Raw genomic sequence first — 115,343 nt, 5'->3', positions numbered from 1 at the left:
CTTCCTGTTAAGAATTCCATCGGAGCCTATTAAAAGTTTACTTAAAGGTTACAAAAAATTTCCTTCACCTTATGGCTACCCTTACATTTTACCAGATAGGAACTGGGAAGTTGAAGGTATCTTATGGGAACAATTGACAGATAAGGACTTGCAAATCTTAGATGACTATGAAGGTCTCTTTGAAAATCCACAACTATACTATCGACAACAAGAAAGTATATACATAGGGCGAAGAATGACAAAAGCTTGGGTATACGTAGGAAATCCAGATTTTTTCCTCAAAGATTAACCATTTATTGCCAATCTGTATACAATGAAAGTAGCACTTACCAATAATTGGTGCAACGTGGAGGCAGACCTATGGAAGTTATACAATATTGTCTCAATTGTTACCTAGACTTAGAGGGACAACAATGGGACATCATAGTATCCAAAAGACCGATACGCGTCTTACGTTGCCCACGTTGTCGGACGCTCCATTCATTATCAAGCCGAAGCAACTTGCAAGAATCTAATCGAATATGGCACTCTCGAAGTTCAATGCAACTGTAATATCGATAGGAGGTTCATGGTTGCGAATCTTATTAACTAATGATGATGGAATTCATGCACCAGGAATTCACGCACTTTGGAAAGCCTTCGATGGGTGGGCTGAGTTATTTGTTGTCGCTCCAGAAGGGGAAAGAAGTGCCACAGGACATGGGATTACAGTACATGAACCCATACGTGTGGAGAAACTACAATTTTCGAACCCCAATTTTCACGGCTGGGCCGTTAAGGGAACACCTACAGACTGCGTAAAACTGGCTCTAGAAGTTTTAATGGAAGAGCCTCCTGATATCGTAATCTCAGGAATCAATAGAGGACCAAACTTGGCAACTGATGTTCTTTATTCTGGCACTGTATCGGCAGCAATGGAAGGTATGATCTATGGCTTTCCTTCCATTGCCGTATCAGTAGCAAGCTGGCAAGACTGTAACTACAATTATGCGGCCACAATTACCAAAGAGGTATGTCATAAAATAGTAGAAAAAGGCCTTACACCTGATACGTTATTAAATATAAACGTACCAGACTTGCCAGAAAAAGAGATCAAGGGAATGAAAGTGACCAAACTAGGCAACCGCAGATACCAAAATATTTTTGATAAAAGAATTGATCCTCGAGGACGAACTTATTATTGGATGGCTGGAGAAGTTATGGATTTAGATTATAGTGATGGAACTGATATCGGTGCCATCAAAGAAGGGTTTATCTCTATAACGCCCATACACTTTGATCTAACTAACTATACGATCTTAGAAGAGGTTCGCTCCTGGTTTACCACTTAAGAATTATTACCTTTTTCTTGCTCTACCAACATTTCTTCTGCTCTTCGAACCATCGCTTTAACCATAGATCCCCCAATCCGACCACCAACACGGCCACAGTCTTTTGATGTCAAAGCACCCCAATAATCATCTTTTATCATAGTTGTGAGCCCTAACTCTTCAGCCACTTCATACTTGAAAGAATCCCTTATAGATTGTGGGAAGATTTTCTTTCCACCAGGGTAGAACTGAGCCATCTCACTTCACCTCCACTTAGTTCGGGAAGAACTCGGTTTTATTTTGCGCTTTCTCTAGTCTGGCAAGTCAATGAAGATGATGGTGCGATACCAAAAAATCACTCCTTATGGGAGTGATTTTTTGTTACCATTTTTTCACAAACCAACGCAAGCCTGGTAAAGAATGAAGATCATCACGAGTCAAAGAACCAAGAAAAGGTAAAGAGATAAGATAGACTAATAGTGAAGGCACAGTGGCCATAAGCAACTTTAGCAAAAGAGGCAAAGGATCTAGCAAATTCGTAAAAAGAAAATGAAAAATGAACATCATCAAGATAGCACCTAAGGCAGGTCGAAAAAGAGAAGTTAATTGATGCAAGGATATCTTCAAATAAAAATAAAGCCAAGCAAAATGCAAAAAGGCTGTAATAATGTTACTAAAACTATAGGCCCAAGCCACGCCTTCTAAGCCAAACTGTGGTGACGAAGCAAGAGTTAAGAAAGTAAGAGCTCTCACCACAGAAGCAAAAACTGTAACTAGTAGAGGGAAAAATACTTTACCCATTCCTTGTAAGATACTTGTCGTCGTTTGATGAAAATAAAGAAATAAAGCACCTATAGCAAGAATACTTAATGATGGGCCTAAGCCCTCTAAATCAAATAATAACTCTGCAATATCCCCACCTACTAGAAACAATATCGACAGGACAGGCCAGCTTACAAGAGCAGTAATACGCAAGGCTTTCATAGTACGATAACGAACAGTTTCACGTTGCTTCAAAGCCCAGCTTTCAGCAATTCCAGGAATCAAGCTAATAGATAGCGGAATGGTAAAAACCGTAGGAATTGTAATCAAAGGAGCGGCCCCACCGTTAAAACTACCAAAAGCAGAAGTAGCTTCAGATAAGGTCATACCAGAAGCTTGTAAGCTTCGAGGAATGAGATAGGCATCAACAGAAAGCATAAGACAGGTGATAATACGAGAAATAGCAATTGGATAAGCGAGAGGCCACAAAGAAAAAAAAGACTGTCTCAAAGTAGTTGTCGTTGGCATATTGATGTGAGACCAGAAAGTTTTTAACCGTCGAAAAAGATGAGGACCAGAAAAAAAAGCAAGACTGATTAAACCAAAAAGTTCACCTAAAGTAATACCAAGGGCAACGCCAGCGGCCGCCCATTGAAGACCCTGTGGCAGAAGTAATAATGCTAAACTTAGACCCGAAACAATTCGTATGACCTGCTCCACAAAGGAAGCAATTGCCGTAGGCTCCATCGCCTGCAGACCTTGACAAAGAGAACGAAGTACGGAAGAAAGAGCTACGAGTAAAATACTAGGCAACAAGACAAGGTATGCTGTTTCAGCTCTAACATCTGCAACAACTTGGGAAAAAAGAAAAGAAGGAAGAAAAAAAGCTATAACAGTTACAGCAGTAGCTATAAGAGTAGTGCTGAACAAAGCTGTGATAACATACTTTCGAACGTTTCCCCACTGACCTTGAGCCGCTTCTTCGGCCACCCTCTTAGTTAGGGCCACAGGAATTCCTGCTGTTGCCAAAACAAGCAAAAGAATATAAATAGGAAAAATCATTTGAAACAAACCTACTGTTTCAGGGCCAATATATTTCATCAAGACAATTTGATTCAAAAAAGCAAGAATACGATTTGCCACAGTAGCAATAAACAAAACCAGAGCTCCATGGGTGAGTACGGTCACCATTTGAGTAATCTCCTTGCAAGAAAATGGGGCTTATTCTAAGTTCTAAGATATGCGTCCCCATCAGCAAGAAGAAGCGGAATCATTTCCAGTTACTTTTTTCGTTAAAAAAAAGGTTTTTTATCATTGAACAGGGAATAAAAAAAGACGGTTCTCTCTGAGTTGGCTGAAAAAATGAAGTAGGGGAATTAAAATGAAAATTGATCTACATCTCCATACCACTGCTTCAGACGGTCAATATTCACCTCAAGAATTAGTGGACAGAGTTATTAAGGCCGGTGTAGACACTTTTTCATTTACAGACCATGAATCAATAGAAGGATATATAGAAGTGGTAGAAGAAGCCACTCAAAAAGGTCTTCAGCTTATTGCAGGAGTCGAACTACTCGTCCATTACCAAGAACAAGAAATTCATCTACTTGGATATGGAATGGATCTAACTGCTACCCACTTTCGAAAAGAACTTCATAAGCTCAAAGAAGAGAGAAATGCTGTAGCACAAGCCATGGTAGCGAAATTACAAAAACTGGGCTTTTCTTTAACATGGGATGATGTAAAAACCATTGCACATCCCCGTGGAACCATAAGCAAAGGACACATTGTTCATGCTCTTCATCGCTGTGGACTTTTGCCTTGCTCGGGTATGGAATTTATCAAACGCTATCTAGATCCGCAAGGCTTGGCATATGTACAATATGGAGCCAACAGCTTTGATTCAGCTGTTGAGCTGATTCGTTCATCTGGTGGTGTTCCTGTAATTGCTCACCCTGGCTTAATTGCTCAACAGTCACTACTGCCGGAATTGCTTGACCGTCATCCTGTAGGAATTGAAGTTTTTTATGCCTATTACGGTGCCAAACGTCAGAAGTGGATAGAACATTACTACGAAATGGCCAAGTCTAAGAAATTACTAATGACTGGTGGTAGTGACTACCATGGTTCTTTTGGTCCTGTCTGCATCGGTGAAGTAGCTGTTCCAGACTGGGTTTACTTTGAATTAGAAGAAGCCATAGCCAAAACACACCACCAATAAGAGACCTCAGCAACAAGGAGCGTGTATCATGATCTGGAATCGCCCAATGGAAACAATGTCTAGAGATACTTTGGCCGCATTACAACTAGAACGATTGCAAAAAACGGTAGAAAGAGTCTATCACAATGTGCCAGCCTACCGTGAAAAAATGCAAGCGGCTCATGTGACGCCAGCAGATATCAAAAGCTTAGAAGATCTGCAAAGATTGCCTTTTACGTACAAACAAGATCTGCGTGACAATTATCCCTTTGGGCTTTTTGCTTCGCCCATGAAAGAAATTGTACGACTTCATGCCTCCTCAGGTACAACAGGCAATCCTACTGTAGTTGGTTATACACGCAGGGACATCAACACTTGGTCCGAGCTCACAGCACGTATGCTTGCTTCTGCCGGTGCTGATGCCGACTCTGTTATTCAAATTGGCTATGGTTACGGTCTCTTTACTGGTGGCCTTGGTGTTCATTATGGTGCCGAAAAAGTGGGCGCTTCCGTTGTTCCTATATCAGGTGGCAATACTAAGCGACAAATTAAGCTTATGGAAGATTTCGGTACAACCCTTTTAGCTTGTACACCTTCTTATGCCCTTTATCTGGCTGAGACGATTGCCGAGATGGGGATAGCAAGAGAAAAGTTAAAGCTAAAAGCAGGTGTCTTTGGTGCTGAGCCCTGGACAGAAGAGATGCGCCGAGAACTAGAATATAGACTGCAAATTTTAGCCATTGATATCTATGGTCTCAGCGAAGTCATGGGGCCAGGCGTAGCTACTGAGTGTCCTGTCAAGAATGGTTTGCATATTGCCGAAGATCACTTTATTCCTGAGATTATTAACGCCGAGACAGGTGAACCCCTCCCTTATGGAGAAGCTGGTGAACTTGTTTTTACTACAATAACCAAAGAAGGCTTTCCTGTTATTCGTTATAGAACTAGAGACATCTCAGTGCTATATGAAGAGCCTTGTCACTGTGGACGTACCCATGTCAGAATGGGTAAAGTAAGCGGACGTACTGATGACATGGTAATTATTCGAGGTGTCAACGTCTTCCCCACACAAGTAGAAAGTGTCCTGCTAAGTTTAGGTCTTACAGAGCCTCATTATGTTTTGGTCATTGACCGTGAAGGTCTTCTGGATACTCTAGAAGTTTGGGTAGAAGTATCAGAGAAGATGTTTTCTGATGAAGTTCGAAAGCTGGAGAAAGTGGAACGTAAGATTCAGCGAGAACTAGAAAGTTTGCTCGGTGTAACAGCAAAAGTTAAGCTTGTAGAACCTAAAACAATAGAGCGGTCGGAAGGCAAAGCCAAAAGAGTCATTGACCGAAGAAAATTAACCAAATAATTTGACTTAATGGTTACTAGAGGAAGCAAAAGTAGAGGGGAGCGCTAACGATGAAAGTACAACAAATATCCATATTTTTAGAAAATAAGTCAGGGCGCTTAGCCACCTTGACCCACACCCTGTCCGAGGAAAAGATCAACATTCGTGCTTTATCAATTGCCGATACAACTGACTTTGGTATTTTACGTCTTATCGTTGATCGTCCTGATGAAGCATACCTAGCTTTAAAAAAAGCAGGCTTTACAGTAAGTGAAACTTCTGTTATTGCCCTAGAAGTACCTGATCATCCCGGTGGCTTAGCCAGCATTATGGAAATCATGGCGGGAGCAGAGATTAATATTGAATACCTTTATGCCTTGCCCGAAAAGAAAACAGACAATGCCCTAGTTATTTTTAGAGTTGAGAAAATCGACAAAGCTATCGAAGTTCTCAAAAACAACGGCATTGTTGTGCTTACAGGGGATAAGGTCTACGGTCTATAAAAAGCTAAGTATTTTTACCATTATCTATAGCTTACAAGACTGGGGTACGATGGTTTTTGAAACATGTGCAAAAGCCATCGTACCCCAATTGATTGCATAAAGTAAGTGGTCCCAAATTTTTTTGTGGAGGGCGATATGAATAATCTGAATCGACGCAATCTACTCATTTTAGGCGTTGTTATTGCTGTTGCACTAGCATTACCATTTTTCAGGTCTATGCTCGATCTCTATGTAAACTACCAGTGGTTTCTTTCAGAAGGGTTAAGCGATGTTTGGACGACTCGCTGGGCAACTAGTTTAATCTTGCATTTGGTAACTGGTCTTTTTGCCTTTGTCTTTATCTTTGCTAACTTGTACTTGACTAGCAATGTAGTAAAAAAAGCCTTAAATTACAATGCTTATGCCGTTAACGAACCTCGACTAGTAGCTTTGGCAGAGTATATAGACCCTAAGCACTTGAACAAAATCTTTTTGGCCATCAGCTTATTTCTAGCTTTTATCGTTTCTCAAGTTATGTCCAATCAATGGCCTAAATTCTTGCTAGCCTTTAATCAACAAGAATTTGCTATTGCTGACCCGCTGTTGCAAAAAGATGTAAGCTTTTACATCTTCCAACTGCCTGTTCTTGAGCTTGTCTATTTTGTATTGTCTACCATTGTGGTTCTTACAGCAGTATTGCTTTTTATTGTCTACCAAGCTGCTAATACTTTGGGATTTGGCAAATTATCTTGGGGAGAATTACCGCGAGCACGCTACCATTTAGCGGCTATTGGTGCATTCTTCTTTTTAATCAAAGCCTTTGGCTATCAACTTGATATATATAACCTTGTCTATTCACCACGAGGCGTCGCCTTCGGAGCTAGTTACACTGATGTACACGCTCAGTTACCTGCTTTTCAGATTCTAACAGTTTTAGCGATACTTACTGCTATTGTCCTCGTTTTCTCTCTCGTTCTAAAGAGAATTCGCTGGGCTCTATATAGTGTAGGAGTGCTAGTCTTAGCTTCATTGTTAGTAGGTCAAATTTATCCCAATATGGTGCAACGCTTTCGCGTAGAACCTAATGAATTTGTGATGGAAAGACCCTACATCGATATGAATATCCAGTTTACTCGTCTAGCTTATGGACTTGACGGTATAGAGCAAGTACCTTTTAGTGCTACTAATAATTTAACAGCCAATGATATTCTAGATAACAAAGACACGATCAACAACATTCGACTCTGGGATTGGAGACCGCTCCAGCAGACTTACAGTCAGATGCAAGAGATTCGTCTCTATTACAAACTAAGAGAAATCGATATTGATCGCTACATGATTAACGGTGAAATGCGTCAAGTCATGTTAGCAGCCCGTGAGTTAGATACCTCAGCCTTACCCACAACAGCACAGACTTGGATTAACCGCCACCTGATTTACACTCATGGTTATGGTGTATCCATGAGCCCTGTAAATGAAGTTACATCTGAAGGTCTACCAACTTTCTTCCTCAAAGATATTCCGCCTAAGGCAGAAGCTGATAGTGTAGAAATTGAGCGACCAGAGATTTACTTCGGGGAAGCAACAGATAATTATGTCATTGTAAAGTCAGCAACGAAAGAATTTGATTATCCCTCAGGTAATGACAATGTCTTTACAACTTACCAAGCTGACGCTGGTATTCCCATCGGATCACTCTGGCAAAGACTTGTTTTTGCCGCTTACTTTGGTGATGTAAGAATTCTTTTATCGAAAGAGATCTTGCCAGAAAGTCAACTACTGATGAATCGAACTATTATGGATCGATTGACTAATGTAGCTCCTTTCTTACGCTTTGACAGTGATCCCTATTTAGTCATTAACGAAGGGCGTCTTGTTTGGATTGCTGATGCCTATACAGCTTCTTCTCAATATCCCTTCTCACAACCAACTCGTGGGACTGGTAACTATATTCGTAATTCTGTAAAAGCAACTGTTGATGCTTATACAGGCGAAATGAAATTTTTCATTAGTGATCCTAATGATCCCATAATTCAAAGTTATCAAGCCATTTTCCCTAATCTTTTTAACTCTATGGATGAAATGCCAGAGAGCTTGCGCAAACACATTCGCTATCCAGAAGATCTCTTCAAAATCCAGTCTCGTATCTATGCAACTTATCACATGCAAGATGCTGGTATTTTCTACAATCGAGAAGACGAATGGAATATTCCTCGCCTCGTCTCCGGTGGAGATAACAACCAGTTAATGGAGCCTTATTACACCTTAATGACCTTGCCAGGTGAAGAAGATCCTGAGTTTATCTTAATGACGCCTTTTACACCAGCCAAAAGAGATAACATGATCTCATGGATGGCCGCTCGTTCTGATGGCGATAATTACGGCAAACTTCTCGTCTATACCTTCCCCAAACAAGAGCTAATTTATGGGCCTGCACAGATTGAAGCGAGGATTAACCAGGATTCTTATATTGCTCAGAATATGGCGCTTTGGAATCAGCGTTCTTCCTCTGTAATTCGAGGCAACTTACTCGTCTTGCCTATCAATGAGTCATTGCTCTACGTACAGCCTTTATTCTTACAAGCAGAGCAGGGAAGACTACCAGCGTTGCGCCGCGTAATTGTTGTCTATGGCGAACGCGTTGTGATGGAAGAGACACTAGATCTAGCCTTGCAGAAAATCTTTGGTCAGAGTGGTCTTTCAGGAACAGGTACTCCTACTAGAACAACTAGCCCTGCTCCAGAAGGTGAGGAAAGCGCTGTAGTAGAAGTAACAGTCTCTCAGCTAGCTACACAAGCTCGTCAAGCTTATGAAGAAGCTAATGAACGACTCAAAGCAGGCGACTGGAACGGTTATGGTGAGAAACTACAAGAATTAGAGCGTCTATTACAGGACTTAGAGAGAAGAGGGCGCTAAGCAAAGATAATTAGAGCACTTTCCAAAACATTACCAGTGCACCGAGATAATGAACATGTTATAATTACGACAAGCAAAGATGATGTAGAGATTATTGATGATTTGCCTGCCGTGTGCGTCAGCCCCTTTGTGTTTTAACCTACATTATACAAACGGGAGCCAATATCTAGTTGTTGCAGTCAGACCTGCTACGAGTAGGAAGACTAAGACATCTGTGAGGCGCCCACCTGCGAGAGGCAGGTTTTAAAACCTTGGTGGCAACGGCATAGGCGGGCCTTCTCAAAAAAAGAAAAGGAACAGTGAGTTAATCACTGTTCCTTTTTTATTGTTCTTTAATAACTTTTCCCTCAAAGCCTCTATTGAAGCCCTTTATTAATAGAGTCCTTCAGCGTAGTTCTTTTGTAAGCTTACATAATCGGTTTTGCCACTACCAAGCAGAGGAATGCTTTCTAATTGAACAATCTTAGAAGGCACCATTAAAGGAGAGTGGCCTGCTTTTACAATATAATCTCGCAGTAAGCCTATAGTAGCTTGAGGAGAAGTTGTAAATAGCACGATCTCTTCACCCTTACGACCACCGCTAGTACGAATAGTAGCTACTTCAGTTGTATCTAAGCATGTTGCTACAAGTTCTTCTACTAGATTCAAGGAAACCATTTCTCCACCTAGCTTGGCAAAGCGTTTTACTCGCGACAAAATGGACATAAAACCATCTGCGTCAATATCAACTAGATCACCACAATCATACCATTCTTCGGCAGGAACAAAACCTTTACCGTGAAGCAGATAACCTTCCATTACATTAGGACCTCGGACAAATAACTTGCCACCTTTTTCAATACCTTCTATAGGTTCTAAGCGATAATCAATATGGGGAAGAAAATAGCCAACAGAACCAGCTTTATAATAGATTGGTGTGTTAATGCTAATAAATGGAGAAGCTTCCGTACAACCGTAGCCTTCAAGAGGTCGCAAGCCATACTTATCAAGGCTGAGTCGACGAGTTTCTTCTTTTAGCTTTTCGCCACCGACAATGAAATAACGCATAGCTTGAAAATCAAAGGGATGGCCATTTTGAAGATAACCATGAAGAAAAGTAGCAGTAGCAAAAAGTATGGTGGCCTTAATGTTATAAGCTATTTCGGGAATGGCCTTGTAATGAAGAGGAGTGGGATAGAGATAAAGATTAAGACCTGTTAGCAAAGGAATAAAAGCACCTTGCAAACCAAAACTATGAAACATAGGTAAAGGATTTAGCAAAGTATCTTTTGCCGTAAGATCAACAACACCAACAGCTTGCAGTAGATTAGCCCGAATATTATCATGACGAAGAATAACGCCTTTGGGCTTACTTTCGCTACCTGATGTAAACAGAATTAGCTGATTCTTACCCTGCACAGCTTTACGTTTTTGAACATAAGAGCTTAAGGCTTGCAACTTTTCAGTAATACTAATAGAAGATTTCACATCTTCAAGATAAACAATATTTACTTTTTCAGAAAGCTTATCAATAAGAGCACTTAACTCTGCTTTTTCCACAAAAAGCTTAGAAGTAAGAATAGTTTTAAGCTCGGCAGTTTCACAGCAATCAAGTAACCCTTGTGGGCCCATAGTGAAGTTTAATATAGCAGGTGTAATGTTTTGACGAAAAAGTGCAAATAAAGTAATGACATGACCTATTGAATTAGGCAATAAAAGACCAACTCTTTCCTCAGTGGGGAAGAGTTTTTTTAATTTATCACCTAAAGCATAAGCACCCATAAGCAGGTTTTTGTAAGTAGCTTTTTGACTGATGTCTTCAATAATTTGACGATTATAGCCATAGATAGTTGCTGTACGCAGTAGTTCGTCAAAAAGATTTATACCCTGGCGATGACGAGCGCAAAAAGTAGCTCGTAAGAGAGCTTGAGAAATTTTTCTTGTAGCTAAATCTTTTTGATTTTTTGAACTTTTACCATCTTCAGAAAGTGAAAAAGCCTCATCTACATAAATCGTAATTTCAGGAAAACTATGTTGTGGTAGTTTATCGTCTAAGCAAGTATAAGGAGTAAACTGCGTTCCTTCAATTCCAATAGGATAAATGGTAGCGCCTGTTTTTAAGGCAATATAAGCATAGGGCTCATAAATTTTGAGCAATCCATTAGTCATCGAAGGGCGATCTTCAGGAAAAACAATAACATTTGTTCCTTCTTTGATCTTCTTCATAACTTCACGCAAAGAGTTGGGATTATCTAACTCAAAAGTCATATGTTTGCGAAGGCGAAAAGCTTCTTGATAAGAAGATACTCTATTTTTATTAACTAGAAAAACAAAATCTTGCGGTAAAAACATAGCCAATAAAAGAGCATCTAAGGGGGAAAAATGATTTGCCATAACTATAAGGGGCTTGTTACTATTGTTACTACTTTTAATGCGATCTAAGTTAATTAACTTAGGTGGGAATAGACGAAACAAAAAATTATGGTAATAGCTTGGTATGGAATTCACAAACGACCCCCCTCTTAAATTGTTAGGATAAGTATAACAAAAGAAGGCAAGAGAAAGAATCACTAATTATTACAACTTAATATACCGACGAAGATAGCAATGTGACAAATGTCACTTTCACAAAAGGTCATGTGCAACTTATCACAAAGTTGTGTGATCAGCGATAATGTTGTTAAGGTAAATGAGATCAAGCTCAGAAAGGACGTGAAAGAAAATGGAGATTCCAACTAGTCGTCGCAAAGCTCTTAAAGCATGTTTCCTCACAGGGATTGGCTTAGCCTTAGCTACCGTGGAAGGAAGTCTTCCACAAAAGATACATCCCCGTCATGCCAATGCCTCACAGAACCGAGAGGAAGGTCTACAATTGAGCTTTCTCTTTGATCAGAACCGTTGTACTGGATGTAAACTTTGCGCAAGGAGCTGTAAGCAAGCTAATAACTGGGAAAAAGGTGTTGAATGGCGTAAAGTTATTCAAGATCCCTCCACCAAAGGCGCTAAGATGCCTCGAGATAAAACCTTATTATCCATAAGCTGTAACCATTGTGCTAAACCTGCTTGTGCTTCTGTTTGTCCTGTTAAAGCTTACAGTAAAAGAAAAGAAGACGGTATTGTCGTTCAAGACCAAGGAAAGTGCGTTGGCTGTAAGTATTGTCTCTATGCTTGTCCTTATCAAGCCCTTTCTTACGGAGAAGAAACTAAAACGGTCAGTAAATGTCACTTCTGTTATGAACGACAAGATCAAGGCGAAATCCCAATTTGTGTTGATAAGTGCCCCACAGGAGCTCTGCAAATGGGAGAACTAGATTTCTTGAAAAGAAGAGTAGGAACGATTCAACAAGTTGGCAATCTACCCAATCCATCTATAGTAGGTAAACCTTCAATTATCATCGTTCCCAAAAGAGCTTTACCAAAGTAAGACCATCCTGCCAAACCTAAAAGGAGGTGTTTCCGATGGAACAATCAGCGCCTTGGGGAATGCTTGTCGTAGTCTATCTCTTTCTTGGTGGCTTAGGTGCAGGTGCATACCTGACAGCCTATGGAGCAGAGAAAGGCTATTTTGGTACTATACCAGGACTAGCAAAAGCAGGTTATCTAATATCAGCACCAGCCGTTGCTATCGGTTGTGTTTTATTAGTTTTTGACTTAGGGCAAGGATTACTAAAACCTTGGCTTATTCCTGGAATGCTTATGAACTTATCTTCAGTTATGACCTGGGGATTTGTAATTCTATCGCTCTTTGTAGTCGTAGCTACGCTTCACTTATACTTACATTGGAAAAACATAGAAGCTCCAAAATACTTGTTGTCGCTAGGTGCTTTCCTAGCAATTGCTACAGCCGTTTATACAGGCTTTCTCCTCTCTGTGATTAAAGCTGTACCCCTATGGAATAACCACTTAATTCCCCTCATTTTCCTTGCCTCAGCCATGTCTACAGGACTTTCAGCTTCCATGTTACTGGCTCACTATCTGAAAAAAGTAAAAGTAGAAACAACTAAAGTAGACAAAGCCCACTTTTACATTATCGCCGCTGAAAGTATTCTTCTATTTGTTTTTCTAGCTATGGCTATCAGTGGATTCAAAGGTCTAGTAGCCCAACAATCAGCCCAAAACATCATAATAGGTTCGTTAGCGCCTTTCTTCTGGATAATTTTCTTCTTAATTGGCTTAATAGCACCACTGGCCATCTTTGCCCATAACACTTTCCGCGAGAACAAGCTATCTCACAACTTAGTGCTATCAGGCGACATTGCTGTTGTCCTTGGCGGGTTTTCCCTTCGCTACTTAATTATTGCGGCGGCCATACCAGCTTGGTCTGGCACATTACTGATGTAACAATCAATAGAAAGGAGGCGTTACCGTGGATAAGAACAGTAAAAAAATCGTTCTTGTCGCTTTTATCGTAGTTGCCCTAGGACTTGTCCTTACAGCTTGTGGTGTTGGTTCTCTTGCTACATCAACGGTTGTTACCATGGACATAGGAGAAATTCACGGGACACCGCTTGCAATGAAGGGCAAAGAAGGTTTTGTAGGTCCTGACGAATGTATCGTCTGTCACGTAAACGAACATAAAAATTGGGAAGACTCCTGGCATACCCAAAAAGCTCTGTGGGGACCTTCTTTTGACACAGCCTATAATAATGATATCTATGACTGGGTTATTCAAGAGTGGGATAGTCTGGAAACATATATGATTCTAGACAAAAAAGATAACAACACCAACTATGTAGCTGTAGAAAAAGTAGCCTGGGAAGATGTAGACTTTATAATTGGCAAAACTTACAAACAACGTTACATGACTTACTATGATGGTGAGCCTAGACAAGCTTATCTGCAGACAACAGAAGATGGAGGCATCTCCTGGACAATTGATAAATCGGTAGTAGTAGAATTTCCTGGTAACAAAGAAAGAGCTGGTTACAAATTCTTAGCTATTGAGACAAGGCCCAAAGAAGGAAGCCTCAATAATAACAATTATGGTGAATTTCGTTCCTGGCAAGAACGTTGCATTAGCTGTCATACCACTGGCTTTGACCCTGACGCCTGGAATCAAGCTAAAGCAGACTTCGTAGCAGGAGAGCGTGAAGACTTACGTGACATCTTCGTAGCTGATATTCGCGTTTCTTGTGAAAGCTGTCATGGACCTGGACAAGCACACGTCAACGATCCAATTGCTGGTAATATTATCAATCCAAGAACGATTGAAGAAACAGAACAGCGTTTACTAGTCTGTCAGCAATGTCATACTAGAACAAGTACAAATACTATGTACGGCAACGGTGCTAACGATAATCGTGGCTTAGTCCTAGGAGAGCATACTTATGAAGATGTCATGTCTTACGTTCGACCAGCCTGGGGAACAGGCAATAGAAACGTCGCACCTGATGGCAAAGGTCGACGGGGTCACCAACAAGATATGGATATCATGCTTAGCTACTACATCAACGGTCCACGAAGTAATCATGCACGATTAGCCTGCTTTGATTGTCACAATGCCCATCGAGTTGGTACTAATATCGATTTTCCCCAGACTTATGTAAAGCCAGAAATGACTTGTTTCACCTGTCATGGCTCACGAAGTGAAGATTTTATGTCTGTACTTAACGGAGCAGAAGGTTGGCCATCTTATGGTTTTGACAACTGGGGCAGTTTAGGTGGTCGCAGTGGTACTAAACAGCACGTCTTTAACTATGATGAAGAAGGTCGCGCTTTCGGTTTAACTCCAGAACAATACGTATGGGCAGTTCGAAAAGACGCCACAGACCTCAAAGACCCCAAGAGCTGGGAATCTATCTGGCCTTGGGAAAAGAATAGCTACGCTAAAGGAAGACAGACTTATACTGGTCCAGAACCATGGAAAGTTCACTAACAACATTCATTGTCAGAAACAATAGATATTAGTAGGAAAGACAGCCCTTATAATTAAGGGTTGTCTTTTTCAACTTTATCAAGCTTGTTTTTTACTGCGTAGACAGCCGCTTGTGACCGGTGAGAAAAGTTTAGCTTCTGTAAAATATTACTTACATAATTACGTACCGTTTTTTCGCCAAGAAAAACTTCCTTGGCAATTTCTTTGTTTGTCTTACCTTGACCAATTAAAGCCAAAATCACTTTCTCTTTATCGGTAAGCGATTCAATTTGTCCTTTTTCACCTCTAAGGCGATTCCAAACTTTAACAATCATTTCTGGTGGAATCAAAGATTCACCTTGCATTACTTTTTCAATTGCCTCGATAAGACCTTGACTTCCAATCTGCTTTAACACATAACCTTTAGCACCGGCCATAATTGAAGCGGCTACAGCATCTTCATCAGCATAAGAAGTAAGCATTAATACTTTAATCTGAGGTTGCTTATCTAATATTTCACGACAGGCTTCAATACCTGACTTTCCAGGCATGCGTATATCCATAACAATCACATCAGGAATAGCTTGTTCAGCTTCCATGCAAGCCAGATCACCATTATTTGCCTCAGCAACAACAGTAATGTGAGGAACACGATTTAGTAAGGAAGTTAAACCAAGTCGAACAATTTCGTGATCATCTACTATCATGACGCGAATCACTTTTGGACTCCTTTCCATCCCGATAAGGGAAAAAAGCTTCTATTAATGTGCCACCTTCTGGTGGTGATATAACTTCTAAATGACCTCCAAGGCGTAAAGCCCGTTCTTCCATAGAAGTAATTCCAAAGCCAAGTCGCTGTTTGGAAGGAATACCAACACCATCATCTTGAATTTGCAAGTGGATTTCATCACCAAAGGCGATCATAACATTTATCTCACTTGCTTTAGCATGACGAAGCACATTAGTAATCGACTCATTGACAATCAGCAGAATATTTTCTTTTAACTGCGTTGATAAAAAGGTAGGCTCTGCACCTAAAATTTTATACCTTATAGAAAGAGAAGAAGCCTTTCGAAAAAACATGAGCCGTTCTTCAATAATATCTATTAAAGTTCCTTTTATAATGCGAAGAGGTCTCAAATCATGTACAAAAAGTCTAATCTCTACAATAATAGAATTGAGGTGACCCATGACACGATCTAAGCTTTCCTGAGCTATCTTTTCTTTTTCCTTTTCCTCCAATAGATAACGAGTGTTTTCTAACACTAAGCCAATACCATAAAGATTTTGAATCACACCGTCATGAAGATTTTGACTAATCCTCTCTCGCTCTGACGATAAAGTTTGCTTGCGTTCTGCTTCGTCAAGACGACGGTGCATCTCAGCGTTAAAGAGACTGAGAATATGGATCGTAAAATAAGCCATAGCTAATCCACAAAAAGCTCGGAAGATCGGGACAGGAATACGAAAAATTTCATAAAAAATTTGCGTGTTGATTACAGAAGCAGGAAAAAAAGGTGCAGGAGGAACAACAAGACCTCCTACAAAACCATAGAGTAAAAAAGCAAGAGCGGCCCCATAAACATGAAAGCTTAGCTTTCTACGAACTATTTGTTCCCATTCTGTTTTTTGTTGCAAAATGACAAGACCTGCCCAGATTGCTCCCGGTAAAGCTAGTAGATAACGTGACCCTATCTCACTAAAACGAATCCACCAGAAAGGATTATCCGTTGGTATTAAATATCGAAAGAAAAGAAATATCAAAAGCCATAGCAAAAAGAGAGAAATAGATAGCAAATGCAGTTTGGGCGAACCGCCTTGTGTATGAACATGAAGGCTTACCGAAAACTGTAAAAGAAAAGCGAAAGAAAGAGCAATAAAAAAAATCTCCACAACTCTTTGATAATAAAGCAACTCAAAAGCGACTCGGTAGACCTCCTGAATGGAAATAAACATCATACCCCATTCAGCAAAACCATGAACTATACCAAAAAGTCCTAACCATAAAAGAGGTTTAGCTAGGGTAAGATTACCGAATCTAATACGTAAAGCAAAAATAAACAAACCCATAGAAAAAAAAGCAAGACCGTAAAGGAAGTATACTAATATAACAGTCATTAAAGGAAAGATATCGTGCATGGACTAAAGAACTCCTTCGTTCATCCTTTAAGTCTAAAGTCTTACTCGATTAAGCACTTTTATTAGCATGTCCTTAAGAAGGCGATTCTGTTCGCTTGCTCTCTGGACAAAAGTTCCTTCCTGTGCTAATGTCTAGCCATTAGTTCGTTTCTTTAGACGGGAGGAACAAAATGATAATTGGTGTCGATATTTGCAATACAATTGCACAAGTCAACGAAGCTTTAGCACTTCACTTTCTAGGTACATCGAAAGTACCAGATGACTTACAAAAACAGAGACAGTGGAATTTACCAGGGCTAAATCCCGATTTTTTTCGTTCTCCTGAAGGAATGAACTTACTTAGTCAGGCTAAACCTTATGAAAAAGCTTCAGAAGTGCTGAACAGCTTTATCTATAAAGGTCACAAAATCGTATATATTACAGCAAGACCTCAAGAGACAGAATTAGTAAGCAGGCGCTGGCTACGTCAACATAATTTTCCCTTGGGAGACATCGTACATAGCCATCAGAAAGGCGAGAGCTGTCTGGAAAAAGGTGTTACCTTCATGATAGAAGACGATCCCTTTTATGCAGAACAAGTAAAAAGAGCAGGCATTCCTGTATTTCTAGTAAGACAAAGATACAATGTGGACTTTCCAGCGCCTAAGATGGACTGGAAAATAGCTGGCTTTATTCTGCCTAAAGCTATACCTATGATGAAAAGAAACGAAAGGAGCTAATAAGAAGCTAACAATGGAACCAAATGCTTATCAATATGAATTAGCCTTTCAAGTACGAGATTATGAATGTGATTTACAAGGCATCGTCAATAATGCCGTCTACTTAAACTATCTCGAACATGCTCGTCATGAATTTATGCATGAAAAAGGAATCGACTTTGCGGCTTTACATAAGGAAGGTAAAGACTTAGTCGTTGTACGCATGGAAGTAGATTACAAGCACTCACTAACAAGCCGAGACCGCTTCGTTGTTCGGATAAAGGTCAGTAAAGAAAGTCGATTGAAAACTGCATTTTATCAAACCATCTATCGCTTACCTGATGAAAAAGTTGTTCTAAAGGCGAAAGTAGTAGGTGTATGTCTTCAACAGGGTAAACCTGTCCTCTTTTCTGACATCGACAAATTAATAATACCGTCAACTTAATATTCAGCAAAGTAAAGAGCTTATGTCAAACCAGACATAGGCTCTTTACTTTGTTAGAAGAAAAAAGTAAAAAAAGTTTCATCTAAAATATTCGAAAAATTAAAACATTAGCAGGAAAAAGAATGTCAATTGCAGAAATATGAGAAAAAAGAAGAAAAATATAACAATATTGATTTTTAATGGTATTGACTAAGCTGTTTTTTTCAAAGTAAACCCAAGTAAGAAAGCAGGGGTAAAAATATCATTTTTATAAGGAGGTACTGCCATGCCTTATAGACGCTTAGAAAACTTTGTGGTCGAAGATGAAAAGCTTTTTTTTAAGGTATTTAAAACAAACCCCTGCATTATGTCAATATCAGAAATAAACAGCGGAATGTACTATCGAGTTAACGATGCTTTTTTAACAGCATTAGGTTATGACTTGGAGGAAAGAAGAAAGTACTGGATTAGGTCTTGCAATTTCTTACAATATCGTTGAGCGTCACGGTGGAAAGATAGAAGTTCGAAGGAGGTCAAGAGATACTTGTTTTTCAGTTATTCTGCCGATTAAAAGCTCATAAAAATAGCGAATTCCGACAAATTTTACAACCACAAGATGCTATAATCGAATATAATTAACCTATTAAATACTATTATAATGTATTAAAGGTTATCAAAGACAAAAAGTGGAGTGAGTGTGGTTGTGTAGAAATAATTGGGAACTAAATTATGAGAATTCAATTCAAGGATTGGACATAAATTTTTACACAGCCTTAGCCAAGCACTCTCCTATAATGACGTGGCTAGCTGACGAAAAGGGCGATCGAATTTTTTTCAATCAACGCTGGTTAGACTACCGCGGAAAAACAATAGATGAAGAAAATGAAAAGGGCTGGCTCTCAGGTATTCACCAAGAAGATCGAGAATTGATTATAGAAAAGTATGATCATGAGTACCAAGAGGGCAAGTCTTATCGTGTTGAATATAGATTACAACGTTATGACGGAGATTATCGTTGGTTTGTAGATGAGATAACACCTTTTTACTCTTCAGATAACAGTCTGCTTGGATATATTGGCTACTGTACCGATATAAGTGACTACAAATTAAGCGTAATCAAAAAAGAACTTCAAGCAGAAAGAAAATTGAGAGAAAGTGAAGAGTTATTACGAGCTATTACCGACAATATGCTAGATATGGTCTTAATGACCGATGATAGTTTTATCATACAGTTTGCAACACCTTCTATTGAAAAAGGTCTAGGTTTAAAACCTGAAGAAATAGAAGGAACATCTATTTTCTCTTACATTTACGAAGATGATCTACCCCATGTGAAAACAAAGGTAGAAGCAGCTCTTAGTGGCGAGGGGCAAGGTTCAGCTATCTTTCGCTATAACCATAAAGCAGGTCATATTGTATGGATTGAAGCTACAGGGAAAGTATTCCACAACCAGAAAGGTCATATGGTTGGTGCTGTATTTACAAACCGTGTTATTACAGAGCGAAAAGAAACAGAGGAACGATTGGCTTATCAAGCTCGTATACTAGTCAATGCATTAAAAAAAGCAGAAAAAGCAACTAAAGCAAAGTCTGAATATCTGGCAATGATAAGCCATGAAATCCGCACGCCCATGAACGGCGTTGTTGGGATGACAGAGCTATTACTTGATACAACACTAGGAGAAGAACAAAGGGAGTTTGCAGAAACCATATACAACTCAGCAAATTTAACGCTTGCTATTATTAATGACATCTTAGATTTTTCTAAGATCGAAGCAGGAAAAACAGAACTAGAAATTGTAAACTTTAATATACGTCAAATTATTGATGAGACAGTAAAGATGTTTGGTAGAAAAATAAAAGAAAAAGAAATATCTCTGGAGACAAATATTGATCCAAAAGTTGCTACCAACTTAAAAGGTGATACAACTCGCTTGCAACAAATCTTATTTAACCTTATTGGTAATGCTGTTAAATTCACAGAAAAAGGTAAAGTGTCTGTGAACCTAACTGTAGATAAATCAGATCATCAGAGGCAATGGCTTAGATTTACCATTCAAGATACAGGAATAGGCATAACGGATCATCAACAAAAAAAGCTATTTCAACCATTTACTCAAGCAGAGCGATTAATTGCCCAAAAGTACGGAGGAACAGGCTTAGGTCTTTCCATTTGCAAAAAACTAACTGAACTTATGGATGGAAAGATTGGCGTAGAGAGCAAAAAAGGAGAAGGTTCTACCTTCTGGTTTCAAATACCAATGACTATAGGTAATCCCCAAGAACTAGATATAGTGCCATATAGAACTAGTTTAGCAAATGGAAAAGCGAAGGTATCAAAAGACAAGTCTTCTGTTTTAATAGTTGAGGACAATGTCGTTAATGCAAAAATATCTACAATGCAGTTAAAAAAGCTAGGTTTCCAAGTAACAGTTGTTACTAATGGGCAAGACGCATTAGCAGCTATAGAGAAAAATGACTACTGTGCAATCTTCATGGATTGCCATATGCCCGTAATGGATGGATTAGAAACAACAGGTTATATTAGACGAACTAATAAAGGCAGAAATATCCCTATTATTGCTTTGACTGCTAGTGTTATTGATCAAGATAAAGAACGATGTCTTTTAGCTGGTATGAATGACTATATAAGCAAACCTACAAGCATAGATAGATTAAAAAAAGTTATTGATCGTTGGATCACAACGTAACAGAAGAGCAGGTTAGAATAAAACCTGCTCTTCTCATTTAAAGAGATAGGCTCGTTTTACGATCATAAATTAAAAGACAAAAAAATAACACTAGCAAAAAAGTGCATTAACTCGTAAAATTAATATAGAGATCTATTTATAACCAGCTACCTGAGAGGAGCGGTGTTATGGACTCCCCTTTTTATAAAACTTTTTTTGACTATTCTTCAACGGGATTCGCATATCACCGGATATTGTACGATGAAAATGCTAAAGCCTATGACTTTGTATTTCTAGAAGTTAACCGACAATTTGAAAAAATGACAGGTTTGACAGCAGAGGCTGTGAACGGCAAAAAAATTACAGAAGTTTTACCAACTATAGCTACAAATCTTATAAGAGAAATCTCTTCCTATAGCAAAGAGGATTTACAAAAGGAAACTATAGAGCTAAATGTTTACTCTAAGAAATTACACAAATGGTTTAGAGTATCCTTCATTTCACCAGAAAATAACTTTCTTATAACCACTCTTACAGACATAACAAACTACAAATTAACAGAAGAAGCGCTCCGTGAAAGCGAGCGTCGACTTAGTTATGCCTTGTCCGCAACAGGAGAAGGCATTTGGGACTGGGATTTAAGAACGAACATGGTAAGACATAATTCTACTTGGTGCAAAATACTAGGACTCGATGAAAGATTTTTGGAGCACCGTCTAGATGACTTTTCCAGTCTACTGCACGAAGATGATCAGAAAGAAGTCATGAAGCGGATTCTAGACTGCTTAGAAGGCAATAGCTCCTATAAAAGTGAACATCGTATGAGGGTTACTGGCAATGTAATATGGGTTTCTGATCGAGGTAATGTAGTAGAGTGGAATGAAGCAGGACAGCCAATTCGCATGGCTGGATCGATAGTTGATATTACAGAGCGCAAAAAAGTAGAGAAAGAATTACGAGAAAGTGAAGTTCGTTTTCGTGCCCTCTTCGAAGATTCTACAGATTGCTACTTACTAATCATAGATGGGATAATCAGTAATTGTAACAAAGCGGCAGTGAAGATGTTTGGTGGAAGTCGCCAAGATATTATCGGCCAAAGACCAGAAACTTTTTCCCCCTTCTTACAACCTGATGGCAAAGAATCAGCGCAATCGGCAGCTGAAAAGATTGCAATAGCACTGAAAGAAGGACAAGCACATTTTGAGTGGCTGCACCGTCGATTAGACGGAAGCGACTTCTGGGTAGAAGTATCTCTTTCCACCATATATATAGATGGTAAAACGGCACTTTTTACGACTCTAAGGAACATATCAGCACGTAAAAAAGCAGAAGAAGAAATAAGAAAGCGAGACGCCTTACTAGAAACGATAAGTATAGCTGCTGAAGAATTTCTTAAAACAAGTGAATGGGAAAAAACACTTTCAACAGTTCTACAGCGCTTAGGAGACACAACAGGCGTTAGTAGAGTATATGTACTCAAGAACTACTTCGATTTAGAAGGACTAGTTATTTCACGCTTAAACAATGAATGGTGCGCACCGGGTACTAAAGCACTTATCAATGAATCTTCTCTACAAAGTTTAGATTGGCATCAAGAAGGACTTACGCGATGGGTCGAATCTTTTCAACAAAATAAAATTATTAACAGCCATATTCACGACCTTCCTTTACAAGAGCAAGCTGTTTTCCAAAAGCTACCCGTACAGTCCATTCTTGCTGTACCTATTTTCGTAGAAAAAGGCTGGTGGGGCATAGTATGTTTCGACCAATGTATTCATTGTCGAAGCTGGACAGAAGCAGAAGTTGATGCCATCGGTAGCTTTGCCAATATACTGGGATCAGCTATTGAAAGAATTCAAGGAGAGCAAAAATTAATCAAAGCAAAAGAAGAAGCTGACAGTGCCAACCAGGCCAAATCTGAGTTTATGGCTAACATGAGTCATGAGATTCGCACCCCTATGAACGGAATAATTGGTATGGCAGAATTATTAATTGATAGTCCCTTACTTGCCGAACAAAAAATATATCTAGAAAATCTAACTCACTCTGCCTATTCCTTATTAAATATCTTGAACGATATTTTAGATCTATCCAAAATTGAATCAGGCAAACTTCATATTGAAGAAGTAGAATTTTCGCTTCTCATGCTCGTGGAGAAAGTTGTTCATCTTTTTGCAGTGCCTAGTCACGACAAAAAATTAGAGATTATGCTCATTTACCACGAAGAAGTACCGACTAGTGTAATAGGTGATCCACTGAGAATTCGTCAGATCTTAATCAACTTATTAAGCAATGCTGTAAAATTTACCAGACAAGGAGAAATAATACTCGAAGTAGAAAAAGTTATAGCAACATCAGAGGAGCAAGATAAGATCCGTTTTTCCGTTAGTGACACCGGAATTGGTATACCTTTAGAAAAACAAGAAGCAATTTTTGAAAGTTTTAGTCAAGTTGACAATACTATTACTAGACAATTTGGAGGCACTGGCCTTGGTTTAACAATCGCCAAAAATCTTGTACATCTAATGAATGGTTCTATCAAGGTAGAAAGCGAACAAGAGCAAGGGAGTACTTTTACCGTAGAGTTACCTTTAGTGGAAGTACTAGAAACGAAAGCAGAACCTGCTGAGCAAAACTTACCTTTACAACGGCTTTTGATAGTTGACGATAATCAAAAGAGCTGTCAACTATTAAAAAGCATTTTCGAAAAATTACAAATACCAGTACGAGAAATTGCCTTTAATGGCATGGAAGCACTCGAAAAGATAGCAAAAAATAATAGGAAAAATGAGCCTTTTGATTTAATCCTCTTAGATACCCAAATGCCTGGTATGAATGGTTATGAAGTAGCTGACAAAATTCATGAGCAAAGCAAGCAAAGCCCTTCTCCCAAGATAATTTTTCTAACCTCACAAACAGAGCTAAAAAAAGATGGTACCAATCGACCTCTTCAAGCAGGAGAACAGCGTCTTTTCAAACCTGTAAAAAAACAAGAGCTCTACAATCTATTAAAAATTACCCTAGAAGAGAAAGCATTACCTGAAAAGCAGAAGAACTCAACTACTCCTCTTTGCAGGCCCTTTTGCCAAGGCAAAGTGCTGGTAGTAGAAGATAATCCCGTTAACCAGTTAGTTATCAGTAAGTTTTTACAACGTTTAGGATGTCAGTTACTTCAAGCAGAAAACGGTAAGGTAGCTATCGAACTATTTAAGAAGCAAAAAATTGATCTTATTTTTATGGATCTCCATATGCCTGAACTAGATGGCTTAGAAACAACTCGAATAATTCGCAACTTAGAAAAAGGAAAGTTCCATACGCCAATTATTGCCTTGACGGCTGATGCCATGAGCGGTGATCGTGAAAAATGCATCTCCGCTGGAATGGATGACTATATCTCCAAACCCTTTAAGCAAGAAGATGTTGTAAAAGTATTGAAAAGTTACAATTGTCTCATAGACAAGGGAAGTGACAGAGCAGAAGAAAAGGCTTAGAAAGAGAAAAAGCCAGATGGCCTTCGTTAAAAGGCTATCTAGCTTTTTTTATTAAGAGCGAACAGGCCATGTATTTTTACAATCAGAACAATGGTGAGCCGATTTACCTTTATAAATCTTCAAAGCCATAGCCCAAGGCAGTATAGCACCTAAGAAGATCAAAGGATGAATTACTGCCAAGAGAAGAAAGATAAGCGTACCAAGAACAAAAACAAATAAGGCCATAAAAGTATTACTCACATTTTTAATATTTGAACTTTGACACTTAGGACAAGTGACAGCACCATAATCCATAATAGGTTCTTCAGTAGTCGCTTTAGTGGCCATAGCGGCGGTGGCTTTCTTTTTCTGCTCTAAAGTTTTCCTTTTCTTACTCATATCCTACTCCTTTTGCTCGTTATACTGTACTATTTTCGACAATAACCTTTTTTTCTCCTGCAACATTGTTAAGCTATTGAAGGCATTGTCTATGATGCTAAAAAGACTTTTTCAAGATGTGTAAAATGATATGATATAAAAAGATAAAACCTACTTTGGATTGAAGGAGCTACTATGAGCGAAAGAAAAACTATTGAAGGTCTTGTGCAAGTTTATACAGGTACTGGAAAAGGAAAAACAACAGCGGCCCTAGGCCTTGCTTACAGAGCAATTGGACATGGCTTTAGAGTATGTTTTATACAATTTTTGAAAGGAAGTAGTTATACTGGTGAGCTACTTACTTCACAACGATTAAAACCGGACATAGATTTTTATCAATTTGGCCGTGGCTGTCCCTTCTCATCTATGATACGAAGTGGAATGCGCAAATGTAATGGCTGTGGAGAATGCTTTTTCAAAGATAACAAGAAGAAAGAAGAAAATAAAGAATTTGCTCACATGGCCTTAAGTTTTGCTGACGATGTAATTAGTCAAGCAAAATATGATCTTGTAGTCTTAGATGAGATTAGTAATGCTTTGCGCTACGATTTCATATCTGTGGAGCAAGTTATTGCCCTGATCGAAAAAAAACCAGCTCCTGTAGAGCTGGTATTAACAGGTAGAGGTATACCAGAAGAAATATTAGACCATGCGGACTTGGTATCAGAAATCCATGCTCGTAAGCATCCTTTACAAAAAGGAATAAAAAGTCGAAGAGGTATAGAATACTAAGAATACCTATTTTTCTTTTAAGTATATAACTAAGTCAAAAGATCCAATGGATGTCTTCAAGCTTAACAACAAAGCTTTCTCATTAGACATTGAAGTAGATTTATAGTCTCCAACAAAAATCTGTGGAGGCACAATATCACAACTATATTGATTAGTACTTAACAATGTAAGGGCATTACCACCAATAATATTGGCAACCTCGCCTAAAGCAGACGACACAAAACTATCAATCTCATCCATAGCCATTCCCGACATGATCTTAACCATTTCCAGAGTCATTTCTCTAGGAAAGCAAAACATAATAGTTCCGCGTAGATCACCAGTTACACCAAGGATGACATTAGCATCTCGACTAATAACCCCTTCTACTAACTGTAAGGACTCTTTTTCTGTTTCTAAGTCAAGCATCAAATTAAAGACATCTCTAGTAGCCTGATAAAAGGAATTTACATACTCTGCTTTCATATGTTTTTCCCTCCCTGGCTATTTACATAATGTCCAATTTTCTGGTCCATAGCGGCCACATGCATAATCAACCAGGTCATCAGTTTGGCACTAAATTCTTGTACCACCTCTTCACTATAGCCTTGCTCATCTAACAGTTTCACATAGTTATTTACAGCGTCTTTGAACTGCTTATGGGCATCTTTGTGTTTCTGAAGATCAGGATAATTGATCTTTTCGAGATAGACCTCTTCGTCGTCAAAGTGAGTAACTACATATTCCTGCATGAAAGCCATCGTTTCTTTAACTTTGACTAACTTTTGCTCCCAACTTCCTTTTGTTTGTACAGTCTGAATAAAATCAGAAACACGATTAAAAAGCTCTTCGTGTTGCTCATCGATAATGGGTACTCCAACCTTGTATTTTTCTTTCCACATCATCTTGAACCCCTCCTAATAAAGGAATAATTTCCACAAAGACTACAGATTATTAAACATCATATTCGACTTGGAAAATTACATTCCTTCTTATATATTAAACTTAGTTTTCCTTTTTTTATATAGTTATACTACTGGCGCAACCTTGTTAAGTAAAGGTTGTACTATTATGCTTAATAAAAATAACCAGCACTGAAGAGGTGATTACATGGCTGAAGTGATTATAGCAATATCTATCCTCGCTATAGTAGCTTGGATCTTTCTTAAGCCAGGCTATCAACATCATAGCCAAGAGCTTTTTGAAAAAAATGCTCTAGAAGGTATAGAAATCCGAAGATACAAACTCAAAAGAACAAGAGGAGAAGATATCTTTAAAAGGCAGCTATAAAGAATCCAACAGCCAGCAAACTGTTGGATTCTTAAGGTAAAATATGCTTCTTTTCTTTAAGATACAAATGAAAAAGAGCTTCGCCTACAGCAATAAGCAAACCAAGAGCTAACAAAGCGAAAAGAGGTGCCTGAAAAAAAGGAATCAAAAAGCTCAGAACTAAAGCAGAAAAAGCAGCCAGCACTCCATCACTTACAGATGCTACAAAATTACCATTACGTGGTAATATAACCATGTCGCCAATCAAATAATTTATTGATGTGGCCCAAATAGCAAAGAGAATAACAATCCCCCAAGGATTATCAACAAACAGACCTAAAGTAACAACAGAGGCAACAAGAGTCAATAAGAATTTAAATAGTAAAGCTTGTAATATACGATTCAGAGTAGATGCACCTCCCCAAGTATTATCCCTCTCAGAAGAGATGCTTATTCTTAATTAAAATTTTACTTAGAGAGACTAATCTTTACAGACGTTCCATAACCTAAGCCTTCACTGAGAACGGATAGCTCTCCTCCCATTTGCTTAACAATAGCATTAGCAATAGGCAGACCTAGGCCAGTACCATCTTGGGAGCGGGAATAAGAACTATCGACTAGATAAAACTTATCAAATATTTTATTAAGGTTTTTTGACTCTATACCAATTCCTGTATCTTTAATGATAATATCTGTCGACAGCTGATTGCTTTCCATAAAAAGAGAGATAGATCCAGAATCAGTGAATTTGATAGCATTATCAATGATTTTGCAGATCACACGTTCTAACTGCATAATATCACAATTGATTTGCTCAGTTGGTGAAGGGTAGGTAACTATGAAGTCAAGATTCTTTGCGTTAATTTTTTTGCCGTACCTCACTTCTATATCCTTAAAAATATGAGCTACTGAGACTGTCATCATATCACCAACTACAATAGACCCTGATTCAATCTTAGACATTTCCATAACATCATTGATAAGAGCTAGCAGTTTATGGCTATTTTCGATAATGGCATCTACCATGAGATTAGGCTTATCTTGTTGTAAGATATCGGAATAGCCTATAATAGCATTTAGGGGTGTTCTAAGTTCGTGAGAAAAGTTAGCCAATAACTCAGACTTAAGGCGATTAGCCATAGCGAGCTCTTGATTATTATCTTCTAATAGCTTTTGTTGCTCGGCAAGCAAGCTAATAGCTTTTTTCTGATCCGTAATATCACTTAACAATAAAGTTTTGCCAATCAACAGTCCGTTTTTTTCACGAATCATAGATAAGCGGGATTGTATGTAACTCAGCCCAGGAGCAGATCCAACTTCAATTTCCTCATCAGGTGCAGTAGAAGCAACTTGTTCGATAAGTTTGTCGTATACTCTTAGAACTACATCTACTTTTTTTCCGATATCCTTTAATTGTAACTCAGCGAAAATTTTAGTCGCCGCCCCATTGAAATCTACAATACGATTTTTGTCATCAAGAATAATCACACCGTCTTGCATGCTGGAAAATACTTTTTCGTGAGCAATAGGTACTAGGTCAAACATGCGATAATTCAATAATGCCAAAGCATGAAAGGGAATAGCAAAAGATAATAATATTGGGGCTAGATCTAAATCAAGAGGACTGTAGCCACCAATATAGATAATCTCACCTATTAAAGGAATCAAAATACCAATAATCAGAAGCAACCTTTGTCTACGATAAGAAGATCCCGTTCTTGCCCAACCTCGCAAAAGCAAAAAACTTCCAAAAATCATTGAGAAAAAGTAATAAGTAATATGAACCCAATACCAAGGACCTTTAAACGTTTCTATTTGTAAAAAATAATAGTTCTCTTTCAAAGCCACAGAAGTATAAAAAAATTGATGAAGATCGTTAGAAAAATAAAAAATATAAGTAAATAGGGGAATAACAAAAATTGCTAGGTGCAACTTCCTTTTAAGAAATCGATCAAGGCCCAATAAGTCTAGAATCATAAGTAACCAGATAGCTGGAATAATGGGTATAGCAAGATATTGTATATTTAACCAGAATAAGATTTCAGGCAAAGTATTACTCATGATTTCAAAAGCATAGCCAAAAGAATAAATACTTGCCGATATAGTTAGAACTGTGTAAGCTTTGACAGCAGGCTTATTTTTGGCAGTAGCATAAGCATAAAAACCTAACAAAAGGGAGCAAACACTTGCTAAAAGTAAAATAATAAAAACTAGACTTAGTTCGTTCTGCATAAGCCAATTCCCCCGGCTATCATATTGCTCCAGATTATGATTATCTAATTATAATTACATACAGAATAAAATTATCCTGCACTAAAAATCACAATTGTAAAAGTAAAAGTACAACGAATTGTAAGACAGGAAGTGTTATCTTGACCAACAGCAATGTACATCGTATAGAAATAGAGGGAAAAGAAGTCCTGCTTATAGGAACAGCCCATGTCTCTCCCAAAAGTGTAGAAGAAGTCAAGGAAGTAATTGAACAAGAAAGACCAGACTCAGTTTGCGTAGAGCTATGCCATTCTCGCTATCAATCAATTACCGACGCTGATAGATGGAAAAAGATGGACGTAATCAAGATAATCAAAAATGGCCAAGCAATGATGTTGTTAAGCAACTTAATCTTAGCTTCCCATCAGAAAAGGTTAGCTCGCAAATTCGGTATCAAGCCAGGTCAAGAAATGATCCAAGGCATTGAATCGGCTAAAGAAGTAGGTGCTTCTCTTTGTCTAGCAGATCGAGATATTCAAACTACCATGCTACGCTTATGGCGTCCTTTAACTTTTATCAATAAAGTCCAACTTTTCATATCTCTTCTCGCTAGTCTCTTCGCCAACGATGATATTACGGAAGAAGAACTAGACAAAATGAAGGGACAAGACATGCTTACATCAATACTCGATGAAATAGGTCAATCCTTTCCCCATCTAAAAACTACAATAATTGACGAACGAGACCAATATCTAGCTCATAAAATAAAAACAGCATCAGGAAACAAAGTTGTTGCTGTACTAGGAGCGGCCCATGTTCCAGGTATCAAAAAAGAACTAATGAAGGATCATAACTTAGATGAATTAACTAAACTACCACCAGCTTCGAATACGGGAAAGATCTTAGGCTGGGGCATTCCTCTTTTTATCTTAGCTATCATTATTTCAACCTTTTCAATTGACCAAGCAACAGGAATAGATCAACTAACAAGTTGGATTCTCTGGAACGGTTCTTTAGCGGCACTAGGCACTTTAATCGCTCTAGGACATCCTTTATCTATATTAGTTGCCTTCCTAGCGGCCCCCATAAGCTCCTTAAGCCCCTTATTGGCAGCTGGATGGTTTGCCGGTATTACAGAAGCCATGTTGCGCAAACCGCAAGTTAAAGATTTTGAAAATATCTCTGACGATGTCTATTCTGTTAAAGGTTTTTGGCAAAACAAAGTAACTCGCATCTTATTAGTCGTTGTCTTGGCCAATATAGGCAGTAGCTTAGGAACAATCATCGGGGGAGCTGACGTAGTACGACAGTTTCTGAACACAGTTTTTTAATCTAAGACTTTGAAGGGAGACGAAAACAGTTTTCGGTAGATATGTTATCTTTGTTGTAATAATCAGTCTCTATGGATTGTTCAATTATTGGCTTGGGCGTCTAGGTAGCTTGGCACTACGTAACTATCTTTCTAGACCTTGGCTATGGCTTTATGGCTTTCTTTTCTTTAGCTTAGCAATAGCTTATCCTTTAGGTCGCCTTCTAGAAACTACGGTGCCGTCTATCGCTATTCCGCTTATAGTGATTGGCGGCTACTGGCTGGCTATTATTTTATATATGGGAATGATGCTACTTCTCATCGAGATTCTTCGTCTCATCCATCGTTTTAAGCCTTTCATCCCTGTAAGTTGGACAGAGAATAGAAAGACACCACTGTTTTTGACTATAACAGTAGTTGCCCTTACAGCCTTGATTATCCTCTATGGTTCATGGAATGCTCATAATCCACGAATAACGAGCTATGAAATTCCTATTGCTAAAAGTGCTGGACCTCTAGAGGAGCTCAAGATAGTCGTTGTTTCAGACTTACACTTAGGCAATATCGTGAAAAATGACCGTTTATTAAAAATGGTTAATATGGTAAAGGAGCTTGACCCTGATCTGATCTTGCTTCCTGGCGATATTATTGATGAAGATCCAGGCCCCTTTGCTGAGCAAGATATGAAGGCTACTTTTGGGAAGCTTAATCCACCCTATGGAATCTTTGCCGCACTTGGTAACCATGAGTATATCGGAGGACACTGGGAGGATATTATTGTCCATCTTGAAGAAGCTGGCGTCACAGTATTGCAGGATGAATACAAAAAAGTGGACGACCGTTTTTATATAGTAGGAAGAGATGATCGCTCAAGACATCATTTTGCTGGCTCAGCAAGAAAGAGCCTTGCTGAAGTCATGACTGATGTTGAGCAGGGTCTACCTATCTTACTTATGGATCATCAACCTCTTGATCTAGAAGAAGCAGTTGAACAAGGCGTTGATTTGCAAGTATCGGGTCACACCCATCGAGGTCAGCTTTTCCCTTTTAACTTTGTAACACACTTTATGTTTGAAACAGACTGGGGACACTTGAAGAAAGGCGATAGCAATTTTGTTGTGTCCACAGGTTACGGCACTTGGGGACCGCCTATTCGAACGGGCAATTGGCCAGAAGTAGTGGAGATAACACTCTATTTTGGTAAAGTAAGAGAAGAGTAAGGTGTAAGGTAAAAAAGAAACAAACGGAGTGAAGAAGATAAAAATTGTCGTAGATGCAGACGCTTGTCCCAAAGGTGTTTTACAAGCTTCTATAAAGGTAGCAAAAGAATACAAAGTAGCCTTGTGGACCATAGCAAGCTTTAATCATCATATTCAATCAGATCATCACATTACAGTAGGCAACGCTTCCCAAGAAGCGGATCTAAAAATCTTAAACGTAACCCAAGAAGGCGATATAGTAGTGACGCAAGACTGGGGATTAGCGGCCATGATCTTGGGCAAGAAAGGCCGTTGTATAAGCCCAGGAGGTCGAGAATTTCAGGCTGATAAGATTGAATTTCTACTAGAAGAGCGAGATATGAAAGCCAAATTCCGTCGCAGTGGTGGTAGAACCAGAGGCATGAAGAAAAGGACGAAGGAAGATGATTTGAGCTTTGAGCGCCAGTTAAGAAGAATCTTGCAAGAATCATCTGAATGTAAGCATCAATAATAGGGTATACCAAAAGCCTTATGTTATTTCCTGAAAAAATAGCATAAGGCTTTTTTGTATCTTTCCTTATGACACAACAATATATTAGATGATAAGTAAGACCGTCATAATACGCAATTAAAAGGAGGACCATAGTAATGGGTACTTGTAACAATTGCGGGAACCCTTTAACAGCCTATGCAACATCTTGTGGAAACTGTGGTAATAAGGTAGAGCAAGAGAATAGTGAGGACAAAGAATAGATTCTTGAAGGATTTTCGTTGAAAAAAACAGAAATAACCTTATCATTGCAAACTTAGATAACCAATAATTGGAGTGAATTAAGCATTAAGAACAAACAAATTGGCGATTTCACAACAGGAGATAAAATAGCAGGTTTTTTTCTCCTGCGCTCAGTTGAAAGCAAGAGTACCAGCAAAAATACTAAATACCTCGATCTATTAGTTAGTGACAAGACAGGAGAAATTAACGCCAAGCTCTGGGATGCAGATGGAATAGAAGATCAAGACTTTCAATCTAATAGTATTATCTATTTAAGTGGCCTCGTGAAAGAATGGAAAGGTAATAAACAACTGAATATCGACTCCATGAGACCTACAACTGATTTAGATGGACAGCAAATCAGCGACTTCATAGTGTCAGCACCTAACTCTACAGCAACTATGTTTACTGATCTTAAAGGCTATATTGGGAAAATAAAGGATGAAGATATTCGCAACATAACTACAGTTATAGTAGAAAAGTACAAAGAAAAAATACTCTATTACCCAGCGGCACAAAAAAACCACCATGCTATCCAGGGAGGCTGGTTATATCACGTTGTAACTATGCTTCAATTAGGCGAAAAAGTAGCACAAGTATACACCTTTTTGAACACCGACTTGCTTTATGGTGGTATCATTTTGCATGACATAGCCAAGCTAGATGAGATGGAAGCTAATGAATTAGGCATCGTAACAGACTATACCACAGAAGGACAATTACTTGGTCATCTCGTTCAAGGCATAAAACTAGTAGATAAAGTAGCCGAAACAGTCCAAGCGGACCCAGAAACATCACTATTACTACAACACATGATCGCCAGTCATCACTACAAAGGCGAGTGGGGCAGTCCCAAATCGCCAATGATTCCCGAAGCAGAAATATTGCATTTTCTAGATATCATGGATGCCCATGTCTATGATATGCATAAAGCCATAAAGTCGACCAAAGAAGGAGCTTTCTCAGAAAAGGTCTGGACACTTGGAAGGAAAGTCTATCGAAAGAAAAAGTAACTTAAGTTTGTTCAATAATTTCTAGGTGGTGAAGCTGAAAAAGATGAGTAAAGAAATGCAAGAAGAAATCTTAAGGATACTCTTAGAAGTAAAAGATGACGTTATCCATACGAAAGAGCGGCAATATGATTATCGCCTTATGTTAAAAGACTTAGTAGCTACCTTAAGAGATCTCAAAGACGAAGTAGTCAGCAATCACAAAAGAATTTCTGAACTAGAAGCACAAGTAGCAGAACATAACGAGCGAATAGCACGTTTAGAAAGAATTGTAGCCCAACAAGATGGGTTGGAAATAACAACAAAAGTACACTAAAATACTGATACATAGGCGTCATAGAAAATATAAGTGAAATATAATTAACTTAATTTATGAAAAAAAGCCATGGCACTTACAGCACCATGGCTTTTAATAATCAGACGATGGCAACCCAAGCCTTTTCCTTGGCATTGAAATAGACTTGCTTGCACTCTGGACAATTAGTTTCTGCCCACTGAATTGCATCATCTACGATTTCCGGATCAGCAGTTATAGGAATTGTAATACCTTTTCTAGTGATCCACTCATGTTCTTGTTTGATAGCTTCTACAAAGGACACTTTAGGAATTTTACGGGGTGGCATTGGCGCAGTTCCTCCTTTGAACAAATAGATTGAAATAGCAACATCTCACTTGTTAAATTCTAGGTAAAAAGCCAAATCCCTGCAAAAAATTAACATTTTATTGTTAAGCATTATTTAAACTCCAACAGAGCCCTCAGCATTAGATAAAGATAGTCAAAAAAGTGCTCTGTGACAGTGCTCACAAACAAAACTAAGTAAATTAGTTATAATATCAAATAAATCAATTCATTCAAGTAAAAGCTATAAAGGCTCATAGAAAAAAGCAAAAAGAGGAGGCCTTTCAGATGAGTGCATTTCTAGGACCAATTCATCACTGGCTATACCGGAAGATTCTTTTAGTTGTAGAAAGAGAGCAATTAATCTTCGAAAAAGCTCAAGACTTATGTAGCAATACAGCGGAAGAACTACGTCAAGAAGTCTGGGAGACTTATGGAGAGCCATTACCTAATATACCACTAAATCAGCTCATCGATGGTGGCAATATTCATGGCTGGCTACAAAGTCAGATTACTATTGCTGAGACTCGTGAAGCCGCTTACATTAAGAAATTAACTGACCTTTGTGGAGACACAGCCCAATCGGTTATAGAAGATGCTTTCAGCGAACAAGGTACTCTATGCGGACAAGATGCCGTAGAAAAAGGAGCTACTCAAGTTGGCGCCGACGAAATCTATAAGCTCTTGAATAACTACCTACTTAACGGCATGCCTTGCGATCAAGTAAACAAAGTAGTAATTAATGAAAGTACCAAAGTAACTTGGGAGTCTGCAATTTGTTTACAGGAGAGAAACTGGAAAGAAGCTAGCGTCGATGGATCATTAATGAAGCGTCTTTATGGACTCTGGATCGATGCTTTTGTCAAAGCTATCAACCCGACTTTTGCTTATCGTCAAACTGCCGACACCTTAAAAGGCGACTGGAATAATCGTCACGAGATAACAAGTGCCTAGATAAGGAACGGCTCTCGCTGTTCAAGAAATATACTATGTTAAGGAAAATTGCAAACAGATACTGCACAGCCAAGATCAATCGAGTCATCGATCTTGGCTGTTTTCTATTTTAGGATATTTTTATGGCCTCTTACCCTTCTAGATCAGTCATCTGCTCATTCATATCCAAGCCTTGCCCATAAAGATGTCGATCAGCCAAATAGATATCATAACCACCGCTAATATTGTATACTTCATAACCCTTTTGCTCTAGAATCCGACAAGCCAGATAGGCTCGCAAACCTGCCTTACAATAGACGATAACTTTTCTATCTCGAGGGATTTCATCGATTCTCTTGCGTAATTTATCTACGGGAATGTTTAAAGCGCCTTCAATATGCCCTTTTCTAAACTCAATAGCTGTTCTAACATCTATAAGTATTCTTTCCTCTTGAGGCATAAGAGTTAGCTCCTCCCAGTGCATGATCTTCACATCGCCTCGCAAGATGTTAGCGGCTACAAAGCCAGCCATATTAACAGGGTCTTTAGCAGAAGAATAGGGGGGAGCATAAGCTAGTTCCAACTCTTCCAAGTCATAGACAGTCAAGCCATGTCGTAGCGCCGTAGCTAGTACATCTATTCTCTTATCGACACCTTTTTGTCCAACAATCTGAGCTCCTAGTAGTTTACCATCCTCTGGGGAGAAAAGGAGTTTTATCGTAAGTTCCGTAGAACCAGGGTAGTAGCCGGCATGAGAACCTGAATGAGTATAAGACTTTACATAGGGTATGCCTTCTTGACGTAACTTTCTTTCGTTATTACCTGTAGCGGCCGCTGTAAAATCAAAGACTTTGATAATAGAAGTGCCTTGTGTTCCCTTAAAGGTACTATGTCTACCACAAATATTGTCAGCCGCGATGCGTCCTTGCTTGTTAGCAGGACCGGCTAAAGGAATAAGAGCCTTAGAACCGTTGACTAGGTCTTCTACTTCAATAGCGTCTCCTACAGCATAAATAGCAGGATCTGAAGTTCTTAAGGATGGATCAACTTTGATGCCACCACTATTACCGATAGCAAGACCAGCCGCTCTGGCCAAAGTTGTTTCGGCTTTTATACCAACAGAGAGAACAATAGATTGGGCTTCTACAGCCTCTCCGCTTTGCAGTTCAATGACTTTGCCCTCTTTGATTCTCTGAACTTTGTCATTGACAATTAAGTTAACACCCTGATCGATCAAGACTTTCTCAATAATTCTAGCCATTTCTCGGTCAAAAGGAGCTAAAATATGTTCAGCCGCTTCAATCAAAGTAACTTTAATTCCAGCGTGGTGCAAGTTTTCAGCCATTTCAATACCAATATAACCACCACCAATAACAGCCGCTTTTTGCGGTTTTTCTATGACTAGATATTTTTTTATCCTATCGACGTCTTCCATATTGCGTAAGGTAAAAATGTTATCGCTATCAATACCTTCAATGGGAGGGCGCAGAGGTTCAGCGCCAGGTGATAAGATTAGAAAATCATAACTTTCTCGATAAGTTCTATCATTGGTAACAACTTCAACTTCTTTTTTCTCCCTATCGATAAGAGTAACTTCACTATTCACACGAATATCGATGTTGAAGCGAAGAGCCATACCTCTTACAGTCTGCACCAGCAGGGACTCTCTTTCTGGAATAACTCCGCTTAAGTAGTAGGGTAAACCACAGTTAGCAAAAGAAATATATTCGCCTCTTTCAAAAAGGATGATTTGGGCTTCTTCGTCAAGTCTACGCAAACGAGCGGCGGCACTAGCACCACCAGCTACACCACCAATAATAAGTACTTTTTTGGACATCGATGCATCACCTTCATAATAATAAAAATTCCAAGATAGTATTTACCTTAAGCAAGAAATCAATCAAGCTAACTTATAATTGATTTTATAACAAATTTTGCCCTAAGATCAAATTTTTGATTATAAAATTGTTGCTGATTTAGCAAGAGAAATTAATTACAAGATAGACTTAATATAGCAGGAGTTATTTCTACCTATATAGAAAATGTAATTTCTAATATAAAAAAACGACTAGCTATATCTGATAGCTTCAACGCCTTGAAAAGAGGTTTTTAAGAATGAACAACTATAAAAATAAGAGCTACTACTTTATTGCTTTATTCTTAATAGCAGTCATTCTTAGTGGCTTTTATCTGAATTCTCTATATAAGCAAACAAAAGAAAATGAACAGATCTATCTTAATGTACGCCTAGAAAATGTTCAGAGTGAAGTTGAAGCGTCATTAAACGGATATACAATAGCTACTCGCCTCTTAGCTAAAGAAATTTTAGCTCAGGAAAAGATTACAGCTCATATGGCCAAAGCGATAGAAGTAAGCCCTGAAGAGAGAGCTATTTATCGTGATGCTTTGCAAGTACAAGTAACCGATCTATATGAAGAAATGGAGAAGTTTTACTTTCGTCAACTACATTTTCATTTGAAAGACGGCACTAGTTTTTTGCGCATGCATCGACCGGAGCTTTTCGGTGACAACCTTTTTGCAGTGAGAGAAACGGTACGCATCGCTAATCAAGAACTAACAGAAATTATTGGTTTTGAAGAAGGAAAGATTTATAACGGTTATCGCTTTGTTTTTCCTTTGTTTCATCAAGGAGAACATGTAGGCTCTGTAGAGGCGAGCATCTCATTTGGCGCTATCAATCAGATGCTTAGCCATCTTTTTGGTAACTACAGCACCTTTATCATCAAAAAGAATATTGTAGAAGACTCTGTCTTCGACAGTGAACAATCGAATTACATAGCATCAGACATACATGAAGATTATTTATATGATCGCCATGTTCAGGAGTTTCGTTTCTATGAAAATAGTGACCTAACTTATGAGGAAATAAAGAAACTGAACTCCTCCATTCGTCCCCTTATTCGAGAAAAGATTAATAGTGGTGAAAGCTTTGTAATCAGCTCAGAAGTCAATAATGAATGTTATGTAGTAGCTTTCTTGAAAATTGAAAACACCCATAAAGAGCAAATTGCCTACCTTATTTCTTATGAGAAAGATGCGACGATTTGCACTATAACCAATGTTTTTCAACTTAGCTTCATCTTTACCTCTATTTTGCTAATCGCATTAGGTATGTTTTTAGTGGCCAAAAATCAAGCTGATATATCAAACCAAGCCAAAAGCGAATTTTTAGCTACCATGAGTCACGAGATCCGCACACCAATGAACGCCGTTGTAGCTATGAATGAGCTTTTACTTGATACGCCACTAAATAAAGAGCAACGCAAATATGTAGGGACTATAGCTGATTCGGCAAACTTATTGTTAACAGTAATCAACGACATTCTAGACTTTTCCAAAATGGAATCAGGTAATCTCACTTTAGAACGTATCCCTATTCGTTTGAATGAATTTATAGAAAGCACAATTGGTATGGTAAAAGACCAAGCAGAGCAAAAAGGACTTGCTTTAACTTATCATGTAGATCCTAATTTGCCACCTACCATCCTTGGAGACCCTGCTAGAATCCGGCAAATTTTGATCAACTTGCTTTCTAACGCTATTAAGTTTACCGAAAAAGGAACTGTAGAATTAAGTTTTACAGCCAAACAAGGCATTCAAGGAAAAAATTGGCTTAGCTTTGAAGTGAAAGATACAGGAATTGGTATCTCACCAGAGGTGCAAAGTAAACTTTTTCAGCCTTTTACACAAGCAGATACTACTACGACCCGCCGCTATGGCGGCACAGGCCTAGGTCTTGCTATTAGTCGCAGTCTTGTAAAAGTAATGGGCGGTAATATTGGTTTAGATAGCAAACTGGGGCTTGGATCTACTTTCTGGTTTGAAATTCCTTTAGAGAAAGAAGAAGAACTATGGGAAAAACCAATAACTGCTATAGATAAAGCAGAAGAAAGAGCAGAAAGAATCGACCGTAGAAACTTTACAGCAGATCCATTATCGATAGGTGAACAAGAAAAAGCAGATACAACAAAAATTTTACTTGTCGAAGATAATCCTGTTAACTATGAAGTAGCCCGTATTCACTTAGCTAAGCTAGGTCTTAAAGAAGTTAAATGGGCAAAAAACGGCAAAGAAGCTGTAGAGATCACAGAAAAAGAAACTTTTGATCTTATCCTCATGGACTGTCAAATGCCAGAAATGGATGGTTATGAAGCCTCAAAGCTAATTAGACAACGAGAAAAGATAAGTAAAAAAAGTACTCCAATCGTCGCTATGACGGCTAATGCACTTTGGGAAGATCGTCAGCATTGTTTAGATGCTGGTATGACTGATTATATAGCGAAGCCTTTTGTACGTAAGACTTTAAGAGAAACTTTAGAACGCTATCTGTACTTACCTGCACAAGAAGAACCAAAAAAACTTTCCGATGAATAATACCTTTATGTATAATAGATGTATATATTCCAATAAGAGGGAAGGGGCGCTTGTATAGATGCGATTACTACATACGTCAGATTGGCATCTGGGCAAAACCTTAGAAGGTCACGGGCGATATGCTGAACAAATTGAATTTGTTAATGAGATTTGTGATATTTGTGACCGCGAAAAAGTTGATGTAGTACTCATCGCAGGTGATATTTATCAACATGCCAATCCGAGTGCTTCAGCAGAAGAGCTTTTTTATAAAGCTATTAGTCGTTTAAGTAATAATGGCTCGAGAGCTGTTGTGATCATTGCAGGTAATCACGATAATCCTGAAAGACTATGTGCTTCCACTCCTTTAGCAGATGAGATGGGTATATCTTTGTTAGGCTTACCCAAAAATGCACTTGCGCCTTATGAACCTGCTCTGCCCAAAAGAGTAAAACGTATCAAAGCTGGAGCTTCCTGGGTAGAGCTTGCTGTGCCCGATTGTGACCACAATGTTGTAATTGCCGCTTTACCTTACCCTTCTGAAGGTCGATTGCGAGAATTATTAAGTCTAAGCACGCAAGATAATGAGCTGCGCAAAGGATATAATGAAAGGCTTAAGCAGATCTTTCAAGAACTGTCTACTAACTTTAGAGAAGACACCGTTAACGTTGTCCTAAGCCACCTTTACGTTTGCGGTGGTGAAAATACAGACTCAGAAAGCCCTATTCAGATCGGAGGCGCTTATGCTGTAGATCGTGCTATTTTTCCTGAAAAAGCTCAGTATGTTGCTTTAGGTCATCTCCATCGTCCCCAAAATATAAAAAGTGAGCAAGTACCGATACGTTATGCTGGATCTCCCTTAGCTTATAGCTTCTCAGAAGCAGGACAGGCCAAGTCTGTCACCATTGTTGATCTTATGCCTGGTCAAAAAGCTCAACTTTTTGAGATTCCCTTATCTTCAGGCAAACCTCTAGTGAAGTGGGTAGTTCGTGGCGGCATCGAGGAGCTAGAAAAACGAGTTGCTTCTGGTGAAGACAGTCAAGCCTGGATTGATCTACAACTTTATCTAAAAAGACAACCAACTATAGATGAGATACAAAATATCAAGAGCTTACATAGTGGCTTTGTTAATGTAGGCGTAAAAGTAGGCCTTGAAGCAGAAAAAGAGATCGTCGCTGAGAAGCTAGGGCAACTATCTCTTGAACAGCGCTTTATACGTTTCTATCAACGACAGACAGGCGAAGAAGAACCAGAAGAAGAGCTCATAAAGCTTTTTCTAGAACTAGTACAGCATAATGAAGAAGAATACTCAGAAGCGAGAGACCGAGAAGAGGTGAGCGCTTAATGAAACCACTAAAGCTTACTATCTCTGGCTTGAACAGCTTTCGTCAAAAGCAAGAAATACACTTTGACAAATTAATTGATGCAGGGCTCTTCGGTATTTTTGGCAAAACAGGTAGTGGTAAATCGACCATTCTTGATGCTATTACTTTAGCTCTCTACGGCGAAGTCTTACGAGCCGAGAGAGGAACGCAAGGTATCATCAATCATGGAGAAAAAAGTGTAGAAGTATCTTTTTGCTTTGAACTAGGTACAGGTGATGAGCGACAACAATACCGAGTTGACAGAAGGTACGTCCGTGTAGGCGAGAGTAATTCCACGAAGAACACACTTTGTCGCCTTGTGCTCCTGAATTCTAATAACTCTGAAGAAGTTATTCAAGAAGGTATTCGTGATGTGAAGGAAGCAGTAACTGCTCTATTAGGTATGACTTGCGATGACTTTACCAGAGCCGTAGTACTTCCTCAAGGTCGCTTTGCCGAATTCTTAAGCTTAGGTGGCAAAGAGCGTCGCGATATGTTGCAACGTCTTTTTAAGCTAGAACAATACGGAAGACAATTAGCTGATAACTTGAATAAACGCAATAACAGATTGAATGAAGATAAAGGAAAAGTAGAAAGCGAACTAAAGGGATTAGGCAATGCATCCTCAGAGGCTCTTGCTGAGGCAGAAAAAGCTATGAATTCAGCAAAAAAAGAAGAAACAGAAAGCAAAGCCTTTTTAGAGCAAGTTCAGAAAGCTCTACAAGAACTTCGCCAGCTATTTGAATTACAAGAAAAAGCAAAAAAGATGGAACAACAATATCAAGAGCACATAGGGCAAAAAGACCTTTTGGTAAAAACACAGGAGCTAGTCAAGCAAGCGGAAAAAGCTCTTAAAGTCTATCCCCTTGTGCAAAAGGAAGCTCAAAGAAAAGCGGAAGAACAGAATCTAGCGGAAGAAAAACAGTCAACTTCAGCTATGATCAGCAATCTTGCAGATCAATTCTCGCAATGCCAAAAAGCCTGGATAGAAGCCAAAAAAGAAAGAGAAGAGCAAGAACCGCTACTAATAGGGGCAAAAGCTCGCTTTGAAGAAGCCTTAAAAATAGAGAAGGCTATGACAGAGCTTTCAGTAATAATTAAAGATATAAGTAAATCTCTCAAGAGCCATGAAGAAGAAGCTCAAAAAGCAAGAGAGCAGAGCAGAAAATGGCTTACTCAAAAAGCATCTTGCCAACAAGCGTTAAGAACAGCTGAAGGTGAGATCGTCTTAAATACTGTAGAAGCAATATATCGACAACAAGTTACGGAAGGACGTCGTCGCTGTGACGATCTACTCCAAAAAGAAAAAGCTTATCTTGATACCATGGATGAAGTAGCCAAAAGAGAAAGCGGACTTAAGCTAAGTTATACTCACTGGAAAGAAAAAGGCATAGTAGCTAAGAAACTTCAGCGGCAATGGCAAGAACTGAAAAAGCAAGAAGAAGAAATTTCTGGCCAACCACCAGTACAAGAAAATGACCTAACCAGATTTGAAGTACGATTAGAAGAAATGCGACTAAGACGCAGAGACTTAATGAGATTAGAAGCAACATGGCAAAGATTACAAAGAGAGCTAAAAGAAGAGCAGGAAAATCTACAAAGTCTTACTACAGAAAAGCAGAAAGAAGCACTTAGACAAGAAGTAATCGAAAGAGAACTAGAACAATATAAAGAACAGTTAGAGCAACTCTTTTTGCAAGATAAAGTAGCTATGGCAACAGAGCTAGCAGAAGACTTACAGCCTGGACAACCTTGCCTAGTCTGTGGTTCTTTAGAACATCCACGACCAAGAACTCTTATCGAAGAAGAACAAGCAGAACCTCTGAGAAATGAAGAAAAAGAAAAATTAGAGAAGAAGATTGCAGAGCAAGAAGCAAAACTAGTTGAAGTAAAAAGCACTATAGAGAAAATTAATCTGGACGTGCAACGCCTAGAAGCATCAAAAGCATATAACCAAGAAAGAGAAGAAGAAATAAGAGCAGAAATCAACACATTGTGCGCAGAATGTAATCAACAATGGCCTGGCAAAACACCACTAGATCTTTCTTTAGAGCTAGCAGGGCAAGAATCTCTTTCTCTACTTTTAATGAAACGTATTGAGGCAATTGAAAAAGCTCTTCTAGACAAGAAAAAACAACTTGAGCAATGGAAAAAAGAGCGAGAAAAATCACAAAAAAATATACAAAGTTGCCATGACAATTGGGCCAAAGCCAAGGCTGATTATGATACAGGAGAGCAATTAGTCAAGAAAGCAGAAGAAGAGCTCCAGCATGCGAAAGATATACTAGAAATAAAAGGTCAACAACAGCAAGAAGCAGAAGCTTTGTTTCGAGAAAGTCTTGAGCAACTAGGTTTTTATGAAGTAATGCCCTTATCAGATAGAGGCAATAAAGAGATTAAAAATCTATTAGCTCAAATTGAGAAAAAAGAATGTACCTACGCAGAGCTACGAAAAGCTATTACATCTCATCAAAAAGAGATTAGCCATTGTGAAAAGGAATATGAAAAGTATTTTCAACAAGAAAATAGAGCACAGAGTGAAGTAACTAAATATAAAACACAATTAACAGAAAAAGAAGAACAAGCAGAAAGACTAAATCAAGAATTAATAAGTATTACCAAAGGACAAAAGGCATCTCAATTACTTGCAGAGATAGAGAAGACTTTACAAGAAGTTCGAAGAGCAGAAAAAGACTCGCAAGAAGCTTATCAAGAAGCAGAAAAGCAATATCAAGAAGGCAAAGACAAACTGACAAGAATTGAAAGCGCTTGGCAAGCATCACTAATAGAACTAGAAAAAATCAGGCAAGAACTAAAACTTCAGTTAGAACTAGAAGCATTCAGAAGTGCTGAAGAGGTAGAAAAGTCTTTATTAGATGAACAAATCAGATCTGAGAAAAAAGCTTGGATTGAAGCTTATCAAGATCAAGAAAAAGCCTTACATCGAGACTTAGCCTCTCTAAAAAGCCAATTAGGAGGCCGTTCTGTAGCAACAGAGGAATTGAGCCAACAAGAAAGCTTACAAGTAGAAGCACAAGAAAAGTTTGCAGAAGAGACAAGAAAAAGAGGAGCGGCCGAACAAACTTATAAAGATATCGAAAGTAAGCACCAACGTTGGATAGAGCTTGATAAAGGCTACAAAGAACTAATTCATGAAGGACGATTGATAGAGAGACTTAGAACCTTACTGCGAGGCGATAGATTTGTTGAATTTTTAGCCCAAGAACAAGTTGAGTTTGTAGCCCAACAAGCATCAGAACAGTTAAAGCAAATGACCCAAAACCGTTACGCTCTGGAAATTGCTTCCGATGGCGGCTTCCTAATACGAGATGATGCCAACGGTGGAGTCAAACGACCAGTTGCTTCTCTTTCTGGCGGTGAGACATTTCAAGCTTCCCTCGCTTTGGCCTTAGCTTTATCAGCACAAATCCAATTACAAGGCAAACATCCCTTGGAGTTCTTTTTCCTCGACGAAGGCTTTGGCTCTCTCGATCCAGAAACGTTAGACGTAGTTATAGCAACTTTGGAAAGACTACAATTAGGCAATCGCTCCATCGGTGTAATCAGTCACGTACAGGAGTTACAGCAACGACTAAGCCGACGACTACTCGTTTTTCAAAATAGTAGAGACATGCAAGGAAGCCAGGTACGTGTGGAAATAGGCTAATACCAACAAAAAAGCCAAGGACAAATCATCCTTGGCTTTTTCATTAAAAATTTTAAGATTTAAGATGTAAATTATTCTGCATAAATTCATTAAAGATATGAAAATCATCTATATATTTATCATATAAAGCTTCTTCATCAGCATTCATAGCCTCTCTAGGATTAGGCATCAAAGACCAACCTTTTTCATAGAGCCATATAAAGCAAGTAATTACATTTTCTAAAGATTTCTCTATTTCTGGTGTAAAGGCATTTTGTTGCTTACCTCGATACTTGATCAAGTTTAAGTCTACAAGCTGATAAATAAGGCGCTCCTCACCACTACTCCGAACCTCCAATTGCTCAAGAATGGATCGTAGTTCATTCATACCAAATGCCTCCTATGTTGAATAATAAAAAAATACAATTCTCATGAGAACAAATAGATTCTTTCCACAAATAACTATTCGATCTAAGACATCAAAAATCCTTTTAAGGAAACACAGAAGCTACCTTCTTTTGTGAAATAGTTATACAAAAAATGACGTGAAAAAGAAAAAAGAACATGATAGAATTGCAGAGGATCTAAGCACCACATAAGAGAATAAAATTAAAAGGATGATTATTTTTGAAAAGTAAGCAAATAAAAAACATTCTCTTTTTCCTTTTCATAGCTTTTATTTTAACAGGTTGTACCTTCTTAGATACTTCCGTTGAAGAATCTAGTAATCTAGTCATAGTAGAAAGAGTTGTTGATGGTGACACTATTATCGCCAATGGGCAAAGAGTTCGCCTGATTGGTGTCGACACACCTGAAACAGTTAAGCCAAATCATCCGGCAGAACCTTATGGTCAAGAAGCAAGTAACTTTACCAAAAAGATGCTAGAAGGGAAACGGGTCCAGCTACAAGCAGATGTAGCTGATCAAGATCAGTATGGAAGGCTATTACGTTATGTCTACTTAGAAGATGGCACTTTTTTTAACGATCTCTTAGTTCGAGAAGGATATGCCATGGTATATACAGTACCTCCTAACGTGGCTCACCAAGAGACCTTCTTAGCTTCCCAACGCTATGCTATGGAGAACAACAAAGGACTTTGGGGATTACCAGAAACTAGATCAGATCTAGATCGTCTCTATGTAGATGAAAAAGGCGAAGGGCTAATCAAAGTTAGTAGAAACGGCATCTATCACTTACCAGGAACGACTTATTATGAACGGACTAATGCCGTAGAATTATATAAAACAGAACGAGAAGCTCTTGATGCAGGTTATAGGAAAAGTTCAAGTCGCTAATGAGAAGCCTAAGAAAAAACCGAAGACCTAGCTTGAGATGATAAATAAACTACAAATCCAAGATAACATTGCCCTCAAAGCGCTCTAATCCCTAGTAGCTATCAAGCACAAAAAGAAAGCTAATCAGCTCCGAAATGTTTTGCATTGCCAATGAAGACATATATCCAAAGTGGGGGTAACGGATATGGAATTTAATAAGAAAAATGAAGACATATTAGATCTTACCCTTCTTAAAGAAACGCAAGATATTTTAGTTAGGGAACGAGAACGCCTAGCTAATATCATTGAAGGTACCAATGTGGGTACTTGGGAATGGAATGTGCAGACGGGAGAAACAGTTTTTAATGAGCGCTGGGCAGAACTTATTGGATATAGCCTAGAAGAACTGTCGCCTATTAACATCCAAACCTGGCTAGACCACACCCATCCTGAGGACTTAAAGGAATCTGAGAAGCAGTTGAAGATGGTGTTGGAGAAGCAAAAAGCCTACTATGATATAGAAGTTAGGATGAAGCACAAAAAAGGTAACTGGATCTGGGTGCAGGATCGAGGAAAAGTCTTTACTTGGACAAATGACGGCAAACCGCTACTGATGAGTGGTACTCATACCGACATCACAGAGAGAAAAGAAGCAGAAGAAAAACTAGCACAGCGAGATCAGTTACTAACGAAGCTTTCTCAGCAAGTACCTGGAGCAATTTATCAATATCAGATGTACCCCGATGGTTATTCTTGTTTTCCCTTTAGCAGTGAAGGCATTTGGGATATCTACGAAGTAACACCAGAAGAAGTTAAGAAAGATGCTGAAAAAGTCTTTACACGTATCCATCCTGAAGATTATCAACAGGTAGTAGGTTCAATTCAAGAGTCCTATGAAAAACACATTATTTGGGTAGATGAATATCGAGTGGTGCTACCAGAGAGAGGTCAGCGGTGGCTTCAAGGCATGGCCCAACCTGAAAAATTACCAGATGGTAGTGTGCTATGGCATGGATATTTAACAGATATTACGGAACGAAAAAAAGCAGAAGAAGCACTACTGGCAACAAATCAAGAATTGGAGAAAGCAATGAAGCAGGCAGAAGCGGCTAACGTCGCCAAAAGCCAGTTTCTGGCCAATATGAGTCATGAAATCCGTACCCCTATGAATGGAATCATGGGTTTTCTACACTTACTAGAGGAAACGGAAACTACTCAACAGCAGGAAAAATACATTGACTATATCAAAACTTCTACGGAAAATCTGCTGACCATCATCAACGATATATTAGATCTATCCAAAATAGAATCGAGCAAGTTAGAAATAGAAAACATCTCCTTCGATCTACGTAGTACTATCGAAACGGCAGTAATCTCCTTTGCCCAACAAGCCAATAGTAAAGGCGTAGACTTAAGCTTACTTGTACAGCCATCAGTCCCACAACAAGTTAAAGGCGACCCCACTCGACTGAGGCAGATCCTAACTAACCTAGTGAATAATGCTGTTAAGTTTACCAAGCAAGGCAGGGTTACTGTAGAAGTGAGACTACAAGCAGAAACCGATAGTACCAGTACTCTTCGATTAACTATAAAAGACACCGGCATTGGAATGGGACCAGAAATCTTAGAGAAACTTTATCAGCCTTTCTATCAGGCAGATAGTTCTAACACTCGAACTTATGGTGGAACAGGCCTAGGTTTAGTGATCACCAAGAACCTTTTGAAGCTTATGGGAGGCACTATTCAGGTAGAAAGCACTCCCAGCAAGGGAAGTACCTTTACCGTAACTCTAACCTTAGAAAAGTGTCAGGAGATAGATAGAGAAATTATCAATTACCAATGTCTGAAAGACAAACACCTACTAATAGTAGATGATAATAGCCAGAACAGAGAAATTCTACGTACATACTTATCTGAAGCAGGTGTAGCAGTAGATGAATCGTCTAGTGCACCTGAAGCCTTAGCCCTATTATTAAAAAACAATAGAGAGAAGACTGATTACGACGCCGTTATTATTGATGAACAAATGCCTCACATGAGTGGTAGCGATTTGGCGATAACATTAAAGAAAATCCCAGCTACCAAAGATATACCGCTGTGTCTCCTAACCTCAGTAGTAGGATATGGAAACGCCCAGAAAGCTCAAAAAGTTGGCTTTTCTGCTTATCTAACTAAGCCTATTCGTCAACAGGATCTTAAGGATACTATAGCTAGTTTGTTTTCGAGCCAATTAGAAAAAGAAAAGCAACCAGCATCACTGATCACTCGTCATACGATACGAGAAGCCCTGAATCGGCAGAGACTTAAAGTGTTAGTAGTAGAAGATCAAGCTATAAATCGTGAGTTGACAGTGCAGTTCTTACAGAATCGCGGCTTTAACTGTGATGTAGTCGAAAATGGTCAGGAGGCTGTGGACGCTTGCTCTAAAAATAAGTATCATATCGTGCTAATGGATTGTCAGATGCCAGTGATGAACGGCTATGATGCGACTCGAAAAATACGAGAACTAGAAGAGATAGATCAGCCCACAATAATAGCCATGACAGCTTACGCTATGAAATCTGATGAAGAAAGATGTCTTTTAGCAGGAATGGACGCTTACTTGAGTAAACCTATTGATTTTAAGCTTTTTAATACAATATTGCAGAAATACTTTACCAACTTAGAACCTCTGAAAGAACAGATCCGGGAAAAGCAAATCGACAGTAATAAAATAACTACCTATTTAGTTGAGGTAGTAGGGCTTAATTGGGAATCAGCAGAAGAACTTTTAGCGGAAGGAATCAAAAGATTAAAAGAATTAATTGCATTAATCAACAGTTCTATGGAGAAAAAGGATACAGCAGAAGTCTCCAGAGCTCTTCATACATTTAAGGGGATAACAGGTAACTTTCAACTACAAGAGCTAGCTATAAAAGCTCAGCAAGCAGAAGAAGCATTAGCTAATGGAGATGTGCTCAAGCTAAGTCTTTTAATCAATGAAATAGAGGAAATAGTAGCTTAAAAAACATAACAGACTTATCAAAAACCGCTTAGACCAAAATGTCTAAGCGGTTTTGCACTTTCCTAAAACAATTGTGAAAAAATAGACCAGTGTAGTAAAATAAAGAAAGCATTGTTTTAATTACTTATCCCTCAGGAATTACCTTAGAGGAGAGGATCTATTGATCTATACTGATAAAGCTTACATTGAGCAAATGTTAACAGCACTTGAACATCCTAAAGTAATTGCAAAACTTAAAGAGATATTAGACTTACCGGCTGATGAAAGTGCTATTAGTACTCCAAAAGAAGTTCACCAATGGCGTGAAAGATATATGACTCTGGAAAAAGCACTACAGCAAGCTAAGCAAGAGATAGCAGACCTGCAAAAGGATCTAGAGCATCAACAGGCAGAGCAGTGCAAGTTAGTCAATCAAATTGAAACTTCTCAGCACTTGACTGAACAGTACCGTAAGGAAAGATCATGTTTGTCAGAAAAACTACTATCTTTTCAAAACAAATATAAGCAGGTGGAAAGTGCTTATGCACAATATCAATCTTTGTCAGAAAAAACTGCCAGAGAGCTTACAGGTATTTTTAAAAGGGATACACCAGAGTCCTTTATTGCTTGTGGCGCTCAGTTAGACAATATAGACTCCCTATGGGAATACACAAAACAGCAAATCATTGCTGGACAAAATACAGATAGAGCAGAACTAATCTCTTTGATTACCTTCTTTCTCGAATTGCATAACAAGCTGTTCGAACAGCCACTTTTTGCTTGGCAGATAGTACAACCTGGTGAAGAGTTTGATGCGTCCAAGCATATACGTACGGCTGATAGTAAAGCGTCAGGCAGAATATCGCAAGTTTGCCTGCTAGGATATAAAAATGTCAATACTGAGAAATTGATAAAGAAATCAGTAGTTAGAATATAGGAGAAGAGAATGAATACAAAACAAATAGAAATTATTGCAATTAATGATAGCACTTTTCAAGAAATCGTCAGCAAGACAATTACGGAAATAGCCAAAGAAGAAATAGAAAAGATTGCCGAGACCTGGCGCTCGTTACAAAAACCGATCAGCAAATTGCTTGAAAATAGCTGGATAAGAATGAAGAACAAAGCAGTATTTTATAACCATGATGTACCAGGTCTTTTCCCTGATTTTAACAAATTCGAATTAGGTCATTGTAGTACAGGTTATCGGTATGATAATGATACATTCAACAATAAATTCTCCGGTTTTACAGGAAAACTTCTCTCAGAACGTGAATTACAAAGTGCTTTTTTGGGTAAGTTTGAGAACTTAAAACGAAAGTTTGGCTGGAAGTTCAAAACTGACTGTTGTTATACAGTTCTTGGTAATAGCGCCTTACATGCAAATGGTAATAATAAATATAAGTTTGGTAATTATGATTACCATACATCTTATCATATTCCTATTTTTAGGTTATCTGAAAAAATCACGCACACTTCATCTGTTTGGGAAGTTATATTACAATGGCTCAAATATGACCTGATACCAGACGGGTTAACCAAAGAAGAGGAAAGGGCTTATCTGACAATCCAGAGTTTAAACAAAACTAATAGTAACTACTTTTTAATAAATGATGGCCTGCTAAAATGTAACAACAATTTACTGATGCAAGATATGATTAATCAAACACTAAAACTTCAATCTGGCAAAAGTCTTACAGCCACAGATGTGGCTTCTACACTAAAAACAAGTATGCCCATTGACTTGCCGTCAGGTTCTTTAGCTGTTATCAAAGATAAGTTACTCAATTGTGACTATGAACGATGTGACTTAGAAAGCTATGATGAAAGAATATTGACCGATCCGAACAGAGGCCACTGGGATTTATGGCAAGTTAATGATACCATGCCTTATACTGCACGAGTAAATGAGGTGCTGATGGCACGCAACCCAGTTGCAGATATTAATTATGACGGTGTCGTAGGGATTGACTTTGGCACAAAAAGTACAGTAGTTGTTTATCAGGAAAGTAGCGATCATACAATGCCGATGCGTATCGGGACAGGTCGCTTTTCGCAAAAAGTAGAAGATCATCACTATGAAAATCCTACAGTATTAGAATTCCTCGATTTGGACGCATTTATGGCTCAATATAATCAAGCGGAAGGTAGACCTCACACTTTATGGGAAAACTTAACGACGTCCCATACAGCATTTAGTAGCCTCTTAAACAGCAGTAGCGATGAATATTACGCCTATCTATATGAGTTGAAGCAATGGGCAGGAGATAGCAAACGTTATATTCGACTGCGGGACAAACAAGGTAAAGACATGGTTCTACCTGCTTTCTTAACGATTGAAGCAGAGCAGTTTAACCCGATTGAGCTCTATGCTTATTTCATTGGCCTTTATATTAACAACATGCACAACGGAATATATTTGGATTACTTATTGTCATTTCCTGTAACCTACGAAAAGGCAGTACGGCAAAAGATTGTAGATAGCTTTTCTAGAGGACTAAAAAAATCTCTTCCTGCTTCACTGTTAGAAGATGAAAAAGTTATGGAACAATTTCGGGTTTTAGCTGGAGCTAGTGAACCAGCGGCTTATGCGATCTGTGCCTTACAAGAATATGGCTTCTCACCAGAAGGCGATGAAAAAGTTTTTTATAGTGTCTTTGACTTTGGTGGTGGTACAACGGACTTTGATTTTGGACTTTTCCGTGAAGCTGATGCATCGGAAAGACGATACGATTACGTCATGGAATGCTTTGGTGCCGGTGGTGATCAATATCTTGGCGGGGAAAACTTACTGGAATTGTTGGCTTTTGAAGTATTCAAGGCCAATCAGGATGCTATGCGTAGCCATGGGCTGACTTTTACTCTACCTCCTGAATGCAACAGATTCCCTGGTAGTGAAGTACTAATCAATGAATCTCAAGAGGCTAGACTTAATACCACACAGCTTATGGAAAAACTACGGCCTTTATGGGAAAGCCATTCAGAATATGAAAAGGCCTTTGAAAGTGGCATTATAAAAGTAAATCTATTTGATGCTAAAGGTAATGCTAAGCTTAACTTTGAACTTTCCGTAGATCCTGAAACATTACATAAAATCTTACGTGATCGTATTGAAAAAGGAGTTCGTAACTTCTTTGCTAGTTTGCGCTTGGCCTTTAAAGTTCCAGCAACCAAAGATATTACATTAATCAATATTTTCTTAGCAGGAAATTCGAGCAAGTCTGCCCTAGTTCGAGAACTTTTTGAACAATATACGCGACAAATCACCAAAGAAATATGCGGTGAAGAAGATGAGCAACAATTTTTTTCCATTTTTCCACCACTTGGTTCTGTCGAAGCACTGGAAATTCAACGTAATCTCCAAGTGGAATCTTCAACCACACCTGTTAGACCAACTGGTAAGACAGGAGTAGCTTTTGGTTTAGTTGAAAGCAGGCCAGGAGGCAGAATCAAGATTGTCCAGCAAAATGAGTCAAAAGTAGACAATGAAATAAAATTCAAGTATTACATTGGTATAGAAAAAAGAAAAAAATTCATTTGCCTATCTGATCGTGAGCTTGCCTATGGTGAATGGCAAGAATTAATTGATGCTGGAATAGAAGATTTTACGCTCTATTACACCAACTTGCCAGAGGCATACAAAAACAATCTAAAGATTGATCAAGTTAGTCGAAAAAAATGTAGAATTAACGGCTCTTATCCTGATGCGAATATTTATTACCGAGCAGTGAAACCAACAGTTATAGAATATGTAGTAGCTAGGCCTGGAGAGTTAGAGCAGGAAAAGTATCTCGAGCCTGTAATTCAATTAGATTTAGCATAGATATAGGAGCAGACTATGAGTGAAGAGAAATTTATGTTGGACTTTATTGCAGATCCCAATATGTTGTATATCAGCAATAATCAACAATTGAAAAATGACAAACCAGAAGGCTTACTAGATCGAGATATAACCCTATATCATATTGAAGAAATCACCTTTGAAGATAAAGCTCCCCGCAAAGAGGCCTTAGAAAATGTCATGAGCTCCCTCCAAATTGAAGGGATTAATTTTGTCTACATTATTCAAGGCAATGAATTTGGAGTGCACTTTTACTTTGGCATCGCTAAAGATTTACATGCCGATGCCGATTGTGTTATGGAACTTCCGGTATATGATTTAGGCCGTAATGTATTATTGCCCAGTTTGAAGGGGAATTTCCGAGGTAGTAAGATTAGTGAAGTACAACCAAAGGTCAAGTCTACAATTATGGAGACAATAAAAAACATGACCTACTGTTGTTATTTAGAAGGTGTACCAGGAACTAACGAAGATAATGAAAAGTTTCAAGGTGTCGATCGCTTAGTTGATGTCATGCTTGGAGAACAATTCAGTGTGGTCATTATTGCTAAGCCACTAGCAATTGATGATATTTCCGCTATAGAACGTAATTTATACCGATTTTATACCGCCTTGGTGCCGTTAATGAAAAAAAACATCCAAGAAGGTGTTGTCAAGGCTACTGGTACATCTTCGTCAGTAACGAAGTCGAAGACTGATAATATTGGTGAAAATATCTCTACTACCAAACAGACTGGCACTGGTACGAATACTAACTGGACAGAAGGAACTAGCTTTACCGAAACCCGTGGTGATAACAAAGGAGAAACTAAAAATATTGGCAAACCTAGCAGTTCCACAACTAATTCAGTATCTGATTCCGTAAATACAGGAACGAGTCATTCCAAAGCTAACGGCACTAGCAAATCAGAAAGTTCAGGAAAATCTTCTAGCGATAGTCATTCTCACACGCAGGGCTCATCAAGCGGGACAAGCATAGGCGATTCTAAGACCGAAGGAAGTAATACATCTGATAGTACATCGGCTACAACTACCTTAGAATTTGTCAATAAAGAAGCTCAAGATTGGATTGCTTATTTAGATGAAATAATTTTTAAACGGTTAGATTACGGTAAAGGAAAAGGGATTTTTGTCACTTCAATTGTGCTACTTTCGCAATGCCGAGGTAGTTTAATCAAGCTCGAAAATACAGTTAAATCGTTGTATTCGGGAGAAAGTGGCAATAAAGTACCTTTACGAAAAGTCCCTCTTTCTAAGCAAAATTACAGATCTAAAGCTTTCAGGAGCTTACAAATTCCAAGAACAAAATTTCAGACTCATCCTTCCCTTAACGAATTATCATCTAGAGCGGCATGCTCTCAATTTATTAAGCAAGGCTATGTACATGTAGGCAATTGGCTATCTACCAACGAATTAAGCATGATTGCTGGACTACCACAAAAAGAAATTGTCGGGTTGGGATTAAGAGAAGAAGTCGATTTTGGTTTGAATTTCAATACTAATATAGAGGACAACAACCGAATAGAGTTAGGCAATTTAGTGCAGAGTGGAACGGTACTGAATGATATACCAGTATACTTAGATAAAGAAAACATGAATAAGCACACCTTTGTGACGGGTGTAACAGGAAGTGGCAAAACAACTACCTGCCAAAAGATGCTTATCTATAGCGGATTGCCTTTTCTAGTAATAGAGCCAGCCAAAACAGAATACCGGATTTTGAACCGTACCTATGACGATCTGCTAGTCTTTACTTTAGGTGTAGATACAGTTGCTCCTTTTCGATTAAATCCTTTTGAATTTTTTCCTCATGAAAGTATCACTTCTAGAGTGGATATGATTAAGGCTAGTATTGAAGCGGCCTTCGATATGGAGGCCGCCATACCGCAAATTATCGAATCAGCAATATATGAATGTTATCAAGACTGTGGCTGGAACATATCGCAAAACCGCAATACAAAATATCAAAATCCCTTTGCAGACGGTGTGTACGCATTCCCCACATTAACTGACTTAATGAACAAGACAGAGAAAGTCGTGGAGAAGCAAGGATTTGATGAGCGCTTAAAGCGCGACTATATCGGCTCTATCCGTGCAAGACTTCAAGGTTTGACGATTGGTGCAAAAGGCTTGATGCTAGATACAAAGCGGTCCATTGACTTTGCCGATCTCCTAGAACGTAAAGTGGTGCTAGAACTAGAAGAGATCCGCAGTGGCTCAGAAAAAGCTTTAATTCTAGGATTTATTCTTACTAACTTGATAGAAGCCATGAAGGTCAAGTCTAAAATCAACAGTGACTTCAAACATATTACTTTGTTTGAAGAAGCTCATCGGCTCTTGAGTAAGTATGAGCCAGGAGACAGTCTGAACAAAAAGCAAAGCGTAGAAACCTTTACTGACATGCTAGCTGAAGTGCGCAAATATGGCGAATCGCTAATTATTGTAGATCAGATTCCTGGTAAATTAACACCAGAAGTACTAAAAAATACGAACACAAAAGTAGTACATAAAATATTTGCCCAAGATGATAAGGAAGCTATTGGCAACACCATGGTCTTAACAGATGAACAAAAAAAGTTCCTCTCCAATCTTGATGTAGGTCGAGCGATTGTGTTCACACAAGGTTGGCCAAAAGCTTTGCAGGTGCAAGTAAATAAAACGACGAATACTACAGGAGAGGAATATGTAAAAGACGAGGAATTGAGAAAGAATGTCATGGAATATTACCGAAAAATGTACAAGCGTGGCATCTTTCTTGGTTTAGAATGTCTACAACATGAACCTGACTTGGAACAATTTCTTAAGTATATAGAATATAGTACGGACAGCTCACTAGTGGACAACTTCCGCAATTATTATAAAGAACCAGAGGCTCAGCAAGCTTTTACAGCAAGATTGAAGCAGATAACAGGGGAAGAAGAAAAAGAATTTGTTCTGCAATTGTTGCTACATGGTGGCTCATATCCTATAGGCTCATGGGAAAAAAGTAAAACAATACTTAATGAATTTATTAACGATGTTCTCAATAGGTCTGACAAGATGGAAGAGAAAAAGTTATATTACTACAATCATCTAAAAATAAAACTATGAGCATCAATCTAAGAGGAGGCGTTTATAATGGGATGGTTTTCATCAGCTTGTAGTGCCATTGGTAGCGCAATCAGTACAGCAGTTAATTTTGTGGGCAATAATCTAGGGAAAATAGGCGGTGTCATTGGCAACAGTGTGGCAGTAATTTTATCACCTTTTAAGACTCTAGAGATAGCAATAAGAGCGATTGAAGCTATTGCAATTCTCGTGACTACTATTGCGGAAATCTTAGGCATAGGTCAAAAAGACGAAAAAATGGATGAACTAGGTGCAAAAGCTATTCAGGAAGATACGTTACCACGAGAAGAATTTGAGACTCATCAGGAATATATTAAATATTTACGGGAAGAAATTGAACTTGATCGAGAAAAGTTCAATGAAATGTCTCCAGAAGAACGCCTGGCCTGTACAGCAATTGGCACTACCATTTTAGCTAAAAGTATTGAGGAAAAAACAGGTGTGGAGATTCCAGCAGAATTTTTGTTAACGGCAGAAAAAATTAATTTATCAGCAGAGGAAATCAAAGTATGTATAGATAAATTCAAAGAAAATGGCTTATTCACCATGGGAGAAATGTCAGATTACTTGCAAGGTAAAGATCTGAAAGGCAAAGAGCCTGCAATAAGTTCGGTCATCATAGATGCAATGCAAGCCCTAAATCCACAAATGACTCATAAGGATGTTCAGAATAAAATGATCAATATGATACAAAGTGCTCACGAGGAAAAATTATGAAAGAATCTTTGAGGTCTTTGTTTTACATAGCAAATCGGCAAGTAGATGCCTATCTCTACGAGAATCATTCATTGAGAAAAATTTCTACCTATGAAAATTTTACCCCTCAAAGCATTGATAAACTATGGGACTGGTGGATAGGTTCTATGTCTTATATTTATGAACTGCAATGTATGGATATTTGTGTAGCTGGAGACTGTGAAAAATTCACTTTTGCAGAGGGAAAAATAGATTTTGGTATGCAGACCAATTGGACACTACAAAACATACAAAACAGTATCTCGAATTGTTACCCCCACATTCAGCATCGGCTAATATATGGGGAAGAAAACAATGAAGATGAAGAGGCCCTAGATAAGCATAATCCTTACTCCTTCTTTTCAATCAAATCAATCCGTATCTTTATGCCTTACGATTATTTCTCTCAAGTTTCTATTAGCAAGACTGAGAAGCTCAAGGAAGCCTTACCTTATCACTCTGCCATAGAAGATAACAGTAACTTAGAGGAAGGAATCTTATATCGCTACTTTAATAAAAAGGCTTAATTCCAAAGCCGCTTAGACAAAAAAATGTCTAAGCGGCTTTGATTATTCATCACATAATTCTTTCTATAACCTTCATAGTTTTTTATGAAGCAGTAAATAGTTTTCACTATTTCGCTATGTTAATTTAGTTAAGGAGGGCTAAACTATTATGAAGTTTTTCTTCTGGCAAAAACCTCGTTCATGGCAAAAGTATACAGCTTACAGTATTGTTGGACTGGTTCTAATTGGTGTTTTTATAGTATACTCAGTTTTATCAGAAGATGAAAAAGCTGTAGAGAAAGCATGGAGTACGAAAAATTCAACACAATCAGCGACAACTTCAGAAGTAACTTTATCTGTAGAAGAGTCAATGCAACAACTACTAGAAGGTAATAAGCGCTATATAGAACAAAAGCTAGCAGGAAAAGAGATTAACCAAGAGTATCGACAAGTGCTAAAAGAAGAAGGGCAAAAGCCTTTTGCTGTCATCGTTGGCTGTTCAGACTCGAGAGTGCCACCAGAACTAATCTTTGATCAAGCTTTTGGTGATCTTTTTGTCGTTAGAGTAGCTGGCAACGTAATTGATGCTGTAGCCATGGCTAGTGTGGAATATGCCGTAGAGCAACTACATAGTCCCCTAGTAGTTGTACTAGGACATGAAAGCTGTGGTGCTGTTAAAGCGGCTGTCGACAATTGTTGTGATGCCATCGATAATCCTAATGATAGCAACATGAACAAATTGCTTTCATTAATTCAACCATCAGTACAAGAAGTGAAAAAGGAAGCAACTCAAGATGCTCCACTTTATGAAGCTGTCACAGATAAAAATGTAGCAATAATGGTAGAGAAAATTAAGCAGAATCCTCAATTATCCACCTTAATCAATCAAGGGAAATTATCAATCGTCGGCGCAAAGTACCACTTGGAATCAGGAGAAGTCGATTTTTTTTAGCACATTTTTTTAGCTACATCAACAACTGGTGAAGAAAGTAGGACCTCCACCGTGAAGATCAGAGGAGAAAGTGGTGGTCGTTTCCGGAAAAACGTTTTCTGATATAAGAAGACATAGTAGGATAAGATAGAGAAAATAGAAAGGAGAAGTGTAGTGTTAGACTTATTAAAATCGCGAAGAAGTATTAGAAAATATCAAGATAAAAAAGTAGAAGAAGAGAAAGTAGATCTTGTGATGAAGGCGGCTCTCTTAGCTCCATCTTCAAGGTCTAAGAGGCCTTGGGAATTTGTCGTAGTTACGGACCAAGAGATGTTAAGAAAGCTTGCTAAATGTAGAGAACATAGTGCTCAATTTTTAGCAGGTGCTCCCTTAGGGATAGTAGTTATAGCTGACCCAGAAGCTTGTGATGTGTGGATAGAAGATGCCTCTATTGCTTCAATTATTATACAACTAACGGCACAAACCTTAGGGCTAGGTTCTTGTTGGATTCAAGTAAGAGAAAGATTTCACTCTGACAATGTGAAAGCAGAAGAATATATTAAGCAAAATTTAGGGATACCAGAAAAATATCATGTGGAATCAATTATAGCCCTAGGTTATCCGGCAGAAGAGAAAAAGCCCTATGAAGAAGAGAAGTTACTTTACCAAAAAATTCATAAAGAAACTTATTAATTGATATAGCTATTTTCATACCCAATAACCCTTATGGGATCTAGATCCTATAAGGGTTATTTTATTATTTGATCTGATGAAGGCAACTTAACATCATTGCCAAAAATTTCAACCAATACGTTCTTTTACAAGCATTAGGTGGATTTAAATTAAACTTATAAGCAAAAGCAACTAAGAAAATACTTTTTTTAGTTGAAATAAAAAAAGTAGATAAAACTTTAAGGGATGGAACATTGTCAGACGATTCAAAATATATTGACAAAAAGGGCAACTCTATAGATAATTATTTCTGAACTCATTATATACAGAATATGTTTTATGGGGAGGTGTCAACGGGGGCTTCCTGTGCCATTTCAGGTGCTTAGAAGTCAGAACATTTAGAATTGTTCAAAAAGACATTTTCAGTAAGCTTGTAACTTTAACTTTACTTATTAAGGTCACAAATTCTTAAAAAAAGGTAAATGACACAAAGTTCTATGAAGGAGGGGGCAAAAGTGAAAAGAATCGTACTGTACCTTTTTGTTATTTTTTCTTTACTGTCTTTTTTCGTCTATACACAAGGTACTGTCAATTCCATGATGGATAATAGATCCTTTCTCTTGGTTTTTCCTTTTCTAATGTTGCCTTCTCTTTTCTTAGGTGAGAAGTAACAAGCTTGCATTTTCGCTAAGTCTTTAGAGTTTTTATTAAGTGGTCATACCTGAGAATCTGCATAGTTTATGCAGATTCTTTTTTTGAAAGCTATTGAGAAGATTTGTACATAATAGAAATTCTGTAGAAACTTTTTTATGCTCACTGTTGTCTAATATATTATAATAAAGACAAAAAGGGAGAGATCTAATATGATTTCCAATAAACTTATTGCAGGTACTATAGCTACTGCCTTAGCTGTTACTTTAATAACAACACCAAGTATTGCTGGTGCCAATTATGTATTAAAGGAAAACAGAACTGTCCAAGCTGACACTGAAAGAGAAGTTTCTGCCATAGGTACATTTACAGGGAAGGTAAAAGAAATTGATGACTTTCATGTAGAGGGATCAATAAAAATTTTACTTGAAAATGATCAGGATCGGGAAGCTCATCTGATCATTTCTCCCAACACTTATGTGGCAGGTAAAGAAAATATCGAAGTGGGAGATATTGTAACTGGATACTATGATAGGAATATGCCAATCATCATGATCTATCCTCCCCAATACCCAACTGAATTGATTGTGGTAGATACACTGGAATCTAATTTTAAAGTTGATTTTTTTGATGCTAACTTGTTAAGTGAAGATCAAGAGTTAAGTATTAATATAACTGACGAAACGGAGATACTATTACCTAATGGTACCTCCTATAAAGGTAAGCTTACAGATAAAGCACTAGCCGTTTTTTATGATATTTCGACTGATAGTATACCAGCCCTAACCACGCCTACGAAAGTAATCGTTTTATTTGAAAAGGAGTTACCCCCTAGTGAAGATACGATTGTAATAGACTTTTCCAATGTTGAATACATGATAAATAATCAAGAAATAATAACTGCATCTCCCTATGCTGATGAAAAGGGAACCCTTATGGTGCCTCTTCGTTCAATAACTGAAGCACTTGGATTTTCCCTAACTTGGGATGAAAAAGAGCAAAGTATTGTAATTGGGAACGACATATACTTGCAGATAGGAAAAGATTCTTATACTAATGTAACAGGAGTTTCTAAGCAGTTAGGAACAGCGCCCGTTTTAACAGATGGTACTACCTATGTGCCTTTGCATTTCTTTAGAGATATTGTCCCTATGAATAATGCTTATTTCTTTGAAGGTCAAATTGTCATCAATAATGATGAGCCTCAAAGGTAAGATGCTTAAAATGACTCTTAGATAAGAGAATAAGGAAGCTCCTGAATCAAAACTTTTTACTTATTGTTGATTCAGGAGTTTTTTTTACCGTGGCCTAGCCGAGTCCCCGGCTTTAACCGAGGGGAGCATGTCAAGAAAGGAGAGTAGTAGAGAAAAATGAGCATTTTCTATTTTGCTTATGGCTCTTGTATGGATAAAAAGCGTTTGAAACGTCATGAAGTCTTGCAGGAATTTGAAGTTATCGGTATTGGTCGCATCGATGGTTGGCGTTTTCGTATGAATAAACTAAGTAGCACTGGTCAAAATGTCTGGGCCAACGTGGAAAAAGATCATAGTAGCCACGTCTATGGAATCTTATATCAGATATCAGAGATAGGTCATAGATACTTAGACATTCGAGAAAATTTTCCAGAACATTACAGAAAAGAGTTTGTTACCGTAAATGTTGGAAAGCAAGTTTTTGAAGATGTCATGATGTACCAGGCTACTCCAGAGCACATTTCTACAGAAAAATGTCCAACAACGATGGAATATGCTGAGGAGCTTAAAAGAGGAGGGGCTTCTTTACCAGAACCTTATCGTAGTGAGATTTTTCTCAAAGAGATAGAGCGGTGTTTTTCTTGAAGAGATCAGATAGGCCCCTGTCTCATCTTATCGATTAGATAATCGGCCGTTCTAGCGGCTATAGCCATTACTGTTTCTGTGGGATTACAACCGCTAGATGTGACAAAGACACTGGAATCACAGATAAACAGATTTGGTATGTCATGGCTTTGACAAAAGCTATTAACTACGGACTTTTCAGGATCAAGGCCCATGCGACAAGTACCCATGACATGACCTGAATCAGGAATGACAAAGGCAGGCTTACCACCTCGAGCTGATAAGATATCATTAGCTTTTTGAACAGCATCTTTGATCAATTTATTGTCATTTTCAGAGTAACTAAAGTTAATTAAAGGTCTAGGAAGGCCATACTCATCTTTTTCATTACTTAAAGAGATGAAATTATCTTCTCGTGGGAGAACTTCTCCCACGAGCGATACTTGTGCATAAAAGTTAAAGTCTAACATAACATCACGTAATCCCTTACCCCAGTACCCTCCATCAACAGCTAGGTTTTTGGCTAAAGCAACAGGACGATTGCCATGAGCATTGAGAGTATAGCCTCTAACAAAGCCTCTAGAAGGCTCACTAGCGTAAAACTCCTGCGTATAAGCCATTACTGGCGTGCCTTTGTAAAGGCGAATCTCTTCATTGAATTTGGCAAAAACATCGTGTCCGCTATGGACCATCAGATTTTTTCCAACGAGACCACTACGATTAGCGAGACCATAAGGGTATTGAGAAGTAGCTGAGTTAAGTAAAAGTCTGGGGCTTTCAACAGAAAAGGCAGAAACGATGACAACTTTAGCCTTTTGTCGATATAATTGTCCATCATGAACGAACTCAACAGCTGTTACTTTACCATTTTTATCAGTGAGAAGACGAGTAACCATAGAATCAGTTAGAATTTCTGCTCCATGCTGAATCGCTTTTGGCACATGCTGAATTAGGGTTGTAAATTTGGCGTTGGGCATACAACCTTCATTACAAAAACCTCGATTAGTACAAGGTGGTCGTCCATCATAAGGAGCAGATAAGATAGCAAGAGGAACAACACTGCTACGAACTCCTAAGATCTCACAGCCTTCACGGAAGATCTGGGAATTAGCACTGATGGGCTCTCGTACTGGGTAAGGATAGGGACCACGAAAAGTCCCCCAGGGAAGCTCTTTAGGGCCTGAAACTTTAATATCATTCTCGATTTTTTGGTAATAGGGCTCAAGATCATAGTAACTAATGGGCCAATCTTCGGCAACGCCATCAGTTGATTTAACACGAAAATCATTTTCATGAAAGCGATAAAAAACAGCAGTAAAGTGAACAGTTCCGCCACCTACGCCTCGACCTGAATTGTTGTGGCCAAACTTAATAGCATCTTTGCCATCAGAAAGTCGAGTATCTTGCCAAGCTAAGGAATAGCTATGCAACTCATCACTAGCAAAATCACTTTGTGGATTCCAGAAAGGACCTGCTTCTATGGCAACTACATCAAGTCCCGCTTTGCTTAATTCATAAACAAGTACGCCACCAGATGCACCAACACCGACAATGCATACATCGACTTCTTTGTCGCCATATTTTCGATGCTTCATATCCTTATAACGATGTCCGTCGTAATGATCACAATTATGCTGTACAGGATCTTTATTCTCCATCAAAACCTCCTACTTCTTATCTGCGCCAGGTCTCCTAGGCTCCCATGGGTCAGTCCATCCAAGCTCTATTCTATAATAACCTCTAGGATAAGCTGGACCTCCGTAGCCTATCTCAGACCAGATGGTCGGGTGAGAATAATAGGCGCTAATCATAATATCGAGCAATTTATCGAAAAGCTCTTTCTGAAGTATGCTATCCCATCGGGGAATCATAGGAGCTTTACCTTGTTGCATAGAAGAAAGAATCTCAAATTGCTCTTTAATTTCAGCAGATATAAAATTTTTACCATACTTTTGTGCTGTTGCTTCATCAGTAGCTTTTAAGCCTTCTCGAATCAAAATCTTTTCTTGCGGAAGCGAAGATTTCCGTTGATGCTCTCCAATATTGCTTTTTAGTCTCTGATCTAAAAAGTATATAATCCAATCGATGATATCATCTCTATTTTCATAGCAAAGATGCTTGGCAATGAGACGGAGCATTTTTACTTCTTTCTCTTCTAAAAATTGTGGTTCTGGGAAAGGTCCAAGCCTTTTAAGCACAATTTCTTTGGTATGGTCATCCCATTCATTAATCAATGAAAGAACATCGTAATCGGGATAATGGCTATAATGTGACATTTAGAGACCATCTCCCTGCAATAATCTTAACAAATCAAGGATAGCTACTGTTGCAACAATCAAAGGGAGAACAACAGGTGGACCAACCATATGGTTGTTAACATTTTGACCACCAACTCTTTTTCCTACGCCAATGAAATGCAAATAGGCGCCCCAGAGATGAGTAAGAATCACAAAAAGAAGAACAAAAAATAGAGAAGTTAGCACCACAGGTGCTTCATAGAACTCGGCGATTTGTAGATTTACAGTCAAAATAATTAGTCCTATCACAGGTACCCAGAGACTCCAATGATAGAAATTCTGTCGATAGTGGAAGAGAAAAGTAGCAAGCGTCCAGAGGACCCACTTAAAGGAGTGCAGGATACTTTGCATTAACTCGTAATATATTTCCATATGCTTTTAGACGCCTTTCTAGCTGATTATTTCTTGTTATATTAATGAGCTATTGCTATGACTACCTTAGTTTGTACTGCTTGAACCTCTATTAGCCAACTAAATTCCATCTAGATGGAATCCTAGAATAATAAGCAAAACAGTCCTGTCAGCTCCAAGAAGCTTGACAGGACTGTTTTGCTCGATATAACCAGATAAAGGGTTCAATGCTTGAAAGCGTTGGCTTTTTTTTATTTGCGCAACAATCGTACAAATATTTCAGCAGTTAAAGATATATCTTTTTATTTAACCAGGTGTCTAAAGCTTCTGTCTTTAGCTCGTCAAGCTTATGGTCTAGCACGTTTAACAGACAAAAACTGTGCATAATATCCTGCCGGATTAGTGCAAAATGGTATTAGTTTAGAGATAGAGAGGTCAAAAAGTGGCTTATATTTTATTAGTCTTAGGCTTTGTTTTATTAATCAAAGGCGCTGATTTATTTGTTGATGGTTCTTCAAATATTGCACGGGCTTTACGTGTTTCTCCCATAATTATAGGTTTAACAATTGTATCGTTAGGAACAAGCTCCCCTGAAGCAACAATCAGTATTATTGCCGCGTTGGAAGAAAATACTGGAGTTGCCCTCGGTAATGTTGTGGGAAGTAATATCTTGAATACATCATTAGTTGTGGGAGTGGCTGCATTTATTTATCCCTTAAAAGTGCAAAGCGAAACGATAAAAAAAGAAATCCCTTTTGCCTTGTTGGCAACTATCGTTTTGCTGATATTGATTAGTGATGTACCACTTCAGGGTACTACTGAAAACCTTCTCACAAGAGGAGACGGCTTTATTATCTTACTGTTTTTTTCAATTTTCTTGTACTATGTATTTGAAGTTGCCTTAAATAGTCGGAAAAATATGAATGTTGAAAGTGAGGAACAGAAGGCTACTTCATGGAAGAAAAATATTTTACTTACTATGGGTGGTCTTTTCGGAATTATACTTGGTGGAGAGTTGGTCGTAAAGAATGCTACTGCAATTGCACTTGCTCTTGGAATGAGTCAAACTTTAGCTGGTCTAACAATAGTAGCAATAGGTACGTCATTGCCAGAATTAATAACTTCTACTACTGCTGCACTGAAGAAAGAAAGTGAAATTGCTTTAGGTAACATAGTGGGCAGTAACATCTTTAATATTTTCTTCGTACTGGGAACTACTGCTGTCATTCACCCACTTGCTGTTAATAGTGAGATAATTGCAGATATTATATTTATGATATTTCTTACCATAACTCTACTTATCTTTTCAAGAACAGACTATGAAATTGGAAAGCTCGAAGGATTCTTTCTGGTTATTGCCTATGTTTTTTACCTAATTTTTATTATCATTAGAAATTAATGTAACTTTGTAATTTCCAAGGAGTAAACTACAGTATATATCAATAAAACTTTGTCGATTCTTGCGCAAAATGTTATTATTTTTTCTACAAAAAAAGGACTAGATTAACAGAATAATCCAGTCTTTTTAAAAAATATTAACATAATCATCACTGACCTTAACTCTCAACCATAGTGCCTAACTCGAAAGTTCACTCCTATCTTCTCTGCTAAATTACGGCAAGCTTCAATATCTTCTACAGGCAAAACATCAACTACCGATAGAACAACCTCTGGAACATAACTTTTGCACTTTATTGCGAAATCTATAATAGCCCCATAAGATTCTTCGCCATAAACAGATTTACAGAGAGCTTGATAATCCTGGCCATTTTTCGCATTCAAACTGATCGATATAGAATCGACTAGACCATGTAGTTCTGGCGTAATATCATAACCACTTATTAAACTCCCGTGCCCATTAGTATTGATTCGAACTGGTTGGGAATAGTTTTTTTTGAGCCTTTTACAAATCTCGAGAACATCATTGGTACGAATCATGGGCTCTCCATATCCACAGAAGACAAACTCATGCAGTTCAGTGCTATCCCACTTTTTAATGTCTGCAAGTACTTCCTCTACAGTTGGCTCCTGATCTAACCAAAGCGTTATACCGCAGGAAAGCCCCTCTGGCTTGTTGCGAACGCAAAAACTGCAGTCGCAGGTACAGGCATTGGTAATATTAAGGTACAGAGAATTACCTATCTTATAGGTGATCATGAATAAGCTCACTCCAACTCATATATTTTTAGGTGATATTAATAGGACCTGATAGTCAAAAAAAGCGGCTATCAGTCCATTATACTTCATTCTTATTGACAAGTATGATGATAATAAATATACTTCTGCACAGTTAAAAAAGTTAGGGGATAAATGATGAAAGGTGGTAGGACCTTATAAGCAAAGAGACAAATACTTAGAAAGAAGAGAGGACCACCTTTTAATAGCTAGAAATTGTATATACAAATAAAAAAATTTACTTATTATGAAAAAGAGACACTATTGCGCAGAAGTATAATTCTACGCAATAGTGTTAAAGTGATAGAGATAGATTAAGTTTTTTTCATAAGCAAATAAGATGTAAAGTCAGGGGGCGTAGCCGTGTATAGCAATTATATAGATGAGTTCCTCACGTATGGTCTAGAGAAGAAATCTTTCGATACAAAAGTAGCTTACGGATCAACACTAGCCATTTTTGAAAAGTTTCTATTGGAGTATTCTAAAGACTTAAAAAGCTTTGATGCTATTCATATACAAAAGTACTTAGGAATCTTAGAAGAACAGGGAATGGCACCTGGTACAATACATAAGCATTTCTATGCTATAAAGGCATATTGCAAATGGATAAAGAGAAAGTACTTAACAGAAGAAATAAAGCTCATAAAACTGCCCGATGTAAAACAAATAGCGCCCAAAACACTTTCTAAAGAAGAAGTGATAGAGTTAATAGAGAAAGCAAGCGTCAACAAGAGAGACCTAGCCGTAATTTACCTATTGCTAGGGGCAGGCTTATCGGCGACAGAATTAGTTGCACTTAACAAATGGAATATTAAAATAGACGAAAAGAACAAAAGAGGAACAGTAGTTATAGAAAAGATAAAAAGGGGAAGAACTAGGAAAGTTGCTATAGGACCTGTAATTAGAAAGGCTATAACTGAATATTTGAATGAAAGAGGCGACGACGATCCAGCCCTTTTCTTGAGCAATCGCAATCAGCGTATTAGTGTGCGCACCGTTCAGTCTATCATAGAAAAGTATTGCGGTAAAACCAAAACAAGTGTTCTGCGCCATACATTTATTGGAGCCATGGTTCAGGGCGAAGAGGATTGGGCAATTATTCAAAAGCAGGCCGGCCTAGTTACAACACAAATGCTACCTAGATATGCAAAGCCAAAAGAACATAATATACAAGATGTTGCAGATCGATTCTTTGAAAAAGATTTGTTGAGTCATGAAGACTCCTAGGACCACCTCTGCTAGAGCAAAGGTTGAACAGGGTGAAAAAGTCGCCATCATTGAATTTGAAGCAAAGGAAATGGAAGTGGGTCCGCCGGTTCATCATAGAATTGACAAAGCAGAAACCAAAGAGTTACTTCAAAAAGCCGGATTTAGCATAATTATAGAAGATTCTTTTACCGATATGTTCTACGGCCTAACAGCTCTCAAAAAGTAATCATGGTAAAAACCTCCTCTAACAAGACCTATATAGCTCCTCAACGGAGTCAACCTAGAAAGATTACCGCGCCGATGGTTTAGGCGATCTGATTTCGGTATTGAAATGGGATGGCAAACAATTTAAGCAAACTCTCCAATGGTTTGGACTTTTCGGATAGCATACTTTTCATGTTTACTTTCTTTTCCATCGGGAAAACTATCAAACATAAAAAAAGGAGAGATGTACATGAACTTAAAAGGAAGCAAGACCTATGAAAATTTAATGAGGGCATTCTCAGGAGAAAGTCAGGCCAGAAGCCGCTATAACATTGCCTCATCTGCCGCCAAAAAAGAAGGCTTTCATGTAGTCGGAGCTATCTTTGATTATACAGCAGACCAGGAAAGGGCTCATGGCAAATTGTTCTATCAAAAGCTTAAAGATTTTGCAGGTGATAACATTAGCATTTCTGGAGCTTATCCCGTTGATTTGTATGATGACACTGTTAAAGCTCTCAGGGCCGCTCAGCATAATGAGTTAGAAGAATGGGACGAAGTATATAAGAGTTTCGGTAAGGTAGCAAGAGAAGAGGGCTTTGCAGAAATTGCGCATGTCTTTGAGGGCGTAGCAGCTGTTGAAAAAACTCATGCCGATAGATTTGGTAGACTAGCTGATGAAATAGAGAATGGATCCATATTCAAGAAGGAAGAAGAAATTGCCTGGATGTGTACTGTATGTGGTAATATTCATGTAGGCAAAGCCGCGCCTAAGATTTGTAATGTATGTGATCATCCACAAGGGTTTTTCATGCCCTTTTCTGAATCTTTTGCTCAGGAATAGTTCTTTCACCCTTAATTTTAATTGAATCACTAATACACATTTTGGTTTTTAGTGACTAGGAAAAGACTTCTGAATTCAACAGAAGTCTTTTTTTGTCCATTCATATTACTCGGAATTGTATATCTTTCATAGCTAACATCCTATTCCGGAACAATTGAACAACCTTGAAATTGCAGAAGAAGCGCAGAGAGTGATTCGTATTAAAGATGGTAAGGTTTTGTAAACACAAACACAAAAGGACGGTTCTTCTGTAGGTGTACAGAAGAACCGTCCCTCCGTGCACTTTTGTCCGAGTTACGTTCTATTGGTGATACGTCCGTCCGTACCAATTGTAACAATTTGCCAAGGGATAACTTTGCCGCTATCAGTGAGCGCCTTTTTCACGGAGTTTACAATTCCTGCACAACAAGGTACTTGCATCCGTAGAACCGTTACGCTTTGAATTTCTTGGGCATTTAAGATTTCTGTCAGTTTCTCAGCATAGTCGCCAGCATCTAGTTTTGGGCAACCGATCAAAGTAATTTTGTTTTTCATGAAGTCTTGATGAATCCCAGCATAGGCAAAGGCAGTACAGTCGGCGGCAATCAGTAGATGGCAATTGTTAAAGAAAGGAGCCATTGGGGATACGAGCTTTAACTGACAAGGCCATTGTCTCAGTTCTGATTCAGTGCTGATAGCCTCTCCTTTATTTACGCTAACCTGAGAGTTCTTTACTTCTTTCATGGGCACTCTGTCAAAAACTCGAGCTTGAGTTCCAGGACAGCCACAAGGAGTAGGAACTTCGCTGGCTTTTTTTAATTCTTCCTTGCGCTGTTTCACGGCAACTTTATCAAAAGGATCAGCCTTACGCTCCTCTAAGGTGATAGCATCGGTAGGGCAAGCAGGGAGACAGTTACCGAGGCCATCGCAGTATGACTCTGATACTAGTTTTGCTTTTCCATTTATAAGTTTAAGAGCACCTTCCTGACAGGCGGTGGTGCAGAGCCCACATCCAATACATTTTTCCTCGTTAATCGTGACAACTTTTCTTATCATATCTTATATCCTCCTTCGAATCACTTGTTATTACATCTACACTATAATAAAATTAGGTAAAAAAATCGGTAGCCATGGCTACCGAAAAGGGAGCAAGGGAAAATGGGACAAAAGAAAAAAGATGGTTGCAAGAATCTTGCAGAAAAGACTCATCTTTTAGCCGAATGCGCTCTCTTTCAAGGAATTGAACCGTTGGTTATCGATGAAATGCTTTTTTGCCTTGACTTGAAGAGCTTTCGATATAAAAAGAACGACACCATCGCCTTAGCGGGCGAGCCCTTAGAGAGTATTGGCATCTTACTTAAAGGGGAGGCCTTGGTGCTCAAGGAAACGGCGGCAGGCCATCGAGCCATAATGATATTGCTCAACCCTGGAGATCTTTTTGGAGAAATGGTTGTCTTTTCTAAGAACTCGTCCTGGCCAGCTACTGTAATTGCTCAGGAAGAGAGCGAGGTATTATTCATTTCTCGGAGAAAACTACTCGGTCAGTGTGATAACAGTTGTACTTGGCATCAGAAGCTCATCGAAAACATGCTCAGAATCATCTCTGAAAAGGCCATGATGTTGAACAAAAAAGTGGAATACTTGACGATTAAGAGCATGCGAGGGAAACTTAGCACTTATTTCCTAGAACAGTATCGAAAAACCGGTGCAACTACATTTCGCCTGCCTATGAAACGGAACGAGTTAGCGGACTTTCTAAATGTCTCCCGGCCATCTATGTCTAGAGAGATGGCTCGCATGCGTGAGGAAGGCTTAATTGACTTTCATTTGGAGACTATTCGAATCATCAATGTTGAAGCGTTACGTGAGATAGGTGAGTAAATGAGTATTTATCATTGCAGGCTATCCTTGTACAAAGTAGTACAATCCTGTTGAAATTATAATGAGCAAAAACGTAATCCCAATGGTTCTTGTCAAAGACGTAGGAATATGCTCACGTGTCATCAGGGGATATCTTTTCTTAAGATACTGTTGCAATAAGAGACCCGTCAAAATACCGACAAAACTTAAAAGATGGGATACAGATAAAAGACCTAAAACTTCAGGATTCATTCGGAAGAGTTCTACAATACTTCTAATTGCAGAGAAGCCAATTAGATAATGAACAAAAATTTGGCCCTTATAATGAATAGATTTTCTTTTTGTCCAAAGCCAAGCAAAGAGAAGATAATTGAGTGTTAGCTCATAGGCCTGTACTGGATGAACTATTTGACCATTTTGCTCGACACCCCAAAAAAAAGGCTTGTCCATAGGAACACCAAAGACATCGCAACCAATTCTACCAATAGCTTGACCGAGTATTAAAGCGGGAGCAAGCAGATCTGCAACGTGCCAAACATCAAGTTTGTTTCGGAGTGCACGCCATAGACCCAAAAAAAAGCCTCCAAGGATACCCCCATGAATGGACAACCCACCCGCTTGAATCCGAAAGACTTCGAAGGGATTTGTAAGATAGTAAACTGGATCATAGACCAGGATATAGAGAAGACGAGCACCGATAATTCCACCGAGGAGAGAATATAAAACCACATCAAAAATAGCATCTTCCGATAAATTGACTCTTTTTGCTTCTTGAGTTGCCAAATAAAGAGCAGCTATCATTCCTGCCGCAATGGTGACACCGAAAAAATGAACAGAAAAAGGGCCAAAAGAAAATAGTTCTACCAAGCTAATCCCTCCTTTTTGGGATTCTTTACATTTGAACAGGCCCTCTTACTGTACAGTAAAGAAATGTGCAAATTATGAACATTTGAGTAAAAATGCAACGCAATAACGCATAATAAAAGCCACTGAACTTCCGTTCTAAAGTTCAGCGGCTTTCACTTTGTTATATTGCTATGTTTTTATTGACGATAGGACCGTTTGTACCTATCGTAGCGAATTGATAGGCTAGGGTAGGAAAAGTAGTTCAATCGATTTCATGGTACTTTAGAAGATCACAATTAATTTGATAGTTTATAATTATAAATTCATTTGTATTGAATCGACTTGTTTTGTCAACAAAAAAGTTGACCACCTATGCTAGAGCAAACGTTGACGAAGGTATGAAAGCGTTTGTTGTGGAATAGTTATTTTTACTTATCAAGACCTTCTTGATAAGATGAATGTCCAGCTTGCCTGAAGGAGAGCCTGAAATAATTATTACTATATTATAAGGAGGCAGTCTCATGACCCACAAATTCTCCCCCATCAACAAAAGCAAACTCGACAACCCCTGGAGAAGAGAAGTGCTACCATCAACATCAACTTTAGAAAAACTAGGCCTAACGACAAACGATACAATGGCCGACATTGGTTGTGGTATCGGCTACTTCACTATCCCGGCAGGCCAACTAGTTAAGCAAAAAAATAACAAAGTCTACGGCTTAGACATTCTACAAGAAATGCTTGACGAAGTAGAGCAAAAAGCCAAAGAAGTAGAATTAGCCAACCTCATTACAATAAAAACCGAAGAGTACGACCTTAAATTGCCCAATCAATCAGTAACCTTCGCCTTAATGGTAAATGTTCTTCACGAAGTACAAGACAAGAATCGAATGCTACAAGAAGTCAGCCGCATCTTGCAAAGTGCAGGAAAAATTGCCATTATTGAATTTGAAGCAAAAGAAATGGAAGTAGGCCCGCCAGTTCATCATAGAATTAGCAAAGCAGAGACTAAAGATCTACTTCAAAAAGCCGGATTTGACATAATTATAGAAGAATCTTTTGCCGATGTGTTCTATGGCCTAACAGCCCTCAAAAAGTAAGCATGTCAAAAACCTCCTTCGCATCATAAAATATTAGAGTTTATGTGTGAAGGAGGTTTTTTAATGTTCCCTTCCTCTAACAAGGCCAATATAGATCCTCAGAAGAGGCAACCTAGAAAGATTTTTGCTTATCAAGTTGGTGATGTCAATGGTGATGGTGTACCTGATCAAGTTTATATAACTGGTGCACAGCCTTATCCGGACAGCCCTTTTATCGACAATATAGCATTAATCGTTCAAGATGGCAGAACATCAAGGCAATACAGTATTCCTTTGCAAGAAAGGGCTGGATTTAACCCAACTCTTTTTTTGGGAGATTTTACTGGCGATGGTGTAAATGACATTCAAGTTGCCATTAACTCTGGCGGTTCTGGCGCTTTTACTTATGATTATGTATTCTCCTTTTTGAATAATCGGGCTAGAAAACTTTTTGACTTTGAAAGGTTTAACGAGCAGTACAAGTACGACATAAGATACCTAGACTATTATCAGGTTAGCGTAAAAAGCATAAATGGCAACAGTAGCTACCTCATTGACATTCGCAACAAAGGACAAGAATACTTATCAGAAATCTACGACGAAAATGGAAAGCTAAAAGCACCAATAGAAGGTGCTGTTAGTCCTCTTGGTGGCCTTTATGCTGTTGACTTTGATCGAGACGGCATCTATGAATTGTTGGCTTATCAGCGAGTATACGGTAGATACCGCGCCGATGGTTTAGGTGATCTGATTTCTGTACTGAAATGGGATGGCAAGCGATTTAAGCAAAGTCTCCAATGGTTTGGACTTTTCGGATAATATACTGTAAAAAAGTATAAAATAACCAATTTGCTAATAGTCTGTTAAGGAAAGTCAATGCCAATGAGGAAGTACCTTGCTAACAAAACAAGGTAGGCAACGTCCCAAATGATATCATTTGGGACATAACTTTCAAGTTTAGGACAAGTTAAGAAAAAGGGGGATGACGCAATGATAAAATCTAGGATTTTTTACTTACTTCTCGGTATTTTAATTGGCTCTCTATTCTTTGCGACCCTGTCAATGGCAGGATCTCAAGTAAGGCTCGTAGTTAATGGTACAGACATTACAGACCATTTTGATTACAAGCCACTCATAATAAATGAGCGTACTTATGTACCAGCACGACCTCTAGCGGAAGCACTCGGTGCTACTGTTACATGGGATTCAACTAGAAATGCCGTGATAGTTAATATGGCCAATCAGCAAGCTCCCATAATCTCCACAAACGAATTCACTGGCACCTGGTCTTATGCTGATGATCAGGCAGGTTGGGGGTTTGCCTTGGACTTAGTACAGCATGACAACAAGGTATTTGGTGAACACTTTGCTTACTCAGGCTTTGGCAATCGACTCGATTCTTCTTATGATGATATAACCATCAATGGAGAAATAATTGGTCCGAACAAAGCTTCTGTAAGATGGAAAAGTGGTTATGGTGACGCTGAAGGGACGGCAAGCTTAATCTTACATAGCAATGGCTCTCTTGAATGGGAGATAGAGGATCTATATTACACAGGAAGTTTTCGAGAGTACTACATACCCCATCAAGCGATATTAAATCCAAACTAGACAGATAGATAGGCGCAACAGATAAAAGAATGCTTTCAGCTTGTTGACTAAGTCTGTAAATCAGGCAGGTCAACAAGCTTTTTTGTTGAAATAAACAACCCAAGCAGTACTTAGCTTACTAGAAGGGTCTGTATTAGTTCAAACAGTGGGAAAAACAACCGCTTTGCCCGCCAAACAAGGAATGACACTTCAATCTGGTGACCGCATCATAACCAACAAAGACGGCCTAGCCGAACTAAGCTTTCTCAACGGTAGTGTGAGTCGAATAGCCCCCAATTCCCAGATAGAAATTAGCCAGTTGTCTAGCACAGCAACAAGAGACATTACTATCTTACATACTAATAGGGGGGAAGTGTGGAGCAAAGTGCCAGAAAGCACCAAGCAATACTTCCGCTTTGAAGTAAACACCCCTTCAGCAGTTGCAGGAGTGCGGGGAACAGGCTTTATGGTTAGAGTGGGAGACCTAGGGGACACCAGTGTGCGAGTGTATGAAGGAATCGTTGGCTTAAGTGGTCGCAGTGACCAAGATCCGCCACCACAACCGGACCCCCTTAATGTAATGGATGTGGATGACTGGGAAAAAGACAACCTCGTTGAGGATATTCCTGTAGCCTATATAGAGGTTGAAGTAGAAACAAAAATAATACTTGCTACTCAGTTAGAAGAACGATTACCGCAGACTCGGGTAGAGTTAGTACTATTGGAGTCAGCTAGACCAAACCCGACAGCAGGTGCCTCAGCAACTGCTGGAAGATATTAAGAAGACAGAAAGCATGGAGGAGTTTAAAACATTACTGGCTAAGATTAGCACCGATGCGGCAGAAATTTTCTCCACCCCATCTAACGTTTAGCGGATGCCTGCTCCAGTGATTACCGCTCCAGTGTTTTCCTCTAGTCCAACTCCAGTTACTCCCTCTCCCTCAACTCCAGTAGTTCCCACTGATCCAACTGACCAAGAAATAGTAGATGCCGTGAGAGATAAGTATAAAGATCATGTAATGCTAGACAATACTGTAAAAGAAAATGATGATGTAACTGATACAGTAAAAGCATTAAAAGACCAGCAAGAACAAGAAGCAAATCAAGATCTATCTGTAACCGTAACAGCGGTGAATGCCTCCAATGGTGATGCTGTAGCTGAGTATCTAGCTCTTGCTAATGGAGTAGTAACCTTTGCTAAGCTGAATGAGACAGGTCAAGCAGTAACAGAGAAAGCGACCTTGACATTCCAAAAAGGACAAGCAAACACAACTTTAGTAGTGACAGTGACAATTGAGTCGCTGATTGCTACCGCCTAAATCAGTAGCATTGCTTGTGAAGAGCCTTCTTGATGAGATAAGTACTAAGCTTGCCAGAAGAAAATTATAAATAGCAGAGATATAAAACAGTCCAGCACATTTGCTGGACTGTTTTTCATTATTCGTAGCCTTTACAAGAGTGTTGGCAAAGGATGCTTAATTTAATACAGGCTCTTCATCTCCATCGACAGAATCGCGATCATCCTTTTGGGCTTTTTCATGGGCTTGAATAACATAAGCGGCTTTACTGGTTTCATTAATCAGGATGCCCAGCGGTAGGTTGCTGTGTTTTTCAGCTCCTTCTTTTTTGGAGATAAGCGTAATGTCCATATTGACGGACCAGAAAAGTTCATTCATCCAAGCATCCATAGGAGCTCCTTCTTGAGAAGCTTCTTTCCACATATCAAAAAAAGCAGCCGTCGGTCCAGGCCAGCTTTTATCCAGCTTAGGGTTATGGGCGCCATTAAATTTAGTAAGTCCCTTTTTTTCTAAGTCAATCTGACTGTTCTCGTTAAATAGAGTGTGCGACAGGACAAAAAGGAAGTGCTCGTTCCTCTGTCCCTGAGCTCCTTCAATTTTTTCTGCGAAAGCACCGGCTAAAACCAGAGCGGCCAGAAAGAGGTTTTGACTTGGCCCTAAGTCATCCTTAGAGAATAGATTTTGCTTAATTTCTTCGGGCCAATCGCGGAGAGTGATCGTCGCTGGTAAGGGAGCAGAAGATATACCGTATTGGGCGACCCAACGGACTTGTTCCGTATTGGCCAGCCAGCTTTGCTGAGCATTGGTCATGGTAGCTTTTCCTCATTTCTTAGACTTATTTTCCAATATTGTACCATAGTGTGCTCTCTGCTCCCACCCTCTGAAACCAGCGCTAGTCTCGTGCTTGTTCATCACTTTACATGTGCCTTAGGCAATCATAGACTGCTTTAATTAGGACTAAACTTTTAAGCCTGAGATGAGCTAGGATTTACTAAGCAATCGCTCTAAATAACGAGATCTCAACTCTTTACTCGCCATCAACTGCTTCATCGGAGGAAGCTGTAAAATTACAGATAAGATGGCAGCCATAGAACGATGACTTTGCAAAGCCTGATTATCAAAAATTAAGTTTTGTAGCTTTCCTCGTTCAATGGCTGATAGAACAATACGATGAACTGAGTTAACAGGCGTAATAATACGCTGAGGCCGCTCTTTTAGAATAAGACATTTTGTAGGACAGCAACGAATACAGACAGCACAGCCAAGACAGATACTTTCATCTATCTTGGCTTTTTTTCTTTCATCTAAAGATTGAGAAGTCATCTGTATCGCTTCAATAGGACATACTTTGGCACAGCGACCACAACCGTTGCATTCTTTTTCGTTGATCTTTGGAAGATAGTTAGTCGTATGAATAGGCTGTAGCATTCCAAACTTGCGAACAGCAATTAATCCTTCACAGCAACAACCACAACAATTACAAAGAAAGCTAACTTCTTCTCGTACATTTTCACCGCATTGCACAAGATTATGTTCGTAAGCTTCTTGGAGCAAGGCAAGTCCTTCAGATGGGGAAATTGCTCTTGCATGTCCATGCTTAATCAGAGAAGAAGCAGTATTGCCAAAAGTCATGCAATTGCTCATAGGGGCAGAACAATTTTTACCTAAATGCTCCATTTTGTGTCGGCAATAACATAATCCCACAGCAATCGTTGTAGCAGACTTAATAATATAACTGGCCCGTTCGTAATCAAGAATATGAAGTGCATTGTCATTCGTTAATACAGCTTCCTGCACGAAAACACGACCGAGCCGTGTCTCACTCCCAAGGAAAAGATCCTTAATAAAGTCTTCTTCTACATTAATATACTGGTGAAAAAGTTCGCTTAATAGCTTTTGATCAAGATCGCCTCGTGAACGCATAAAGGCGAACTCAAAAAAACCAGCCATCGGAGGCGGCAAGACATATTGTTGCTCTTCACCTTGAACAATATCAAGCAAGAGAGCACGACTAGCTAAGTCATTTAAAATCTTCTGCGCTTCCGCTTCACTTTTTTTCCAGATAGAGGCCGCTTTTTTCACCGTAAAAGGACGAATAGGCAACTGGGAAACAAGATTCGCTTCATTTTCATGAAAAAGAACTGCTAATATCTTATAAAGACTTTCTGAGGGTGGTGCACCCTGTGGGAATAGATTGAGTCTTTCTTCTAGTTTTTTGTATCCTGAACGAACTGTTAAGTGAGCCAATGGATTATTCACCTCATTTTCAGCAAACTATGGCAAGTCCATTATACTCTATTGTTATTGGCAAGCAAGGTGAGTAGATCTACTGCTGAGGATATAATGGATTTATGAAAAAGATAGCCTTATAAATCTCTAGTTTTTTTGCATGGAACGGCTTTATTCCTTTTGAAAACTTTGATCGCACAGGTTATTTTTGAAGTTTTAATGTATCAATGGTAACCTCATCTTCTATAGCCATCATTACTATTCCGTTAACCTTGATGGGATAAAAAAGCTCTGCACATTTGCTGGGCTTTTTTCATTTGTGAAGCTCGCCAATTAAAGTTATAACTCAGATAAATTTGACAAAAACCCAGACAAAGATGTAGAATATCTATAGATAAACAAACGTACAAGGAGTGTATCTATGAAACCTTATGAATCTTTATGGGATGCCTCTATAGATGAGCTAAAAAAAGGCTATCGTTGGGACAGTCAAAACAAAGCTTTTGCTTGCCTTATTTGTGGAACTTCATTTGTAAAAGGAGAGATTTTTCCACTAGGCGATCAATTTTTTGATGCAGAAAAAAGGGCAGAATTGCATGTACTCCATGAGCACGGTTCCATGTTCCATGTTCTCCTAGAATTAGATAAAAAGCATAGCGGCATTACAGAACAGCAGAAAAAAATACTTACTTTATTTTATGAAGGTTATAATGACAAATTAATCAGTGAGCAAATTGGTGGTAGCACTTCAACCATAAGAAACCATCGTTTTAACTTAAAAGAAAAAGAACGACAAGCCAAAGTTTTTTTAACCTTGATGGAACTCTTAAAAGATCAAACTGGAACAGTTACTAAAGAAGAAGAAAAAACAAAACAAAGTGGCCTGAATCGTTATTTTTCAGATGGAATCGACGGAACTTTGAAGCGGTTCCCGACAAAAGAAAAAGACCGCATTATGCTTCTCAATTATCTGATTAAGAAGTTTGATCCAGAGCGTCAGTATAGCGAGAAAGAAATCAACGATATCTTGAAAGCAATCTACCCCGACTATGCATTGATTCGCCGTTACTTTGTTGATTATGGCTTAATGGAACGAACGCTTGACGGTAGCGCTTACTGGGTGAAAGGAGGTAATAGAAATACAATGGAAAAAGAAAGACGCTCTCAAGTAAAACGAGAGTACAAAGAAACGAAGCGAGAAATGGGAATTATTCAGATAAAAAACGTAACAAACGGCAAAGTCTATCTTGAGTCCAGCAGAAATTTAGATGCCGTCTTTAACAAGAATCGCTTTTTATTAAATCAAGGCGTTCATCGCAACAGTAAGTTACAAAAGGATTGGAATGACTACGGCGCCGACCAGTTTTTGTTGGAAGTCTTAGAAAAGGTAGAGCACACAGAATTACTACCGGACCAAGATGATGCAAAAGAACTAAAAGCTCTTGAACAGAAGTGGCTGAATAAGTTGCAACCTTTTGGGGAGCAGGGATATCACTAGAATTTCAAAATATAAATGATAGAATAATTAAATAATTAAATAATGACCGACAAACCAACCAGGTAAGTTGCGCAAACAGCTATGGTTGGTTTTTTTATTAGGTAGTAAGTTATAGAATTAAATATTCTATCAATTAAAGCCACAAACCTATGTATATCAGCTTATCGCTTTGCAATGTAATCAAAATATCTAACAAATATATCACCTTATTTTATTGAACATTGCCACGCGATATAATAAAATATTATGAGATTGATTAGAGACAAGCGACGAGGGATTACAGGGTCATTTTATAGTTTTTATGAACTCAAGAGCGAAAAAAAGGGCAAAACGCTACAATGACCTATAGAAGGCCTTACAGAGGCATTCGCGGAGATTAGTTACAATAACCTTAGGGGATTAAAAATCGTCGACTACAAGGCATCCTATGAGGTCCTTTTTCCGAAGGGAGTCCTAAAAAATGGCAAAAGGTAGCATCAAGAAGGTCGAAGGTAAGAGAAGCACGTCATGGCGGGTCATTATAGACCTTCCGAAAGGTCCAGAGGGTAAGCGGCGACAAAAGTCTTTAACTTACCCTGGAATGATGAAGAAGCGAGAAGTAGAAAAGAAGCTTCGCGAGATGTTGCAAGAAATAGATGGTGGAACTTGGATTGAGCCACAAAAGACAACTCTAGCCGAGTTCTTAGAGTCATGGTTACAAGAACATGAAGACACAGTGAGCGTGGCCACAGCTAGAAAATATCGTAATGTAATAGATTGCCATATAGTGCCCGCGATAGGCGACATACCATTGCAGAAGTTAGGCCCCTTAGATGTTCAGCGGTTAATTGAGCAATTGAAGACAAGGGGAAACAAAAAAGAAAAGGGCGGCGAGTTATCGCCGACCACAATTAAATACGTTATACGGTTTTTGAGGTTCGCTCTAAAACGTGCCGTTGAAACAGGATTAATCAAAAAGAATCCAACAGAGGGGGCAAAAATTCCACGGCAGGAGAGAAAAGAGATTGATATTCTTTCAGAAAATGAAATAGGCCGACTGTTTGACCTCTTAAAAGGGTCATATATTTATGGTCCAGCAAAGGTCGCTTTTCATACGGGCGCACGATTAACGGAGGTTCTAGGTCTTACATGGGATTGTGTGGACTTAGAGGGCGCTAAAATCAGGATAGAAAAAGCCTACCGATATTTTAATGACGACGGCGAGCCCCTTTTCACCACGCCAAAGACTAAAGCGGCACGGCGCACGATAGGGATTGATCCAGAGCTTGTGGCGTTCTTGAAAGAACACCGGATAGAACAAGAGAAGGCGCGGCGGTGGAGCACAGGTGGAGCATGGGCTAGCAGTCACGATCTAGTATTTACTATGGGCGATGGTTCGCCGATTATACCGGGTGCTTTGTCGTCCTTATTCAGCCAAAAGATGAAAAAGGCGGGGATTGCGACGACCTTTCATGGGTTACGCCACAGCCACGTTAGTATTTTAATCAAAGCGGGTGTACCTATAACTACCATTAGCGGCAGAGTAGGTCACGCGAATCCATCGATCACTCATTCGGTCTATGCGCATCTGCTTGAAGGCATGGATGATCAAGCCGTTAATGCTTTTGCGGCGCTTATGTCACAGGCTAAAAGTAAGCGTGCCTGAGAAAAAGGAGTAGAAAAGGGTAAGGTCACCTTGTGACGTATAACAGGCAAAGGCAATTTAATTTAATACAGGCTCTTCATCTCCATCGACAGAATCGCGATCATCCTTTTGAGCTTTTTCATGGGTCTGAAACCTCGACAATGCAACGGATGGGGTTCTTTTTATGTCCAGGATGGATTATCCTGGCTGATACTTAGAATATGATATAATTGTAAGGAAATGTACAGAAAGGGATACTTTGTTTTGCAGAGGCTCCTTGAGTACCTCTCGTTCGAGGGATATTTTTTGGAAAAGGGGGGGAGATGATGGAAATCAGAGGGGAAAGTCTTAAAGAAATCATGCGGCGCTTACTTTTGTTAACATTCCTTCTGGGGGCTCTTTGGTTATACTTCACAACTCACTTCGAACCCTATCTCAAAGTCCAACTTGTTGACTTTGAAGCAGATCAGCGGACTATGAGGCAGTGGACGGAGGAGCAGAAAACCCTAGCTCAACTTCCGCTGGAAGAGTACGTTGCAGAGACTACAAAGGGAAGAGTAACTGTCGTAGAAGGTCCTCAATGGGAAGATTTTTTTCAGAAGGTACAGCATTCCTTTCTAGCAAGAAGAGCCGTTGAGGGGTGGGAACACCGGGTGAACGATCCTTTTTCCAACGATACAACTCTTTACTGGCTCTTTTTTCATAGCGACGAGGTTCCTTGGACGTACTTGGAAGATTCTTTGCCCTTTGAAGATAGAAGCTACCTGAAGCTGGGCCAGTCTGCTGACTATTTGATGGTCTACCAGAGCAAACCTTATGAGATTCGTGGCATCGGTGATACCGTCAGTGAGATTCCAACAGGCTTTGCCTATCCTTACCGTACATACAGTCCTTGGCTCATTCTCATAGGTCTTTTCTCTTATATCGTCCTACCCTGGCCCAGAAGCAGACCAACGAAAGTGACTCTATTCCGATCGAGGCAGATCCTTTTGGATTTATTCTCCGTCATCTTCTTTCTCTTCTTTTTCTCTCTGCCGCTTTTTATCATCGGAGGCGCTGTCGAGGCGGCCACAAGGTACTTCTTCTTTTCACTACTATTTTGGTCATTGGCAGTATTGGCCGGTATCATGGTATTTTACGCTGTCTACTATGGAGTATTTCGTGTAATTGTCCATCGGGAGAGCTTACAGATCATGACCCTTACAGGCAAGCATACCATCTCCTATGACGATATCGACTATATTCAACAAGCTCGCTTAATACCACCAAAGTGGCTTCTCTGGGGAACGAAAGCGTCGGCCTTGTTTGGCAGCAATCCGGCTCAGAGTGCCAGGATAGTTGGAAGCGCACTGCTTCTTGAGTCTTCAAAAAATGGAGGCTTGCACATCCGGACAAAAGAAGGCTCTTCCTATTACATTTGGTATACCGACCAAGTGGGAAATGTAATCTTCAAGAACTTTGATATACTCCTTCATCAATTGGAAGGAAGATCAATTGAAGTTGTCACAGAAGCAGTGACCCTTAGCGCTTTTTTTCCACCACTACGAAAGTGAGGATTGGGGTAAGTGGTGCTTCCGATAAGTAAGAGGACTATGCCATACTCTTCGTGAATCACACCAAGGCTTATCGCAATGGAAAGGAGGAAAAGTTGACATGCATTTTTTCAGTCCTTTTACATGATTAATTATGGGTTCATTCCTGATCATAATGATTTAATTTATAGTCCCTAACTCCGATAAGAAACTGTTCTTTTGAGGTGTTCCTTCATGAAAATAACAAGCTTAGAGTAAAAAACAATCATAAATAGTTGCTTTATTGAATTAGCATACCATCTTACGCCTTTCCATGACTTTAAAGCTTACAATTATGGTCTAATAGAATAAATAGACAGGTTTGCAAACCAGCACTTGTCTGCAAAGAATGTCAACTCTGAAACATTTGTTCCAAAAAACAAGAGAGTAATCTTGAATCTCTGGGTAAAATATCCTAGAATAGGTATAAGAAATACCTAGAGATTTGAGGTTTTTTAGATGGGTAAACAGATTCATATTAAAGTTTCTGATGATATACATAGGCTATTAAAGGAAGCATCTGCAAAAAACAGAAAGACAGTTCAGGAATATGTCACAACTCTCCTTGAATATTCGCTAAAGGAGCAACTGTCGTTATATTCATTTCTTAATAAAGATACAGATTATCTACAGAAAGAATATTCCTTTCGCTTTATAGATCTTTTTGCCGGTATAGGTGGAATGAGAATAGCTTTTGAAAACGTGAATGGCCATTGTGTTTTCACCAGTGAATGGGACAAGTTTTGTCAAAAAACTTATTATGAAAACTTTGGCGACCTACCTTTCGGTGATATAACAAAAATTAACGAAAAAGATATTCCAGATCATGACATACTGCTTGCTGGGTTTCCCTGCCAACCTTTTTCAATTGCCGGGGTATCTAAAAAACAAAGCCTGGGGAGAGAACATGGTTTTCTTGACAAAACACAAGGTACTCTATTTTTTGATGTTGCTAGAATTATAAAAGAAAAACGGCCCAAAGCATTCTTGTTGGAAAATGTGAAAAACTTGGTGAACCATGATAAAGGAAATACTTTTAAGGTGATTACAAGCACTCTTAGAGATCTAAACTATTTAATATACTATAAGGTTCTAGACGGAAAACATTTTGTTCCTCAGCATAGAGAACGGATTTTTATAGTAGGTTTGGATAAGCATGTATATGGTGAAAATTTTTTATTTGAATTTCCCACATTGCCAGATCCCAATAAATGTGTAAAGGACATTCTTGAAAAAAAGGTGGATCCAAAGTATACCCTTTCTGATAACCTCTGGACATATCTGCAAGAGTATGCAAGAAAACATAAAGCTAAAGGTAACGGCTTTGGCTTTGGGCTTGTAGACCTAAGCGGGGTAAGCAGAACATTGAGTGCTAGGTATTATAAAGACGGTTCAGAAATATTAATTCCTCAAAAAGGAAAAAACCCTAGGAAACTTACCCCTAGAGAATGTGCAAGGTTACAGGGCTTTCCTGAATGGTTTAAGATTGTTGTATCTGATACACAGGCCTATAAACAATTTGGGAATGCTGTAACTGTCCCGGTTGTACAAGCAGTAGCCCAACAACTAGTTAAAACTATAGATTTTAATGTGACCACCTATGAAAGAGAGCAAAGGATTGCACTCTAAAGAATGCATGTAAATTTAGACACGAAAGACAGCTAGTTCTTCAATACTATGCTGTCTTCTTTTTTAAATTTTTAAGTATTAAATATAGTAATGCTTGCTCAATATGCACGAGAAATATAATACTTGCGAAAATCAAGATATGGAGATGAGTCATATGAGGGCTGGTTATCTATCGCAATACTTTGAAGGTGTCGCAATAAAAAAGTTGGCTACAGTAGAAGTAGATGCATCAGTTTCAAATCAGCATGAGTTTAACGGAAATCTTTCACTGCGAAAGTTATTTGGTTATAGTAAAAAAACTTATGAAGCAAAATTTATCAGGCTTTCTGATGATAATGAATCTATAACAGCAACAGGGAAATTAACATGGTACGATGCCAGAGAAAGACATCCATCCCGTTCAGAATATCGTCTATATTTTAACTCTAACGAAGTAATGGATGAAGCTCAAGGGGAAGATTTACTTATTATTTCTAGAAGACCAGATGATCAGATTTATGTTATCGTCGTACCTCAGGGAAGTACTTTTGAGAATCAAATTTTATGGTTGTTTGGCGTTGAAGAGTGTCGCTCAAACTTTACCTATCAGCCTATTGAAGATGGTCACGATCCAGAAGTAAATTTTGCGGTACGATATATTCTTCAAGAGCTAGGGGTGGAAGTTCAAGATAAAGACACATTTTTTTTGGACTCAATAATAGAACCTTATTTAGAAAAAGGATTTCCATCTACTTCAGAATTTTCATTACTTGCACGTAGTTCAATTAAAAATGCACGGCCTCGGGAAGAACCGGATAAGACACTATTACAGTGGATTGAACAGGAAGAAAAACTATTCAGACGACTAGAACGACATGTTGTCTCCATGAGATTGAAAGAAGGTTTTTTACATGACAACGCGGTAGATGTTGATGGATTCATTCAATTCTCTCTAAGTGTGCAAAATCGTAGAAAGGCTCGCGTCGGCTATGCCTTAGAAAATCATTTAGAGGAAATTTTTAAGTCTCACTCAATAACTTACTCACGAAACAGAATAACTGAAAACAAATCGAAACCTGATTTTTTGTTTCCAAACATAGAAGCCTATCATGATCAGAGCTTTCCTACACAGGCACTGGTAATGCTCGGTGTCAAATCAACATGTAAAGATCGCTGGAGGCAAGTACTAACGGAAGCTGCTCGTATCCCCACAAAACATTTATTTACCCTAGAGCCAGGGATCAGCGAAAATCAGACTAAAGAAATGCAAAGTAATAGAGTGCAGTTGGTATTACCCCAAGCGTTACATGAAAGCTACAAGAAAGAACAAAGAAGTTGGCTTATGTCTCTTGAGGAACTATTGATATATATAAAAAACAAGTTGTTATAAGTGTCTATCAAGCTCCAAAATTTATGGTAAGCAAGGTTAGTAGATCTGCTATTCAGGGTATAATGGATTTATGAAAAAGATAGGATTAACGATATTGTTATGCTTGATCGCTGTAGCTTTTATCTTTCTTAATAATCATAGCGACTCTAAGAAAACAATTGAGGAAATACAAAAGGTAACCATATTGATTGAAAAAAGGGATGGAGAAGTCATCCCTTTACAAGTAGAGCTAGCCGATAGACCGGAAAAACAAAATCTTGGGCTTGCGGGACGGGACAGCTTATCCTATAACGAAGGCATGCTTTTTATTTTTCAACAGGATAGGGTAGAGGGATTCTGGATGAAAAATACAAAGATAGCCTTATCAATCGCTTTTATCGATAGCAGTAGTACGATTCTAGAGATACAAGACATGAACCCTTGTTACGATATGCCTTGTCCTATCTATTGGCCAGTTCACCCCTATCGTTATGCTTTAGAAGTCAACCAAGGTTGGTTTCGTGATCAGAAGGTTGAAAAAGGTGATAAGCTTATCTGGCCTTCTGATATTTGATGATACGAAGTTCTCAACTACCCCCCCTAATCGTTTAGAGTAAAGTCACCTTTAGCAAAGGCTAGGGTGACTTTTTTTGTTGTTTTGATTAAATAACATATTTCGACATAGTTTTCAAATAATTAATGATACAATATTGGAAAGAACAAACAACATATTAACCAGCCAAGTTGTGCAAAGCAACCTATGGTTGGTTTTTGTAGTTCGGGATAAAGCAAAGGGATATGGCGAGAGAGCGTATAAGTTAATTCCTGAGATTAAAAGGCTCAAGCAGATGCTGGCACAGTGATATCGTAAACTTTTAGCACTGTCAGTAAATTAATATTTGAGGGGGAAACAAGTTGAGTATTGAAACAACATGGAACAATATTATGATTCGTTTGAAGGAAACATCAGAAGACATAGCAACTGTTCCAAGCAATAAGAAAGAGCCATTATGGTTCAATTGCTACATAGAAAACGGTGATTTATATGTTCAAAATTCAACAACCCGCACACCATCAACAAAAATGTCTCAAAGAAGAAAAATCACAAAGAATGATTTTGAAACGATCTATCCGTATTACTATAGATGGAAGAATGGCGAGAAGCATCTAACGCAAGAAGCTAAAAAGTTGTCAATGAATACAGCGTATATTTTTGCGCTGATTGCTCATTTTGAATAAAAAGGGTTGCGGGGTGCGGGTAGTTTTAAATAGCTATTTGAATATTTATCGCAAGTTATTTTGAATTTCTATAAAGCTTAATATTTATGGTAAGAAAGGTTAGTAGATCTACTAGTCAGAGTATAATGGATTTATGAAAAAGATAGGATTAACAATACTGCTATGTTGGATCGCTGTAGCTCTTATCTTTCTTAATAATCATAGCTTCTCTAAGAAAACGATTGAGGAAATCCGAAAGATAACCATAATGATTGAAAAAAAGGATGGAGAAGTCATCCCTATACAAGTAGAGTTAGCCGATAGACCAGAAAAACACAATCTTGGCCTTGCAGGACGGGACAGCTTATCATATAGCGAAGGCATGCTTTTTGTTTTTCAACAGCATAGCGTGGAGGGTTTCTGGATGAAAACACAATAATAGCCCTATCAATCGCTTTTATTGACAGCAGTGGTACGCTTCTAGAGATACAAGACATGAACCCTTGTTATGATATGCCTTGTCCTATCTATTGGCCTGTTTACCCCTATCGTTTTGCTTTAGAAGTCAACCAAGGTTGGTTTCGTGATCAGAAGGTTTAGAAAGGTGATAAGTTTGTATGGCCATCTGACACTTGATGATATAAAAACAGCTCAGCTCATTTGCTGGGCTGTTTTTATATTTGCAAGCTTCAACTTTCCTGTACTAGGGTTAAGTTTATTTCGTGAGATCTTAGTAGTTTTAATTATCGATAGTTATAGGATGTAAAAATGATAACAGTTTAAGGATCTACCCTTTTCCTTAACAAAGCATTCAACCAGTACTCATCATCTCTTCCTGGACGGACATCGGTTGTCCTCCACATCTTAACAAGCTCTAGTTGCTTGTGCTGAGCGATCAGGTCTCGAAAAGAGTCTTCTCGATAACTGTTAAAGAAGCGACCCTTTCGAATCTTTTCTTTATCTCCATACTTTAATAAGAGAAGCCTTTTAATGCATTATACTCTATGTTTATTGACAAGCACGTTGATAGTAAATATACTTCTCACAGTTAAAAAAATAAGGAGAGTACGTAATGCCGCCAGTTAGCAAAAGGTTACAGCATTTTGGTGAGTCTGTAATTCGAAGAATGACACGAGTAGCTCAAAGTTATGGTGCCATCAACTTATCTCAGGGATTCCCTGACTTTGATCCACCACAGCAGTTGTTAGAGTCTTTGCATAAAGTTTCTTATGAAGGACCACATCAGTATGCAATCACTTGGGGGGCAGCGAATTTTCGAGAAGCCTTAGCTCGTAAGCAAACACGTTTTATGAATCTGCCGATCGATCCGGAGAAAAATATTGTAGTAACCTGTGGCAGTACAGAGGCCATGATGGTTGCCATGATGACAGTCTGCGATCCTGGCGACAAAGTCATTGTTTTTTCACCTTTTTATGAAAACTATGTAGCAGACACAATCTTAACAGGAGCTGAACCGATTTACGTTCCTTTACGTCCACCTGCATATAACTTTGATGAAGCCGAACTTCGTCGAGCCTTTGAACAAAAGCCGAAAGCCTTGATACTTTGCAATCCCGCCAACCCAAGTGGAAAAGTCTTTAGCCTTGAAGAACTTCAATTGATCGCTAAATTTGCTGAAGAATTTGATACTTTTGTGATCACCGATGAAGTTTATGAGCATATTGTCTATGAACCCTATGAGCACAGCTACTTTGCATCCCTTCCTGGAATGTTTAACAGAACGATTTCTTGTAGCTCCCTTTCCAAAACATATTCTATCACTGGTTGGCGACTAGGCTATGTGATAGCACCACCTTACTTGATTGATGGTGCACGCAAAATCCATGATTTTTTAACTGTTGGGGCTGCTGCACCTTTGCAAGAAGCGGCTGTGACAGCGCTAAATTTTTCTGACGACTATTACAGAGATCTAAGGCGGCAATATCAAGAAAAACGCGATACTTTTCTTCAATATTTAAATACTCTTGGCCTTAACTATACGAATCCTCAAGGTGCCTATTATGTCATGGTAGATATTACACCTTTTGGCTATCAAGATGACGAGGCCTTTTGTGAGTGGTTGGCCAAGGAGATTGGTGTTGCCGCTGTACCAGGGTCAAGCTTCTTCCGCGAGCCAATTCATCAATGGATGCGATTGAATTTTGCCAAACGCAAGGAAACATTAGATGAGGCGGGACAACGGTTACTCCGATTAAAGAACTTTGGTTGAGAATAAGTAAAAAAACAGTCCAGCACATTTGCTGGGCTGTTTTTCATTAGTATAAAAAACATATTTCGACAAATTTTTCGAATAGTTAATGATACAATATAAAAAAATGACCGACATATTAACCAGCCAAGTTGTGCAAAGCAACTCTTGGTTGGTTTTTCTTATTATATGGACTGCTATTGGAAAGCATTATCTTTCGAGTTTGGAGGGTTATATATGAGCAAATACATAGGTAGCTATGAAGTCAATTAAGCAACAGTCTATAGAAAAACTGTGAGCAAGGGTGAGCTAATTGTTTTTTAACAAACTTGACAGACCGGTAATTTTAAAAGAAGAAAGTGATGTAACAGACTATATCTCTAAACTCCAAGCCCTGCGAAGTGAGACAAATGGAGCGGTTAAAGCCAAGATAGACCAAGAAATCAAACTTGCTTCTAGAAGAAAAAATTAAACCTTACTACATATTTAACGATAAGCAGATGAAGGCTCTTATTGATAAGATGCCTGATTCTAAAGAGTCTTTATTGAAGGTTTCTGGATTTGGAGATGTGAAAGTTGAGAAGTATGGGGAAAATATTTTGGAGATATTGAAAAGATTCAGACTTTGAAGTAAGCACCAAATAAAGTTTTTGTTTGCGACATCTCCTATTTACCAACAGAAAAGGGCTGGGACTACTTGACTACCGTTAATGAGCTATATCACAAAGAAATCGTTAGATGGGCTATGAACAGTACAATGACACGAGATATAGTCATAGAAGCACTCCTTACTCCAACAACCTAATGAAGATTAACGCTAGGGTTAATCTGTAATCAGAATTATCTGTTAGTTTACCGTTGTATCAGTGGACTGGTTAACTTTTGCTCTAGCATAGGTGGTCAACTTTTGTGTTGATAAAACCAAAAACACAAAGATAGCCTTATCAATCGCATTTATCGATAGCAGTGGTACGCTTCTAGAGATTCAAGACATGAACCCTTGTTATCATATGCCTTGTCCTATCTATTGGCATATTCACCCCTATCGTTATGCATTAGAAGTCAACCAAAGTTGGTTTCGTGATCAGAAAGACAGCTCAGCACATTTGCTGGACTGTCTTTCATATGCAAGCTCCAAGTTTCCTGTACTAGGTTAAGTTTATATCGTGAGATCTTAGTCCTTTTAATTATCGATGCTATAGGATGTTAATAAGAAACAGTTTAAGGATCTACCCTTTTCCTTAACAAAGCATTCAACCAGTACTCATCATCTCTTCTTGGACGGACATCGGTTGTCCTCCATATCTTAACGAGCTCTAGTTGCTTGTGCTGAGCGATCAGTTCTTGAAAAGAGTCTTCTCGATAACTATTAAATAAGCGACCCTTTCGAATCTCTTCTTTATCTCCATACTTAAAAGAGCTATAGAAGAAAGCGCTAGGCTTCATAGCTTTAGTGAATTTAACTAGGATTTCATCTATTGATGAGCGTGGGATATGTAACAAAGAAGCGCAAGCCCAAATTCCGTCAAAGGCTGAATCGAAGTCTACCTGATTAAACGGTAGTTGCTGGGCCTGTACACCTGTGAGTTGAGAGCACTTCTCAACCATAGCGACAGAGGCGTCAATTGGCGTGACTAGAAAACCTTGCTTCAAAAAATAGAGGCTGTCACGACCAGAGCCGCATCCAGCATCAAGGATCGTTCCCCCCGGTGGCAATTTTTCTATAAAAAGTTGATAGAGTTCCGTTACATCAGCATTTACAGTGGAATGGTAAAACTCTTCGGCATGATCATCATAATATTGGATTGTATCTAGCTCTGCTTGGGAGATTTTCATAGACAGACGCTCCTTTTTGATTTTGACAAGTAGCTTATTCTTGCATCGATTTCCAAATGGTTTCTTGTTGCAATTTGGAAAAGACGTCCATTTTCGGAGAAGAAGATAATCATCCTTCTAAAGATATATAAAACTATAGTAACAGTGAGGTGGATTCCATTGTCTAACGCCATTGTGGGAAAAGAGGATCATCTGCTGTCCTATTTGACAAAGTCTATCACCAAAGCACAGAATATTCGACTAATCATTGCTTTTATTATGGAATCGGGGGCCAAGAAGATTACCGATCATCTCCAAGTGGCTGCTCAACGAGGCGTGCCAATTCAAATCCTTACAGGAAGATATATGGCGGTGACAGAACCGTCTGCGATTTACTACCTTAAAGACAGACTTGGCGCTTCATTAGATATTCGTTTTTTTTATGAAAGAACTCGTTCTTTCCACCCCAAGGCTTATATTTTTGAGCATGGCAAAGGAGAAGGTGAAATCTATGTAGGTTCATCTAACCTGTCTTTATCAGCACTTACTTCAGGAGTGGAATGGAATTTCCATTTTACCACTGCCGAACATCAGGATCAGTATCAGAAGTTTACGAACACCTTTGAAGATCTATTTTATCATCATTCGGAAAAGATCACAGATAAAGTGCTACAAGAATATGCTGCCCACTGGAAAAAACCATCATTTGTAAAACACGAAGAGGCCTTCGAATCAGAAAAAAAGGGAAAAACGGAAGCCGTTGCGGTTGTAGAACCAAGGGGTGCTCAGATAGAAGCCCTATTTGAGTTGAAAAGAGCTCGATCAGAAGGAGTGAACAAAGGAATCGTAGTTGCTGCTACTGGGGTTGGAAAGACCTATTTAGCGGCCTTTGATTCTTTGAACTTTAAGCGCATTCTTTTTGTGGCTCACCGAGAGGAAATTCTGCGACAGGCGGAGGCCTCCTTTAAACAAATCCGTCCGAATACTAAGACCGGAATGTTTGCCGGATTTCGCAAGGATGAAGTAGCAGATATTTACTTTGCTACAATTCAGACCTTAAGTCGAAGTCAGCATCTTGAAAAATTTTCACCCGATTATTTTGATTATATCGTTGTCGACGAGTTTCACCATGCCGGAGCGGATAGCTATCTCAATATACTTAATTACTTTCGTCCCAAATTCTTGCTGGGCTTAACAGCGACGCCTTTTCGGTCGGACAATCGGGATATTTTCGCTCTCTGTGATGACCATCTGATTTATGAGATCTACCTAAAAGATGCGATTAACAGAGATCTGCTGGTCCCTTTTGATTACTACGGTGTTTTCGACGAAACAGATTATTTCGAGGTAGCTTACCGCAATGGCAAGTACGTGCTGGAAGAGCTGGAAATGCAGTTGCTACGCCAAGAGCGGGCTGACTTGGTGCTTAATCATTACCGAAAGCTAGCCGGAGAACGGACCATTGGCTTTTGTGCTTCCATTCACCATGCTGACTTTATGTCTGCTTACTTTAATGAAAAAGGAATTCCGGCAACTGCCGTACATAGTGGACGTAATGAATCAGGACAATCCATGGAGCGTGTTGAGGCGATCAATGCAATCAACAATGGTGATCTCCAAGTCATTTTTGCTGTAGACATCTTTAATGAAGGTATTGATATCCCCAGCATCGATACGGTCATGTTTTTGCGTCCCACTGAGTCAATGGTAATCTTCCTGCAACAACTGGGCCGGGGTCTACGTAAGTATGAGAGGAAAGAGCGGTTGACCGTACTTGACTTTATCGGCAATTACAAAAAAGCCCATTATATCCCCAGTCTTTTGGCCGGCGATAATCCGATGGATCCGAAAACTCAGCGGATCAGAAAAATTCAAAATTACGATTTTCCTGACAACTGCCGTGTACAGTTTGATATGAAAGTGATTGAACTTTTTGAACAACTGGCTAACAACGACCCACTTCCCAAGCGAATGCGTGATGAGTACTTCCGCATTAAAGAGCAGATTGGCAGAAAACCTTGGCGTGTCGATATGTTTAAGGGATGCGATATACCTACGCGAGAGTATCTTAAGCGTGGGTGGTTACGTTTCCTTGCCGATATTGAAGAGTTAACTGAGGAAGAGAAAAGCTGGTTAGATACCATCGTTGAGCAGTTTTTTAGGCAGGTAGAAAAAACATCGATGGCCAAGCTCTATAAGATCCCGACGATTGGGGCATTTATCGATGGGGATAAGCTACACCTTCAAGTTCCATTAAAGACCATCGGGGAACGTTTTCAGCACTTTTACCATGAATATCCACTTCATCAAAAAGACTTGCAGGATAAATCCAATTCAGATTGGCGTAACTGGGTGCTTGATGATTTTATGAAGCTAGCTAAGAAAAATCCAGTTCACTTTCTCAGTAAAGGGAAAGAGTCCTTTTTTCATTACGATGAGATTAACCGCATTTTTTCACTGCCTAAGGAGTTAGGTGAATATGCTACTCCTGCATTGACAGATCACCTTAAAGATATATTGGACTATCGACGATTAAGTTTTAGCCGAAGGTTTAAGTAATAACGAGTGAGATATCTAAAAGATGCGATCTACGGTGATAGAAAAGATTAATATAGTTAGCGAAACTCCAAGAAATTAGTTGAAGTTAGCACAAGAACTTGTGGTTGGTTATGAATTATTTTGAATTTCCATTAGAATACATTGCAATCTATCTTTGAGGTTTTAATATGAACAGATATATTAAGTAGCTATAATAGTCATTAACAAGAATTTCTTGGGGGGAATTTGCATGAATTATCTTCCTAGATACAAAGAACTAAAAGTCAATGTATTGAGTAATGTTTTTTCAAAAACTACAAGCTCTTATAAATATTTGTTTTTTATGTCTTTACTTGAACTAATTCGTGACAATGGGTTTGATATTAAAAAAGCTATTTCTTTTAATGATATTGCTAAAAATATGCTAGTGAATGCATGGTATCCTCACACCTTCTTTCGGTTATCTTTTGGTAAACAAGATCAAATCGGACAAGTATTAGATGGATTGAATATTCAATCGAAAGCACATAACAAAGATTCATTACTTAAGGAATTTGAAAAAAATCATATTGGATATCAGTTGCTTCGATATGTTCCTTATCGTTTTCTGCGCCCCTTTTTTATACAGTTACGTGGAATTCCGGATAGTAAACTTAATATAGATAGAGAGATTTTTCTATTAGCTACTGAAAAATTTGAAGAGGTGAAACCATTATACCGCTTTGTTGAATCAAGAGATGCACTATTTATCCATCCAGAATGGATGGAGTATATTAGAGTGAACTATACTATATTAGAAGGTTGGGTAGCATGGAATTGGTTAGGGTATATGCAAAGAAAAAATCCTAACGTTCCAGCATTGGCTAAAAAGCTGTTCCCAGTCATTCGTAGAGAACCTTTAACAGCTCAAACAAAATATTGGCGTACTGTTTCCCAATATATACAGATTCGATGTATATATAGTGATGAAATAGTTACTAAGATTAACCTAGATCACTATCTGCCCTGGTCATTTATTGTACACAATCATTTGTGGAACTTGGTGCCTGTTACTAAAGAGGCAAATTCTCAAAAGAGCAATTTGCTACCATCTTCTATATACTTTGATAAATTTGTTGAACTTCAATATCAAGGCTTAGTAGTTACACATAAAAACCTACCTTTTTCAAAATGGCAAAAGTATGTCGAACCTTATATTGTTGATCTAAGATTGAAGGATGATTCTGATTTGTTGAATTATAAGCGGATAAATAAAGCTTATAGTGAAGTTATGGAACCACTAAGAACTTTGGCAGCAGGACAAGGTTTTTTGGATGGCTGGGTTTATCGTTATAGCTAAAGAGATTCATTATTAAGAATGGAAGAACTAACGTCTTTTTATATTGCACAGATAAAAAGGGCAGAGTCATGATTTAAGAAGATTATCCACATAACATTCCTCGTATTTTCGTTTCCTTGCTTTATCCGTTAATTTCATGTAGATGCGCACAGTTCTCTTGTTTTCATTTTTGTTCAATAGAACGGATGCTTAACCTCTTTTTTTGATTGCTAAGAAATAAGGCTTTTTCTTGACACTCCTTATCCCTCGTCTGTAAGTATTTCTGCAGGAAGCAAGCACATCTTTCATCAATATCAACTTTTCTGGTTTTATTTCCCTTGCCAGTAACTACGAGTGAGACACTTCTATGGAAAAAGTGAGCCACCTTTCCAACGGTTTTGAGCCACACAACACACAAAGCTACTAACTATGAGTGATACCGCAGAGCTATTTCCTCGTATAAAAAATTATAAAAAGGAAGTGTTTAGATTGGCTCTTATAAATTGTCCCGACTGCGATAGACAGGTTAGCGATAGAGCTAATGCATGTCCGCAATGTGGTTTTCCCATCAGCCAGTTATCACTAATGGCTATTGGGCAGATATCTACTGAAGAACTTAAATTTCCCGACTTGCCTACTGACCTATCTATAGGTACGCAACTAGTAAACTGGTTTTATAACGCTTATATAAAAGGTACTTTTGACCCACAAAAAAACATTGTCAAAGGTATCCCTGAGGGGAGTATAAATGTTACATTGCACAAAAAGGGAATTGCCATTAATAGATATTTCGAAAATCTTTTGAAATTACACGATTCTCAGATCATATCTCTCAAATACTTAAGTGATAAAGAATTACGAGATAAATCGGCATTGGGTAGGGCTATTGTCGGCGGTGTTTTACTAGGTCCTCTTGGAGCTGTTTTAGGCGGATTATCAGGAGTTGGTCAGGAAACAAGAAGCAAATATCATTTAATTATAAATTACTGGAGCATTGGGACAAAAGAACCCACGGCAATTATCATTGACTGTAAAGATACACCACAGTTATTCATCGAAAGATTTGAAAAAAGGATAAAGAAAGATAACTCATAAGATTGGCGTATTCGTTTGGTCTCAGCAGAAACTCAAAGAGGGTCTATCAGCTTAAATTAATTATATTGGAAAAGATTTGTTAAATTTCATTTTTTTGAGGATCTATAAAAAATCACGCTTGCTCGGAAGGACAATCCAGGCGGCATTGTTTATGCGACATGCTGTAAATAATGCACTTTACCGTTAGTGGCTCAGCTTCCAGAAGGGTGCTCAAACAAACGTAAGATGAGTTCGTTTGCGAAGTTGCTGAGAAAGGTGAACGTTATTTTAAATTTGGTGGTATTTGTGCCCTTATTAGTGCAAGTGCATAATTTAGACAGGAGAATCATTAGAACTCATAACTAAAAATTTTAAACTATTAGAGATCTCTCACTGAGTAGTGCGATTAGGAGTAAACACTACCGTTTTGCGTTTCTATTAAGACAATAGCCAGCGGTTGGCACACAAGGAATAAGTCAAGTCCATGTAATTGAAGGTCTTAGTAATCTAACCCAGATCGCCAGACACAATACCACATGCAGGTGATGATGCAAAGTCTGTACCTTCAGGCCTGCATATTGACCCGTACCCGATTTGTTGAACACCTAAGAGTGAGATAAAATACTCTTTGCTGATTACGTCCCCTTGGCCTAGCATTCAGTTTGCGGCAACGTTCTTCAATCCAGTTATTGAGGGCCTCGATGGTAGGGAATTCAGGTACTGGAGTGAAGATGTGCCACTTAACGTAGCGAGCTAGAGCCTCTATTCCACCTTTTTCGTTTCCCCTAGATCGATTGCAAAATTCACTATCAAAGCCATGGTGAGCCCGAAACTTGACAAAAGCATCCTGTTCCTCTCGTTTACGTCCTACAAGTACACGCTTAACTGCAGTTTTTAGGTTATCGTAGAGAATACTTTGTGGTACGCCATTAAAAAACGTAAATGTCTTCTCGTGGGCATCAAAAAATGCTTCTTGTCTCTGGTGTGGGTAAAAACGAACATAAAAAGCTCTGCTGTTGCTAAACCGCATTAAAAATAAATCGCCCTTAATGTCCCTACCGTTGATTCTTGCCACAGCAGGGGTCCAATCACATTGAGCACGGCCAACGGGGTCATGGTCTAGAGGAACATAGGTTTCAACACGTTCAATGTTCAATTCATGCTTTATTTCCTTTACCCAACCCCTAACCGTTGATGCACCGCCTGTAAAACCTTTCTCCTCTTGAAGGCGTTCAAAGATACGACTCGCGGTGTAGCGTTGTTTCGGTGGAGCTGTTAGATTCTCGACTATCCAATCCCTATTGATGGGAGCATATTGTTCTTTAAGTGGTGCTGGCGGCGGTACATTTCTTTTGTACTGTGTAACTTCTTCTACAGAACCATATAGGATTTTGAGGATTGTTTGGCGAGAAAGCCCAGTATCCCTAGAAATTTGTCGGATTGACTTACGTTCCTTAATGTGAAGATCTTTGATATACTTATATGTATCCACCTTGATCATCCTTTTCTACCTGCCTTTGCTGTTGTCTCGTCAACTCCAGCTTAGCAGGTTTGATGGTCAGGGTGGTCAACTTTTTTTCTAGCGTTTTTTATTCTAGTGGTCAATTTTTATTATAGCGATTGCATCTGGAATGTTTTTCAGCTCAACACTTATTGTTATCCATTTTATTCAAAGGAATTATTAAGGTGTTTGTAGAATGAATCTATTTAATTATTATAAAAGCCGATTCGTTAATTTGATTGGCTAGAGTCCAGCATTAGTGAGTGCAGATAATAAAAAAGCTTGAGTATAAAGGATGGAGTATATGAACGGTGATTTTAAAGAGCGTTTGCGAGATTTTGTTGAGTGGTGGAGATGCTATTGTAAAGGTGATGAAAAAGGAGAAGCACAAATTTTCTTAGATCGACTGTTTCAGGCTTTTGGGCATAAAGGAATACTAGAAGCTGGTGGAACATTGGAGTTCAGGATTCGTGCGAAAAAAGGAGTAAACTTTGCAGATTTAGTTTGGAAACCAATACTTTTAATAGAGATGAAAAAGAGAAACACCGATCTTTCTAAACATTATGAACAAGCATGGAAATACTGGATAGAGCTAATCCCCGATAGACCACGATATGTAGTGTTGTGCAATTTTGATGAATTTTGGATTTATGACTTTAATTATCAATTGTATGAACCCATGGATAAAATAAAAGTAGACAATCTTCCTGAACATTGGGGAGCTTTGGCTTTTCTATTACCTGAAGTAAAAAAACCTGTGTTTAGGAACAACTTAATTGAGGTTACTGCAGGAGCAGCAGAAAAAGTAGCTGATTTGTTTAAATCTTTGATAGCTAGAGGCATAGAACGGGAAGTTGCACAAAGATTTGTGTTACAGTGTGTATTAGCTAGTTTTTCAGAAGACATCGACTTACTTCCCAAATATTTATTTACTACTTTAGTTGATGAGTGCTTAAGAGGAAAAAGTTCATATGATTTACTAGGGGACTTGTTTCGTAGAATGAATGAACCCGGTGAAACTGCATATGGACGTTATAAAGGGGTGGATTATTTTAACGGAGGACTGTTTGCTACTGTAGAACCCTTAGAACTTAATACAGATGAACTGAACTTATTATATGAAGCTTCTTATAAATATGATTGGTCAAAAATAAAGCCTGCAATATTTGGGACAATATTTGAAGATTCTATGAATCAAAATGAAAGACATGCTACAGGTGCCCATTTTACAAGTGAGAATGACATTCAAAAGATTGTTTATCCCACTATAGTAGTACCTTGGAGAAATCGCATAGAATCAGCAACAACAATTAAAGAATTAAATAATTTATTAAATGAGATATGGTCATTCAAGGTACTTGATCCTGCCTGTGGGTCAGGGAATTTTTTGTATATAGCATATAGGGAATTGAAAAGGGTAGAGAAAAGCATTATTGATAAAATAAGAGAAGTAAGAATTAGGAACAAGAGTAAAAACAGAGAAGAAACAGGTCTGTCTTTTTTGTCGGCTGCAAATTTTTATGGTATCGATATTAGCAACTTTGCGGTAGAACTTGCGAAAGTTACATTAATGATAGCTAAAAAACTTGCTTACGATGAGTTGCATGTTCACGAAGATGTATTACCTTTAGAAAACTTAGACGATAATATTATTTGCGCAGATGCTCTATTTGTTGATTGGCCTGAGGTAGATGCAATAATAGGAAATCCGCCATTTCAGTCTAAGAATAAAATGCAAGATGAGTTTGGTACAGAGTATTTACATAAACTAAGAAGTAGCTATAGTAGAATCCCAGGAAGAGCAGATTATTGTGTATATTGGTTTAGAAAAGCTCATGAAGTTATGAAGCCTAATTCAAGAGCTGGATTAGTTGGTACAAATTCAATCAGACAAAATTATTCAAGAATCGGTGGTTTAGACTATATTACTCAAAATAATGGGACTATTGTTGAAGCAGTGTCTAATCAATTATGGTCAGGAGATGCAAATGTACACGTTTCAATAGTTAATTGGATAAAAGGCGATTTTTCTGGAAGAAAAAAACTTATACTTAAGGATAAGATTATAGATGACATAGGCGTGATCACTAGTAGTTTGATGCCAGGTGTAGACCTCAATGTAACAAAAACATTAAAGTGTAATGAAAATTCTAAAGGTTGTTATCAAGGACAGACACATGGCCATGAGGGTTTTTTATTAACGCCAGAACAAGCAATAGAGTTAATTAAAGAAGAGAAGAACCTTGATGTTGTTTTCCCGTATCTTGGAACTAAAGATTTATTTGTTAAAAAGAACAGATTGCCTTCAAGGTATGTAATTGATTTCCAATCTAAAAATGTAGTGGAAGCTAGAGCATACTCCAAACCATTCAGTTTGATTATGCAAAAAGTTTTGCCAGTTCGAAAGAAAAAAGCTATGCTGGAACAAGAAAGAAATAAAAAGATACTAGACATAGATCCTGATGCAAAAGTAAATAAACATCATAATAATTTTTTAAGATACTGGTGGCGCTTATCTTACGCTAGAGAAGAATTAATTGAACAAATATCAAAAATAAAAAGATATATAGTTTGTTCCCAAGTTACTAAACGACCAATATTTGAGTTTATTAGCTCAAGAATTAGACCTAACGCTTCGTTAATAGTGTTTCCTTTTGAAGATGATTATAGTTTTGGAATATTACAATCTTCAGTCCATTGGTCTTGGTTTACAGCAAAATGCTCTACATTGAGAGAAGATTATAGATATACATCAAATACAGTATTCGATACATTTCCCTGGCCACAAACACCAAGTTCAGAAAATATTATTAAGGTTGCTAAAGCAAGTAGAGAACTTAGACAGGTTAGAGACTTTTTGTTAAAAGAAAATAATTTAAATTTGCGTGAACTTTATAGAACTATGGAGCTACCTGGTGAAAATCCACTAAAAAAAGCCCAGCAAAAACTGGACTATGCTGTTATTGAAACTTATGGATTCACAAAAAAAGATTATTTAGAAGAGCTACTTAATCTTAATCTAAATATATATCAAAAAGAGGAAGAAGGTCAGCATGTTCTTGGCCCAGGTTTACCAAATATAACGACAATAAGTTATAACGATGTGTTTTCTGACGACTACCTTAAAATGGAATAAAACTATCCGAAGCTATTACATATAAGATAGGGGGGTTATATGGAGCAAATTAACACTGTTGATGATTATTTAAAAAAAATATCGCGATATGACATTTACAAGAATGTGTTCTACAGAGGCCAATCAGAAGAGTATAAGGATATCACATCAAGCATTTCTAGAGATAAAGAATATACAAAAAACGAAAATTCCATATACAGAGAAGCAATTAGTATGAAAACGGTAGAGTTTGATAACTTAATCACTCCGATTGAGCGTTTATCTAAAATGCAACATTATGGTATTCCAACAAGACTAGTAGATTTAACTGTTGATCCCTTAATCGCTCTTTTCTTTGCTGTCAACACGGTTGACGATAAATCACATGGAAATGTATATGTATTTGTTCAGCCAGAGCATTCCTTGAATGATAAAAGGATTAAACTATTGTCACTTCTGGCAACATTAGAATCATTTGAACTAGAAGGGATAAAAAGTTCCTATCAAGAATGCTATTCAGAAAATATAACTGAAGATGAAATATTAGAATTTGCGTCAGAAGGAGCATTTATTGAGCACTCTGTTAAACTTCAAGAATCTAATGAAAGATTATTTTGCCAGAAGGGCACATTTGCTATCTGTGGTAATAAAATTGTTGGCAAGGAGATAAAAAAAGATGTACTGCCCTTGGATTCAATTAAGCCAACAATGGTGATAAGGATTCCTTTTGAACATAAAAAAGCTGCTAAAAAGGAGCTTGATGAAAAGTACAATATTAATGAGACAACGATATATCCAGAGTTTCCGTCGGTTGCTGACTATTTGAAGGAGAAGTACAAAACTGCAGATTTTAATCTGGATGGCACATATAACATCCTTGAAGTTTCTCATGCAGGTGCTAGAAAATGCTCTGTTGTAGCGGTATTAAATAAAGCTATGCAGATTGAAGAAGTCAAACATGTTGGAATTCAGATTATTAATCATTATAAAAAAAGTAACGATGTCGTATGGATTTATATTGCGAAGAACTGCGATGACTATGTCATGCGAAACTGGTTAATAAAAGGTCAGTGGATAAGAGAATCTTTAGATCCTATATTTAAACCACAGCTCATTGGAGAGAAGGACGAGCTAGGCTATATATGGCGTTTTGAAAAGTATTACAGTACACTTTCTGATTACTATAATGAGTATACCTTCGTAGATGATAAAATTCTCTTTACACAAAACATGAAAACATTTGAAAAATTCGAGCTTCAGTATAAATATATGTTTGATGCTTTTCAGAGTGGAAATATTGACGACTTACAGAAATATGTAACTGAAAATGGAAGTGTAATCACTAAGTTTTTTCTAGAGTTCAGTGATTATGGACACTCAAGAAATGATAAATTTAATAAATACTTGAGTAATTTTCAAGAAGTAGCTTTACATCTGGATAACGTGATGTTTTGGTTAAAAAAAGAAGGGTTGAATTTTAATACCAAAAGATATCAGGTTTCAAAATGTTTTCTAGATGCGAAGGTGCATTTTTATGAAATAAAGGAGCAAGCTGCATATTGGAAAGAAACAATAGGTCTTTCTGATAATGAGTACAATGAAATAGAAATTAAAAAAATTAAGAGAAAAGTATACCAATATACACAAACTATACCTTTAAACCCGAATGGATTAGATGTAGTTTTTAATCTTGATATTACACGAAACAGTGACAATACAATTAATGTAAAAGGAACAACTAATCTTTTTGACAAGGCTTCATTGATTATCTCGTTAAGAAATTCAAGTGGTTTATTAGCACAGAATAAGTCGTTGGTAGAAAATGGTCGGTTTGATTTTGGTAGATTAGGAAAAGAAGGTGAAGGTTTTGTTAAAGGTAAATATAAAGCAAATATTTCTCTTGCTATTCCTTCAGTTCAAAATAAAGAATTCGTTCTTAAAGCAGGAATAGAGTATGAGAACTTAAAAGGCGAATGTATTAATAGAAGCGGGATTGGACCGACGATTAACTATACCGAAGAGTTTGAACTTTAGCGATTACCTTTTTAGACCTTGATTTATACAGAAATAGTCTTAGTCTTAAAAAGCCAGTAACTCTCCGATTTTGCATCAGAGAGTTACTGGCTTTGGTTTTTTATATAAAAGCAAAGTCGATTCAAGCTATAGTCTATAGAGCTCTTTACGCAGGTAAGAGATGAAAGCATATTGTTTCATAAAGAAAACCCATGAAAAAAAAGCCCTAAAACCCAGCGTAGGATCATCCTAGTTTACATAATACCTATTATGTGAAGTCTGGAGAAGTGATTTTTCGGTCCTTTTACGAAGCTTTATAAACCAACTCATATCTAGTAATTTTATCTGGTCCGGCGCTGTCGGCGCTGTACACTAAAGTTGTCCGGCTAATCAATTACATCTAATATAACTACTAACCTACGAATTATCTAAGCGCCACTTATGATTCTATCTATAAGTTAAGTATCTTTTGCCATCAAATATCTTTTACAGCATCACTTTCAATGCACTGCCATAAACAATAATGAACTACCAAATGCCAATATCAATGTATCTCAAGCTTAGACAAGAACCACACAACTAATTAAGTCAAAACTTAATATCCCGAGTCAGATTTATCGTAAAAAGACAGCTGAATTAACAGTTAAGACCGATTTTAAGACCGAATTTCCAAGTCGTAAGCTCAAATACAGGAAACCATATATATAAGGCTCACTAGGGTTAACTGATAAAACCTCAGACCATATGATTAAAAAGCTTCTAGACTTTTTTTCCGACTCCATAGCAATTGAATATCCAAATATCTTAAAACCTCTAAAAACTTCTTGTCATTTCCTAGATAACTGTATTATGTAAACTAAAGTGTCAAAGTCCGAGGCACCTACCCCCTCTCTAGGAATAGATGCCTCTTTTCTGTGTAGATGTTTTATCCTGTAGCTTGCTTATCTAATAAACTCGTAATGAATCTTATTTACATTAAGGATAAAAGCCTTGGTAAGGCATGTGTCTACCATGCTCTTCTACTGGATTTTGTATAGCATGTTCTACATTGCTGTAACGATACTCTTCTTTACCGTCTTGGATATCCTTTGTTACCTGGTACATTAACTCATAGTACTCTCGAATCATGCGATGAGATGAAAAATGCCAACGTGACATATCGATACTTGCTCTCATCATCTCTACCCATAACTCTTGATTGTTATAGTACGTTGGGATTACTTCATTCAGGAGTACGTGGTAAAGCTCTCTTAAATCGCCCTCATCTTGCTCCCACTCTTGTAAGTTTCCAGTGTTTTGTGGGTTGATTAACCAACCGCTTACACCATGTTGCAGACCTTCTCCTACCCAGCCGTCAATGACGCTTAGGTTAAGCACGCCATTCATGGCCGCTTTCATTCCTGAAGTACCACTAGCTTCAAGTGGTCTTCTTGGATTATTAAGCCAGACGTCACAACCGCGGATCATATAGTGAGCTACTTCCATATTGTAATTTTCGATGAAGATAACGCTGTCTTTGTATTTCCGATCCATAAGCACAAGTTGTTGAATAATATCTTTACCGATGCCGTCTTTAGGATGAGCTTTTCCGGAGAAGACTAGTTGTATCTTGCCTTCACGCAACAAAGGTTCAATGATTTCTGTAGTTCGGAAGATTAGATCACTTCTTTTATAAGGCGCCGCGCGACGAGCAAAGCCGACTAGCAAGGCATTAGGATTAACACGGCTACCCGTTTTGTTCTCTATAAATTGGATAAACTCATTTTTGTTATCCATGTGCGCTTTCCAGAGGTCGCCTTTTTGCTCAAAAGCTTGACGAATACGACTATCTTGCCAGGTATAGTTATGAACACCATTGGTAATCGAAATAATGTTAGAGGCACGGGGCACATTTTTCCACATTCTCGACGCTGTTACACCATGGAGTTTTGATACGGCATTAGATACATGGGCTAGAGACAGCCCTCCCGCTGTCATGTTAAAGGGATCGCCACCAATTTCTCTAACTTGTTCATACGTTAAGCCGTTATAAGCATCCATAAAGGAAAGTAAATCGTGTCTGTGAATTTCATTTCCTGCTTCTACAGGCGTGTGTGTTGTGAAGACAATTTCTTTTCTTGTTTCTGCCCAAGCATCTTCAAAAGAAAGAGCCCGTTTATTCATTTTCTCTTTAATAAGTTCAAAACCGGCAAAGACAGCGTGTCCTTCATTCATATGATAGATATCTACGTTAATTCCTAAGGCTCTTAAGGCACGAACGCCACCTACGCCTAAGATTACCTCGGCAGCTAGTCTATCTTGATCTTCGCCACCATAGAGTCTTCTGGTCATCCAACCGTGCTTACTGCCTGGGAAATTAGTGTCTAATAAATATAAGGGTATATTGCCATATTGTTCTACTTTGTGAACTTTACAAGTTACATTTTCGCCACGCACGTTAACTTGTACTGTCACACCGGTGTCTTGTACATTGTCAAATTGAAAATCTGGATAGACGTCATAAGGTCGGCCGTCTTCACCAATAAATTGCTCCGTGTAATCTTGTTTCCATAAGATACCTAGAGCTACCATAGGTAAAGAAAGGTCATGAGCCGCTTTAATATAGTCACCGGCTAAAACTCCTAGACCTCCTGCGTAAATAGGTAGCTTGTAATGTAGTCCATATTCCATACAAAAATATGCAACTCTAGGGAAATATTTACGTTCACTATAAATGTTCACCTTACTTCTGGTGACAGTTGTCACCAGTTTCACCTCCTCATAGCAAGAACAATCCTCAATCTTTGTTCCCCTTTATATTGTGCATCTATGTTAAAGTCATACGACCTAAAAAAGATTCCTTCATCTATCTGATTGCATGTAAGAATTATTAATCTAAATGGATGTAAGAATTTTGATACTATGCTATAATGTTGGCTGGATAGGGCGAAATGTCCCGGGAGGTGTTCCAATCTATAATGGTGGAGCAAAGTAATAGTAAAAGAAAAGAATTAAGTGAACGTCAAAAGCATATTCTTGCATTTATACGTAATGAGTCGCAACGGCGTGGTTATCCACCTTCGGTACGCGAGATTGGCGAAGCGGTTGGCTTAAGCTCTAGCTCCACCGTACATGGTCATCTTCATCGTTTAGAAAAGCTAGGCTATATAAGACGTGATCCTTCTAAACCAAGAGCCATAGAGGTTCTCTTTAATAATGGAACTAATTGTGAGCAAACTTTGGTTGAAGTGCCTAAAGTAAATAAAATTGTAGCCGGTAAGCCTCTCTTTACAAGTGAGAATCGAGACGGCTCTTTTACTTTACCTTATGATTTCATTCAGACTGATCAAGTTTTTATGATCCCTAATCGTGGCGAGAGCATGGTTGAAGCAGGTATCTATGATGGCGATTTGCTCGTTGTTCAAAAGCAAGAAGAAGCTCAAAATGGTGATGTCGTCGTCGTCTGGCTTAGTGAAGATGTGACGGTAAAGCAAATTTTTCAAGAAAAAGATCATTATAGGCTTCAACCGGCTAACAAGGAAATGGATCCTATATTAATGAAGGAAGTGAACGTGATTGGCAAAGTCATTGCTGTCATACGTAAGCTTTCTTAAGTTAAAGCCTTAAAAAAGCAAAAAAAAGCGCCTCTCTATCTTTTTAATTGATGATGAGAAGCGCTTTTTTTATTATTTTAACTTTTGTTTTACCTCATATCTAGCTGTAGCTAGCTCAATAAGCTTTGTTAATAAGTCGCTGTAATTAAGACCTGAAGCTTCCCAAAGTTTTGGGTACATGCTAATAGAAGTAAAACCTGGCAGGGTATTAAGTTCGTTAATCAAGATCTGACCGCTTTTTTTATCCATGAAAAAGTCTACACGAGCAAGACCAGTACCATCGATGGCTTTAAAGGCTTTTATGGCCATTTCTTGGAATAGAGCCATCTCCTGTTCTGAAAGGGGAGCAGGAATTAATAAGCTTGATTTATTGTCTACATACTTAGCTTTGTAGTCATAAAAATCATTACAAGGAACAATTTCTCCTGCAATAGAAGCAGATACTTCTTCATTCCCGAGTACGCTTACTTCAATCTCCCGAGCATCAACGCCTTCTTCTACTACAATTTTGTGGTCGTAGAGCAGTGCTTCTGCAAAAGACTTCTGCAGTTCTTCACGATTACTCGCTTTAGAGACACCAACACTAGAACCCATATTGGCAGGTTTCACAAAAAGAGGATAGGCTAGATTTTTTTCTATATTTTCAATTATTGAAGTAACATCTTTTTCCCATTGAGAGCGATGCACTATAGAATAGGGTACTTGAGGTAGACCTGCTTGTGCGAATAGGCTTTTCATGGCACCTTTATCCATTCCGCAAGCTGAGGCGAGAACGCCACAGCCTACATAAGGTACATTGGCCAGTTCGAAAAGACCTTGTATAGTACCATCTTCTCCGTTCGGACCATGAAGTACAGGGAAAAAGACATCTACGGCGATCTCTGCCCAGCCTTTTTCTGTGTAGCGTAAAAGTCCTTGCCTCCCTGGTTCAGGAAGCATATAGACAGGCTCTCCGTAGGGCTTGTGATCTTTTTGCATTTTCTCGATTACGTCATCACCAAGCCACCACTTGCCCTGGCCATCGATAGCTACGATAAGTACTTCATACTTTGCTTTATCTAAGGCACCTGCAACTGAATTGGCTGATACGAGTGATACTTCATGTTCACCGGAACGCCCTCCACAGAGCAGGGCCACCTTTTTCTTCATCAAAGAAACCTTTCCCCCTTTTGAGCAAAAAAATTTCGATTATAAAAAGTTTATGCTCACCATATTCTCCATATGAATGCAACAATCATACCAAAAGCAATAAATAAACGAACTACCGTGGCACCGACTAAGCCGATCATCGTTCCAATACCTGCTTCGATAGCAAAGTCGATAGAACGACCTTTCATTAATTCTCCAATTACAGCTCCTAGAAAAGGACCTGCCACAATGCCAAGTGGCCCTAAAACTAATAAACCAACAACGCCGCCTATGACAGCGCCCCAAGCACCTGATGAGGAAGCTCCAAAGCGTTTAGCTCCCCATGCTGTGCCAAGATAGTCAATAGCTACAGCCACTATGACAATTAGTAAGTTTACTAGCAAAAATAGAGGTGTCATGGTCACAAAGCCCTCAGAAAAACCATAACCGACCATGGCTAGAAAAATCAAGGGTATGCCAGGAATGACAGGTAAGAAAGTTCCCAATGCTCCGATAAACATGACTACAATAGCAACAATCAACCAGAGATCATACAAAAGTCTAACCTCCTTATCCTCTCTATTAAAATAGTATAAGGTTTAAGGTAGTAAAGCGCGATCATATAATTTTTGCGCCGCTATTACAGCTCCAAGGCGTACGAAGGTTTGACTTAGTCCACCTTGAAAATAGACAGCATAGGGTTCGCGAATAGGTGCATCGGCGCTAAGTTCGCTGGTGGCGCCTTGAATAAAAGTTCCACCAGCCATAATCACAGGATCGGCATAGCCTGGCATAGCGTTTGGTTCTGGTAAGACAAAACCGTCAACAGGACAGGCTTGTTGTAAGCCCTGACAAAAAGCAACAACACCTTCTGCTGTTCCAATAGTGATTGCTTGTATTATGTCGCTCCTGTGCTCATCGTAACGAGGTGTTACGGCAAAACCAAGTCTTTCGAATAAGCGAGCGGCAAAAATAGCCCCAGCTAAGGCTTCGTAAACTACTTGAGGAGCCATAAAAAGACCTTGAAAATAAAGTCTACGGCCTCCGGGACTGCTACCAACATGAGCGCCAATGCCAGGTGCCGTCAAGCGTCCTGCTGCTTTTTCTACTAGTTCTGCTTTGCCTGCTACATAACCACCTGTTGGAGCTAAGCCTCCGCCAAGGTTCTTAATCAGTGATCCAGCGATGAGGTGAGCTCCTAAAGCTGTTGGCTCTAACTTTTCTACTAGTTCACCGTAGCAATTATCAACGAAAGTGAGCACATGAGGATGGCGTTGGTTAAGAGTCTGACAAGCCTGTCCAATCTCTGCTACTGACAAAGAAGGTCTTAGACTATAGCCTCGCGAGCGTTGGAACATAACCAACTTAGTCCGCGGGCTAACTTGCTCTAACAAGGTCGGTAAATCAATTGAGCCATCTGGTTTTAGGTCCACTTGTCGATAGGTGATGCCAAAATCTTGTAGACTGCCAGAAGCTTGATCTATACCGATTACTTCACGCAAAGTATCATAAGGCAAGCCTGTAGCAGAGATAACTTCGTCGCCAGGTCTTAATAGGCCGTAAAGGGCCGCCGCGATAGCATGGGTCCCTGATACAAATTGTTCTCTGACTAGAGCACTTTCAGCAAAAAGGGCTTGCGCCATTACTTGATCTAAAGTATCTCGTGCTGAGTCGCCATAACCATAGCCTGTAGATACACCAAGATGATAATCTGAAACGCGGGATTCTTGAAAGCTTTCTAGCATGCGCAATTGATGGTAATCTCGTAATCCTGACAGTTCCTCAATTACAGGTGCAACATCAATGGCAGTTAGAGAGGCAACTTCCGCAATGGTAGAAGAAAGTCTACCTTTTTGGACTAAATCCTTAAAAAGTTGGTTCGCTGTGGTGGTCATCTATGTTCTATGTCCTCCAGAAATATAACAAAAATAAGCTCCTTTCCCTTCGGTAAGGAGCACATAGTGCGGGTTAATGATACCATATTTCGAAAGAATTGCCTAGCTATCGTCAATTTTCGGTAATTTATCAACTCTATTGTCTGCTTTTTCTAGCAATGAAAAAACCTCTGCTCTAGCGATGCTAATTAGCAGAGGTTTTACTACTTCTAATTTAGTTGTACCTTATATGTATTAGATTTTGCTTATTAGACTTTGTCAATACAGTCTACTGGACAGGCTTGTACGCAAAGTGTGCAATCTACACAAACTTCTTCAACAACGTAGCGCTTTCCATCTTCTTGTTCCTTGATGCATCCTGCGGGACATACGTCTTCACAAGCACCACAGGCGATACATTCATCTAAACGAATTCTATGAGCCATAGTTAAAATCCCTCCATGATATGTAATATAACTAAAGAAGTCATTTAATTTTAATATCATCTCTGATAATTGTAAAGAAGCTATTGCAAAGTAAAAGGTGTTTTTTTGTGTATTGTCGAAGAATAATTGCTAAGATAGGAGGTTTTACTAATGGCTATAGTACCTGCAATTATGAAAAGAGAAAGCAAACGTTCATATCTTGACAAGGCAGTACCACAAGAAGTGGTGCAAGAATTACTGGAAGCTTTACGCTGGGCACCTTCTTGCCGCAATAATCAGCCTTGGCGAGTCACAGTTGTGCAAAGTGAAGAAGGAAAAGCAAAGCTAGCACCAGCAATAGCTCCTGGTAACGACTGGGCGACTAAAGCTCCGCTTGCTATGATTGTATCATCTAATCCCAAAGATGATATGAACTTAGCGGGTAGAGAATATTATCTTTTTGATTGTGGTCTGGCAGTGCAAAATCTTCTTATCCAAGCAACAGAAGTTGGTTTAATGAGCCATCCTACTGCTGGTTGGAACGAGAAAGCTATTCAAAGTGCTTTTGATATCTCAACGGAGGAACGAGTTCTTTGCGTTATATTCATAGGTTATCCCGGTTCTATTGATGATCTAGATGAAGAAACCAAAGCAAAAGATAGTGCTCCTAGGACACGCAAGCCCCTTGAGGAATGGGCCAGATTCATCTAGATAAATTACTCTAAATAATTACCCTAGCGTACAGTAACACTTAAGCCAGTCTGCTTTAGATTTCTCAGGGCAGACTGGCTTAAGTGTTTTTGAATAAAAAGGGCCTTTAGGTACAAAAATACCTTAGTATCTAAAATTGATTATGCTCTGATTTTAGAAGCTATCTATAGTATAGAAAACGCATTGTGCTTGTTATTATTATCAACAATAACTAGGTTGCTTGAGCTTTCTGGTTATTTATTTATAATATGAAATAACAAGTACATATGGAACCAGGCCCCATTGATTCCTCTCCTTGATACCACAAAATTTTTTCTTGTTTCAATTACTCATTAATTATACTTGGGAGGAAGATCAAAATGTCAGATGTACGTGCTTTCTTTATGCCAACAGTAAATCTTATGGGTAAAGGGTCTGTTCAACTTGCTGGTGAGCGCATAAAAAACTTAGGTGGAAAAAAAGCTCTTATCGTAACCGATAAAGATCTTGTTCAATTAGGTGTAGCTAATCATATTAAAAATATCATTGAGAGCTCTGGTATTGGTTGTGCTATTTTTGATGGTGCAGAGCCTAACCCTACAGACTTAAATGTTGAAGCAGGTTTGGCGGCTTTAACTCAAGCTAATGCAGATGTAATTGTTTCTCTCGGCGGTGGTTCACCTCATGACTGTGCCAAAGGGATTGCCTTGGTTGCTACAAATGGTGGCTCTATTCGTGATTACGAAGGTCTGGACAAGTCTACTAAAGCAATTATGCCACTTATCGCAATTAATACTACCTCTGGTACGGCTTCTGAGATGACTCGTTTTTGTATTATTACTGATACATCTCGTAAAGTAAAAATGGCGATTGTTGATTGGCGCGTTACCCCGACTGTTTCCATTGACGATCCCGACTTGATGCTAGGTATGCCTCCTGGACTAACAGCGGCTACTGGTATGGATGCACTTACCCATGCCGTCGAAGCCTATGTTTCCACTATTGCAACACCAATTACCGATGCCTGTGCAATTAAAGCTATTGAGCTTATCGCTACAAACTTAAGAGCCGCTGTCGCTAACGGATCAAACTACTCAGCTCGCGAAGCTATGACCTATGCTGAATTCCTTGCTGGCATGGCCTTTAATAACGCTTCTCTAGGTTATGTCCATGCCATGGCTCACCAGCTAGGTGGTTTCTATAATTTACCTCATGGTGTTTGTAATGCCATCTTACTACCTCATGTTGAATCTTTTAATTTAATTGCTAGTACCGAGAGATTCCGCGACATCGCTATTGCTATGGGCGAGAATGTCAACGGCTTATCTACTCGAGATTCTGCTGATAAAGCTATTGAGGCTATTCGTAAGCTTTCTACTGATGTTGGTATTCCTTCAGGCTTGTCAGCATTAGGTGTTAAAGAGGAAGACTTACAGATTATGGCTGAAAATGCTATGAAAGACGCTTGCTCTTTTACTAACCCTCGACAAGCTAGACTTAACGATATCATTCAGATTTTCCGTAACGCTCTGTAATGGGTTCTATTAATTAAAGGATAAAGGTAAGCACCCTACTATCTTCAAAAAGATGGAGGGTGCTTTTTTTTGCATTAACTTAGTTTACTATAAGAAAAAGTAGCCTTAATCGGCTACTTTTTCTACTAATTCAACTGTAACTTGAGGTTCTCGACCTGCGCTTTTGGCAAGTCTAACTTGTTCTTTATAAGTACGGTGAGTTGATGCTTTTTTCAAAGCTTCTTCTTCGTTAGCTACGTTAGTAACAAACATCTTGGCATTATTGATTATAATGCGGTAACGACTTTGCTCTTCTTTATGCTGTTGCCTGCGAGCTACCTGTTCTAGCTTTCTTTTTATGCGACGAGTGGCCTTAGCATCAGCAATAAACATTTCTTTAGCTTCGCCTTCTAAAAAAGCGGCCTTTTCTCTTTTTTTGGCGATTCTTTTCTTGATCATCAGTTACACCCCTACTTTTTGTGGTTGTTGCTTTTTGCTCTTGCACGGAAAGCACTTTTTGACTGTGCAAAGAACCTTTTGGCATGCTTTTTGCGATCTTGTGATGAACAAATGTTTTTCACATGGAGCATCAACTTGTTCTTAAGTCTCATAGCGCAAACCCTTTCTATATATTATTTTGGAGTTAATACCTTTTTATGCTACTTACTTTAACCCCTTTATGTTATAGATTATTATATCAAAAAAATCGACCAACGTCCTGTGTGCTTTTGTAAGTAATGTTATTTAATTGCATTTATCTGGAATTTGGGCTATAAAAAAACCTCTTAAACAGTTTTTGCTATTCTAAGAGGTTTTTATAGCTATTGATTTTTAGGAGATGATATCTTGTTAGTACTTAAGAAATTCAATATCCATGATGCCCTACATCATCTTCTTTGGTTCTGTGAACTGTGCCACGTGGATGCTCTGGTGGCGCATAAATAGAGTATAATTTGAGTGGTTTTTGGCCTGTATTAATTAAATTGTGCCATTTGCCAGCAGGGACAAATATGGCATAGTCATCATAGACTCGTTTTTGGAAATCCAAATTTTCTTTTCTATCACCCATTTTCACAATTCCTTCGCCTTCTTCAATACGAAGGAATTGATCATGGTCGTAATGTACTTCTAAACCTATGTCGTCTCCCACATTGATGCTCATTAAGGTAAGTTGTAGGTATTCACCTGTCCATAAAGCGGTACGAAAAGTTTGGTTTTGTTTTGTAGCCTCCTCTATATTAACTACAAAGGGGTTAGGTCCATAATCTTTTAATCTAATCATTGGTCTTCGTTCTGGGTGGCAATAGGTTGGTGTGTTGTATCCGTATTGATAGGGATAACTTCCATAATCATAGTTCCTACGGTATGGATAATATATTGGTGCTTTAGCGCAGTGAGAACATGGATAGGGTTTGTAAGGCTTATACATATTGCTCAATCCTTTCGTAATATAGCCCTATCATATGTTCTATGGTAAAGAAATGTGTTCTATTTCGGCAAAGACTTGGAGTCCCTTATATGCAATATATCCAACATTTACATGGTGTAAATTATAAAAAAGTTTCAACTTTTTAACGAATAATATGTTAACATATACAGGCAACCATTCTATAGAATCCGCAATTACTATTTTTTTACGAAAAGGAGTTTTGTAAATGTTGCGGCAATTACTTTCTGAACCTAGACTTGTACCACTTTGGACAGTACTCCGTTTCTGGCTCGGATATCAATGGTTGTCTAGTGGCTGGGGTAAATTATTCAGTCCGGCATGGACAGGTGAAAACGCACCTGTAGCGATTATGGGCTTTTTTAATGGTGTATTAGAAAAAGCTCAGACAGGTGCTAAGCCTGAAGTCAAAGGCTGGTATGCCAGCTTCATCGAGGCATTCGCTATCCCCAATGCAGAGTTTTTCTCTTATCTAATTCCTGTTGCTGAAGTATTGGCTGGCTTAGGTTTAATTGTGGGTGGTCTTACGACCATTGCGCTACTAGGCGGTTTTACTATGAACCTGAACTTCCTTTGGGCTGGTACATCTTCCTCTAACCCAGAGATGTTAATCGTTACATTAGTATTGCTCTTTGCTGGCGCTCACGCTTACCGATATGGGGTAGATCATTATCTTTTCCAATGGATTCATAAGTTTCGTGGTACTGCTAAAAATTCCACGTCTTCATCTTCCTGATAAGCAAGGAAGCATCGATAATATAAGAAAAAGAGATCTCTCTATTGGGAGATCTCTTTTTCTTCACAACATTGTTTACAACCTTCGATTATATCTTGTCTTTCTAATACTATTAGTTCTTGACGAGAAAACTTTTTTTCATTATTTGTGCTTAGTAATCGAACTGCATGTCTACGAATTGATTTTTCAATAATGTTACGAACCAATCGTGCGTTGCCTCTATGAGGGTGTCCTATGCGTTCTTGTTCATTTAGGTATCTTTCTAAAGCCAGCTTTCCTTCACCAGATAAAAGATACTCTCTTTCTTTAACCATTGCTTCAGCAATTTCCAGTAATTCTTTTGTTTCATAGTCAGGAAACTCTAGCTGAATAGGAAAGCGAGATCGAATCCCCGGATTGGTTCTTAAGAAAATATCCATTTCATCTTTGTAACCAGATAAAATAACAATAAGGTTGTCACGAAAATCTTCAACGCTTTTGACTAAACAATCCACGCATTCCTTTCCAAAATCCTTATCTCCACCACGAGCCAATGAATAGGCTTCATCGATAAATAGTACACCACCAAGTGCCTTCTTTACTTGTTCTCTTGCTCTTATCGCTGTATGTCCAATGTACTCGCCTACAAGGTCTGCTCTTTCTACCTCAATTACGTGACCTTTTGGAAGAACGCCTAACTCCTTAAAAAGTCTTCCTACAATTCTAGATACGGTTGTTTTTCCTGTACCTGGATTACCTTTGAAAATCATGTGTAATGCCATGGACTCGTTTGATAATCCTTCTTGAATTCTCATGTTTCTTACTTCTACAAAAGATCTAAGCTCATGGATTAATGCTTTTACTTCCTGAAGTCCTACAAGGCAATTTAATTCTTTTAGAATTTCTTCTATTGCTTCGTTATTGATTTCTTTAACAGTATTTTCCGTTCCTTTGGATAATTTCTTCTCTTTTGTTTTATCATTTCTTAATGCTTTAGCACTTTTAATCGTTTCAGGTAATTTTGAAGGCAACCAGGCACTATTTTTGAGATTGGCCAACTGAGCCTCTGGATTTATGTTCAACTTTATTCTCAATCCAGCGCCTCCCTTGCATTGAAAGTATTCTCAATTATATGTAAGCAAGCTCTTTTTGTGAACAGTTAAAATTTTCTCTATAAATCTTTATGGAGTGCAAGAAAGATTTATGGAAAATCTAGAACAATCTTGTAAAAAATATTTCTTAAAGAAAAGGATTCGTACTTATTTTATAGAAATGTTACTATTATGGAGGTGATGATGATGCCATCAGCAGGTGAAAAACCAGGCAAAGGCTCTTACAAGTGTGAGAAGTGCCGATTTGTAGCCGACCTTGAAGACGGTGATGCTTTACCAGTCTGTCCTATCTGTAAATATACTGGTTATGTAAAATTAAGTTAACAAAAAAAGACCATTAGGGGTATTAGTTTTGCCCGTCCTAATGGTCTTTTTTTATTGCTTTTAGACAACTATTACATACTTTTTATAGGTTGCAACTATATTTAAAAATACCTTACTTTTCCTTTAATATTGTGATAATATTTATCAATGGGACAGATGATTTTAGGAGGATTCAATCATGACTCATCTTCATTTTCCCGATGGCATCTTACCCCTTTGGTTCGCTGTACTTGGTCTTATAATTACAGCTACTATATTAGTTCCAGCCCTAAAAAAGTTAAAAGAAGAAGAACACTTTGCTAAGAAAGTTTCTCTGATAGCTCTATTCTCCGCTTTGATGATTATTGCTATGTCTATTCCTTTGGGCTTTATTCATTACCACATGAATCTAGCTGTCTTAGTTAGTTTACTCATTGGTCCCTGGTATGCTTTTATATCTATTTTTGTCGTTAATAGCTTTTTAAGCCTTATCGGACATGGTGGTATTACTGTTGTTGGACTTAATACACTTATTCTAGGATTTGAAGCTTTCTTAGCTTATTATTTATTTACTGCCTTACGTAAAATGTTACAGCCCTTTATAGCCCTTTTCTCTACCGTTCTAATTTCTTTGATCTTTACAACCTTTTTCATGCTTTTTGTGGTCTTTTTGGCAGCTTTAACTACAGAACCACTAATACTTGGCGATTACTTAGAAAAAGGACATGAACTGGCCAGTGGTGTCATGCTTTGGTCTCTTCAGATCATATTGCCTATTGCTCTCGTTGGTGCAATACTAGAGTCAATTGTTTCCACTGTGATTGCAAAATATTTAGCCAAGTTAAAGCCAGAGCTAGTTGCTCATTTAGGTTTGACTTTAGATGGTTATAATTCTATTGATACAAACAATGGGAAAAGAACTTTTGAAGTGATTCAAGGATATAAAGACCGTAAAGATGAAGAAATCCATAAATAAGCTAGAGATCGCCAGCAGAACAGAGATGTTATAGACTTTAAGTGAAGAGGCCGTGAGTAAATGAATTTACCATCTGTAGATTTCCTGGCCGTTTCAGGAAAAAGTTATCTTCATAAAGTGAGTGTTTCTTGCAAGTTGTGGTGCCTCTTAATTTTACTTATAGCTGTATTGCTAGCTCATAATGTTTATCTACTTGCTTGCTTAGCCTTACCTCTGTTATTATTTCTGCATTTTGTAGTTAATTTTTCAATTTTGAAGCAGTTTTACATCTATATATATCCCCTCTTTTTTAGTACAATTTATGGTGCTTTTTTTCTTGGTTTTGCTGGTGAAGAGCTTCTAGTAATTGTCTTACGAGCAGTTACTGCAGTAATTCTATTACTAACGCTGATTACAACAACGCCTTACATAAAAATCTTTGCAACAGTTAGCAAGATTGCTCCTTCTGTACTAATTGATATATTTCTTCTTACTTATCGAGCCTTTTTTCTTTTGTTATCTAAAAT

102 protein-coding genes, 1 other RNA gene and 1 pseudogene (2 of these 104 cut by a window edge) are annotated in these 115,343 nt (G+C 38.4%); 73 read left to right on the top strand and 31 right to left on the bottom strand.

What is annotated here, in order from left to right:
- A protein-coding gene (locus F9B85_RS01065) for a gamma-glutamylcyclotransferase family protein (RefSeq protein ID WP_151617760.1) crosses the window boundary here: on the top strand, positions 1-289 show its 3' portion. The gene continues 56 nt to the left of window position 1, outside the view; the window shows 289 of its 345 coding nt (coding positions 57-345); its start codon lies beyond the left edge, outside the window; the stop codon is at positions 287-289.
- A gap of 283 nt (positions 290-572) precedes the next feature.
- Positions 573-1,331 carry a 5'/3'-nucleotidase SurE gene (gene surE, locus F9B85_RS01060; RefSeq protein WP_151617759.1) on the top strand — a complete coding sequence of 253 codons (759 nt, stop codon included), beginning with the start codon at positions 573-575 and terminating at the stop codon, positions 1,329-1,331.
- On the opposite strand, the gene F9B85_RS01055 is transcribed toward surE, so the two are convergent.
- Positions 1,328-1,567: an alpha/beta-type small acid-soluble spore protein gene (locus F9B85_RS01055; protein WP_151617758.1), complete on the bottom strand. Its 240-nt coding sequence runs from the start codon at positions 1,565-1,567 to the stop codon at positions 1,328-1,330. The two genes, surE and F9B85_RS01055, sit on opposite strands and share 4 nt — an antisense overlap.
- Before the next feature lie 124 nt (positions 1,568-1,691).
- A complete protein-coding gene (locus tag F9B85_RS01050; RefSeq protein WP_151617757.1) occupies positions 1,692-3,263 on the bottom strand; it encodes a putative polysaccharide biosynthesis protein in 1,572 nt (523 codons plus the stop codon).
- Between the two features lie 190 nt (positions 3,264-3,453).
- On the opposite strand from F9B85_RS01050, the gene F9B85_RS01045 reads away from it, so the two are divergent.
- The 5 genes from F9B85_RS01045 to ssrS all read left to right on the top strand — a co-directional run bounded on the left by F9B85_RS01045 (position 3,454) and on the right by ssrS (position 9,283).
- Positions 3,454-4,293: a PHP domain-containing protein gene (locus F9B85_RS01045; RefSeq protein WP_151617756.1), complete on the top strand. Its 840-nt coding sequence runs from the start codon at positions 3,454-3,456 to the stop codon at positions 4,291-4,293.
- A gap of 28 nt (positions 4,294-4,321) precedes the next feature.
- The gene (locus F9B85_RS01040; protein ID WP_151617755.1) at positions 4,322-5,626 is read left to right on the top strand and encodes a phenylacetate--CoA ligase family protein; all 1,305 of its coding nucleotides are present in this window, start codon (positions 4,322-4,324) and stop codon (positions 5,624-5,626) included.
- Between the two features lie 50 nt (positions 5,627-5,676).
- Positions 5,677-6,108 (top strand): ACT domain-containing protein, encoded by a 432-nt coding sequence (locus F9B85_RS01035; RefSeq protein ID WP_151617754.1) that lies wholly within the window; start codon positions 5,677-5,679, stop codon positions 6,106-6,108.
- A 135-nt stretch (positions 6,109-6,243) separates the two neighbouring features.
- On the top strand, positions 6,244-9,003 hold the full coding sequence (locus F9B85_RS01030) for a UPF0182 family membrane protein (protein ID WP_207707010.1): 2,760 nt from the start codon (positions 6,244-6,246) through the stop codon (positions 9,001-9,003).
- 100 nt (positions 9,004-9,103) lie between these two features.
- A non-coding RNA gene (ssrS, locus tag F9B85_RS01025) (6S RNA) lies at positions 9,104-9,283 on the top strand.
- A 92-nt stretch (positions 9,284-9,375) separates the two neighbouring features.
- Here the strand turns inward: ssrS and F9B85_RS01020 are convergent.
- A complete protein-coding gene (locus tag F9B85_RS01020; protein WP_170270064.1) occupies positions 9,376-11,490 on the bottom strand; it encodes an LpxL/LpxP family acyltransferase in 2,115 nt (704 codons plus the stop codon).
- Between the two features lie 214 nt (positions 11,491-11,704).
- On the opposite strand from F9B85_RS01020, the gene F9B85_RS01015 reads away from it, so the two are divergent.
- Genes F9B85_RS01015 through F9B85_RS01005 form a run of 3 tightly spaced genes read left to right on the top strand, consistent with a single transcriptional unit; the run spans position 11,705 to position 14,857 of the window.
- Entirely contained in the window at positions 11,705-12,406 is a 702-nt protein-coding gene (locus tag F9B85_RS01015; RefSeq protein ID WP_151617752.1) for a 4Fe-4S dicluster domain-containing protein, read from the top strand.
- A 35-nt stretch (positions 12,407-12,441) separates the two neighbouring features.
- Positions 12,442-13,323, top strand: a complete 882-nt coding sequence (gene nrfD, locus F9B85_RS01010) for an NrfD/PsrC family molybdoenzyme membrane anchor subunit (protein WP_151617751.1) — start codon at positions 12,442-12,444, stop codon at positions 13,321-13,323.
- Positions 13,324-13,348: 25 nt separating this feature from the next.
- Complete coding sequence (locus F9B85_RS01005; protein WP_151617750.1) at positions 13,349-14,857, top strand: multiheme c-type cytochrome; 1,509 nt, start codon at positions 13,349-13,351, stop codon at positions 14,855-14,857.
- A gap of 53 nt (positions 14,858-14,910) precedes the next feature.
- On the opposite strand, the gene F9B85_RS01000 is transcribed toward F9B85_RS01005, so the two are convergent.
- Both F9B85_RS01000 and F9B85_RS00995 read right to left on the bottom strand, forming a co-directional pair.
- Complete coding sequence (locus tag F9B85_RS01000) at positions 14,911-15,555, bottom strand: response regulator transcription factor (protein WP_151617749.1); 645 nt, start codon at positions 15,553-15,555, stop codon at positions 14,911-14,913.
- The gene (locus tag F9B85_RS00995; RefSeq protein ID WP_151617748.1) at positions 15,530-16,975 is read right to left on the bottom strand and encodes a sensor histidine kinase; all 1,446 of its coding nucleotides are present in this window, start codon (positions 16,973-16,975) and stop codon (positions 15,530-15,532) included. The genes F9B85_RS01000 and F9B85_RS00995 overlap by 26 nt, the downstream gene beginning before the upstream one ends.
- 170 nt (positions 16,976-17,145) lie before the next feature.
- On the opposite strand from F9B85_RS00995, the gene F9B85_RS00990 reads away from it, so the two are divergent.
- The 6 genes from F9B85_RS00990 (at position 17,146) to F9B85_RS00970 (ending at position 24,278) form a co-directional block, all read left to right on the top strand.
- Entirely contained in the window at positions 17,146-17,694 is a 549-nt protein-coding gene (locus tag F9B85_RS00990; RefSeq protein ID WP_151617747.1) for an LNS2 domain-containing protein, read from the top strand.
- Between the two features lie 13 nt (positions 17,695-17,707).
- Positions 17,708-18,118, top strand: coding sequence for an acyl-CoA thioesterase (locus tag F9B85_RS00985; RefSeq protein ID WP_151617746.1), 411 nt, complete (start codon positions 17,708-17,710; stop codon positions 18,116-18,118).
- 265 nt (positions 18,119-18,383) lie between these two features.
- The gene (locus tag F9B85_RS14265) at positions 18,384-18,596 is read left to right on the top strand and encodes a hypothetical protein (RefSeq protein ID WP_170270040.1); all 213 of its coding nucleotides are present in this window, start codon (positions 18,384-18,386) and stop codon (positions 18,594-18,596) included.
- A complete protein-coding gene (locus tag F9B85_RS15005) occupies positions 18,535-18,678 on the top strand; it encodes an ATP-binding protein (RefSeq protein WP_151617745.1) in 144 nt (47 codons plus the stop codon). The genes F9B85_RS14265 and F9B85_RS15005 overlap by 62 nt, the downstream gene beginning before the upstream one ends.
- Before the next feature lie 114 nt (positions 18,679-18,792).
- Complete coding sequence (locus tag F9B85_RS00975) at positions 18,793-20,808, top strand: PAS domain S-box protein (RefSeq protein ID WP_279237696.1); 2,016 nt, start codon at positions 18,793-18,795, stop codon at positions 20,806-20,808.
- A 167-nt stretch (positions 20,809-20,975) separates the two neighbouring features.
- Positions 20,976-24,278, top strand: a complete 3,303-nt coding sequence (locus F9B85_RS00970; protein ID WP_151617743.1) for a PAS domain-containing hybrid sensor histidine kinase/response regulator — start codon at positions 20,976-20,978, stop codon at positions 24,276-24,278.
- 51 nt (positions 24,279-24,329) lie between these two features.
- Here the strand turns inward: F9B85_RS00970 and F9B85_RS00965 are convergent, their stop codons facing one another.
- Entirely contained in the window at positions 24,330-24,656 is a 327-nt protein-coding gene (locus F9B85_RS00965; RefSeq protein ID WP_151617742.1) for a hypothetical protein, read from the bottom strand.
- A gap of 174 nt (positions 24,657-24,830) precedes the next feature.
- Here F9B85_RS00965 and F9B85_RS00960 point away from each other — a divergent pair, with 174 nt between their 5' ends.
- The gene (locus F9B85_RS00960) at positions 24,831-25,427 is read left to right on the top strand and encodes a cob(I)yrinic acid a,c-diamide adenosyltransferase (RefSeq protein WP_151617741.1); all 597 of its coding nucleotides are present in this window, start codon (positions 24,831-24,833) and stop codon (positions 25,425-25,427) included.
- Between the two features lie 6 nt (positions 25,428-25,433).
- Here the strand turns inward: F9B85_RS00960 and F9B85_RS00955 are convergent, their stop codons facing one another.
- Both F9B85_RS00955 and F9B85_RS00950 read right to left on the bottom strand, forming a co-directional pair.
- Positions 25,434-25,892 (bottom strand): chemotaxis protein CheX, encoded by a 459-nt coding sequence (locus F9B85_RS00955; protein WP_151617740.1) that lies wholly within the window; start codon positions 25,890-25,892, stop codon positions 25,434-25,436.
- Entirely contained in the window at positions 25,889-26,311 is a 423-nt protein-coding gene (locus F9B85_RS00950) for a bacteriohemerythrin (RefSeq protein ID WP_151617739.1), read from the bottom strand. The genes F9B85_RS00955 and F9B85_RS00950 overlap by 4 nt, the downstream gene beginning before the upstream one ends.
- 205 nt (positions 26,312-26,516) lie before the next feature.
- On the opposite strand from F9B85_RS00950, the gene F9B85_RS00945 reads away from it, so the two are divergent.
- Entirely contained in the window at positions 26,517-26,696 is a 180-nt protein-coding gene (locus tag F9B85_RS00945) for a hypothetical protein (RefSeq protein ID WP_151617738.1), read from the top strand.
- 31 nt (positions 26,697-26,727) lie between these two features.
- On the opposite strand, the gene F9B85_RS00940 is transcribed toward F9B85_RS00945, so the two are convergent.
- Both F9B85_RS00940 and F9B85_RS00935 read right to left on the bottom strand, forming a co-directional pair.
- The gene (locus F9B85_RS00940) at positions 26,728-27,072 is read right to left on the bottom strand and encodes a DUF2512 family protein (RefSeq protein ID WP_279237702.1); all 345 of its coding nucleotides are present in this window, start codon (positions 27,070-27,072) and stop codon (positions 26,728-26,730) included.
- Positions 27,073-27,143: 71 nt separating this feature from the next.
- Positions 27,144-28,907, bottom strand: a complete 1,764-nt coding sequence (locus F9B85_RS00935) for a sensor histidine kinase (RefSeq protein WP_151617736.1) — start codon at positions 28,905-28,907, stop codon at positions 27,144-27,146.
- 140 nt (positions 28,908-29,047) lie between these two features.
- On the opposite strand from F9B85_RS00935, the gene F9B85_RS00930 reads away from it, so the two are divergent.
- The 5 genes from F9B85_RS00930 to F9B85_RS00910 all read left to right on the top strand — a co-directional run bounded on the left by F9B85_RS00930 (position 29,048) and on the right by F9B85_RS00910 (position 33,492).
- Positions 29,048-30,217, top strand: a complete 1,170-nt coding sequence (locus tag F9B85_RS00930) for a TraB/GumN family protein (protein ID WP_151617735.1) — start codon at positions 29,048-29,050, stop codon at positions 30,215-30,217.
- Positions 30,218-30,326: 109 nt separating this feature from the next.
- Complete coding sequence (locus tag F9B85_RS00925; RefSeq protein ID WP_151617734.1) at positions 30,327-31,415, top strand: metallophosphoesterase; 1,089 nt, start codon at positions 30,327-30,329, stop codon at positions 31,413-31,415.
- A 37-nt stretch (positions 31,416-31,452) separates the two neighbouring features.
- On the top strand, positions 31,453-31,905 hold the full coding sequence (locus F9B85_RS00920; protein WP_151618331.1) for a YaiI/YqxD family protein: 453 nt from the start codon (positions 31,453-31,455) through the stop codon (positions 31,903-31,905).
- Between the two features lie 299 nt (positions 31,906-32,204).
- Positions 32,205-33,179, top strand: coding sequence for a 3'-5' exoribonuclease YhaM family protein (locus F9B85_RS00915; RefSeq protein ID WP_341474372.1), 975 nt, complete (start codon positions 32,205-32,207; stop codon positions 33,177-33,179).
- A 43-nt stretch (positions 33,180-33,222) separates the two neighbouring features.
- Complete coding sequence (locus F9B85_RS00910; RefSeq protein WP_151617732.1) at positions 33,223-33,492, top strand: hypothetical protein; 270 nt, start codon at positions 33,223-33,225, stop codon at positions 33,490-33,492.
- 100 nt (positions 33,493-33,592) lie between these two features.
- Here the strand turns inward: F9B85_RS00910 and F9B85_RS00905 are convergent, their stop codons facing one another.
- Entirely contained in the window at positions 33,593-33,799 is a 207-nt protein-coding gene (locus F9B85_RS00905; RefSeq protein ID WP_151617731.1) for a hypothetical protein, read from the bottom strand.
- A gap of 284 nt (positions 33,800-34,083) precedes the next feature.
- On the opposite strand from F9B85_RS00905, the gene F9B85_RS00900 reads away from it, so the two are divergent.
- On the top strand, positions 34,084-34,749 hold the full coding sequence (locus tag F9B85_RS00900; protein WP_151617730.1) for a hypothetical protein: 666 nt from the start codon (positions 34,084-34,086) through the stop codon (positions 34,747-34,749).
- A gap of 130 nt (positions 34,750-34,879) precedes the next feature.
- Here F9B85_RS00900 and F9B85_RS00895 read toward each other — a convergent pair whose 3' ends face one another.
- Positions 34,880-36,565: an FAD-dependent oxidoreductase gene (locus F9B85_RS00895; protein WP_151617729.1), complete on the bottom strand. Its 1,686-nt coding sequence runs from the start codon at positions 36,563-36,565 to the stop codon at positions 34,880-34,882.
- Positions 36,566-36,843: 278 nt separating this feature from the next.
- Between F9B85_RS00895 and F9B85_RS00890 the strand changes: the two genes are divergently transcribed.
- The 3 genes from F9B85_RS00890 to F9B85_RS00880 are packed head-to-tail and all read left to right on the top strand — an operon-like array spanning position 36,844 to position 44,133.
- A complete protein-coding gene (locus tag F9B85_RS00890) occupies positions 36,844-39,123 on the top strand; it encodes an ATP-binding protein (RefSeq protein ID WP_151617728.1) in 2,280 nt (759 codons plus the stop codon).
- A gap of 58 nt (positions 39,124-39,181) precedes the next feature.
- The gene (locus F9B85_RS00885; RefSeq protein ID WP_151617727.1) at positions 39,182-40,447 is read left to right on the top strand and encodes a metallophosphoesterase family protein; all 1,266 of its coding nucleotides are present in this window, start codon (positions 39,182-39,184) and stop codon (positions 40,445-40,447) included.
- A complete protein-coding gene (locus F9B85_RS00880) occupies positions 40,447-44,133 on the top strand; it encodes an AAA family ATPase (RefSeq protein WP_151617726.1) in 3,687 nt (1,228 codons plus the stop codon). Before F9B85_RS00885 ends, F9B85_RS00880 begins: the two co-directional genes overlap by 1 nt.
- A gap of 52 nt (positions 44,134-44,185) precedes the next feature.
- On the opposite strand, the gene F9B85_RS00875 is transcribed toward F9B85_RS00880, so the two are convergent.
- The gene (locus tag F9B85_RS00875; RefSeq protein ID WP_151617725.1) at positions 44,186-44,500 is read right to left on the bottom strand and encodes a hypothetical protein; all 315 of its coding nucleotides are present in this window, start codon (positions 44,498-44,500) and stop codon (positions 44,186-44,188) included.
- A 239-nt stretch (positions 44,501-44,739) separates the two neighbouring features.
- Between F9B85_RS00875 and F9B85_RS00870 the strand changes: the two genes are divergently transcribed.
- The 12 genes from F9B85_RS00870 (at position 44,740) to F9B85_RS00820 (ending at position 60,652) form a co-directional block, all read left to right on the top strand.
- Positions 44,740-45,408: a thermonuclease family protein gene (locus tag F9B85_RS00870; RefSeq protein WP_243138020.1), complete on the top strand. Its 669-nt coding sequence runs from the start codon at positions 44,740-44,742 to the stop codon at positions 45,406-45,408.
- Between the two features lie 184 nt (positions 45,409-45,592).
- On the top strand, positions 45,593-48,391 hold the full coding sequence (locus tag F9B85_RS00865; RefSeq protein WP_151617724.1) for a PAS domain-containing hybrid sensor histidine kinase/response regulator: 2,799 nt from the start codon (positions 45,593-45,595) through the stop codon (positions 48,389-48,391).
- Positions 48,392-48,551: 160 nt separating this feature from the next.
- Positions 48,552-49,307, top strand: coding sequence for a hypothetical protein (locus F9B85_RS00860; protein WP_151617723.1), 756 nt, complete (start codon positions 48,552-48,554; stop codon positions 49,305-49,307).
- Positions 49,308-49,316: 9 nt separating this feature from the next.
- Positions 49,317-52,193 (top strand): acetate and sugar kinases/Hsc70/actin family protein, encoded by a 2,877-nt coding sequence (locus F9B85_RS00855; protein ID WP_151617722.1) that lies wholly within the window; start codon positions 49,317-49,319, stop codon positions 52,191-52,193.
- Between the two features lie 15 nt (positions 52,194-52,208).
- Positions 52,209-55,301 (top strand): ATP-binding protein, encoded by a 3,093-nt coding sequence (locus F9B85_RS00850; RefSeq protein WP_151617721.1) that lies wholly within the window; start codon positions 52,209-52,211, stop codon positions 55,299-55,301.
- A gap of 27 nt (positions 55,302-55,328) precedes the next feature.
- Positions 55,329-56,036 carry a hypothetical protein gene (locus F9B85_RS00845; protein ID WP_151617720.1) on the top strand — a complete coding sequence of 236 codons (708 nt, stop codon included), beginning with the start codon at positions 55,329-55,331 and terminating at the stop codon, positions 56,034-56,036.
- On the top strand, positions 56,033-56,581 hold the full coding sequence (locus F9B85_RS00840) for a hypothetical protein (protein WP_151617719.1): 549 nt from the start codon (positions 56,033-56,035) through the stop codon (positions 56,579-56,581). Before F9B85_RS00845 ends, F9B85_RS00840 begins: the two co-directional genes overlap by 4 nt.
- A gap of 148 nt (positions 56,582-56,729) precedes the next feature.
- Positions 56,730-57,512: a carbonic anhydrase gene (locus tag F9B85_RS00835; RefSeq protein ID WP_243138019.1), complete on the top strand. Its 783-nt coding sequence runs from the start codon at positions 56,730-56,732 to the stop codon at positions 57,510-57,512.
- Positions 57,513-57,665: 153 nt separating this feature from the next.
- Positions 57,666-58,184, top strand: coding sequence for a nitroreductase family protein (locus tag F9B85_RS00830; RefSeq protein WP_151617718.1), 519 nt, complete (start codon positions 57,666-57,668; stop codon positions 58,182-58,184).
- A 494-nt stretch (positions 58,185-58,678) separates the two neighbouring features.
- Positions 58,679-58,834, top strand: a complete 156-nt coding sequence (locus F9B85_RS14260) for a hypothetical protein (protein WP_170270062.1) — start codon at positions 58,679-58,681, stop codon at positions 58,832-58,834.
- A gap of 192 nt (positions 58,835-59,026) precedes the next feature.
- Entirely contained in the window at positions 59,027-60,028 is a 1,002-nt protein-coding gene (locus tag F9B85_RS00825) for a copper amine oxidase N-terminal domain-containing protein (RefSeq protein WP_151617717.1), read from the top strand.
- A 156-nt stretch (positions 60,029-60,184) separates the two neighbouring features.
- Positions 60,185-60,652: a gamma-glutamylcyclotransferase family protein gene (locus F9B85_RS00820; RefSeq protein WP_151617716.1), complete on the top strand. Its 468-nt coding sequence runs from the start codon at positions 60,185-60,187 to the stop codon at positions 60,650-60,652.
- A 5-nt stretch (positions 60,653-60,657) separates the two neighbouring features.
- Here the strand turns inward: F9B85_RS00820 and F9B85_RS00815 are convergent, their stop codons facing one another.
- The 3 genes from F9B85_RS00815 to F9B85_RS00805 are packed head-to-tail and all read right to left on the bottom strand — an operon-like array spanning position 60,658 to position 63,300.
- Positions 60,658-62,289: a GMC family oxidoreductase gene (locus F9B85_RS00815; protein WP_207707008.1), complete on the bottom strand. Its 1,632-nt coding sequence runs from the start codon at positions 62,287-62,289 to the stop codon at positions 60,658-60,660.
- A gap of 9 nt (positions 62,290-62,298) precedes the next feature.
- Positions 62,299-62,907: a gluconate 2-dehydrogenase subunit 3 family protein gene (locus F9B85_RS00810; protein WP_151617715.1), complete on the bottom strand. Its 609-nt coding sequence runs from the start codon at positions 62,905-62,907 to the stop codon at positions 62,299-62,301.
- The gene (locus tag F9B85_RS00805) at positions 62,908-63,300 is read right to left on the bottom strand and encodes a hypothetical protein (RefSeq protein WP_151617714.1); all 393 of its coding nucleotides are present in this window, start codon (positions 63,298-63,300) and stop codon (positions 62,908-62,910) included.
- Positions 63,301-63,721: 421 nt separating this feature from the next.
- Between F9B85_RS00805 and F9B85_RS00800 the strand changes: the two genes are divergently transcribed.
- Positions 63,722-64,678, top strand: coding sequence for a calcium/sodium antiporter (locus F9B85_RS00800; protein ID WP_151617713.1), 957 nt, complete (start codon positions 63,722-63,724; stop codon positions 64,676-64,678).
- Positions 64,679-64,842: 164 nt separating this feature from the next.
- On the opposite strand, the gene F9B85_RS00795 is transcribed toward F9B85_RS00800, so the two are convergent.
- Positions 64,843-65,436, bottom strand: a complete 594-nt coding sequence (locus F9B85_RS00795) for a TatD family nuclease-associated radical SAM protein (protein ID WP_151617712.1) — start codon at positions 65,434-65,436, stop codon at positions 64,843-64,845.
- 381 nt (positions 65,437-65,817) lie between these two features.
- Between F9B85_RS00795 and F9B85_RS00790 the strand changes: the two genes are divergently transcribed.
- From F9B85_RS00790 to rbr, 3 genes are all read left to right on the top strand, one after another.
- Entirely contained in the window at positions 65,818-66,681 is an 864-nt protein-coding gene (locus F9B85_RS00790; RefSeq protein WP_151617711.1) for a tyrosine-type recombinase/integrase, read from the top strand.
- Positions 66,668-66,889: a hypothetical protein gene (locus F9B85_RS00785; RefSeq protein WP_151617710.1), complete on the top strand. Its 222-nt coding sequence runs from the start codon at positions 66,668-66,670 to the stop codon at positions 66,887-66,889. The genes F9B85_RS00790 and F9B85_RS00785 overlap by 14 nt, the downstream gene beginning before the upstream one ends.
- A 228-nt stretch (positions 66,890-67,117) precedes the next feature.
- Entirely contained in the window at positions 67,118-67,708 is a 591-nt protein-coding gene (rbr, locus tag F9B85_RS00780) for a rubrerythrin (protein ID WP_151617709.1), read from the top strand.
- 294 nt (positions 67,709-68,002) lie between these two features.
- Here rbr and F9B85_RS00775 read toward each other — a convergent pair whose 3' ends face one another.
- On the bottom strand, positions 68,003-68,743 hold the full coding sequence (locus F9B85_RS00775) for an ATP-binding protein (RefSeq protein ID WP_151617708.1): 741 nt from the start codon (positions 68,741-68,743) through the stop codon (positions 68,003-68,005).
- A 102-nt stretch (positions 68,744-68,845) separates the two neighbouring features.
- Between F9B85_RS00775 and F9B85_RS00770 the strand changes: the two genes are divergently transcribed.
- Positions 68,846-69,568 (top strand): Crp/Fnr family transcriptional regulator, encoded by a 723-nt coding sequence (locus F9B85_RS00770; RefSeq protein WP_151617707.1) that lies wholly within the window; start codon positions 68,846-68,848, stop codon positions 69,566-69,568.
- Between the two features lie 21 nt (positions 69,569-69,589).
- On the opposite strand, the gene lgt is transcribed toward F9B85_RS00770, so the two are convergent.
- Entirely contained in the window at positions 69,590-70,414 is an 825-nt protein-coding gene (gene lgt / locus F9B85_RS00765; protein WP_170270059.1) for a prolipoprotein diacylglyceryl transferase, read from the bottom strand.
- A gap of 500 nt (positions 70,415-70,914) precedes the next feature.
- Here lgt and F9B85_RS00760 point away from each other — a divergent pair, with 500 nt between their 5' ends.
- The 5 genes from F9B85_RS00760 to F9B85_RS00740 all read left to right on the top strand — a co-directional run bounded on the left by F9B85_RS00760 (position 70,915) and on the right by F9B85_RS00740 (position 74,381).
- Positions 70,915-71,493, top strand: a complete 579-nt coding sequence (locus F9B85_RS00760) for a class I SAM-dependent methyltransferase (RefSeq protein ID WP_151617705.1) — start codon at positions 70,915-70,917, stop codon at positions 71,491-71,493.
- A gap of 63 nt (positions 71,494-71,556) precedes the next feature.
- Positions 71,557-72,291, top strand: coding sequence for a VCBS repeat-containing protein (locus F9B85_RS00755; RefSeq protein ID WP_151617704.1), 735 nt, complete (start codon positions 71,557-71,559; stop codon positions 72,289-72,291).
- A gap of 171 nt (positions 72,292-72,462) precedes the next feature.
- Positions 72,463-73,083: a copper amine oxidase N-terminal domain-containing protein gene (locus tag F9B85_RS00750; protein WP_151617703.1), complete on the top strand. Its 621-nt coding sequence runs from the start codon at positions 72,463-72,465 to the stop codon at positions 73,081-73,083.
- 163 nt (positions 73,084-73,246) lie between these two features.
- The gene (locus F9B85_RS00745) at positions 73,247-73,843 is read left to right on the top strand and encodes a FecR family protein (RefSeq protein ID WP_151617702.1); all 597 of its coding nucleotides are present in this window, start codon (positions 73,247-73,249) and stop codon (positions 73,841-73,843) included.
- Positions 73,844-73,949: 106 nt separating this feature from the next.
- Positions 73,950-74,381, top strand: coding sequence for a hypothetical protein (locus F9B85_RS00740; protein ID WP_151617701.1), 432 nt, complete (start codon positions 73,950-73,952; stop codon positions 74,379-74,381).
- 156 nt (positions 74,382-74,537) lie between these two features.
- On the opposite strand, the gene F9B85_RS00735 is transcribed toward F9B85_RS00740, so the two are convergent.
- The gene (locus F9B85_RS00735) at positions 74,538-75,170 is read right to left on the bottom strand and encodes a hypothetical protein (protein WP_151617700.1); all 633 of its coding nucleotides are present in this window, start codon (positions 75,168-75,170) and stop codon (positions 74,538-74,540) included.
- Positions 75,171-75,341: 171 nt separating this feature from the next.
- Positions 75,342-76,607 (bottom strand): 4Fe-4S dicluster domain-containing protein, encoded by a 1,266-nt coding sequence (locus F9B85_RS00730; protein ID WP_151617699.1) that lies wholly within the window; start codon positions 76,605-76,607, stop codon positions 75,342-75,344.
- A 403-nt stretch (positions 76,608-77,010) separates the two neighbouring features.
- Between F9B85_RS00730 and F9B85_RS00725 the strand changes: the two genes are divergently transcribed.
- The 12 genes and pseudogenes from F9B85_RS00725 to F9B85_RS14995 all read left to right on the top strand — a co-directional run bounded on the left by F9B85_RS00725 (position 77,011) and on the right by F9B85_RS14995 (position 88,843).
- The gene (locus F9B85_RS00725; RefSeq protein WP_151617698.1) at positions 77,011-78,087 is read left to right on the top strand and encodes a DUF2087 domain-containing protein; all 1,077 of its coding nucleotides are present in this window, start codon (positions 77,011-77,013) and stop codon (positions 78,085-78,087) included.
- Positions 78,088-78,547: 460 nt separating this feature from the next.
- On the top strand, positions 78,548-79,732 hold the full coding sequence (locus tag F9B85_RS00720; protein ID WP_151617697.1) for a site-specific integrase: 1,185 nt from the start codon (positions 78,548-78,550) through the stop codon (positions 79,730-79,732).
- Between the two features lie 305 nt (positions 79,733-80,037).
- On the top strand, positions 80,038-81,264 hold the full coding sequence (locus tag F9B85_RS00715) for a hypothetical protein (RefSeq protein WP_151617696.1): 1,227 nt from the start codon (positions 80,038-80,040) through the stop codon (positions 81,262-81,264).
- Positions 81,265-81,741: 477 nt separating this feature from the next.
- Positions 81,742-82,911: a DNA (cytosine-5-)-methyltransferase gene (dcm, locus tag F9B85_RS00710; protein WP_151617695.1), complete on the top strand. Its 1,170-nt coding sequence runs from the start codon at positions 81,742-81,744 to the stop codon at positions 82,909-82,911.
- A gap of 154 nt (positions 82,912-83,065) precedes the next feature.
- Positions 83,066-84,280 (top strand): type II restriction endonuclease, encoded by a 1,215-nt coding sequence (locus F9B85_RS00705; RefSeq protein WP_151617694.1) that lies wholly within the window; start codon positions 83,066-83,068, stop codon positions 84,278-84,280.
- Positions 84,281-84,350: 70 nt separating this feature from the next.
- On the top strand, positions 84,351-84,833 hold the full coding sequence (locus F9B85_RS00700; protein WP_151617693.1) for a DUF192 domain-containing protein: 483 nt from the start codon (positions 84,351-84,353) through the stop codon (positions 84,831-84,833).
- 341 nt (positions 84,834-85,174) lie between these two features.
- On the top strand, positions 85,175-85,498 hold the full coding sequence (locus tag F9B85_RS00695; protein ID WP_151617692.1) for a hypothetical protein: 324 nt from the start codon (positions 85,175-85,177) through the stop codon (positions 85,496-85,498).
- 133 nt (positions 85,499-85,631) lie between these two features.
- Positions 85,632-86,077 (top strand): annotated as a pseudogene (locus F9B85_RS15000) (DUF192 domain-containing protein).
- A 472-nt stretch (positions 86,078-86,549) separates the two neighbouring features.
- Complete coding sequence (locus tag F9B85_RS00680; RefSeq protein ID WP_151617690.1) at positions 86,550-87,707, top strand: pyridoxal phosphate-dependent aminotransferase; 1,158 nt, start codon at positions 86,550-86,552, stop codon at positions 87,705-87,707.
- A 292-nt stretch (positions 87,708-87,999) separates the two neighbouring features.
- Positions 88,000-88,158: a hypothetical protein gene (locus tag F9B85_RS14255; RefSeq protein ID WP_170270039.1), complete on the top strand. Its 159-nt coding sequence runs from the start codon at positions 88,000-88,002 to the stop codon at positions 88,156-88,158.
- 28 nt (positions 88,159-88,186) lie between these two features.
- Positions 88,187-88,315 (top strand): HRDC domain-containing protein, encoded by a 129-nt coding sequence (locus F9B85_RS00675; RefSeq protein WP_151618322.1) that lies wholly within the window; start codon positions 88,187-88,189, stop codon positions 88,313-88,315.
- A 267-nt stretch (positions 88,316-88,582) separates the two neighbouring features.
- Positions 88,583-88,843 carry a DUF192 domain-containing protein gene (locus F9B85_RS14995; RefSeq protein WP_151617689.1) on the top strand — a complete coding sequence of 87 codons (261 nt, stop codon included), beginning with the start codon at positions 88,583-88,585 and terminating at the stop codon, positions 88,841-88,843.
- 64 nt (positions 88,844-88,907) lie between these two features.
- On the opposite strand, the gene F9B85_RS00665 is transcribed toward F9B85_RS14995, so the two are convergent.
- Positions 88,908-89,522: a class I SAM-dependent methyltransferase gene (locus F9B85_RS00665; protein ID WP_151617688.1), complete on the bottom strand. Its 615-nt coding sequence runs from the start codon at positions 89,520-89,522 to the stop codon at positions 88,908-88,910.
- Positions 89,523-89,681: 159 nt separating this feature from the next.
- Here F9B85_RS00665 and F9B85_RS00660 point away from each other — a divergent pair, with 159 nt between their 5' ends.
- From F9B85_RS00660 to F9B85_RS00650, 3 genes are all read left to right on the top strand, one after another.
- A complete protein-coding gene (locus tag F9B85_RS00660; RefSeq protein ID WP_151617687.1) occupies positions 89,682-92,060 on the top strand; it encodes a DEAD/DEAH box helicase family protein in 2,379 nt (792 codons plus the stop codon).
- A 229-nt stretch (positions 92,061-92,289) separates the two neighbouring features.
- The gene (locus F9B85_RS00655) at positions 92,290-93,378 is read left to right on the top strand and encodes an HNH endonuclease domain-containing protein (protein ID WP_151617686.1); all 1,089 of its coding nucleotides are present in this window, start codon (positions 92,290-92,292) and stop codon (positions 93,376-93,378) included.
- Between the two features lie 468 nt (positions 93,379-93,846).
- On the top strand, positions 93,847-94,452 hold the full coding sequence (locus F9B85_RS00650) for a zinc-ribbon domain-containing protein (RefSeq protein WP_170270057.1): 606 nt from the start codon (positions 93,847-93,849) through the stop codon (positions 94,450-94,452).
- A 544-nt stretch (positions 94,453-94,996) separates the two neighbouring features.
- On the opposite strand, the gene istA is transcribed toward F9B85_RS00650, so the two are convergent.
- The gene (istA, locus tag F9B85_RS00645) at positions 94,997-95,923 is read right to left on the bottom strand and encodes an IS21 family transposase (RefSeq protein ID WP_170270056.1); all 927 of its coding nucleotides are present in this window, start codon (positions 95,921-95,923) and stop codon (positions 94,997-94,999) included.
- Positions 95,924-96,236: 313 nt separating this feature from the next.
- On the opposite strand from istA, the gene F9B85_RS00640 reads away from it, so the two are divergent.
- Both F9B85_RS00640 and F9B85_RS00635 read left to right on the top strand, forming a co-directional pair.
- Positions 96,237-99,068, top strand: a complete 2,832-nt coding sequence (locus F9B85_RS00640; protein ID WP_151617683.1) for a DNA methyltransferase — start codon at positions 96,237-96,239, stop codon at positions 99,066-99,068.
- A gap of 39 nt (positions 99,069-99,107) precedes the next feature.
- On the top strand, positions 99,108-101,081 hold the full coding sequence (locus F9B85_RS00635) for an FRG domain-containing protein (RefSeq protein ID WP_151617682.1): 1,974 nt from the start codon (positions 99,108-99,110) through the stop codon (positions 101,079-101,081).
- Positions 101,082-102,035: 954 nt separating this feature from the next.
- Here F9B85_RS00635 and glgP read toward each other — a convergent pair.
- Positions 102,036-103,805: an alpha-glucan family phosphorylase gene (gene glgP, locus F9B85_RS00630; RefSeq protein WP_279237694.1), complete on the bottom strand. Its 1,770-nt coding sequence runs from the start codon at positions 103,803-103,805 to the stop codon at positions 102,036-102,038.
- A 212-nt stretch (positions 103,806-104,017) separates the two neighbouring features.
- Between glgP and lexA the strand changes: the two genes are divergently transcribed.
- Positions 104,018-104,653: a transcriptional repressor LexA gene (lexA, locus tag F9B85_RS00625; RefSeq protein WP_151617681.1), complete on the top strand. Its 636-nt coding sequence runs from the start codon at positions 104,018-104,020 to the stop codon at positions 104,651-104,653.
- A gap of 72 nt (positions 104,654-104,725) precedes the next feature.
- Here the strand turns inward: lexA and F9B85_RS00620 are convergent, their stop codons facing one another.
- From F9B85_RS00620 to F9B85_RS00605, 4 genes are all read right to left on the bottom strand, one after another.
- The gene (locus F9B85_RS00620; RefSeq protein ID WP_151618319.1) at positions 104,726-105,802 is read right to left on the bottom strand and encodes a D-alanine--D-alanine ligase; all 1,077 of its coding nucleotides are present in this window, start codon (positions 105,800-105,802) and stop codon (positions 104,726-104,728) included.
- Between the two features lie 56 nt (positions 105,803-105,858).
- A complete protein-coding gene (locus tag F9B85_RS00615) occupies positions 105,859-106,338 on the bottom strand; it encodes a DUF456 domain-containing protein (protein WP_151617680.1) in 480 nt (159 codons plus the stop codon).
- A 42-nt stretch (positions 106,339-106,380) separates the two neighbouring features.
- Entirely contained in the window at positions 106,381-107,676 is a 1,296-nt protein-coding gene (locus F9B85_RS00610; protein ID WP_151617679.1) for a methionine gamma-lyase family protein, read from the bottom strand.
- A 248-nt stretch (positions 107,677-107,924) separates the two neighbouring features.
- Positions 107,925-108,101, bottom strand: a complete 177-nt coding sequence (locus F9B85_RS00605) for a 4Fe-4S binding protein (RefSeq protein ID WP_151617678.1) — start codon at positions 108,099-108,101, stop codon at positions 107,925-107,927.
- Positions 108,102-108,251: 150 nt separating this feature from the next.
- On the opposite strand from F9B85_RS00605, the gene F9B85_RS00600 reads away from it, so the two are divergent.
- Both F9B85_RS00600 and F9B85_RS00595 read left to right on the top strand, forming a co-directional pair.
- The gene (locus F9B85_RS00600) at positions 108,252-108,791 is read left to right on the top strand and encodes a nitroreductase family protein (protein WP_151617677.1); all 540 of its coding nucleotides are present in this window, start codon (positions 108,252-108,254) and stop codon (positions 108,789-108,791) included.
- Between the two features lie 359 nt (positions 108,792-109,150).
- The gene (locus F9B85_RS00595; protein WP_151617676.1) at positions 109,151-110,305 is read left to right on the top strand and encodes an iron-containing alcohol dehydrogenase; all 1,155 of its coding nucleotides are present in this window, start codon (positions 109,151-109,153) and stop codon (positions 110,303-110,305) included.
- Between the two features lie 105 nt (positions 110,306-110,410).
- Here the strand turns inward: F9B85_RS00595 and F9B85_RS00590 are convergent, their stop codons facing one another.
- Together F9B85_RS00590 and F9B85_RS00585 are read right to left on the bottom strand one after the other, a co-directional pair.
- A complete protein-coding gene (locus F9B85_RS00590) occupies positions 110,411-110,743 on the bottom strand; it encodes a hypothetical protein (RefSeq protein WP_151617675.1) in 333 nt (110 codons plus the stop codon).
- Between the two features lie 406 nt (positions 110,744-111,149).
- Positions 111,150-111,713, bottom strand: coding sequence for a cupin domain-containing protein (locus tag F9B85_RS00585; protein ID WP_151617674.1), 564 nt, complete (start codon positions 111,711-111,713; stop codon positions 111,150-111,152).
- 226 nt (positions 111,714-111,939) lie between these two features.
- Between F9B85_RS00585 and F9B85_RS00580 the strand changes: the two genes are divergently transcribed.
- Entirely contained in the window at positions 111,940-112,467 is a 528-nt protein-coding gene (locus tag F9B85_RS00580) for a DoxX family protein (RefSeq protein ID WP_151617673.1), read from the top strand.
- Positions 112,468-112,508: 41 nt separating this feature from the next.
- On the opposite strand, the gene F9B85_RS00575 is transcribed toward F9B85_RS00580, so the two are convergent.
- Positions 112,509-113,540, bottom strand: coding sequence for an AAA family ATPase (locus F9B85_RS00575; RefSeq protein WP_243138018.1), 1,032 nt, complete (start codon positions 113,538-113,540; stop codon positions 112,509-112,511).
- 204 nt (positions 113,541-113,744) lie between these two features.
- Between F9B85_RS00575 and F9B85_RS00570 the strand changes: the two genes are divergently transcribed.
- The 3 genes from F9B85_RS00570 to F9B85_RS00560 all read left to right on the top strand — a co-directional run.
- The gene (locus F9B85_RS00570; protein WP_170270055.1) at positions 113,745-113,882 is read left to right on the top strand and encodes a zinc ribbon-containing protein; all 138 of its coding nucleotides are present in this window, start codon (positions 113,745-113,747) and stop codon (positions 113,880-113,882) included.
- Positions 113,883-114,060: 178 nt separating this feature from the next.
- On the top strand, positions 114,061-114,837 hold the full coding sequence (locus tag F9B85_RS00565; protein ID WP_151617671.1) for an energy-coupling factor ABC transporter permease: 777 nt from the start codon (positions 114,061-114,063) through the stop codon (positions 114,835-114,837).
- A 60-nt stretch (positions 114,838-114,897) separates the two neighbouring features.
- Positions 114,898-115,343, top strand: the 5' portion of a protein-coding gene (locus tag F9B85_RS00560) for a CbiQ family ECF transporter T component (RefSeq protein ID WP_151617670.1). Its footprint extends 259 nt past the window's final position; the window shows 446 of its 705 coding nt (coding positions 1-446); the start codon lies at positions 114,898-114,900; its stop codon lies off the right edge, out of view.

This window comes from Heliorestis acidaminivorans, assembly GCF_008933955.1.
GTDB classification, from domain to species: Bacteria; Bacillota; Desulfitobacteriia; order Heliobacteriales; family Heliobacteriaceae; genus Heliorestis; species Heliorestis acidaminivorans.
This window is presented reverse-complemented; position numbering and strand designations above follow the sequence as displayed.

What these genes read in the sequence shown, in the direction of transcription:
- F9B85_RS01055 (WP_151617758.1), bottom strand. Translation starts at nt 1,567, where the DNA reads ATGGCTCAGTTCTACCCTGGTGGAAAGAAAATCTTCCCACAATCTATA.
- F9B85_RS01050 (WP_151617757.1), bottom strand. Translation starts at nt 3,263, where the DNA reads ATGGTGACCGTACTCACCCATGGAGCTCTGGTTTTGTTTATTGCTACT.
- F9B85_RS01045 (WP_151617756.1), top strand. Translation starts at nt 3,454, where the DNA reads ATGAAAATTGATCTACATCTCCATACCACTGCTTCAGACGGTCAATAT.
- F9B85_RS01040 (WP_151617755.1), top strand. Translation starts at nt 4,322, where the DNA reads ATGATCTGGAATCGCCCAATGGAAACAATGTCTAGAGATACTTTGGCC.
- F9B85_RS01035 (WP_151617754.1), top strand. Translation starts at nt 5,677, where the DNA reads ATGAAAGTACAACAAATATCCATATTTTTAGAAAATAAGTCAGGGCGC.
- F9B85_RS01030 (WP_207707010.1), top strand. Translation starts at nt 6,244, where the DNA reads ATGAATAATCTGAATCGACGCAATCTACTCATTTTAGGCGTTGTTATT.
- F9B85_RS01015 (WP_151617752.1), top strand. Translation starts at nt 11,705, where the DNA reads ATGGAGATTCCAACTAGTCGTCGCAAAGCTCTTAAAGCATGTTTCCTC.
- nrfD (WP_151617751.1), top strand. Translation starts at nt 12,442, where the DNA reads ATGGAACAATCAGCGCCTTGGGGAATGCTTGTCGTAGTCTATCTCTTT.
- F9B85_RS00995 (WP_151617748.1), bottom strand. Translation starts at nt 16,975, where the DNA reads ATGCACGATATCTTTCCTTTAATGACTGTTATATTAGTATACTTCCTT.
- F9B85_RS00990 (WP_151617747.1), top strand. Translation starts at nt 17,146, where the DNA reads ATGATAATTGGTGTCGATATTTGCAATACAATTGCACAAGTCAACGAA.
- F9B85_RS00985 (WP_151617746.1), top strand. Translation starts at nt 17,708, where the DNA reads ATGGAACCAAATGCTTATCAATATGAATTAGCCTTTCAAGTACGAGAT.
- F9B85_RS14265 (WP_170270040.1), top strand. Translation starts at nt 18,384, where the DNA reads ATGCCTTATAGACGCTTAGAAAACTTTGTGGTCGAAGATGAAAAGCTT.
- F9B85_RS15005 (WP_151617745.1), top strand. Translation starts at nt 18,535, where the DNA reads ATGACTTGGAGGAAAGAAGAAAGTACTGGATTAGGTCTTGCAATTTCT.
- F9B85_RS00970 (WP_151617743.1), top strand. Translation starts at nt 20,976, where the DNA reads ATGGACTCCCCTTTTTATAAAACTTTTTTTGACTATTCTTCAACGGGA.
- F9B85_RS00965 (WP_151617742.1), bottom strand. Translation starts at nt 24,656, where the DNA reads ATGAGTAAGAAAAGGAAAACTTTAGAGCAGAAAAAGAAAGCCACCGCC.
- F9B85_RS00960 (WP_151617741.1), top strand. Translation starts at nt 24,831, where the DNA reads ATGAGCGAAAGAAAAACTATTGAAGGTCTTGTGCAAGTTTATACAGGT.
- F9B85_RS00955 (WP_151617740.1), bottom strand. Translation starts at nt 25,892, where the DNA reads ATGAAAGCAGAGTATGTAAATTCCTTTTATCAGGCTACTAGAGATGTC.
- F9B85_RS00950 (WP_151617739.1), bottom strand. Translation starts at nt 26,311, where the DNA reads ATGATGTGGAAAGAAAAATACAAGGTTGGAGTACCCATTATCGATGAG.
- F9B85_RS00945 (WP_151617738.1), top strand. Translation starts at nt 26,517, where the DNA reads ATGGCTGAAGTGATTATAGCAATATCTATCCTCGCTATAGTAGCTTGG.
- F9B85_RS00935 (WP_151617736.1), bottom strand. Translation starts at nt 28,907, where the DNA reads ATGCAGAACGAACTAAGTCTAGTTTTTATTATTTTACTTTTAGCAAGT.
- F9B85_RS00910 (WP_151617732.1), top strand. Translation starts at nt 33,223, where the DNA reads ATGAGTAAAGAAATGCAAGAAGAAATCTTAAGGATACTCTTAGAAGTA.
- F9B85_RS00905 (WP_151617731.1), bottom strand. Translation starts at nt 33,799, where the DNA reads ATGCCACCCCGTAAAATTCCTAAAGTGTCCTTTGTAGAAGCTATCAAA.
- F9B85_RS00900 (WP_151617730.1), top strand. Translation starts at nt 34,084, where the DNA reads ATGAGTGCATTTCTAGGACCAATTCATCACTGGCTATACCGGAAGATT.
- F9B85_RS00895 (WP_151617729.1), bottom strand. Translation starts at nt 36,565, where the DNA reads ATGTCCAAAAAAGTACTTATTATTGGTGGTGTAGCTGGTGGTGCTAGT.
- F9B85_RS00890 (WP_151617728.1), top strand. Translation starts at nt 36,844, where the DNA reads ATGAACAACTATAAAAATAAGAGCTACTACTTTATTGCTTTATTCTTA.
- F9B85_RS00885 (WP_151617727.1), top strand. Translation starts at nt 39,182, where the DNA reads ATGCGATTACTACATACGTCAGATTGGCATCTGGGCAAAACCTTAGAA.
- F9B85_RS00880 (WP_151617726.1), top strand. Translation starts at nt 40,447, where the DNA reads ATGAAACCACTAAAGCTTACTATCTCTGGCTTGAACAGCTTTCGTCAA.
- F9B85_RS00875 (WP_151617725.1), bottom strand. Translation starts at nt 44,500, where the DNA reads ATGAATGAACTACGATCCATTCTTGAGCAATTGGAGGTTCGGAGTAGT.
- F9B85_RS00865 (WP_151617724.1), top strand. Translation starts at nt 45,593, where the DNA reads ATGGAATTTAATAAGAAAAATGAAGACATATTAGATCTTACCCTTCTT.
- F9B85_RS00855 (WP_151617722.1), top strand. Translation starts at nt 49,317, where the DNA reads ATGAATACAAAACAAATAGAAATTATTGCAATTAATGATAGCACTTTT.
- F9B85_RS00850 (WP_151617721.1), top strand. Translation starts at nt 52,209, where the DNA reads ATGAGTGAAGAGAAATTTATGTTGGACTTTATTGCAGATCCCAATATG.
- F9B85_RS00845 (WP_151617720.1), top strand. Translation starts at nt 55,329, where the DNA reads ATGGGATGGTTTTCATCAGCTTGTAGTGCCATTGGTAGCGCAATCAGT.
- F9B85_RS00840 (WP_151617719.1), top strand. Translation starts at nt 56,033, where the DNA reads ATGAAAGAATCTTTGAGGTCTTTGTTTTACATAGCAAATCGGCAAGTA.
- F9B85_RS00835 (WP_243138019.1), top strand. Translation starts at nt 56,730, where the DNA reads ATGAAGTTTTTCTTCTGGCAAAAACCTCGTTCATGGCAAAAGTATACA.
- F9B85_RS00825 (WP_151617717.1), top strand. Translation starts at nt 59,027, where the DNA reads ATGATTTCCAATAAACTTATTGCAGGTACTATAGCTACTGCCTTAGCT.
- F9B85_RS00820 (WP_151617716.1), top strand. Translation starts at nt 60,185, where the DNA reads ATGAGCATTTTCTATTTTGCTTATGGCTCTTGTATGGATAAAAAGCGT.
- F9B85_RS00815 (WP_207707008.1), bottom strand. Translation starts at nt 62,289, where the DNA reads ATGGAGAATAAAGATCCTGTACAGCATAATTGTGATCATTACGACGGA.
- F9B85_RS00810 (WP_151617715.1), bottom strand. Translation starts at nt 62,907, where the DNA reads ATGTCACATTATAGCCATTATCCCGATTACGATGTTCTTTCATTGATT.
- F9B85_RS00805 (WP_151617714.1), bottom strand. Translation starts at nt 63,300, where the DNA reads ATGGAAATATATTACGAGTTAATGCAAAGTATCCTGCACTCCTTTAAG.
- F9B85_RS00795 (WP_151617712.1), bottom strand. Translation starts at nt 65,436, where the DNA reads ATGATCACCTATAAGATAGGTAATTCTCTGTACCTTAATATTACCAAT.
- F9B85_RS00785 (WP_151617710.1), top strand. Translation starts at nt 66,668, where the DNA reads ATGAAGACTCCTAGGACCACCTCTGCTAGAGCAAAGGTTGAACAGGGT.
- rbr (WP_151617709.1), top strand. Translation starts at nt 67,118, where the DNA reads ATGAACTTAAAAGGAAGCAAGACCTATGAAAATTTAATGAGGGCATTC.
- F9B85_RS00775 (WP_151617708.1), bottom strand. Translation starts at nt 68,743, where the DNA reads ATGATAAGAAAAGTTGTCACGATTAACGAGGAAAAATGTATTGGATGT.
- F9B85_RS00770 (WP_151617707.1), top strand. Translation starts at nt 68,846, where the DNA reads ATGGGACAAAAGAAAAAAGATGGTTGCAAGAATCTTGCAGAAAAGACT.
- F9B85_RS00760 (WP_151617705.1), top strand. Translation starts at nt 70,915, where the DNA reads ATGACCCACAAATTCTCCCCCATCAACAAAAGCAAACTCGACAACCCC.
- F9B85_RS00755 (WP_151617704.1), top strand. Translation starts at nt 71,557, where the DNA reads ATGTTCCCTTCCTCTAACAAGGCCAATATAGATCCTCAGAAGAGGCAA.
- F9B85_RS00750 (WP_151617703.1), top strand. Translation starts at nt 72,463, where the DNA reads ATGATAAAATCTAGGATTTTTTACTTACTTCTCGGTATTTTAATTGGC.
- F9B85_RS00735 (WP_151617700.1), bottom strand. Translation starts at nt 75,170, where the DNA reads ATGACCAATGCTCAGCAAAGCTGGCTGGCCAATACGGAACAAGTCCGT.
- F9B85_RS00725 (WP_151617698.1), top strand. Translation starts at nt 77,011, where the DNA reads ATGAAACCTTATGAATCTTTATGGGATGCCTCTATAGATGAGCTAAAA.
- F9B85_RS00720 (WP_151617697.1), top strand. Translation starts at nt 78,548, where the DNA reads ATGGCAAAAGGTAGCATCAAGAAGGTCGAAGGTAAGAGAAGCACGTCA.
- F9B85_RS00715 (WP_151617696.1), top strand. Translation starts at nt 80,038, where the DNA reads ATGGAAATCAGAGGGGAAAGTCTTAAAGAAATCATGCGGCGCTTACTT.
- dcm (WP_151617695.1), top strand. Translation starts at nt 81,742, where the DNA reads ATGGGTAAACAGATTCATATTAAAGTTTCTGATGATATACATAGGCTA.
- F9B85_RS00705 (WP_151617694.1), top strand. Translation starts at nt 83,066, where the DNA reads ATGAGGGCTGGTTATCTATCGCAATACTTTGAAGGTGTCGCAATAAAA.
- F9B85_RS00700 (WP_151617693.1), top strand. Translation starts at nt 84,351, where the DNA reads ATGAAAAAGATAGGATTAACGATATTGTTATGCTTGATCGCTGTAGCT.
- F9B85_RS00680 (WP_151617690.1), top strand. Translation starts at nt 86,550, where the DNA reads ATGCCGCCAGTTAGCAAAAGGTTACAGCATTTTGGTGAGTCTGTAATT.
- F9B85_RS00675 (WP_151618322.1), top strand. Translation starts at nt 88,187, where the DNA reads ATGAAGGCTCTTATTGATAAGATGCCTGATTCTAAAGAGTCTTTATTG.
- F9B85_RS00665 (WP_151617688.1), bottom strand. Translation starts at nt 89,522, where the DNA reads ATGAAAATCTCCCAAGCAGAGCTAGATACAATCCAATATTATGATGAT.
- F9B85_RS00655 (WP_151617686.1), top strand. Translation starts at nt 92,290, where the DNA reads ATGAATTATCTTCCTAGATACAAAGAACTAAAAGTCAATGTATTGAGT.
- F9B85_RS00640 (WP_151617683.1), top strand. Translation starts at nt 96,237, where the DNA reads ATGAACGGTGATTTTAAAGAGCGTTTGCGAGATTTTGTTGAGTGGTGG.
- F9B85_RS00635 (WP_151617682.1), top strand. Translation starts at nt 99,108, where the DNA reads ATGGAGCAAATTAACACTGTTGATGATTATTTAAAAAAAATATCGCGA.
- lexA (WP_151617681.1), top strand. Translation starts at nt 104,018, where the DNA reads ATGGTGGAGCAAAGTAATAGTAAAAGAAAAGAATTAAGTGAACGTCAA.
- F9B85_RS00620 (WP_151618319.1), bottom strand. Translation starts at nt 105,802, where the DNA reads ATGAAGAAAAAGGTGGCCCTGCTCTGTGGAGGGCGTTCCGGTGAACAT.
- F9B85_RS00610 (WP_151617679.1), bottom strand. Translation starts at nt 107,676, where the DNA reads ATGACCACCACAGCGAACCAACTTTTTAAGGATTTAGTCCAAAAAGGT.
- F9B85_RS00605 (WP_151617678.1), bottom strand. Translation starts at nt 108,101, where the DNA reads ATGGCTCATAGAATTCGTTTAGATGAATGTATCGCCTGTGGTGCTTGT.
- F9B85_RS00600 (WP_151617677.1), top strand. Translation starts at nt 108,252, where the DNA reads ATGGCTATAGTACCTGCAATTATGAAAAGAGAAAGCAAACGTTCATAT.
- F9B85_RS00595 (WP_151617676.1), top strand. Translation starts at nt 109,151, where the DNA reads ATGTCAGATGTACGTGCTTTCTTTATGCCAACAGTAAATCTTATGGGT.
- F9B85_RS00590 (WP_151617675.1), bottom strand. Translation starts at nt 110,743, where the DNA reads ATGATCAAGAAAAGAATCGCCAAAAAAAGAGAAAAGGCCGCTTTTTTA.
- F9B85_RS00585 (WP_151617674.1), bottom strand. Translation starts at nt 111,713, where the DNA reads ATGTATAAGCCTTACAAACCCTATCCATGTTCTCACTGCGCTAAAGCA.
- F9B85_RS00580 (WP_151617673.1), top strand. Translation starts at nt 111,940, where the DNA reads ATGTTGCGGCAATTACTTTCTGAACCTAGACTTGTACCACTTTGGACA.
- F9B85_RS00570 (WP_170270055.1), top strand. Translation starts at nt 113,745, where the DNA reads ATGCCATCAGCAGGTGAAAAACCAGGCAAAGGCTCTTACAAGTGTGAG.
- F9B85_RS00565 (WP_151617671.1), top strand. Translation starts at nt 114,061, where the DNA reads ATGACTCATCTTCATTTTCCCGATGGCATCTTACCCCTTTGGTTCGCT.